The organism is Sphingomonas mali NBRC 15500, from assembly GCF_001598415.1.
GTDB classification, from domain to species: Bacteria; Pseudomonadota; Alphaproteobacteria; order Sphingomonadales; family Sphingomonadaceae; genus Sphingomonas; species Sphingomonas mali.
Window position 1 is genome coordinate 1 of record NZ_BCYX01000018.1, and the last position, 94,621, is coordinate 94,621.

Consider the following 94,621-nt stretch of genomic DNA (forward strand, 5'->3'; position numbering starts at 1 on the left):
AGTGGAGATACGCACCACCTGCGCCTATTGCGGGGTCGGGTGCGGCATCGTCGCGCGGCGGACCGGCGAGCGCAGCGTGGAGATTGCCGGCGATCCCGATCATCCCGCCAATGCCGGTCGGCTGTGCTCGAAGGGCACGCATCTTGGCGAGACGGTCGGGCTCGAGGGGCGGCTGCTCCATCCGATGATCGGGACCAAGCGCGTCGGCTGGGATCGCGCGCTCGACCTGGTCGCGCGGCGCTTTCGCGACACGATCGCGCGGCACGGGCCGAACAGCGTCGCCTTCTACGTCTCCGGCCAGTTGCTGACCGAGGATTATTACGTCGCCAACAAGCTGATGAAGGGGTTCATCGGCTCAGGGAACATCGACACCAATTCGCGGCTGTGCATGTCGAGCGCAGTCGCCGGCCATGTCCGCGCGTTCGGCGAGGATGTGGTGCCGGCAAGCTATGCCGATCTCGACGCCGCCGACCTGATCGTATTGGTCGGATCGAACACCGCCTGGTGCCATCCGATCGTCTATCAGCGGATCATGGCTGCGCGCGCCGCGCGCGGCGCAAAGCTGGTGGTGATCGATCCGCGCCGCACCGAAACCGCGGCCGAGGCCGATCTGCACCTGGCGATCCGGCCGGGCAGCGACGTCGCGCTGATGAACGGGTTACTCGCCTGGTGCCGCGATGCCGGGCTGATCGATCACGACTATCTCGCTGGGCACGTCAATGTTCCCGGCGATTTCTGGGACAAGCTTGGAGAGGGGAACGATCTGTGGTCGACGGCGCGGACGTGCGACGTCCAACCCGCCGACCTCAGACGTTTCTACGACCTGTTCGCCGCCAATCCGCGCACGGTGACGATGTTCAGCCAGGGCATCAACCAGTCGGTCAGCGGCACCGATCAGGTCAACGCGATCACCAATCTGCACCTCGCGACCGGCCGGATCGGCACGCCCGGCGCGGCGCCGTTCTCGATCACCGGCCAGCCCAATGCGATGGGCGGGCGCGAAGTCGGCGGGCTCGCCACGACCCTGGCGGCGCATATGGACTTCGCGCCCGAAAATGTGGCGCGGGTCGGGCGGTTCTGGGCCGCGCCCAACATGGCGACCAAGCCTGGATTGAAGGCCGTCGACCTGTTCCGCGGCGTCGGCGAGGGGCGGATCAAGGCGATCTGGATCATGGCGACCAACCCCGCCGTCTCGATGCCCGACGCCGGCCAGGTGCGCGAGGCGCTGGCCGCCTGTCCGTTCGTCGTGGTGTCCGACGTGATCGCCGATACCGACACCAGCCGCTTCGCGCACGTCCGCCTGCCGGCGACGGCCTGGGGCGAAAAGGACGGGACGGTGACCAATTCGGAACGCTGCGTCAGCCGTCAGCGGCCGATCTTCGCGCCCCCGGGCGAGGCGCGGCCCGATTGGTGGATCGTCAAGGAAGTCGGCCGTCGCATGGGCTGGAGGTCGGCCTTCGCTTTTGACCGTCCGGTGGACGTGTGGCGGGAGCATGTCCGGCTGAGCGCCTACCAGAATGACGGAGCGCGCCGCTTCCGTCTCGACCGTGCGACGCCGGGCAATAGCGATTATGAGACGATGGAGCCCTTCCGCTGGGGCGACAACGCCTTTGCCGATGGCGTCTATCCGACACCGGACGGGCGAGCGCGGCTGGTCACCGTCACCCAGCGTGCCGGCGAGCGGCCGCTCGAACGCTGGCCGATGACGCTCAATACCGGGCGGTATCGCGATCAATGGCACACGATGACGCGCACCGGGCTCGCCCCCAAGCTGGCGCGCCATCGCGAGGAGCCGTTGGTCGAGGTCCATCCCGACGATGCCGCGCGGTTGGAAATCGCCGACGGCGCGCTCGCCCGGGTGTCGACGCCGCGCGGCGAGAGCCTTTATCGCGTTGCCGTGACGGACGCGCAGCGGCCGGGCGAATTGTTCGTCCCGATCCATTGGACCGATCGCGGAGCGACCGGCGGACGCACAGGGCTGTTGCCGCGCCCGCTGGTCGATCCGCACTCGGGCCAGCCCGGCTTCAAGACGACGCCGGCGGCGATCGCGGCGGTGGCGACCGAGTGGCGCGGCTTCCTGTTGATGCGCGGCGAGCCGGGCGCGATGCCCGATTGTCTGTGGGCGACCCGCGTCGCGGTGCCGCAAGGGACGCTGTGGGAATTGGCCAGCGATGGCGACGCCGCGGCGATCGAACGCCTCCTGCCGCAGGGCGACCGCATCGAAGCTGTCGACCCCGCCAAGGGATCGCGCCGCGTCGCCATTATCCGCGACGAGCGGCTGGCGGCCTTGTTGTTCGTCACGTCGGAGGGCGTGCTGCCGTCGCGCGACTGGCTGATCGCGCAATTGGCGGCGCCCGAGGTCGCACCAACCCTGCTCGCCGGCCGCGCGCCGGGGCCGAGCGTCGATCGCGGCCCGATCGTCTGCGTCTGTTTCGATATCGGAGCGCGCGCGATCACCGACGCGATCCGCGCGGATGGCCTGGCGGACGTTGCCGCCGTCGGCGCGGCGCTGCGCGCAGGCACCAATTGCGGATCGTGCCGTCCGGCGATCGCCGGATTGATCGCCGATCACGCCAATCGGGAGAGTATCAATGTCGGTCGATGACTTTCCATCGGGCAGCGTCTGGCTGGTCGGCGCCGGTCCCGGAGACCCCGATTTGCTGACGCGCAAGGCCGAGGCACTGTTGCGCCGCGCCTCGGTGGTGTTCCACGACGCCCTGGTCGGACCCGGCGTGCTCGACCTCATTCCCGACCATGTCAGGCTGGTATCGGTCGGCAAAAGGTCCGGACGCCATTCGCGCGACCAGGGAGCGATCAACCGCCTGTTGATCGAAGCGGCCAGCGACGGCGAGCGCGTCGTCCGCCTCAAGGGAGGCGACCCGACGCTGTTCGCCCGATCAGCGGAGGAAATGGCTGCCCTCTCCGCCGAGGGCATCGCCGTCCGGATATGCCCCGGCATCACCGCGGCAAGCGCCGCCGCGGCATCGGCGGGGCTATCGCTGTCGTTGCGCGGTCATGCGCGCCGCGTCGAATTCGTTACCGCGCATGCCGCCCCTGGTCACCCGCTCGACCTCGATTGGCGCCGGCTGGCCGATCCGCAAGCGACGATCGCCTTCTACATGGGACGCGGTGCCGCGGCCGACATCAGTCGCAACCTGATCGCGGCCGGGCTTGCCGCGGCGACGCCCGTTATCGTCGCGTGCGATATCAGCCTGCCGGGCGAGACGAGGCTGCAGACCCGGCTCGACCTGCTGCCGTTCGCGGTCGCGACGATCGCCGACGATCGCCCGACGCTGATCATTGTCGGTGAGGCCGTCGCACCGCCCGGAACGGCGATGGCGCAGATCGCTGCGACGAAAGCGGCCGACGCGCAACGTTGAGTTGACCCAGAGCCTTGAGGAACGTCCCGCTCACCGCTTGGTCGTGCGATCCGGGATATAAGGCCGCCCGGCCTTGTCCGCCGCGGCCTTGGCCGGCGTGTCGGGGAACAGGTTGTTCATCTTGGTCGGCAAATTGGGCTGGACGTACCATTGCGGCGGGAAATCGGCCGCGCGGGTGCCGTTCACGTCGCGATTGACCAACCCGCTGCTGGTCTTCTCGGTATAGGGCACGACATGCTGTCCCCGGCTGTTCGCGAGTTGCTCGAACAGAGCATGGCGCAGCACCAGCTTGCGATCGAAATAGGCGGGATCGTCGATGAGGTTGTTCATCTCGTCGGGATCTTTGGAGAGGTCGTACAGTTCCTCTGTATCCCATACCCCCTGATACTGGATGTACTTCAGGCGATCGCGCTCGATGGCAAAGGTGGTCGGCGTTTGCGGGAAGGTCCATTCCCAATAATATTCGTAAACGAAATCGCCGGGCTTCCAGTCGGCCGCTTTCACTTTGCCTTCGGCCAGCGCGAGCCAGCTCTTGCCCTCCATCTGCTTCGGCTCGGCAACGTGGGCGACGTCGAGGAACGTCGGCGCCAGGTCGAGGTTGCGCACCAAAGCGGGGTTGACCGCGCCGCGCGGCAGCAGGCCCGGAGCATAAGCGATCATCGGGACGCGGACCGACGGTTCATAGGCGTTGCGTTTGTCGATCAGGCCATGGTCGCCGATCAGGAAGCCATTGTCCGAATAGAAGACGATCATCGTGTTCTGATCGAGCCGCGCCTTCTTGAGATAGGCCATGATCCGACCCAGGCTCTCATCGACCGGCGACAGCGTGCGGTAGATATCGCGCACCTGCTCGGCCAGTTTGCGATCGCTGTGATAGGGGAAGTCTGCGCCATGCCAGCTGTTGCGCTGGTTGCGCACCCATATCGGCTTGCCGCGATTGTTCTCGGGCGTGTTCGCCATGCTGGCCGGCAGCTTGATCTGGAGATTGCTATATTGCGTCTTGTAGCGATCCGGCGGCACTGGATCCGAATGGACGGCCTTGTGGCTCAAATAGAGGAAGAACGGCTTGCTGGGATCGCGGCCCTTTTCCAGCCAGTCCATGGCATAATCGGTCAGCTCGTCGGTGATATATCCCGTTCGCTTGACGACCTTTCCGTCGACATTCAGCGTCTGGCGCTCGCCCGCCGCGACCTGCGCGGGCGATAGCTGATCGGTCGGGAAATAGGTTCCCTGCCCCTTGAAGCTGACCCATTTGTCGAACCCCGGACGTGGCGCGTCGGTATCGTTGCCCATGTGCCACTTGCCAAAGAAGCCCGTCTGGTACCCGGCCTGCTGCAGATAGGCGGGAAAGAAGATCAGGCCCTTTTCCGACGAATTGTTGTTGTCGATCACGCCGTGATTGCGCGCCGTCTGCCCGGTGAGGATCGTCGCGCGGCTCGGCGAGCACAGGGACGAGGTGACGACGGCATTGGGGAAATAGACCCCGTTCTTGGCCAGATAATCGATATTGGGCGTCTGCAGGCCAGGGGTGAGGAAACCCATCGCATCGAAGCGAAGGTCGTCGACCAGCACGAAGATGATATTTTCGGGTTTCGCCGGCGCGGGCTGTACCGGCTTGGGTTTTCCCGACGGGGATGCCGTTGCGGGGCCTCGGGCGGACAGCGGGGAGAGAGCCAGGGCGCAGGCCCCCAGCGCGACGATGCGCAGGCGAAAGCGGCGGCGGAAGGTCATGGTCTGTCCTTTCTGCGAAGCACGCATCGAAAGCCGATATGGCTGGTGGAGGAGTCGATCGTCTGGGCGTGGCGTGCTGCCGGGCGATAGCGCTGGCAGTAATTGGCGGCACAAAGATGCGATCCGCCCTTCAGCACCTTGCGCCCGATCCGCACGTCCGGCGTGACCGGATCACGGCTGTCGCGCTCGCGGCCGCCACGCGGATTGGCCGGTACGCAACAGGCATTGCCGCGCTTCTTTTTCTCGATCGTCGGGAGCGACCACCAGTCCGCGGTCCACTCCCAGACATTGCCGATCATGTCGAACAGGCCATAGCCGTTGGGCGGGTAGGTGCCGATCGGCGAGGTGCGCTCCCATCCGTCGAGCAACTGGTTGGCAAAGGGAAAGGCGCCCTGCCAGTAATTGGCGAGCATCCTTCCCTCGGGTGCCAGTTCGTCACCCCAGGCGAATTCGGCGCCGTCCAGGCCGCCGCGCGCGGCATATTCCCATTCCGCCTCGCTCGGCAGGCTTTTGCCCGCCCAGGCGGCATAGGCTTGCGCATCGCCGTAAGCGATGTGGACCACGGGGTGATCGGCGAGGTCGTCGATCGCGCTGCCCGGCCCGAGCGGATGGCGCCAGTCCGCGCCGAAGGCGAACCGCCACCATAAGGAATAGTCCTGCAGGTCGACGGGTCCCGCGGTCGGCTCGAACACCAGCGATCCGGGCTGTGCCATCTCGATCGGCATGCCGGGATAATCCGCCGGGTCGGGGGCGATCTCCGCCAGTGTCCGATGACCTGTCGCGGCGACGAATTGCGCAAACTGGCGGTTGGTGACAGGCGCCTCGTCGATCCAGAAGGGATCGACGCGCACCGGGCGCACCGGCGCTTCTTCCGGGTAGAAACGCTCAGATCCCATCAGGAAGACGCCGCCGTCCAGATGGCGCATGCCGGCGGTCGACGCGGTGCCTTCACCTGTCGTGACGGATGCCGGTGTCACCATCGCAACTGCTCCTGACCGCAAAAGGCATCGACCGGGCTGCGTCCGGTGAAGCCCGCCTCGCCGACCAGCCGCCGCACCAGCTCGCGCTGGTTGTCGGCCAGCGAACAATAGGCGTTGATATAGGTCGAGAAATGGGGCGCGTCGTAGAGATAATAGGGCTGGCCGAACGACACCAGCAGCGTCGGAACCTCACGGTTGAACTGGGCCATCGCCTTACGCGACCCGCCATGCAATCTGGTCATGTCGAGGAAGATATGGCCAAGGCTGGGCGTCGCTTCCTGGCCGATCAGGTAGACGAGCAGATCGGTGTCGGCCGGCGTCGGAAAATGATCGCGGTCGTAAAGGCGCAATTCAAAGCCGCGCCGTTCCATCTCTTCGGTGAACGGCGCGAAGCTGCGCTCGGGCGCGCCCGAGACAAAGCTCCAGCCCTGCTCGGCGATCATCGTCACCCGCCGATGGCGCACCGGGTCGAGCGGCAGCAGCGCCTGAATATCCTTGACCAGCGTCAGCCCTTCGCCGGCCGCTCGCCGGGCGGTGGCGAGATCGGCCGGCTGCCGCAGCCGCGCGCGCACCGTATCGAGCGGCGGGAGCCGCTCCTCCGCGGTCGCGCGGTGCAGGCCGAGCTTCGCCTTCAAGGTCAGCATCCGCGTTACCGCTTCGTCGAGCCGGGCCTCGCTCAACCGACCTTCCCGTAATCCCTTGAGCATCAGCGCCATGTCGGATTGCGGGTCGCGGCTGAACAGGAACACGTCGCAGCCATTCTCGATGACCGCCGGAACCGCCTCTTCACGGTCCATCCAGCTGGTGAGCCCGCCCATCGGGGTCGCGTCCGACACGACGAGCCCGCGAAACCCCAGCCGATCGCGCAACAGCGTCTGGTTGAGCAGGCGCGAGACCGATGCCGGGCGGAAAGCCTCGCGCCCCGCGTCCGGGACCAGCGACCGCACGAAAGCCGGCAGCGCGATATGCGCCGACATCACCGTCATCACGCCATCGCCGATCAGCGAACGATAGATGCGCCCATAGCTTTCTTCCCATTCCGCGAGATCGAGCGGATTGACGGTGGTGGTCAGATGCTGATCGCGGTCGTCGATCCCGTCGCCCGGCCAGTGCTTGGCGGTCGCGGCGATGCCATGCGCCTGCAACACCCGGACATAGGCACGCGCCTGGGCGATGATCGTGTCCGTGTCCGCGCCGTAGGACCGCGTCCCCACCACGGCGTTGCGGAAAGCGCGATTGATGTCGACGACGGGCGTGAACGACCAATTATAGCCCAGCGCGCGGCTTTCGCTCGCGACGATCGCGGCGATCTCTTCGGACAGCGACAGATCGTCGCAGGCCGCGATCCCCATCTGGTTGGGGACGGGCGTGACGAAGGGATAGCTGGTCGTGCCGCCTTCGATATCGCCCGACAGGATCAACGGAACCTCTGCGCGGTCCAGCGCATCCCGTGTCGCGCGCCAGGTTGCCGCGAGATCGCCGGCGGGAAAGCGGTGGATGCCGCCCGGAGCGAACGCGGTGAGCGCCGCGGTCTCCTCGGCCGTGTCTTCGCGGCTCGACAAGATGAAAAGCTGCGCGATACGGGCTTCGGCGTTCAGACCGTCGCGGGTGCGTTCCACCCATTGCCGGTCCGCCGGAAGAAGCGCGAGCGGATCCGGCATTGCCGCGCTTTGGTCAGTCACGGATGGCTCGTCCAGGAACTCGGGGGTCATTTGGTGCCCTCGGCCGATTGCGTGGCCTTGAGCCCGTGCATGCCGAGCAGGAGAAAGGCCACTGCGAGCGGTGAGAAGACGGCGCAGGTGATGGCGATGGCTTCCGGCAGGCGCTGCGGATCGTGGAAACCGTAATCGGTGATGAGCGCCACCACCATCGGCCCGAGGACTCCGCCGACGAGGTTGACCAGCAGCATGTAGCCAGCGGAAACGAGCGCGCGCATGCGATTGGGCGTGAGGTCCTGGAGCGCGGCAAGGCCGCCGCCGAGGTTGAAACCCGCGAAGAAGTTCATCGCGCCGATCATCGCCAGGGCCAGTCCCGGTGCCGCGACCAGCGGAAACCCGATCGTGAGCGGCACCAGCGCGACGAATCCGGTCAACGCCACCAACAAATTACCCCGCGAGAAGCCGAGGCGATGCAGCCAGCTGGCGCAGAAGCCGCCGGCCAAGGCGCCGGTCGTCCCGCAGAAGAAGACGATCAATCCGTAGCGCGCCCCGATTTCCGCGATCGTCCAACCGAACTTTCGCCCGAAAAAGGCGGGGATCCACGCGCCCGTGCCGTTGCCGACCAGGATCATCATCGCAAAGCCCAGGCAGATTCCGAAATAGGCCGCCTTGCGCGACAGGACATGGCTGAACAGCGCCGAGAGCGGCACCGAGCCGGAATCCGACGCCAGCCCGTGGCGCGCGGGCTCCCGGATCGCCAGCACCAGCAGCGACAGGAGCAAGCCCGGCACGCCCAGCGCGAGGAAGACGACGTGCCACCCCTTTACCGCGCCGATCACCGGCAGCGTGAACGAGCTTTCCGGCGGGAGCACGCCGGCGACCAGGCCGCCGATGAGCAATGCCAGCGCACCGCCGAGATAAACACCCATCTGATAGACGCCCATCGCCGAGGCGAGCCGTTCGCGCGGAAAATAGTCGGACAGCAGCGAATAAGCGGACGGGCTGAATCCGGCCTCGCCCGCGCCGACGCCGATACGCGCCACGAACAAGGCGCCGAACGATCGCACCAGCCCGCACGCCGCGGTCGCCAGGCTCCACACGAAGATCGATGCCGCGATGATGTTGCGCCGATTGGAGCGATCCGCCAGCCGCGCGACCGGAATGCCGACGCCGACATAGAAGAGCGTGAAGCTCAATCCATAAAGCAGGCTCATCGCCGTATCGGAGGCCTGCAGATCCTGCTTGATCGGCTGCACGAGAAGCGCGAGCGCCTGGCGGTCGACGAACGCCAGCGTGTTCGCCAGCATCAGCACGATCGCGACGAACCAGGCGGTGCGCGCGGGTGGCCAGACGTCCGCGCTGGTCGACTCCTTGCTCATCAATCGGGTTTGACCAGGCCGGGCGGCGTGAAGTCGCGGAAAACCGCCGGAACGCCCTTCTTGAATCCGGCGAAGCGCGTGCGGGCGGCGGCGAAGCGCGCACGCATGTCGGCAAGCACCTCGGGATAGCGATCGGCGACGCTGTAGCTTTCGCTGGAATCGGCGGCGATATCGTAGAGCTGGGGATATTTTGCGTCGGTCGAGATGAGGTGGCCGCGATAATAATCGAACGCCACATATTTCCACCGCTGCGTCCGGATGCCGACGAGATCCTCGTTGTTGAACAACAGCAATGCGTCGTGCGGCGTCCGCGCCGCCGATCCGTCGAGAACCGGCGTGAGGTCGCGGCCGTCGAGCTCGACCTGCGGCAACGATGCGCCGGCGAGCCTGCATAACGTGGGCAGGAAATCGATTCCCATGGCGATGGCATCGGTACGGCGACCCGCGGGAATCAGTCCCGGCGCCCAGGCGATCAGCGGGACGCGATAGCCGCCATCATAGCCGCCGCCGCCCTTGCGCTGGCGCAGACCGCCTGCCGAGCCTTCGAACCAGGGACCGTTGTCCGACGTGAACAGGATCACCGTGTCGCGATCGAGCTTGCTCGCCTTGAGCTTGGCGAGCAGCCGGCCGACAATATCGTCTATCTCCGCGACGACATCGCCATAGGAGCCGACCGCGGCGCGTCCTCGAAAGGCCTTGTTGGGATATTCCGGCAAATGCGGCGCGCTCAACGCCAGTTCGACAAAGAAGGGGCGGGACGCGTTCCGCTCAATGAAGCGCTCGGCTTCGGCGTAGAAGCGTTGCTGCAATTGGGTCAGATCGGGCTTCTCTTCCCGCACCGGCCCGTCGCCGTCGATCGTGTAGAGCGGCAGCGGCGCCATGTCGTGGCTGTATGGAATGCCAAAGAAGTAATCGAAGCCGTGCGCGATCGGAGTCCAATGGTCGCCGGTATGGCCGAGATGCCATTTGCCGAACAGCCCGGAGACATAGCCGGCGGGCTTGAGCGCTTGCGCGATCGTCACCTCGGATTGAGGCAAAACGCGCGTGTCGTTCTGCATGATGACCTGATAGCCAAGGCCGGTGCGGACCGGATAGCGTCCGGTCAGCAACCCGGCACGTGACGGCGTGCACACATTGGCGGGCGAATAATAATCGGTGAAGGTGAGGCCTTGCGCGGCCAACCGGTTGAGGTTGGGGGTGGGGATACGGCGTCCGCCCGTCGGCTCGATATCGCCATAGCCGAGGTCATCGCACAGAATGACGATGAAGTTGGGCGGGCGTTTGGAACCGCGCGCGCCCAGCGGGCCGGATAAGGCCTGGCTGGCTAGCAATGCCGCGGCCGACCCGAGAAGCTGACGACGATCCATCTCTTGGTTCCCTCAAAAAATCCCGCGGATCATACCATCAGAAATGCACCGCGAAGGTCGCCCCCACATAGCGGTCGGCATCCTTGTTGAAGGTCGCGACGATGTCCTTCGAATTCGTCGTCGTGGCGAGCAGCGAGTTGTGCGAGATCGTCGAATAATAATTCTGATCGAACAGGTTCTTGGCGAACAAGGTCAGGCTGAAGCGGCGGTCGCTGGTATAAGCTCCGACGCTGAGGTCGACGATCGTATAGGCCTTCTGGATCAGCAGCGGATCCTGCTCGATGGCGAAGCCTTGCTTGCTCTGATAGCTTACCGCCACCTGGGCGAAGCCGCCAAAGCTGCTTCCGACATCGAAATCGTAGCGCGGCGCCACCGTGAAACGCCATTTGGGCGAGGCAGGCAAGGGCGCGTTGCGCAAATCCTGGCGCGGGCCCGAGACGGTCGTCACGCCGTTCACCGTGGTGCTGGCGCGATAACAGCTGTTGACGGGGAAGTTCCCCGTGAGGGTCGGCGCGGCGGCCTGGAACTGGAGCGGGCAGTTGAGGCCATCGATGCTGACCGTCGAGTCCGTATACGCCAGCGATGCCTGGATATCGAGTTTCGCCAGGGGATGCAGCGTGGCTTCCAGCTCGACGCCCTGGCTGCGCGATTTGCCGGCATTGGTCGAGATGAAGGAAACGACACCAGTGATGGGGTCGCCGCGGTTGGCCTGCACCTGCAGGTTCGTATAATCCGCGCGATAGACGGCGAGCGCGAAGCTGAGCAGCCCGTCTCCGGTCCGGCCCTTGAGGCCGACCTCATAGGCATTGACGTGTTCGGGCTTGAGGTCGGTCTGATGGGCGAAGTCGGTGCCGGCCTCCATATTGTAGCCGATGCCTTTGTACCCCCTGGTATAGGTCGCATAGGTCTGCAGGTTGCGGCTGAATTCATATTGCAGGCCGGCCTTGCCGGTCACCGCGGTGTCACTGTCCCGGAGGGTTCCCGTCGAGACGGCGGCCACGCCCGGCAGCAACGTGTCGCCGGCGTTGGTCACGCCAAGCTGCGTGCCGTAATTGGTGCCCGTTTCATATTGGACGCGCAGCCCGCCGATCAGCTTGAGGCCGCCGACGATCCGGTACTCGGCCTGGCCGAATGCCGCGATATTGTCGGTCTTGAGGTCTGCGAAGCTCGACGAGGATTGATAGGTCGGCGCCGCGCAAGGCTGGCCAATCGTGCCGCTCGAGCAGACCGCGCGGCGGCGCGCGTAAGGCCGTTTCACCTCGCCATGGCTGTAAAAGGCGCCGACCACATAGGTGAAGTCGCGATTGCCGTTGGACGCGATGCGAAGCTCCTGCGAGATCTGGTTCAGATCGACGATGCCCTGGTTGAAATTCCACGACGCGTAAGCGGATGGGCCGACATAGAGCACCGGGTTCGAGTCGATGCGGTCGACCGGCTGGTTCACCAGCAGATGATATTTCTGATAGGCGGTGATCGAGGTGATCGTGGCCGCGCCGAGATCCCAGTCACCCTGCAGCGAGATCGTCGTCTGGCGGCTGTTGGCCTTGTTGAGGGTATCTTCCGATACCAGGCGGTTGGTCGGGGACGCCACTACGGGGGCTTCGAGGCGGGCGATCACGGGGTTGACCACGCTGATCGACGAATAGGTGCAACAGCTCGAATAGGTCTCGCGATAATCGGCGCCGAGCAGGAAGGTCAGATTGGGCGCCGCCTCCCACTCGATCTTGCCGCGCAGGCCCCAACTTTCCTGGCCGTTGACGTGGCGCTTCAGCGTGACGTTGTACGCGGGGCCCTGCACATTGTTGTAAAAGCCGCCGACGCGCACGCGCAGCGTGTCCGAGATCGGGCCCGACAGCGTGCCCTTGACGCGGTATTCATTGTCTTCGGCGATCGTCACGTCGCCCTTCGCTTCGAAAGTGGACGTGGGGCGGGCGGTCACGATGCTGAGCACGCCGGCGCTCGCATTCTTCCCGAAGAGCGTGCCTTGCGGTCCGCGCAGCACTTCGATCCGGTCGACGTCGGCGATGTCCGACAGCGACTGGGCGGCGCGCACCATCGGAACGCCGTCGACGACCACGGCGACCGACGATTCGACCCCCTGGCCGAACAAGGCGGTGCCGACACCGCGGATACGAAAAGTGGTGTTCGCGGGATGGTTGCCCTGCTGGAAGGTGAGCGAAGGGACTGCCCGCGTCAGCGCGGTGGTGTCGTTGATCTGACGGCTGGCCAGCGTTTCCCCGCTGACGGCGGTCACGGCGAGCGGCACGTCCTGCAGTCGCTCGCTCCGCTTCTGGGCAGTGACGATGATGTCGTTCGACGTATCCTGCGCGGACGCCTGGTCGTCGCTCGGCGCCGCCGGACTCGTTGGCGCTGGCGTCGGCGCGGACTGCGCATGCGCGGGAAAGGCGCCGAGGGCCAGGGAAATGGCGAGCGCGCCCGCCGCGCTGGAGAGGCGATAGAAGTTACGAAGATCGGCCATGGTGCGCATCCTCCTTTTTTCCGAAGCCGCACATGCGTGACGGCCCAAATCGGGATGCTCGAACCTTGGTGCCGGCTATCCCCTCGGCTCTGATCTGCGTCAGATGTAGCGCTACATGATCTGGGGTTCGGGGCGAGTCAACAACTTTGTGTAGCGCAACAAGTTGGTTTCTGAGAGGATGCGGATGTGGGCGACAAGGACAAATCGCGGAAATCGAGCAACGCGGTGACGATGCACGCTGTTGCTGCGCGTGCCGGCGTATCGCCGATGTCCGTGTCCAACGTGATCAACGGGCGCACCGTTCGGCCGGCAACGCGCGAAGCGGTGTTACGGGCGATCGAGGAGCTTGATTACAAGCCGAATGTCGCCGCCCGCGCGCTGGCGAGCGCAACGATTACCCGCATCGGCTTATTGTATCACAGTGCCGAGAGCGCGTTCGTCAGTGCCTTGCTGGTGGGGGCGCTCGACGCCGCCACGCGCTTCGGGGCGCAATTGCTGATCCGTCGGTTCGAAGAGGCGCGCTCGCTCGCCGATATCCTGTTCGACATGGTCGCGGGTGGCGCGAACGCGCTCATCTTGCCGGCCCCGCATTGCGAGGCGATCAGCGGTACGGGCCTGGTCGAGCGACTGAAAGTGCCGGTCATCGCGCTCTGCTCCGGCGACGAACTGCCCGACATGGCCTCGGTCCGCGTCGACGACGTCGCCGCCGCGCGCGACATGACCCGCTACCTGATCGGCCTCGGCCATCGCCGCATCGGCTTCGTGCGCGGCGCGCAAAATCACGTCATCAGCCGGACGCGGTTCGAGGGCTATCGTCTCGCTTTGACCGAGCATGGCATTGGCTTCGATCCCGACCTGGTCGTCGATGGGGATCTCACCTTCGATTCGGGCCTGGCGGCAACGGAACAATTGCTGTCATTGCGCGATCCGCCCACCGCGATTTTCGCGAGCAACGACGACATGGCGGCCGCGGTCGTCTCCGTCGCCCATCGTCGCGATATCCGCGTACCCGACCAACTTTCCATCGTGGGCTTCGACGACAGTCCGATTTCGCGCAAGATCTGGCCGGCCCTGACGACCATCCGGCAGCCGATCGTCGACATGACGGCGATTGCCGTCGAATCGCTGATAGCGATGTTCGGCGATCCCCAGGCACGATCGTCTCCAGCCGTTTCCACGATTTATGCCGAACATTCCCTCGTGATCAGAGGGTCCAGCGGTGCCCCGGTGCAGGGGATCGGTTCAGTGCGATAGCAGCAAGGGACAGGGCGAATGCCTGAGCAGTTCGCGCGTCACCCCGCCGAACACCGCCTCGCGCAGCCTGGAATGGCCGTAGCCGCCGGCGACGATCAGTCCCGCGCCATGGCGGCCGGCCTCGGCGATCAAGGTATGCGCGATGCCCAAGGCCAATTGCGGGACGCGCTCGACGCGCGCATGAATGCCATGACGCGACAGATAACGCGCCGCGTCCTCCGCCCAGCCATCGGCTCTGTCGGTCGCGACCTCGACGAGGAATACCCGCTCCATGAGTTTGAGGAGCGGGATCGCGTTCCGGAGCGCGGCGGTCGCGGCGGCCGACCCATCCCACCCGACGACCGCACAACGATCGTCGAATTTCCGCACGTCCTGCGGTACCGCCAGGATCGGCTTGCCTGCTCCCGTGATCACGCCGCCAATGGCGCTGCGCATCGGCGTTATCGGATCCTCGAGCTGCCGGTCGACGATGACCAGGTCGGCGAACTGCGCGGCGCCGCACAAACTGCCCACCAGATCGCCGGTGCGTTCCTGCCAGTCCCACGAAACGTCTTCGTGAACGAGCCGCGCCTCGAGCTTGGTGCGATTGGCTGCTTCCTGCTCGATTTCGCTTTCGACGATCGTGGCGCTGATCGCGCTACCCACCGAGTCGTCGACATAGGGGGGCGGTAGAATCACTACGTCCAGAAGGGTCAGGTGTGCGTCGAGCCGTCGCGCGAGATCCACCGCGAGTTGGATCCGGGCTTCCTGTCCGGGATCGTCATGGGCAAGAACCAACAGGGTCTTCATGGCGTGCCTCCGCTTTGCATGGACCAGGGCTAGCCGGGGTCGCGGGCGGCACGCTATTGGTGGATTTACGGACCCACCGGACGATGCCCGGATACGCTCCGACGATCTTTTGGCCAGGGTGATGGCCGGCGCCATCGGGCTGGGTATTTAAGCGGCGGTGTTGTGCGGGCCGGTGGAGGATTGCTCACCACAAGCTTCGCATAGTGCGTTGAAGATCGACCGGACCATGTCGTCGGCGATACGATAATAGCGAGTCTGGGCGTCCGCCCGGACTGCGACAGCACCGCCTTCGCGCAACACGCCGAGGTGCTGCGATACGGCCGACTGGGCGAGGCCCGTCAAATCCACCAATTCGTTGACCGATGCCTCGCCCGCGGACAGGCGGCACAGCATGATCAGCCGCTCGCGATTGGCGAGCAGGCGCAGGACGGCCGCCATGCGGTCGGCATTCGCGCGCAATTCGTCGATCGGATCGGTGTGTTTCATGCCGCCAAGGTGAGCGGTCGGTCGTCCTCGCGCAAGACGATGTAGATTGCCGGGATGACAAGGACGGTCAGCAGGGTCGACGAGGCGAGCCCGAACAGCAAGGAGATCGCCAGGCCCTGGAAGATCGGATCGGTCAGGATCACCGCGGCGCCGATCATCGCCGCCGCTGCGGTCAACACGATCGGCTTGAAGCGGATCATGCCGGCTTCGAGCAAGGTGTCGCGCAGCGATTTGTCCGCGCGCCGCGCGTGGCGCACGAAATCGACCAGCAGGATCGAGTTGCGCACGATGATCCCGGCGAGGGCAATGAAGCCGATCATCGACGTGGCGGTGAAGGGCGCGCCGAACATCATGTGCCCTGCGACGATGCCGACCAGCGTCAGCGGGATCGGGGTCAGGATCACCAGCGGCAACTTGAAGCTGCGGAATTGCCCGACCACCAGTACGTAAATGCCGAGCAACGCCACCATGAACGCCGCCCCCATGTCGCGGAACGTCACCCAGGTGATTTCCCACTCGCCGTCCCAGAGCAAAGCCGGCCTGGTTTCGTCCTCCGGCTGTCCGTTCAGGCGTATCTCGGGCTTGGCCAGCCCGGCGCGCTTCCAGTCGAAATGCTCGATTGCGTCGTCGACCGCCAGCATGCCGTAGATCGGCGCTTCGTAGCGGCCGGCGAGCTCGGCGGTCACCATGTCGGCGGCCCGGCCGTCGCGCCGAAACAATTGTGTGTCGCCCGTGGTCATCGACGCGGTGACGACCTCGCCGAGCGGCACCGGCACCGGCCCATTCGGTCCTTGCGTGGCAGCGATCGGAGTCGCCGCCAGGGTCGACGACCAATTGCGCTGCGCCTGGTCGAGCGACACCTCAATCGGAAGCGGGTCGCGCTGGTTGCCGCGCGGCGCATAGCCGACGACCTGATCGCCGAGCAGCGCGGCGATGCTGTCGAAGACCTGGCGTTCCGACAGCCCGTAATAATCGAGCTTGGCGCGATCGGGGACCAGGCGGAGTTGCGGGCGGGGCGTGCCGAAGCTGTTGTCGACATCGACGATGTAAGGAATGCCCTTGAACAGCCGTTCGACCGTCGCCGCCGTGGCCCGGCGATTGGCTTCGTCGGGCCCGTATATTTCGGCGAGCAGCGTCGCGAGCACTGGCGGCCCCGGCGGTGTCTCGACCACCTTGATCGAACCGTCGGCGGGAAGGGCGATCGACTTCAGCCGATTGCGCAGATCGACCGCGATTGCATGGCTCGACCGAGACCGGTCGCCCTTGGGCTGGAGCGTCACCATCAGGTCACCCATTTCCGGACGGTTGCGCAGAAAATAGTGCCGCACGAGCCCGTTGAAATTGAACGGCGCCGATGTGCCGACATAGGCTTCCATCGAGGTGACTTCGGGCACGGCGCGGGCGACCGCCGCCGCCTGGTCGATCATGCGCGCGGTGTTCTCCAGGCTCGTGCCCTCGGGCATGTCGACGACGAGTTGGACCTCCGATTTGTTATCGAACGGCAGCAACTTCACGGTGACCGCCTTGAAATAGAACATCGAGCAGGCGACGAGCGTCGCCACGCCGACCGCGATCAGGAACGTGCTGGCCGACCGCCGTGTCGCGATCACGCGGGAGGCAACCCGCGCATAGAGCTTGCCGAGCTTGCCGCCATGGGCATCCTGGTGGCCCTGGCCGCCAAGCGACTTGCGCGCGAAGCGGATCATCAGCCACGGCGCGATGATCACCGCTACGAAGAACGAAAAGATCATCGCCGCGGACGCGTTGACCGGGATCGGTGCCATGTACGGCCCCATCAGCCCGGAGACGAACAGCATCGGCAGCAGCGCGGCGACGACGGTGGTGGTGGCGACGATGGTCGGGTTGCCGACCTCGGCGACCGCGCCGATCGCGGCGTCGACACGGTTGCGATCGTCGTCCATCGCCCAGTGACGGGCGATATTCTCGATCATCACGATCGCGTCGTCGACCAGGATGCCGATCGAGAAGATCAGGGCGAACAGGCTCACCCGGTTGATCGTGAAGCCCATGATCTTGGAGGCGAACATCGTCAGCAGGATCGTCGTCGGGATGACGATCGCGGTCACCCCGGCTTCGCGCCACCCGATCGCGAACCCGATCAACAGAACGATCGACACGGTCGCGAGGCCGAGATGGAACAGCAACTCGTTCGCTTTGTCGTTGGCCGTTTCCCCGTAATTTCGAGTCACGGAGACGGTCACGCTGTCGGGGATCAGGCTGCCGCTCAGCGAGCCGACGCGGCGCACGATGGCGTCCGACACAGTCACGGCATTGGCGCCCGGACGCTTGGCGATCGCCAGACTGACCGCGGGTGCCTTCGACCATGCGCCGCCCTGCCTCGCCCAGCGCCAGGACCGTGCCTGGTCCTGGCCCGGGCTTTCGGTCACCGTCGCGACGTCGCGCAGATAGATCGCCTCGCCGCTGACCGACCGCACGGTCAGCAGGCCGACATCCGCCGCGCTCGTCAGCATACGCCCCGCCACGACGTCGGCCGCTCCGCCACGCTCGCGGACCGATCCCGCGGGGAAGGCGCGGTTCGCCTGGGTCGCGGCCTCGATCACCGCACCCAGCGTGACTCGTCGCGCCGCGAGCCTGGCCGGATCGGGCACGACGCGAATCCGCTGCTGCTGGCCGCCGATAATGAAGGACAGGCCGACATCATCGACCTTGGCCACCTCGGTCTGCAGCCGGCCGGCCAGATCGCGAAGCGACTGGTCGGTCCATCGGCCCGGTGCATTCGCCTTCGGCGTCAGAGTCAGGACGACAATGGGCACGTCATTGATCCCGCGCACCGTGACCTTGGGCGCCGGTATCCCGACCGGAATACGGTCGATATTGGCGTTGAGCCGTTCGTTGATGCGGATTGCGGCATCTTCGGGATTGGAGCCGACCAGGAAGCGTGCGGTCACCAGCACGCCGTTATTCTCGGCCTGGGTGTAGACGTGCTCGACTCCATTGACGCTCTTGACGATCGTCTCGAGCGGCTTGGCCACCAGCTCGACGGCATCACCTGCCGACAGGCCTGGCGCCGCGACCTGGATATCGACCATCGGCACGCTGATCTGGGGTTCTTCCTCCCGAGCGATCGTCATCGTCGCGATCAGCCCGACCAGAATCGCTGTCAGCAGGAAGAGCGGCGTGAGCGGCGAGTTGATCGTCGCCCGCGTGATCCGCCCGGAAATGCCCAGCGCCACCGTCAGCGCCCCGGACCGACCAGCGTATCGCCGGCGCCTGCGCCCGACAGGATCTCGACCCTGCCGCCCTCCGCCGGCCTCGTCTGGACAGGCACGGTCGACTGTTGCCCGTCGGGCGCGACGATCATGACATAGTCGATTCCGAAGCGCGTGATGACGAAGGCCGCCGGGACGAGAATGGCTTGACGCTCTCCGATGCCGACATGCGCGGTGACGCGGCGCCCGATCAGCGAGCCGTCGAGCCCGGGCACCGCGACGTCGACGCGAATCTGACCGGCCTCGATCGCGGGATAAACCTTGCTGACCGTGCCGCTCAGGTCATGCCCTTCCGCCACTCCGGAGACCGTCACCAATGTCCCCGAGTAGACGTGGCCGCCGAGCGACTCCGGCAGGTCGAGCCGAACGACGAGCGGGCCGGATGTGACGGTGGCGATCGACGTGCCGGGAGTAACCGCCGACCCCGCGGGGACGTCGGCCACCAATACCCGGCCACTCGATGGCGCCAGGACAAGGCCCTGACCGGCGACGGCGCCCACGGCCGACTGTTGCGAGCGTGCGGCGCGAACCTGCGCAGAGGCCGTCCCGACCGCGGCCTGCGATTGGTCGAGCCGCGCCTTGGCATAGACGCCGCGCTGATACAGATATTCGACGCGTTGAAGATCGGCCTGAGCCTGCCGCAATTGCGCCTCGGCCGCAGCCGCTTGCGCACCATAAGCGGCGGCCTGGTAGCCGAGCTGGTTGTCGACAACCCGGCCGAGCGGCTGGCCTTTCGTCACCATGTCTCCCTTGCGGACGAGCAGCGTCTCCAGCACGCCGGCGATCCGCGCCCGGGCATCGGCGCGGTCGGTCGTCGTGATTTCCCCGCCGACATCCTTCCAGTCCGTGGTGGCCGTCGGCTGCAGCCGAAGCCGCGGACCGCTCGCCGCCGAGCGCGTTTCGACCGGCGTGGCGCGATCCCCCCCGCCGCAGGCGGCGAGCGATGCCAGCGCCGCAGCGGCGAAGGCCGTTCTAAAAGACAGGGTCGTCACGCGTCAGTCCTCTCAGGATCCGGTCACGAGCGGTAAGTTAGCCGCCTTCCAGGCGCCAATCCCTCCGGAAAGATGCGTATCGACCGCCACGCGTGCTGCGGCGCACTTTCCGAGGGCGGTGGCCGAGCGTCGGCCGCCCGCGCAATTGAGGACCAGGACCTTGCCATCGGCGGACGGTAGCGACGTGGGATCGAAGCCCGACAGCGGCAGGTTCATCGCGCCTGCTATGTGTCCGGCCGCGAATTCGTCGGGCTCGCGCACGTCGACCACCATGGCAGTGTCCGCGTCGAGCATCGCCTTCAGCGCCTGCGGATCGAGTTCGCGAACGCGCACGCGATTGCCGAAATCAACCATTGACCACCTCTTGAATTAGAATTTACTAATATCAGATAATGTGCATATTAGAAAAGTGCAATGTATATAAACGAGGAGGCTGAAGTGCCGGTACCTAAAATCGTTGTCCTGGGAGCGGGGCTGGGCGGCACGATCGCTGCTTACGAACTCCGCGCGAAGCTGAGGGACCGCGCCGAGATCGAGCTGGTCGGCAATTCCGAGGATTATTGGTTCGTGCCGTCGAACCCCTGGGTGGCGGTCGGCTGGCGTGAGCCGGAGGCGATCCGGGTGCATCTGCCGCCGGTGATGAAGCGTCACGGCATCGCTTTTACCGCCGCTGGCGCCACCCGCGTCGTGCCGGGCGAGAATCGGCTCGAGCTCGGCGACGGATCGACGATCGACTATGACTATCTGGTCATCGCCACCGGCCCCGATCTGGCATTCGACGAGATTCCGGGATTCGGGCCGCAAGGAAACACGCTGTCGATCTGCCAGACGCAGCATGCCGCCGAGACGCATCGCCGCTTCGAGGAATTGTGCGCGAACCCGCGGCCGATCGTGGTCGGGGCGGCGCAAGGCGCCTCATGCTACGGGCCCGCGTACGAATTCGCGATGATCCTCGACACCGAGCTCAAGCGCCGCGGCGTGCGCGACCGGGTGCCGATGACCTTCGTCACCCCCGAACCTTATATCGGCCATCTCGGGCTCGACGGTGTGGGGGACACCAAGGGTCTGCTCGAAAGTGAGATGCGCGATCGTCACATCAAGTGGATCACCAATGCCAAGGTGATCGGCGTCGATGCCGAGGTCATGCACGTCGAAGAAGTCGACGAGGATGGGAAGACGAAGCGCGCCCACGACATACCGTTTGGCTTCGCCATGCTGCTGCCCGCCTTTCGCGGCGTCGAGGCGGTGCGCGGCATCGAGGGACTGAGCAACCCGCGCGGGTTCATCCTCATCGACAAGCATCAGCGCAATCCCGCCTTCCCCAACATCTTCGCCTTGGGCGTGTGCATCGCGATTCCGCCGGTCGGGCCGACGCCTCTGCCGGTCGGCGTGCCCAAGACCGGTTTCATGATCGAAAGCATGGTGACCGCGACCGTCGAGAATCTCGGCGAGATTATCGACGGCAAGGAGCCGACCCACGAGGCGAGCTGGAATGCGATCTGCCTCGCCGATTTCGGCGACGGCGGCGTGGCGTTCATCGCCAAGCCGCAGATCCCACCACGCAACACCAATTGGGCGGCCGAGGGAAAGTGGGTGCATCTCGCCAAGGTCGGGTTCGAAAAATACTTCCTGCGCAAAATCCGCCGGGGAGAGAGTGAGCCCTTCTACGAAAAGCTCGCGCTGCATGTGCTCGGGGTCAAGAAACTGCGCTTCGACTGAGGAGGATTGCCATGAATATCGATCGTGCCGTGATGGCCTTTGCCGGGTGCATGGTGCTGCTGGGCGCCGTGCTCAGCCTCACCGTCAACGTCTGGTGGATCGCGCTGGCGATCTTCGCTGGCGCCAACATGGTGCAGGCGAGCTTCACCGGATTCTGCCCTGCGGCGATGATCTTCCGCGCGCTCGGCTTGCGTTCGGGGCAGGCGTTCCGCTGATTACGGCTACCGACCGAGCCGCCGCCGTGCCGAGTGGTGCTGCATACAATCCGCTACGCTGTGGCGACGGCGCGGTTCCAAATTTGAGCGCCTGAGGCGCCCTATATCTGGTCGATCCTGCCGGACGTTCTCGGCGGTGGCGCCACCTACGCATGGCTCCGCGTCGGCGTACGCGAGGTCCGGACAGCGACCGTCGACGAGCGCGACGGACCGGTCGCATCCGGGGCAATACGGATGGAGATCGATCGGCCCGCCCGGCACAGTCCGCCCGACACACTGGCTTCAGGCGGAACAGGCATCATGACGATCCGACATCTCGACGCGCTCAACCACCCGCAATCGATCGCCATCATCGGCGGATCGAGCAAGGCCGGATCGCTCGGCACGCGCGTGCTGGAGAATATCATCGACGGCGGCTTCGCGGGGACGGTGTTCGCGGTAAATCCCGACAAGGTCGAACTGGATGACGTCTGGTGGGTGGAGTCGATCGCCGACCTGCCGCGCAAGCCCGACCTGGCGGTTGTCGTCACGCCTGCCGCGACCATTCCCGCGATCATCGATCAGCTGGGAGCGATCGGTACGAAGGTCGTGGCCGTGATTTCGACGGTCCCGCATGACGCCGCCGCGCGTCAGGCGATGCTCGATGCCGCGCGGCCCCACGACGTCCGCCTGATCGGGCCCAATTGCCTGGGATTGCTGCTGCCGCATGCCGGGCTCAATGCCTCATTCGCGCCGCGCAATGCGGCCGCCGGACGGCTCGCTTTCCTGTCGCAAAGCGGCGCGCTCGTCACTGCGATGCTCGATTGGGCGGCCGACCGGCATGTCGGCTTTTCGGGCGTGGTGTCGTTGGGCGACATGGCCGATGTCGATCTCGGCGACCTGATCGACTTCTACGCCGGCGATCCGCATACCGAGGCGATCCTGCTCTATGTCGAGCAGGTGACCAACCCGGCCAAGTTCATGTCGGCGGCGCGCGCCGCGTCTCGCATCAAACCGGTGATCGCGATCAAGGCCGGGCGCACAGAAGGTGCCGGCAAGGCGGCGTTCTCGCATACCGGGGCGCTGACCGGATCGTACGACGTCTACGCCGCTGCCTTCCGCCGCGCAGGCATCATCCTGGTCGATATCTTGGGCGAATTGTTCGACGCGGCGCAGATCCTGTCGCGCTACCGCCCGCCTTATGGTGACCGGCTGGCGATCATATCGAACGGCGGCGGGGCAGGGGTACTCGCAGCCGATGCCTTGCCTGGTGCCGGCGCGCGCCTCGCGACCCTGTCGGCGGCAACGATCGACGCGCTCGATCCCGACCTGCCGGCAGGATGGTCGCGTGCCAATCCCGTGGATGTCGTCGGCGACGCGCGCGCCGAGCGTTTCTCGGTCGCGACGCGCGCCGTCCTCGCCGATTCGGCGGTCGATGCTGCGCTGGTCATCCATTGCCCGACCGCAGTCGCGACGGGCGAGGAGATCGCCAGGGGCGTGATCGCGGCACGCGCCGACGCAGGGGGGCGCAAGCCGCTGATCGCTTGCTGGATGGGGCCGCGTAACGCGGAAGCGGCGAGGACGCTGTTCGACGCCGCCGGCATTCCCGTCTTCGACAATCTGGACGATGCGGTCCGTGCGTTCGGTTACCTCGCCAAGGCGAGCGCCGCCCGTGAGGCGCTGATGCGCGCGCCTGCGCACCAGCTCGTCCCCGCCAGCGATAGCGCCCGCGCGCGCGCCATCATCGTCGGCGCCCGCAATGCGGGCCGACAGCAACTCTCGGCAACCGAGGCGAAAGCGGTGATCGGCGCCTATGGCATTCCGGTGGTACGAGGAATGCTTGCCCGCGATAGCGATGCCATAGCGCGGGTCTGTGCCGATCTGCCGCCGCCCTATGCGGTGAAGGTGGTCTCGCCGCAATTGCCGCATAAGTCCGATGTCGGTGGTGTCGCGCTCGACGTCGCGACCGTGGAAGACGCGCAGCGCGTTGCGGCAGAGATGGCGGCCAGGTTGGGACACGAGTATCCCAAAGCGTCGATCACCGGGTTCGAGATCGAGTCGATGGTCAATTCTCCCTCGGGCCGCGAATTGCTGATCGGCGTCGCGCGCGATCCGACCTTTGGTCCGGTGATCGCCTTCGGTGCCGGTGGCAAGACAGTCCAGGTGACACGCGACGTCGCCTTCGGACTGCCGCCGCTCGACAATGTGCTGGCGGGCGAAATGATCTCCGGAACGCGCGTGGCGACGCTGCTTGGCGCCTATCGCGACGTACCCGCAGGCGACATCGACGCCGTGGTGCGCGCGCTCAATGCGGTGTCGGCGCTGGTCATCGATATGCCCGAAATCGCCGAGCTCGACATCAATCCGTTGCTCGTCGACGAGCACGGCGCGATCGCGCTCGATGCCCGGATCGGACTGTCGCTTGACGAGGCGCGCTCTCGGCTCGTGATCCGGCCGGCGCCGATGGAATGGACGGCCGATTTGACGACGCGCGGCGGCGTGACGATGCACGTGCGGCCCGTCCTGCCCGACGACGAGGACGCGCTGGCGGATCTCTTCCACCATGTCACGAGCGACGATTTGCGGTTTCGCTTCCTGACCGGTCTGCGCGACGTCGGCCGCGACCGGCTCGTGGCGATGACCCAGATCGATTACTGGCGGACGATGCATTTCCTAGCGTTCGCACCCGACGGCACGGTGATCGCGTCGGCATTGCTGGCGTGCGATCCAGATCGCGAACGCGCCGAACTGGCGGTTTCGGTGCGCAGCGATTTCAAGGATAAGGGCGTTAGCTGGACCCTGGTCGAGCATGTCGTCCGCTACGCCGAGGCCGAGGGTATCGGCGCGATCGAGTCGGTCGAGAGTTGCGAGAACCGGGCCGCACTGGCGCTCGAACGTGAAGCGGGCTTCGTGCCGGTACCGGGCACCGACCTTGGATCGGAAGTAGTATTGCGCCGCACGCTGCGGCAGCCCGCAGCGACGGAGATGGAGCCGGCTGAGTGAGGCGGCGCATCCTGGTGATCGACGGCCATCCCGATCCCGATCGGGCGAGGCTGATCCATGCGCTTGCCGATCGCTATGCGGAGGGCGCACTCTCATGGGAACATGAGGTGCGCCGGATCGATCTCGCGACAACGGAGGTCCCCATCCTACGATCGCGGGAGGAATGGGCCAAGGGCCAGCCCGCGCCGGCGATCGCCGACGCTCAGGCATCGATAGCCTGGGCCGACCATATCGTCTTCTTCTATCCCCTCTGGCTCGGCGACGTGCCGGCGCTGCTCAAGGCCTTCCTCGAGCAGGTCATGCGACCGGGATTCGCGCTGAACGATCAAGCGTCGCTGGGCGGCGGTCTGCTGCGCGGCAAATCGGCCACGGTGGTCGTGACGATGGGGATGCCCGCGGCATTCTACGCCCTGTGGTTCCGCTCGCACAGCGTGAAGAGCCTCGAGCGCAACATCCTGAGGTTCGTCGGCATCAGGCCGGTGCATCACATCCTGTACGGCGCGGTCGAACAGAATGCGGCCAAGCGCGGGCGGTGGCTGGACGACATGTTCATCCTGGGAACGGGCGGGGGCTGACGCTGCCTCGGGCATCCGGCCGCGTCAGGCGCGGAACCAGATCACCGCCGCCGCGAAGATGATCAATACCGCACAACCGGCAAGTGGCAGGGCGGCCTTCGCACCCATCCTGTTGCGCGATGCTATCGCGGTGATGCCCGCCTTCAGCAGCATGTTTGCCGCCACCGGCACCGCCAGCGCGGGACCTGCGAGCATCATCTGATCCGCTGCAGGCAACGAGGAGAAGGCGAGAACAGCCGCGTCGACATCCGCCAGGCCGGTTGCGGTGAACACGACCAGCGGGCCGGAAGATCCCAAAGCGGAAGTGGCCAGCCGCGCACCCAGCGACGCCACCATGGCGATCGTCGCAAAGGCGATGGCGGCGCGCAGTTCGAGCGGGTTGCCGACGGGCTTCCACTCCTTCGTGGAGAGCGCCTTACCATCCCATGCCCACACCGTTATCGTGGCAAGGACGGCCAGGCCTGGCAGGATCGCGGCGGCGGCGTTGGCGAACGCGATCGGAGCGAGAAAGGCGATCAGCACAAGGACGCGCAGGCCCCCGACGATGGAGGCGACGAGCAAGGCGGACGTCAGCATGCCGCCTTCATCATCGTCGCTGTCGCGCATCCGCCGGGCAAGCGCGGCGGTGACGGCGGTTGACGAAACCAGGGCGCCGGCGGCCGCCGTGAGCATCGGACCCTTGCTGCTCGATATATGGTGGCCGGCAAGATAGGCCGCGAACGAGATGCCGCTCACCAAGACCACGACGAACAGCACGCGGTGGGGGTTGATCGCGTCGAACGGCCCCATCCCGCGATCGGGTGCGAGAGGAAACAGGACGAGCGCGACGATGGCGAACTCGGCTGCCGCGCGCATCTCGTCGGCGGACAGGTCGCTGACCAGCTTGTGAAGCCGCTGCCGCGACGACAGGAGGAACATGGCGACCGCCGCACCCGCCAGCGCGGTTACCGGCTCGCCCGAAGCCGCCAGCGCGCCCAGGACCAGGACGAGGAGTCCGGCGATCGCGCCGGTCGCGCTCTGTCCGTCGCTCGCCAAGGTCTGGCGCGAATAGCCGACGATGAGGACGATGCCGCTCAACAGGACGATCGCGACGCCGATCGGGCCGGTGATTAGCGCAGCGGCGCCGCCGACCAGCCCGAGGATGCCGAAGGTCCGAATACCCGCCACGCGGTGACCATCGTCCGCGCTGCGTTCGGTCCAGCCTCGCTCGAGGCCGATCAGCAGGCCGATCGCTCCGGCATAGCCGAGCGACAGCAGAGATTGGCTGGCGTCTGCCATCGCTCTATCGCGACAACAGGACCGGAATCCTCGTTTCGCCGATCAGCCCGGCGGTGACGCCGCCGAACACCAGCTCGCGCAAGCGGCTGTGCGCGAACGCCCCCGCCGCCAACAGGTCGGCGCCGATTTCGAGCGCATGGGTCTGAAGCTGCTCGGCAACGTCGTATCGCTGCTCGAGCCAGACCGATCCAACCTCGAAGCCCAGATGTTCGAGATAGGCGGCGACCGCTCCATGCCCCCGTGCGTCGTCGTCGTGCGTCGGCCGGTCGCCGCAGCTCAGGATATCGACGCGTGCGCCGGGCTCGAGCAGGCTGACCAGGTCGTGGAGCGCGCGGACGGCTTCGGTGGAAGCTTTCCACGCCAGGACGGCGTGTTTGACCGTGGTCAGTGATCGGCCCGGCGGCAGGATGGCGAGCGGCCCACCCGACGCCAGCGCCAGCATCTCGGTGACGCGCCGATACAGATAGGGGATCGCCCAGGTCTCGTGCGAGCCAACCATCGCGAGATCGGCGATCGGTCGCGCCCTCCGCATATCGCCGGCGAGCCAGGCGACGTCGTCGAACAGGCCACGAATGTCGATATCCACCGGCAAGCCGGTAAGAGCGGAGCGCAATTTCGCGACTTGTTCCTCGGAATCGGCCTGCAGCATCTGATCGGGCAGATAGAGCACGCCGAACGGTGCAAGCTCCGGCGCGGCAAGCGGGCCAGGAGTCAGCAGATAGACGAGCAGGCGCGCGCCTATGCGTTCCGCCCGCGCCGCGATCGTACGGATGGTGGCGGCGCCGCTTTCGACGTCGTCCAGTACCGCGAGCATCGTTCCGGTCATCGCATCATCCTCAAGCTGGAAGGGAAATCTCGTCGCGACGCGTCACCTTGAAGCAGAGCTCCTGGCCATCCTGCTCGTGGACCGTCACATATCCGCCGGGAGCGAGCGAGTGCGTTTCGAGATGGAAGAGCGGTTCGTCATCGACCTCGCCCGGCGCGTAGGAGAAGCGCCACGCGCCGGTGTCGTGGATCAGATAGCCATGCCGTTCCGCCTCGTCCGGCCAGGATCGCAGCACGGTCGCCCATTCGGGATGAGCGTGGACAGCCGCGGCGTCGATGGTCCCGTGCTCGTCGAGCGGCGCGCGGAGAAGATAGCAATGCGACGCCGAGCCCTCGGGAAAGTCGTGGCTGCGCGCGAGGTCGAGACGAATGGTGTACCAGGTCATGTCCACTATCCTGCCCGGCGAGGCGCACCGGCACGATGCGTAGATTCCCGGATCAAGCCGCCAGGTCAGCCGCCGGCTGCGCCGATTCGCCCGGATGGTGAAAGGTAGTGCCGAAGGCGGCCACGGGTGGAGCCCGGCGTTTCGTCCGTAACAATACGAATGCCCGGCCGGGCGACCGCCTGACACGATTGCGGACATGCCGAATTGTCCGTCCCTCACGCTTTCGCGTCGCTCGCTTATCGCCGCCGGTGCTGCCTTCGCCATCGGCGCGGCGATCCCGGTCGCCCGGGCTGCGCCAGGATCGGGCCGGTTCGTCGAGCTGCCGCCCATCCCGTCGGCGCACGTCGCCCCGCGCCGTGTCACGGTCTGGCTGCCGGCCGAATATGACCGGGTGAGCTGGGGATTCCCGGTCGTCTATCTTCATGACGGCCAACTCATGGCTGATCCCGACGGCGGCACGTTCCACCCCGGGATCGGCCGCACGCTTGCTGACCTTGTCAGCCGCCAGGCCGCGGAGCCGGCGATCATCGTGGGCATCTGGAGCAGCGGCGACCGCCTTCGCGAGTTCAGTCCCGCGGAATTCATCCCGGGTTTGCCGCAATCGCTCCAGTCGCGGGTGGAATCAGCCTGCGGCGGCCCGGCTTTGTCGGACGCCTATCTCCGCTACCTCGCCGAGGAGCTGAAACCGGCGATCGACCGGCTGCTGCGTACCCGCCCCGGACCGGCCGACACGTCGATCCTTGGCAGTGGGATGGGCGGAATGGCGGCACTTTATGCGGTCGGTCGCCGGCCCGATCTGTTCGGAAACGCTGCCTGGCTCGCCGGGGCGAGCCCGCTCGTCCCTTACGGGGAGATAATTCTGTCCAGTGAGGAAGTGACTGGAGTCGAACAGGCGTTCGAACACGCGTTCGATCGGATCATCCCCAAAGCGGGGCGGCACCGCTTCTATCTCGACTATGGCGATTGCGGCAGCGATCTGTTCGCCTTCCCCTTCCAGGGAGCGGCGGATCCGGTGCTATACCGTCGCGGCTACCGGCGCGGCAGGGACCTGGTGCGCGAAGGCGCGCCACATCCGGATTTTCGTCGCGTCTCCGACGACGAAAAGCTTCGCGCGGCGCTCTCGTTGCTGCTTGGCCCTAGCGGCTGCCCGCCGCGTCCAGGCGAAGACTAATAGAGGCCGCCGAACCGGCCTGCGATCAGGAGACGGCCCGGTCCCATCCGTGATAGCACGGCCGTGAGATCGCTTTCCGCGACGGCGAAACACCCCTCGCTACGCCCCAGTACGCCCGCTCCGCGCGCGATCTCGTCGCTGACGTAACGGGCCGAATGGACGACGATCGCGCGCGCCTCGGCATTATTGTTGGTCTCGTCCAACCCGGCTAGCCGTATCGACCGGCCATGCTTGCCGTTATAATAACCGAGCGTCCGATAGGCACCGTTGGACGTGCAATAGGATCCGGGATCGTTCGAGAAGCGCCGTAGCCAGCCGCTGTGCGAAGGGTCCGATCCCCGACCGTGCGCCACCAGGAAGCTCTCGACCGTGCCGGACGCGACGTTGACCAGATGAAAACGCTTCGCCGACGATGGCGCGGCGAAATCCGCGATCGCGACCAGATCGGTCTGAGCGATACTGCCCGCCCTACGGCGCAGTTCGGCGGTGGCGATGCCGAGCCACCCCTTGCCGGAATCAGCGGCGTGCGCCTGCGGCACGGCGAGGCCAACGGCCGCGCCGGCAGCCGATGCCAGAAATGTTCGACGATCCATACCCACCCATCCTACTCGAGTATGAGTAATTTAGGTCCGTTATGGCCGATTTCCAGTGTCGAGGGCTCTGCCTGTCCTACTTCGGCAACGCCTTGCCCGGTGCGCTTTCGAGCAACGCTCCGCGCGCCGGCGATGTGGCGGCGAGCGAATCCGGAAGGATGAGCACGGTAGCGCCAGGCTCCAGAGTGCCTGAGATCGTCTCTTTCATCCCGGCCGGCAAGGTCACGTCCTGGCTCGTCTCGGAGGTAAGCGGCTTCGCCGGATCCTGGCCCGGCAAGGGCAGCCGCATCCAATGGTCGCCCGAGGCATCGCGCGCTTGCAGCATATAGGCGGCGGGCCGCTCGACCGGCTGGGCAAGGGTGACGGGCGCGGATCCGATCTCCTTGCCGTTGCGCAGGACGATGACCTTGTGGTCAGTCGCGCTGATGACGACGGTGATCGGGCCATCAGGTGAAAGCTCGGGAAACCAGGTCACGCCATCGCCGGCAGGTGGTGGCTCGAGAACCTGCGCCCCCAACATAGGGGCGGGGACAAAGCGCGGCAGCTCGGGACTGTCGGTGATAACCACCACGGTCCCCAGCCGTGTCTCGCCGTAGAGCAATTTGGCAAAAGCATGGGGCAGTCGGATGCAACCGTGCGAGGCAGGATAACCGGGCAGGGTGCCGCCATGGAGGGCGACGCCGTCCCAGGTCAGGCGCTCCATGAAAGGCATCGGTGCACTGTCATAGAGGCTCGAAAAGTGGGTGACCTGCTTTTCGAGGATCGAGAACACGCCGGTTGGCGTGCGGCGCCCGGCACGGCCGGTCGATACGGTCGATATCGCGATCGGCACGCCGTTGCGATAGACGACGAGCCGCTGCGTCGCACGGTTGATGATGATCAGCATCGGTCCGGCGGGGGCGAGTTGCGGCGCCCACAGATACTCGCCCGCCTTCAGCGCGTGGACGGCATCCATGACGGCGCCGCGCTCAAGCGACTGGGCCTGCGCCTGGCTGGAAGACATCGGGGCCAGCGCCATCAGAAAAGCGAATGCGGCTGCAGCACTTATCCCTCCGCGCCTTCGGCGGCTCGGGCTTGATTGCTGCATCGCCCGCATCGGTTCAGGCCGCCAGCTCATCGAACGCCTCGAGGGCGTGCGCGGCGTACATGACCGAGGGCCCGGCGCCCATGTAGATGGCGGTCGCCATCGTCTCGAGGATCTCTTCGCGGTTTGCGCCTTTCTTGGCCGCGCCCTCGGCATGATAGGCAATGCAAGGCGAACAACGCGTCGCGACCGAGATCGCCAGGGCGATCAGTTCCTTGGTCTTGCCATCCAGAGCATCGCCGCCATGCGCCGCCCTGGCCATGTCGGAAAAGCTCTTCATGATGTCGGGCGCGCCATGGCGGAGCGTGCGCACGCCGCCGTTCATGCCTTCGATCAATTCTCGCCAATCCTCGATCACGTTCGTTCTCCGATGAAGGTCGTCAGGACGTCGCCGCCGGCTGACCGGGGAAAGTCGACACGATCGGCCCCGTCGCGTCGCGGCTGCTCTGGCGGTTGCACCATCTTGTCCTCCCGCGTTGAGCGGGATTGGGCTACGATGCGAGCCCCGATGGGCACCATTGGGAATGGTACGTAAGCGGCCCGATAGGCCGCGCCGGTTTCAGGGAATCAGAACGGCCGCGCCCTCCAGACGGCCTTCGCGAAGGGCTGCGAGCGCCTCGTTCGCCTCGTCCAGTTTGAAGCGCGTGACGGTGGTTCGAACGGGGACCTTGGGGGCGATGTCCAGAAAGGCACGCCCATCCTCCCGCGTCAGATTGGCGACGGACAGGATCGACCGCTCGCCCCACAGGTCCGCATAGGGAAAGCTTGGAATATCGCTCATGTGGATCCCCGCGCAGACGACGCGGCTACCTTTCTTGACTGCCTTGAGGGCGAGCGGGACAAGAGCACCGACCGCCGCGAAGATGATCGCCGCATCGAGCGGTTCCGGCGCGGGCTGGTCCGAACCGCCCGCCCAGCGGCACCCGAGCTTCAACGCGAAGTTCTGAGCCTGGCGGTCGCCTGGCCGAGTGAAGGCGTAGACTGAGCGTCCCTGCCAGACGGCGACCTGCGCGATGATATGCGCCGCGGCGCCGAAGCCGTACAGGCCGATCGCTTTGCCGTCGCCCGCCATGACCAAAGACCGATAACCGATCAAACCGGCGCAGAGCAGCGGTGCGGCCTCCGCATCGTCATAGCCTTCGGGTATCGGCAGGCAGAACCGGGCGTCGGCGATGACGTGGCTGGAATAGCCTCCATCCCGCGTGGCGCCCGTGAAGGTCGGATGGTCGCAAAGATTCTCACGGCCGGAGCGGCAATATGGACACGTGCCGCAGGTTCGTCCCAGCCAGGGCACGCCAACGCGGTCGCCGACGGCGATATCGGCAGCATCCGGGCCAAGGGCGATCACGCGGCCGACGATTTCGTGCCCAGGAACGACTGGATAACGCGCGGCGATTTCACCATCGGCCACGTGCAAGTCGGTGCGGCACACACCGCAGGCCGCGACCTCGATCAGAACGTCCGTGCCGGTCGGTTCGGGAATCGGACCTGTGGTCAGCCGGAGCGGTCGACTCGGTGCGTCGATCACCATGGACGTCATGCATGCCATCTCTGCGTCCCGACATTGGATCAGGGCATCCGATCGGCAGCGATGGATGCCTGAGGAGCTGAGACCGCGAAGTACCTTATTAACCGGAAGGACGGTGTTCGTATCTTCCCTTATGATCCAGGGTCAGGACTCATTGATCAGAGCCAGAAGATGACGGTGGTCGCGAGTGCGATCGCGGAGAAGAAGGCCGTCGGGCATCGGTCGTAGCGCGTGGCGACCCGGCGCCAGTCTTTGAGGCGGCCGAACATGATCTCGATGCGGTTTCGCCGTTTGTACCGGCGCTTGTCGTATTTGATCGGCTCGTTGCGCGATTTCGACCTGGAATGCAGGGTTCGATGCCCTTGGCTTGCAGGGCATCTCTGAACGAGTCGGCGTCATAGCCCCCGGTCGGCGAGCAGCCATTGCGCTTTGGACAATTCGTCCAACAATGCCGCTGTACCGATATAATCGCTGATCTGGCATGAAGAAGCTCAAGGGGCGGCCATTCGCATCGGTAACGGCATGGAGCTTTGTGTTCATGCCACCCTTGGTGCGCCCGATCAGCCGTCCGAGATTCCCCTTTTTACCCGCAGGCTCGACGCCGTGCGGTGCGCCTTCATATAGGTCGCATCGATCATCACGATCCTTCGCTCAGCACCCGCCGATCGTCCACCGCGGCTTGCCGCGGCTCTTGGAGCAATGCGCGTATCTCCATGAGGCCGCCGCCAGATTGAAATGAAGCAGTCAATCTGGGCCTAATTCAAGCATTTGGATCTATATTCCTGTCGACAACTCGCGGAGTTTCGGCGCATGAAGTGATGGTTAGGATTCGGATTTCAAAGAGGGATTTGGGGGCATATGCAAGCTGGTAAAAACGCGGCGCGTCCGCGTCTGCGGTCGTTCACGCTTGGAACAAGCGCCCTCGCTCTCGCTATGTCGGCTGCCACGTCCGCCGCGGCGCAGTGCGCGCCAAATCCGACGGTTCCGGGCGGCACCACGCAATGTACCGGCAGCGACACTGCTGGCGTCGTTGTGGCGACGCCCGGTTCGACTGTCGCTGTTGCCGCGGGCGCGACCGTTTCCGCCACGTCGGCGGCAGCCGTGACGATCGATGTCCCCGTCGTTAATTACGGGCCCAATTACGAGACGGTTTCCGTTGCTGGGCTCGTTCGGGGAATCGGGACGCCAGGCATCAGGCTGAACAACGGCACAACGAACGGTGGCTATTATTATGGCCCCACCGCCTCGTTGACCCTGAATGTCGCCGCGGGCGGAGAAGTCAGCGGTACCACCGCGCTCCTTCTTGGCCAGAGCAGCGGCAATACGACCGGGTCGGCGATCGCGACGATCGACAATGCCGGCACGCTGTCCGGCACCAGCGGCATCGCGCTCCAGGCGACCAATCCTGCCCTGGGCGGGTTCGCGTCGATCACTAACCGCAGCGGCGGGACAATCGGCGCGATTTCCGGTCCTGTGGGCGTGCTCAACAATGCAGGCGTCATCGATGGCGGCATCAACAGCGCGATCGATGCGGTGACATCGTATAACCCGTTCATAGGCTGGGGCGCCTGGACCAACACCGGAACGATCACATCTGCGGCGACCAGTGCGACGCTGAACAACGTCGCCGGCACGCTTACCAACAGCGGCACGATATCGAACACCGGCGGCGGCGTTGCCGTGAGAGGCGCCGGTCTCCAGATGTTGACCAACCAAGTCGGTGGCCTGATCGCGGCATCGGGCGGGACCGCCATCGCGGCGACCGGTACCCTGGCGCTCGTCAACGCCGGGACGATCAATGGCGATATCAATATGTCCTCGTCCGCGGGCGCAAGCGGCGCGACGATCGATTCGACCGCCGGGACGGTCAACGGCAACGTGACGCTTGGCGCGGGCAACGATGTTCTGGTCGCGCGTTATGCCGGCACGCCGGCGCTGGTGACCGGCATCACCGGCACGATCAATGGCGGCGGCGGTAACGACAGTGTGAAGATCGTGACCCAGCAGGACACGACGATCAACACCGCCGTGACGATGCCGAGCGGGTTCCAGCAAATCCAGCTCGCCCCGGCTACCGGAACGACGGTAACCCTGGCCGACGGTTTTGCAGCGCCCGGGACGATCGCGCTGGTGGGGTCAGCCCAGTTCGAAGGTGGTTCTGTGGTCAATACGGCCGCTCTGACCTTCTCCGGCCAGGCCTTCACATCGCAGATCTACAATTCGCCTGCTTCGTTCACCAATGCCGGCTCGATTACCACCACCGGCGGCACGATCGGAACGCCCGCCCTGGCGCTCGACGGCGTCACGACTTTCGTCAACACCGGCAGCATCGACGTCGTCGGCACGGGCGTCAGCACTTCCGCCAACGGCACCACGACGAACAGCGGAACGATTACGGCGACCGGTACCGCGCTTACCGCTTTCGACAATATCGTCACCAACAGCGGCACGATCCGGTCAACCGGGGGCATCGGGCTCGCCCTATCGGGCAATGTCGGCTATCCGGCCTCCAATAGCGGGCTGATCGAAGGGGCAACGGTCGGCGTCTATACCAGCATCGATCTGACCAATAGCGGGACGATCCTCGCCACCAATTCCGATGGCACGGCGGTGGTGGTCGATGCCTATGGTTCGCTGATCAACCTCGCCGGCGGGACCGTCGGCAACGGCGGCACCGCGGTGACCGCTTCGATCTTCAATTCCACTGTGGTCAATGCCGGCACGATCAACGGTGATGTGGTGCTGAGGAACGTCTACAGCGGGGCAGGTGAGCGCTACTTCTCGCTACCGGGCGGGGTACTCAACGGCAATCTGTCGCTCGGCGCGGGTGACCTGCTGGTCACCAATATCGTCAATACCGGACCGGGCACCTTCGATGGAATCACCGGCACGGTACGCGCGGACGCCGGCGCGATGCTGCGCTACCAGGTATCGAGCGATGCGTCGGCGACGGTCGGCCCGGTGGGCCCCTTCGGGATTGCCAGCTATCAGCTCAGCGGTAACGCAACGCTCGATCTGATCGCATCGGGCGAAATCACCCAGCAGCTTGCGCTGGCCGGCGCAGGGACGGTGCACCTAAATGCATCGATCAGCACGACATCCACCCCGGCGATCTTCTCGACGTCGTCGATCGTGGCGCGGGGCCAAACCGCCGAGGCGACCCAGCTCGATATCACCAGCACGGGAACGATCACGCTGACGCGCTCCGACAATAGCTACCCGATCGGCGCGGTCTATCTCGGCGGCAACGACAGTTTCACGAACAACGGCACGATCAATATCGTCGATGCGCAGCTTTATTCGCCGACGGCAGCCGTGTTCGGCGGTGCCGCCGTCACCAACAACGGTGCAATCCGGCTCGACGGCGGGATCGGCGTCAACGCGAGCGCCTCACTCATCAATACCGGCACGATCACCCAAGTCGTGGGTGGTACCGCCGCGCAGGGCGTGATCGATGTCGCGGCGCTGGACAATAGCGGCACGATCAGTGTCGATGGCAACGCCGTTGCCAGCTCGCCTTACTTCTATCGGCCGATGCGCATCGTCAACCGCGCAGGGGGCTTGATCGCGACAACCGGATCGCAGTCTGCCGGGATTTTGTCCAACGGCGCCCTGTCTCTCGATAATGCTGGTACGATCTCGGCGGCGCCCGGCTCCATCGCCATCCAGGCTGTAAGCTATGCGACCAACAGCATCCGCAACACCGGCACGATCCGGGGCGACATCCTGCTCGGCTCCGGTGGAAATGTCGTCGAGAATGGCGGCACGATCGATGGTCGATTGACCTTCGGCGCGGGCAACGATCAACTCACTCTGCTGCCCGGATCGACCATCACCGGCATCGTGGACGGAGGAGACGGCGATGATCAGGTGACGTTGGCCGGTGAGGGCAATGGCAGCTTTGCCGGCGCGGTGAATTTCGAGCATCTCGACGTCGCATCGGGCAGCTGGACTTTGACCGGCGCGTCCAGCTTCATCAACGGCACCACCATCGAACGAGGCGCTACTCTTTCCGGGTCTGCCAACTCGTTGACTGACGCTATCGAAGTCGATGGCGCTTTGGTAATCGACCAGCCGGACGATGCGGCGTTCGCCAATCTGCTTAGTGGCACGGGTAACGTCACCAAGCGAGGCGCGGGTTCGCTCAACCTGACCGGGGACAACGGCCGTTTCACTGGCGCTACAATCGTTGCATCCGGCCGGTTGGCGGTGAACGGATCGCTGGCGAACTCGATTGTCACGGTTGCGAGCGGCGCCACTTTGGGCGGCAACGGCGTGGTCGGCGGCGTGGTGGCGCAGAGCGGATCTATCGTGGCTCCGGGCAATTCGATCGGCGATCTGCATGTAGCTGGGAACTATGCCCAAGCGTCGGGCTCGACGTATCAGGTCCAGCTGAGCTCGACGGGCATGGCCGACCGGATCGACGTGACAGGAAGCGCGACCATCGCTTCGGGCGCGATCATGAACATCGAGAAGATCGATGCCGCACCTTATGTGCTGGGTACGCACTACACCGTGCTCGATGCGGCAGGCGGGGTGACCGGCACCTATACGCTGACCGGCGACACACAGCTTTCGCGCTTCCTGGGGCTGGCGCTCTCCTATGGTCCGCAGGGCGTGTATCTCGACGTAGCGAAAACCAAGACATTTGCATCGGCGGGGGTAACGCCGAACCAGGTGGCGATCGGCGGCAGCCTCGACAACCTACCCCTTTCAAACTCGGTCGTGGGCGCGATAGCGCTAATGCCCGATGATGCAACGGCCGATGCTGCGCTCAACCAGCTCTCCGGCGAGATCCATGCGTCCGCCAAAACCGCGATACTCGAAGACAGCCGGTTGGTGCGCGACCTGACGATCGGGCACATGGTGAGCGAACAGGATCGAGGTACGGGCACCGGCATCTGGGGCCAGGGCGTCGGCTCGTGGGCCTCGAACGACAGTAACGGCAATGCCGCGCGGATGACGCGCTCGAACGGCGGGCTGGTGATCGGCGTCGACATCGCGCCGGTCGATGGCCTCCGATTCGGATTGCTCGGGAGCTACACCCACGGCTCGTTGAGCATCCCGGCGCGTGCGTCATCGGCCAAGATCACCAGCTATAGCCTGGGTGCCTATGGCGGTGCGAGCATGGGTCACGTGCAACTGCGGTTCGGCGGCAATTATGCCTGGAATAGCCTGCGTACCACGCGCGGGGTCGCTTTCTCCGGGTTCAGCGATCGCCTGACCGCACGCTACAACGGGTCGACCGCGCAGGCGTTTGGCGACGTCGGGTACACGATCGGCACCACTCGTACGCATATCGAGCCGTTCGCGCAGGCTGCGTGGATCGACGTCGCGACCGATCCCTTTACCGAACAAGGCGGAACTGCCGCGGTCACGGCCAGGAAGCGCTCGCAAGCGATCACGCTCACCACGCTTGGCCTGCGTGGTGCCGTCGGGTTCTCGCTCGGCAGCATCGCCGCCAATGTGCATGCCACCGCCGGGTGGCGCCACGCCAGCGGCGATACTGCGCCAACCGCTTCATTAGCGTTCGCAGGCGGCAACTCATTCCTGATCGCTGGCCTGCCGATCGCCAAGGACAGTGCCACGCTCGACGCCGGGATCGACTTCGATCTCGCGCCCGCGATCCGGCTCAATGTCGCCTATACCGGCCAGATCGGCGCTCATGCCCAGGATAATGGCATCAAAGCCGGTGTTTCTTGGCAGTTCTGACAACGGCTATAGTCGCTCGCGCTTGCTAAAGGACGGTCGGGAATCTTGTACTGATCGGCGCCGTGTTTTCGATCGGCCCAAACTGGTTCGTTGGGCAAAAAAAGATCGTCATGTCCGCTTCTGTTTGGCCGGATAGAAAGGGCATCGCGGGCATGGACGTTCGGTTCGTTGGATGAGGCTGCCAAGACCGGCCGGTCGGGGGGCCGCCCAATTGCGGTCGATCGCCTCGGCCTAGCTACGGCCGGTTTCGGATCGACGACGACCGTGCTGAACGGCTGTTGTTGAGGCGCAAAGCCGACGCTCCGGTTCCGACCGAGAATCGTAACAGCTGAGCGCCAATCAGCGCCATTTCAAGTAAAGAAATAGCTGGTGACGCGGCGGCCCGAATCCGACCTCATCCGCCGCGGTCCGGGCCAATTTATCGGAATTTATTGGACAAAAGGTGCCGCTGTCGGCGGCCGAGCATTAAAAATTATGGCGCACCCGACAGGATTCGAACCTGTGGCCTCTGCCTTCGGAGGGCAGCGCTCTATCCAGCTGAGCTACGGGTGCGAGCCGGGTGCGCCTAGCAAAGCATCGCCGGCCGCGCCAGCGATTCTATTTCGCGCCGGTTTCGCGCCTATTTCGTAATCGTGACCGGCTGGAACTTGCCCAGGCCACAGCGCGGGCCCGGACCGGCGCCGCCCGATTGCAGCACGGTGATGGTGTCGACCGAGCACAATTGGTTGGTCGACACCGAATAAGCGAAGCGTTCCTCGAAGCCGAGGCCGGGGCAGGCATTGGGCAAGGTGTTGCGCAGGATCTTGCGGTTGTTCATCTCGAAATCGATCACGCTGTCGCTGCGCACATGCGTCTCGCGGACCTGGCTGAGGTTGACGCAATCGACCGCCGGACCCGACGGGGTCGCGGGCGGGACTTCCTTGTCCTTCGCGCTGACGGGAGCGGCGATCGCGGCGGCGGCGAGGGCGAACAAGAGCGGGCGCATGGCTTTTCTAACTCCGTATCAGGCGGCGCGCGTCTTGGGCGCCGGCGTCTTGGGCTTGAACGCACAAAGATCGGCAACGACGCATCGCCAGCATTCGGGCGTGCGCGCCTTGCAGACATATCGGCCGTGCAGGATTAACCAGTGATGAGCGTGCAGCCGGAACGGCTGCGGCACGGCTTTCTCCAGCTTGAGCTCGACCGCCAGCGGCGTCTTGCCGCGCGCCAGCCCGGTGCGGTTGCCGACGCGGAAAATGTGGGTGTCGACCGCGAAGGTCTCCGCGCCGAACGCCACGTTCATCACGACATTGGCGGTCTTGCGCCCGACCCCCGGTAGTTTCTCGAGCTCGTCGCGATCGTCGGGGACCTGGCCGTCATGCTCGGCGATCAACTGCTCGGACAAGGCGATGACGTTCTTCGCCTTGGTGTTGAACAGCCCGATCGTCTTGATGTGCTCCTTGAGCTTCTCCTCGCCGAGCGCGACCATCTGTGCGGGCGTGTGGACCTCCTGGAACAGCTTACGCGTCGCCTTGTTGACCCCGACATCGGTCGCCTGTGCCGACAGCACGACCGCGACGAGCAATTGATAGGGATTGCCCGATTCGAGTTCGGTCTCGGGATGCGGATTGTCGGCGGCGAGGCGGCTGAAGAACTCGACCACATCGGCCTTGTTCATGCTAGCCTCACAGCCCCAATACCTCGGTCATCGCGTAGCGGCCGGCAGGCTGGCCGGCGAGCCACAGGGCCGCGCGAACCGCGCCGCGCGCGAACATCTCGCGGCTTTCGGCGCGATGGATCAGTTCGAGCCGCTCGCCGGGTCCGGCGAAGATCACCTGATGGTCGCCCGCGATCGATCCGCCGCGGATCGAGGCAAAGCCGATCGTCCCCTCGCTGCGCGCGCCGGTCAGCCCGGCGCGATCGACGACCTTGAGGTCGGTCAGCGTGGCACCGCGTCCTTCGGCGGCGGCATCCCCGAGCAGCAGCGCGGTACCCGAGGGCGCGTCGATCTTGTGGCGGTGATGCGCCTCGACGATCTCGATATCCCAATCGGGGCCGAGCCGCGCGGCGGCGTCGGCAACCAACCGTGCAAGCAAAGTGATGCCGAGCGAGGTCGTGCTGGTCTGCAGCACCGCGATCCGCGCCGCGGCATTGTCGATCAGGTCGTGATGCGCCTGACCAAGACCAGTGGTCCCGACGACGATCGGCGTCCCCGCCTCGCACGCCGCGGCCAGGTTCGCTTCGAGCGCCGATGGTGCGGTGAAATCGACCAGCACATCGGCACCCTTGGCCAGCGTCAGCGGATCGCCGCCGGCGTCGACGCCCCCCGCCACGGTCGCGCCGAAATCGGCGGCGATCGCGGCAATCGCGCGGCCCATCCGGCCCTCGCTTCCCAGAATTCCTATCGCGGTCATGGCTGTCCCCTTGCACCAATCTCCGGCGGCGCGACAGGGGGTAAGGGCGGTTGAACGCCGGGCAGTGTGGGCGTGGCGCCCAATACCAGCGACCAGGGCTGGGGCAGATAATCGACCGACATATAGAAATAGAAGGCGCAGCTGCCGTCGGGGCGATAGGTCGCACCTTTCAGGATGCCGAGCGCTATAGTGCCGGAAAAGACCGGCGATCCGCTGTCGCCGCCCTTGCACGTCGGCCCCGACACGGTGACCCAGGTCGGCAGGCACGCGCCGCCGCACAGATCGCCTGCCGGCGCGAAATCGGTCAGCTCAACGACCGCGCAGCTATAGCCGGTGCGCTCACCGCGATGGCAGACGAAATCGCCCGCCCGCGTCTGGTCGCGGGTTCGCGATCCGGTCACCGGGCGCTCGATCGTCCTGGCGGTATCGGCGTAGAACAGCCCGGCCAGGGGTCCCGGCACAGTGCCGATCTGGACGTCGTGATAGCCCCAGCCCCATTGACCGACGAAATCGAGTGGCACTTCGCTATGATCGGGCGCGATGAAACTCATCTGATCGAGGCAATGCGCCGCTGTGGCAATGCCGTAGCGTGTGCCGTCCGTGACCGCGAAGCCGCTGGTGCAGAGATAGCGTTTGCCATCGTCGGGGCTGGTCCCTTCCAACCGCGCGCCGCCGAGCGGGGGAGCGGACAGATTGACGTCGACATGGTCGACCACGCGGATGCTCACCGGGACACCGGCGACCGCCTCGACCTTTGCGCGCCATTGTTCGACGCCGCTCTTTGCCTCGCCGCTGGTGATCAGCACGACCAGTTCGCCGGTGCGCGGGTCGAGGCCCATCGCCGGTGGGCGGGTGAACATCGCGCGGATCTGCGCCTGGTGCCAGGTCACTGCCCAGATCACCCGATCGCGCGATGCCCGCGCACCGGTGCGAAAGGCGACGGGGACGGTCATCCCGCCGAGTTGCAGCGTCTCGTCGGGGACGGGGTCGCCGCCGGTCAGATAGACATTGATGCGGAAATCGGGGCGATGCTGGATCGAGATGCCGGCGATGCGGTCGCGATATCTGGCCTCGATTTCGTCGGTGACGGGGACGCTCGCCTCGAGCGCGGTGAGGCGGCGTTCGGCTTCCTCCTGCGGCACGGCGAACAGCTTGGCATATTCGGCGGCGTCGCGGGTCAGGGCTTCCGCAGGGGTCTCGACGGTCTGTGCCGCCGCCACGCGCGGCACGAATGCGAGGGTGAGCAATAGGCAGGTTAGCAGGAAACGCATATAGCCGCCGCTACCACCTCGATTTCGTCATCCCGGGCTTGTCCCGGGATCCACTGTGCCTCAATCCCGAAGCAGGAGCCTCTTGTCCAGCGCTTGCTGCCCGATGGACCCCGGGACAAGCCCGGGGTGACCGTTGAAGTGCGAGGATCACTCGGCCGCCGTCGCCCCCATCGTCACATAATCGAGTTTGCCCGTCCCGAGCACGGGCAGCGCATCGACCACCCGAATGTCGCGTGGAATGGCGAGTTCAGCAATCCCATTGGCCTTGCCCCATGCCTGCAACTCCGCCGCCTTCGCTCCCTTGGCCGTCGTGAACAGGACTAGTTGCTCCCCCTTGCGCGCATCGGTCCGCGTCACGACCGCATGGTCGGCGTCGGGCCAGGTCGCGGCGGCGTAGCCCTCGACTGCAGGCAGGGAGACCATCTCGCCGCCGATCTTGGCGAAACGCTTGGCGCGGCCGCGGATGGTGACGAAACCCATCTCGTCGATCGTCACGATGTCGCCGGTGTCGTGCCAGCCTTCTTCCGGGGGTTGCAGCGCGCCGGGCCGGTCGGCCTTCATGTAGCCGGCCATGATGTTGGGCCCGCGGATCGACAATTTGCCGCCTTCCCAGATGCCCTCGACCGGCTCGACTTTGGCCTCGATCCCCGGCAGCAGGCGGCCGACACTGCCTGCCTTGAAGTGCATTGGCGTGTTGACCGCGATTACCGGCGCCGCCTCGGTCGCGCCATAGCCTTCGAAGATGCGCACGCCGAATTTCTCGGCCCAGGTCTTGCGGGTCTCGTCGCGGACGCGCTCGGCGCCGGCGAAGACGTAGCGGACCGAATAGAAATCGTAATTATGCCCCATCCGCGCATAGCCGGCCAGAAAGGTGTCGGTGCCGAACAGGATCGTCGCATTGGCGTCGTATGCGAGCGCGGGCACGATCCGGTAATGGAGCGGGTTGGGGTAGAGCAGGGTGCGAATCCCGCTCAGGATCGGCAGCAAAGTGCCGCCGGTCAGCCCGAAGCTGTGGAACACCGGCAACGCGTTGAGCACCAGGTCGGACGAGTTGAAGTCGATCCGCGCCGACAGTTGCTGGCAATTGGACAGCAAGTTGCGATGGGTGAGGACGACGCCCTTGGGCAGCCCTTCCGACCCGCTGGTGAACAGGATCACTGCGGCGTCGTCGGGTGAGACCCCGCGGCGGCGATGGAGCCGTCCCGCCCAGCGCGCCGCGACCAAGGCGCGCAGCTTGGCGATCGCGCCGATGCCGGCGCCGATATCCTCGAGATAGACGATCTTGCGCCCGTCGGCTTCGAGGCCCTCGACGATCGGCTCCAGCTTGCCCTGCGCGATAAAGGCGCGCGCGGTGATGACCGTCTTGACCTCCGCCGCAATGCAGGCGGCCTTCAGATTGGTCAGCCCGGCCGTGTAGTTGAGCATCGCCGGTACGCGGCCGATCCGTTGCAGCGCGAAGAAAGTCGCGACCACGCCGGCGACGTTGGGCAGCAACACGCCGACCGCTTCGCCCTGTTTGGTCATCGGGTCGAACGCGCGGCCGAGCGCCATGCTGCCGACGACCAGTTTCTTGTAGGTCATCGGCTCGCGCTTGATGTCCTCGACGATCGGCGACTTGCCGCCATTGACGTCCTTCGCGTCGAGCAATGCCTGGAACAGCGTCGTCTCGGTTTCCGACGTCGCGAAGATCATGCTGCTCATTTCGTCATAGAGACGGCGCCCGGCGATCGCGCGGCGGGCGCGCGCGGTCATCTCGCCTTTGATCTCGAACCGCCGCGGCGGCAGCACGGTCAGCGTGATCTTGGGGAACAGCTTCAACCGAACCTTGCCGCGCAGCTTGGAGAAGGTCGAATATTGCGCGCCGTCGATCCGCACCGGGATGATCGGCGCATCGGCCTTGTCGGCGACCATGCCGGGGCCGTCGAACACTTTCATCAGCGCGCCGGTGACGGTGATCCGTCCCTCTGGGAAGATCACTAGCGTATTGCCGTCCTTGACCGCCTTGACCATCGCCTTGGTCGACATCGGATTGGTCGGATCGACCGGGAAGGCGCGGAACAGCTTGAGCGCGGGCTTGATCCACCAGCTCGCGACTACCGCGCTGTGCACCGCGAACACCGGCTTGCCGGGCAGGAACACCGCAAGCAGCAGACCGTCGAGCCACGACACATGGTTGACCACGACGACCGCGCGCTCGCCGGGCTTGGGCATATTCTCCTTGCCATGGACCTCGACGCGATAGGCGATTTCGAGCAGCGTCCGCATCAGTCGCTTGATCACCGTCTCGGGCAGCAGCCAGCAGCTGATCAGCGCGACGACCAGGGTCGAGAAGCCCATCGTCGCGATCACCGCGGGGATCGACGCGCCATAGGCCGCCATCGCAATCACCACCGCCATCACCAGCACGATGACGAGCGAATTGACGATATTGTTGGCGGCGATGATCCGCGAGCGCTCGGCGACCGGGCTGTTGGTCTGGAGCAAGGCATAAAGCGGCACGATGAACATGCCGCCGGCAAAGGCGAGGCCGGCGAGATCGATCAGGATGCGCCAGCTGCCCGGCGCGGCCACGAAGCGGGCAATATCGGCACCGGGGGCGGTGACGACGAAATGGTGCGTCGCCTGCCACAGGTCGATCATGAACCCGGCCATCAGCAAGGCGGCGAGCGGCACGTAGCGCGCCGACACCCTGCCCTTGAGCAGGCGGTTGACTGCCAGCGAGCCGATCGCGATCGAGATCGAGAAGACCAGCAGGAACAGGGTCACGACCGGCTTGCCCGCGCCGAGCCGGTTGCTGACGAGTGGCGCGAAATCGTTGAGCAACACCGCGCCGATCGCGAAGAACCAGCTGATCCCCAGGATGCACAGCCAGGCATCGCGCGCGTCATGCGCCGACCGCAACACTTGCCAGGTGCTGCGGAACACGTTGCGGTCGACCGGCACTACGCCCGGGGCCGCGGGCGCAGGCGGGATCGCCAGGCTGGCGAGGAACCCGAGCACGGCCATCCCGGTCGCGACCAGGCCCGCTTCCCAGGGCGGGATGAAATTGGGCATCAACTGGCCGGCCAGGATCGCCAGGAACGTGCCGGCCTCGATCATGCCGGTACCGCCCATGATCTCATTGGGGCCGAGATGCTGAGGCAGGATCGAATATTTGACCGGGCCGAAGATAGTCGAATGGCACCCCATCAGGAACAGGACGGTCAGCAGCAGCGGCACCGATTGCAGCGCCAGCCCGGCCAGGCCCATCGCCATGAACAGGATCTCCGCGCCCTTCACGATGCGCATCAATTTCGCCTTGTCCCACCCGTCGGCGATCTGCCCGGCCAGCGCCGAGAACAGGAAATAGGGCAGGATGAAGAGGCCGGTGGCGAGCGCCGCGAGCGACGCCGCGCCATTCTCGTCGCCCTTGTAGAGGGTGAAAGTGACGAGGAAGAGCATCGCATATTTGAGCGCGTTGTCGTTGAACGCGCCGATGAACTGAACGACGAACATCGGACCGAAGCGGCGCTTCGCGAGCAGCGAGAAATCAGGTGCGGACATGTTACCCCCGGGTGTCGGCAGGAACGGTATCGGTCGAGTATGACTCTTCGGTCAACGCGGCGTCGGCCAATGCAGCATCAGGAAGATAGCGGCTGTAGAGCCACCCCACCCCGATCAGGCTGAAGCCGAGCGCAGCGAACGACGCGATGCGCAGCAGCCCGTCAAGGCCCGCGGCGTCGAGCAGGAACACCTTGCCCACCGCCGCCAGCATCAGCACCAGTGAGACGATCCGCCAGTCGCGCGACGCACGACGGATGCCCCATTGCAGGAAGCCGATCGCGATCACGATCGCGGTGAGCGACCGGCCGATGTCTTCGGTCTGGCTCACCCCCGCTTCCGACAGCAAGGAGCCATGGAATGCCTGGCGCAGCAGCGACGCGGCGAGCATCAGGATCAGCGCCATCCGCATCCCGTCGCGCGCGCGGTCCGCCCCCGGCCCGGGAAAGGCATGGCTCGACAGCCACAGCAAGGCGAAGGCGATGCCGTAGGCCGGCACCAGCCACGGTCCGACCAATTGGTCGGTCCATAACGGATTGTGCATCGCGCCCGTGAACCAGGCGAAATGAAGCAAAGCCGTCGTCGCGATTCCTATCGCGATCCGCCGGGCGCCGAGCCGCCACGCGCCGATAGCGGTGGCGGCGAGCAAGGCTTCCCACATGCTTCGCTCGGCCATGCCGGCAGCGACGAAATGCGCCCCGTCGACGATCGCGAAGACATGCTTCCACAACGAGTGGGCGGCGATCAGGCTGAACACGATCGCGACGATCGATCCGATCTCTCGCAGCCGCTCGGGCACGATATCGCGGAGCAACAAAGCGACGAGCACGCAGGCCGGCGCGGCAACGCGGATCAGCGTCATGTCGATTGGTGGGGTCGCCGTGACCAGGAAGGGTATGCCGACGATGGCGCCGCCCGCGCCCGCTGCCCAGATCAGCAGCGGCTGCACGGCCCAACCGATCGACAACAAGGCAGCCGTTGGCGCCACGGTTAACGGTGTGCGCCGGCCCGCGAGTGCCGCGCCGGCAAGAATTACCGCCGGCACCAGCGCTAGCCAGGTTGCGGGCACGACCTGCGCCGCGGCGACATAAATGAGCAGGACGGCTATTGCAGCACTGCCCTGGCGCACGCCCCAGTCGATCGACCAGCGGGCGAAGCTTGCCGCCGCCGCAGCCCCGACTGTCCAGCGCAGCAAGGCGATGCCAATATCGTGATCCTGCACCAGGCCGACCGCACGTCCGATCTCGTCGGCGTCATAGCCAACGAGCAATGCCAATGCAGTCATTCCTGCCACCAATGAGGAGTGGCCGATCCGATCGTCGTCGGCGACGCGACCCAGCAACAATATCGTGACCGCGGCCAGCGCGACGATCGGTCCGATCGCCCACACCGGCGCCAGCAGGCTGGCGCCAAGCGCCGCCAGCACGACCGCACTGATACCCAGGATCGCAAACCGCGCATCGTCGCGCCGGACGGCCGTCCGCCAGCCCCAGCCGGCCGCGGCACCCGTCACGAACGCAGCAACGAGTGCCAGTGGCGCGAAATCGGCGCGCGATTGCTGGAACCAGAAATGGCTCGCGGGGATCAGCACACCGGCAAAGCCGAGCGCCGCCACCTGCGCTGCATCGCTCAACCGGCCATCGGGGCGCCACAGCCGCCACAAGGCAGGCAGGCCATAGATCGCCGACCCACCGGCTAGTACCAGCGCCAGCATCATGCCGTCAGGGCTTGGCCAGACAGCGGTGAGCAGCAGCCCGACCACCAATCCGGCCAGCGGCAATTCGGCCAAGCTGGGCTCGCGTCGCGCCAGCCAGATCATCGCCGCCGACAGCAAGGCGAACAGGCCCCAGTCGAGCGGGGCGAAACCGCCGATCGCAACGATCGCCGCCATTTGCGCGCAGCCGAACAACGCGGCGATCACGCGGACCACGCGCCCGGGGTCACCGACCATCGCAAGCGGAAAGACGATCGCGAGCATCAGGGTCAGCATGCCGGTCGACAGCAATGATGCGATGTCGTGCAATCCGGTCGCGATCAATACCAGGCCCCAGCCGAACCCGCCCGCCACCGCAAGCGCGCCGAGCCACCACCAACCCTGGCGTCGCCCGAGCATCGACAATCCGCCCGCGGTCAACGCGAGCCAACTCGCAAGCAATGGTATGTCGGGGGAGGCCGATCCGACCAACGCCGGCGCGGCGAGACCGCCGACCAGCCCCAATATAGCACTCGGGGCGCCGAAACGGACCGACAGCAATCCAGCGAGCAAGGTGATCGCGGCCAGCCCGGCGAAGGCGGTCATCGGTCCGATCAGCTGATAGAGGTTCGCCGCGACCAGCACGGAGGCATAGAGCGTCGCGATGCCCGCGCCCGAAAGCGCCTGACGGATGCGCGGATCTCTCGCCACGTCGTCGCGGCGCAGCGCGAGCTCGGCGCCAGCGATCAGCCCGCTGCCGAACACCAGGCCCAGGATTACGCGCACCGGCGGCGACAACAGGCCGGCATCGATCGAGTATTTGACGATCAGGAACCCGGCCACCGCGAGCGTGATGCCGCCGGCCCAGATCGGCAGGTAGCGCCCAAAAATATCCTCGAACCCGAACCGCCTCGCGTACCGTTCGGCCGGCGCCGCAGCATGTGCCAGCGGTTCGATGGCCGGTGCAGGGGGAAGGGTTTCCGGTTCGGGCGCGACATAGAGCGTCGCCGGCGCAGCCTCGGCGATCGTTTGGGGAATTGGCTGCACCTCGGCAGGCGGCTGCCGCCCCGGCTCCGGCGCAATCCAGTCGGTCCGCTCGAATCCTGCCTGATCGGGCATGTCGTCTCGCGCGATTCGTTCACGTCGATCGAGCGCCAGCTCGAGTAGGGCGATCCGCTGCGTGAGCGCGTCGTCGCGCTGCCACAAAACCACCGCCACGACGATCAGACCGATCAGCACCAACGCGGTCATTGCCTGAGCCTCCTCCAGGATGGGGCGCTGGATAGCATAAACTGAGCGGTGTTCAATAAAAATATTAGACACTGTTCAATTAAACGCTTAGGCGGGGCCATGGGACGGCGGTCAGATCATACGCGCGACGAACTCGAGCAGCTGATCATCGGTGCGGGGCACACCTTGCTGGCCGAGGTCGGCTATCACCGCTTCTCGGCGCGGGAGGTGGCGAAGCGGATCGGCTATTCGGTTGGCACGATCTACAACGTGTTCGACAGCCTCGACGACCTGATGCTGGCGATCAACGGCCGTACGTTTCTGATCTGGGCGGAAACGATCGCCCGGTCTCTGCAAAATGCGGGTCTTGATCGTATCGCATTGCTGGTCGCGTCCTATTTCGATTTCGCCACCAGCAACCGCAATCTGTGGATGGCGATTTACGATCACCGGTTACCGGCCGGCGTGCCCCTTCCCGATCGTTATGCGCGCCAGCGCGGCGTGCTGACCGATATCCTGAGAGGCGAAATCGCGGCCGTACTGCCCGAAGATCGTCGCGACCTCGCCCCAGCGCTCGCCCGTTCCTTGCTGGCGACGGTCCACGGCCATTGCGTGTTCGCGCTCAACGGCACCTTCGCCCTGCTCGACGAACGCGATCCGCATGGCGCCGCGTTGGCCCGGGTGCGCGAAGCGCTGGCGGCGGCCGGGGCACACATCGCCGTCTGAGGCCGTCCGGTTCGTCCGCCGACCGCCCTGCTAACGACTCGCAACAAAGCGATAGCTGGAACGAACCCGACCTCGATGCGGTTGAAGGAGGAAATCCAGGAGAGACAATATGGCCGACAAACAGGATGCGATCGCGCTGCTCAAAGCCGATCACCGCAAGGTCGAGGAACTGTTCGAACGGTTCGAGAATGCGCGCGGCGAGGGCAGCAAGCAGAAGATCGCGCTCGACATCTGCCTCGAACTGACCGTCCACGCCCAAATCGAGGAAGAGATTTTTTACCCCGCCTGCGAAGGCAAGATCGAGGAAGATCTGCTCAAGGAAGCCTATGTCGAACATGACGGCGCCAAGGTGCTGATCGCCGAGATCGAGGCGGGCGCGCCGAGCGACGAATTCTACGACGCCAAGGTCAAGGTGCTGTCGGAACAGATCGAGCACCATGTCGAAGAGGAAGAAAAGCGGATGGAAGGCATGTTTAGCCAGGCGCGTCACGCAGGGTTGGATATGGATGCGCTCGGCGATCAGCTGCGTGCGCGCAAGGAAGAGCTGACCGCCCATTACAAAGCGAATGGGCTCACCAAGCCGGAAACCACGACCTTGACCGAGGCCACCGTCTGACGGCCGCGCTCATCCGCCCGCCACGCTCCCGCTCGGTGCGCGCCCATGCTTGATTGCGTGGTGGTGGGCGGCGGCCCGGCGGGGCTGACGGCGGCGATCTATCTGGCACGCTTCCATCTCGACGTGCGCGTGATCGACGCCGGCAATAGTCGCGCGGCGACGATCCCGATGACGCGCAACCATGCCGGGTTTCCCGATGGCATTGCCGGTGCCGACCTGCTCGACCGCATGCGGACGCAAGCCCGACGCTATGGCGCTGCCCTGGTGCAGGCAGAAGTTGCCGGCCTGAGCGAGGCCCCCGACGGCCTGCTAGTTTCGGTTGGCGATGAGGTCATCGCCACGCGAAGTGTCCTGCTCGCTACCGGAGTCGTCAATCGCCGTCCGCCGATGCCTGACGATCTGCATGCAACCGCATTGGCGCGCGGATTGCTGCGCTATTGCCCGATTTGCGACGGATATGAAGTGACCGATCGCCGCGTCGCGGTGCTCGGCACCGGTGCCCACGGGACGCGCGAAGCGGTGTTCCTGCGCGGCTACACCGCGGACGTGACGCTGATCGCACTAGAGGGGCAGCACGTTCTCGCCCCTGCCGAGCGCGCGCTGCTGGCGCAATGCGGGGTGGCAACGGTCGATGGTCCGGCCGCCGCCTTCGCGATCGACGGCGACAAGATCGGCCTGCGCACGCCCGAGCGCGATTGGCGCTTCGACAGCCTCTATCCGGCGCTCGGCTCGGACATCAATTCGGGGGTGGCCATTGGCCTCGGCGCGGCGCGGTCGGACGAAGGGTGCCTGATCGTCGATGCGCATCAACGGACCAATATCGCGCGCCTGTATGCGGCGGGAGACGTGGTCAAGGGCCTCGACCAGATCAGTCACGCGATGGGCGAAGGCGGCGTGGCGGCCACCACGATCCGCAACGACCTGGCGAGCGAGCACGCGTTGCTGCGCCCTGCACTGGTTGAATGAGCGCTTCGGCTCCTGCCCCGTAAGCTCAGCGATGGCTTCTGTTGCCGGCCGCCATCGCCGGTTGCTCCGCGACTCGCCTGAGATCGGATACATGCACGTCCATGCGGCCCGGGCTGTCTGCACAATGCGCCGCGTAATAAAGCCGCCACGGCCTCCGCTGATCGATCGCCGCGCCGAGCACGAAGGGCGAGCAGCCGATGCCAAGCGGGCGCCTCGGCGTCCAACCCGATCGCGCACGATAAGATACGAACAATCGCACATCGGCGGCGTCCGCATCCATGTCGCCGACGCTGAAAACAAGCGCGCGGCCATCCGGCGTGATCGCGGCATCGAGTTCGTCGAGCGGGCCGTTGATCGCACTGCCCAGATTGGCCGGCTTGGCATCAGGCGTGTGAAGATCGACCTCGTACAGATCCTGCTTGCCGCGGCCGCCCCAGCCGTTCGACGAAAAAATCAGGCCGCCCGACCGTGTCGGGGTCGCGGCCCATTCCTCTCCGGGCGTGTTGACCTGCGGACCCAGGTTGCGCGGCGTGCCGAAGCGGCCGTTGACGGCATCGATCGAGACGACATAGAGGTCGCTGCCGCCTAGTCCGCCGGCGCGGTCGGATTGGAAGTAGACCCAACGGCCGTCCGGCGAGAAAGCGGGATCGAATTCGGCTGCATCGGTATCGAAGGACACTCGCGCCGGCGTCGACCATCCTCCGTGAATGCGATGAATTTCCCAGATATCCTGCTGGTCTGCCGCGGCATCGCGCCCGATCGTGCCCCACAGAATACGTCTGCCATCCGGGCTATGGGCAATGCGCACTTCCGCCGCGGCGGTCGATATCACGCCGGGACGAACGAGCGCGTCGCTCGCCGGCGCCAGTGCGAGCGAGAGGGCCAGGATGGAGATCATACGGGCAGTCGTCTCGCTGCCCGGCGCGGCCGATGATGAACATGTGCCATCGTCAATCTATGTAATTGGCGTCGACTATCGGCAAGAGCGGGTCGATCTGACCAATCTTACCGGATTTCCTCAGGCAGGCCGTCGGGCCCTGGCAAAGCAGTATACCGTTGCTCAAACACCCTGCCCGGCGAAGCCGAACTGCGCGACATCTGTCGGGTGTCGGCCCATCGGAAAGGGCAGGGACGCCGATCGCGATAATTTCTTGATGTCCGAGAAATACTAAACGGTCCAAAATGGTTCGGCATTGGGCTAGCGTAGCACCATGGATGATTCGCGCTTCTCTTCGTTGACCCCCCGGGAGATCGAATGTTTGAAGGGTGTCGCGCAACACAAGCGCACCAAGGACATCGCGAGCGACCTAGACCTCTCCCCCAAGACGGTCGATGCGTACATTGCCAATGCGGTGCGAAAGCTCGGCTTCTCCGATCGCGACAGCGCGGTTCGCGCGCTGATGAGCAGCAGCGCGATGATAGGGGGTTTTTCCTCATCGGCAATTTCCGGCGTTGAGAATGAGGGTTCGACGGCGTCTTCCTCGTGGCTCGGACGGCTACCCTTGCCGTTCCCGACACGAGAAAGGCCGACCAATGACCTGAATTATCCCGGGACCATCGTCGCGATCGTGGTCGCGGCGTCGCTGATGGTGGCAGCCATGTCGCTCTACATTCTCGCCATCAGCATTTTTACCGAGCACCCATAAGCGCTCAATCCAGCAGTAGATCTTGATCTGGCCGGGCCGTCAGGCGCCGGCGAGGGGGGAAGCCATGTCCGTCGCATCAATTCGCACCACCAATCTTGAGTCCGTTCCGACAAACAATCTGGCGGTTGCACGCAAGATTTTGCGCGCCTTGCTGCCGGCCGAAACCGGCATCGATAACGCGATCGTCGCACAAACCGACCTGATCAGTTCGATCGTTCGTGGCCGCATGGAAATGGGGGCATCGATCCATCTCGGCCACGATGCCGCGATGCTGGCGGCGGATTCGCTCAATCGTCTGTTCGAGGTGCGCGAGCAGACGATCAAATGCCACCAACGTCTTGCCATCACGCGCGACGCGCTCGGGCTGGATGGGTCCGACATCGGTTGCACCAAGGGGAGCTCTTGACAGCTCGCCGCAAGGTAAGGGCTGGGTAATCTCGTCGGCTGATGTAGAGGAGGCATCCCTATGAAGTCGTTCCTCTTAGTCGGCCTTTTACTCCAGGTCTTCGCGTTACCGACGCTATGTGCGTTTGCATGGTTCCGGGGCGGCGTGACGGAGCGGCGCGTTGCGACTGCTCTGTTCATCGCCGTAGTCGCAACCACGACGACGGATGCTTTCGGGACGCGTTGGCAGGGTCCTAACTGGGCTGTGATTACCGTGGACGTCATCTTGATGGCTGTCCTCGTCGTGATCGCGCGCCAAAGCACAAGGTTCTGGCCGATATGGACAGCAGCATCACAATTGGGGGGATGCCTCGCGCATCTTCCCGCCATACTGAATCCGGAAATTCCCAAGCATCTGTACGGCGCCACCCAGCCTTTTTGGGTATGGCCGCTGATGATGAGTCTTTTGATCGGGGTCCTCTCCGTGCATCGGCTGCGCCGGATGCAGGAGAAATCGGGCGGTCCGCCAGCGTCGATTCCGGTCTAATCGCTTACGCCAAGTTCCTGCTCAAGACGGCGGGGCGACGGACGAAGGTGGCGTCGGAACTCCGCCTGGTCAGCGCTCAATGGAGCATCCTGCTCGACTTGTTCATCTCTGCGTTCGAGCGGCGAACGGTGCCGACCGGCGATGCCTGTCTTGCCAGTTCGGCACCGCATTCGACTGCGTTGCGTCACCTCATCTTCCTGATGGAAGCGGGCTATGTCAGCCGGCTGCCGGACGCGGACGATGCGCGCCGCACGCTGGTCGGACTCACGCCCAAAGGGGTGGAACTCGTCGGCGGTTGCCTGCAGGCTGAATTCGATGCGCTGAAGGCGGCCCTGGGCGTGCGGATCGACTGAACCGCCTCGGAAGGGGCGGACCGGTCACTTAAGACCAGCCGCCCGCCAGCGCGCGGAACACGTCGATCTGGGCATCGGCGATCCGCGCGTCCTGTTCGGCAAGGGTCGCCTCGGTCTCGGCATAGGTGCGCTCGGCATCGAGCCAAGCGAGCGAGTCGACCGCCCCTTCACGCTGTTGTGCGCGGGTGATCGCCGCGGCGCGTGCCGCTTCATCGCGCGCCGCCTTGAGCGCGGTTCGGCGATCCAGCGCGCGCGCATAGGCGTTGAGTGCGGTCTCGGTCTCTTCCAACGCGCGGAGTACGGTGCCGTCGAAGGTCGCGAGCGACGCCTGGGTGTCGGCCTTGGCCGCGGCGATCTTGGCGCGCGCGCCTTCCTGGTTGGGGAAGGCCCAGTTGATCAGCGGCCCGAGCAGCCAGCGCAGCGGCCCGCCGCCGAACACGTCGCCGATATTGGGTCCGGTCGAGCCGATCGACCCGCCCAGGCTGATATGCGGATAGAGATCGGCGGTAGCGACGCCGATCCGTGCGGTGTCGGCGGCAAGCCGGCGATCGGCAGCGAGGACGTCGGGACGGCGCTTGAGCAGCGCAGTGCCGTCGCCGACCGGGATCGGCTGGGTGATTTCGAGCCCGATGACGCGCTCGCCGGCCGCGGCCGGAAGGTCGGCCGGCGGCCGGCCAGTCAAGGTCGCGAGGCGGAACAAGGCGGCCTGGCGGTCGGCCTCCAGCGCGGGAATGTCGGCCGCGCGCTGCTGGCGGAGCGTGGCGATGCGCGAGACGTCGAGCTGCGTCGCAAGCCCGGCGTCGTGCCTCCGCTGGGTGAGCAGCAACGATTTGTCGAGCAGGTCGACGATCTGGTTGGCGACCTTGAGCCGCGCGGCGCCCGACGCGGCGTCGGCGTAAGCGCGGGTGGTGTCGGCGACCACCGCGAGACGGACTGCGTCGGCATCGGCTGCGGCGGCGGCTTCGTCACCGCGTGCCGCCTCGATCCCGCGCTTGACGCGACCGAACAGATCGACCTCGTATGACACCGACAGGCCGGTATCGATCGACCAATCCTCACGCGGTGAGCCTGGCGCGCGCTGACTTTCGGGGAGGCGGCCATAAGTGGCGCCGGCATTGAGCCCGGTCGACGGCAGCCGGTCGCTGCGCGCACCGCGCAGCGACGCGCGGGCGCGTTCGAGATTCGCCACCGCGACGCGGATGTCGGTGTTCGACTTGAGCGCGTCGGCGATCAGTCCATCCAGCACCGGGTCCTGGTAGAGCCGCCACCAATTGGACGCCGCCGGATCATCGCTGAGCGCGGGCGAATTGGCCGAGACGAACTGGCCGGCCGCGGTCGGCGGGGTGATGGGTGCGACATAGTTGGGCCCCACCGCGCAGGCGGCGAGCGCCAGCGCGGAAACCATCGGGGCAATCAGGCGAAGCGAATGCATGGCTTGGTTCCTCATTCGGCCGGTTGCAGCGATCCGGACAGGTCCGGGCCGGCGGCGGGCCGCTTGCCGCGCGCGCGGGCGATGCGGTCGCCCAGCGCGCGGCACACGACGTAGAAAGTGGGGGTGAACAGCAGGCCGAAGGCCGTGACGCCGATCATCCCGAAGAACACCGCGGTGCCCAGAGCCTGACGGAGCTCCGAGCCCGCGCCGCTCGCCACCAGCAGCGGCACGGTGCCCAGGATGAAGGCGAAGCTGGTCATCAGGATCGGCCGCAAGCGGGTCTGCGCCGCCTGGATCGCGGCACGCGCCGGGCTCAGCCCTTCCTGCTCCTCGCCCTGCTTGGCGAACTCGACGATCAGGATCGCGTTCTTCGCCGCCAGGGCGATCAGGACGACGAGGCCGATCTGGGTCAGGACGTTATTGTCCATCCCCCTCAGGTTCACCCCGACCATCGCGGCGAGCAGACACATCGGCACGATCAGGATGATCGACAGCGGCAGCACCAGGCTTTCATATTGCGCTGCCAGCACCAGGAAGACGAACACCACCGCCAGCGCGAAGACCACGCCCGCCGTGCTGCCCGCCGCCTTTTGCTGATAGGCGATACCGGTCCACTCCGTACCGTAATCGGCCGGCAGGTTATCGGCGGCGAGCTTTTCGAAGGTCTTCAGCGACTGGCCCGACGAATAGCCCGGCGCGGTGTCGCCATCGACCTCGACCGCGGGGAACAGGTTGTAGCGCACGACGCGATACGGCCCGGTGCGATCGCTGAAATTGGCGACCGATCCGATCGGCACCATCTCACCCGAATTCGACCGCGTCTTGAGGTTGGCGATATCGGCGACGGTCGCGCGGAACGGGGCATCGGCCTGGGCAGTGACGCGATAAGTGCGCCCGAGCAGGTTGAAGTCGTTCACATAGGCCGAGCCGAGATAGACGTTGAGCGCTTCGAACACCCGCTCGGGCGGTACGCCGATCAGATCGGCCTTGGCCCGGTCGATATCGGCGAAGACGCGCGGCGTGTTGGTGTCGAAGAAGGTATAGACCTGGTTCAAGCCCGGAGTCTGATTGGCCTTCCCGATCAGCCCATAGGACTTGGCGGCAAGGTCGGCATAACCATGCCCGCCACGATCCTCGACCATCAGGCGATAGCCGCCGGCCGAGCCGATTCCCTGGATCAGCGGTGGGGGCACGATCATCAACCGCGCCTCGTTGATGTCGGCGGTCGCCTTGCGCGCCTCACCCATAATGCTGGCAAGCGTGACGCCGAGCTTCTCGCGATCCTCGAACGACTTGAGCGGGATGTAGGCGGCGGCCGAATTCGGCGCGAGCGTCTGCGACGGCCCGTCGAACCCGGCGAGCATCACCGCGCCCTTGACGCCCTTCAGCGGCAGGATGCGGTTGGCGACCTTGCGCATCACCGCGTCGGTACGCTCGACCGAGGCGCCGGGCGGCAGCGAGATAACGGTCAGGAAGTAGCCCTGATCCTGCGCTGGGATGAAGCCGGTCGGTGTCGCCCAGAACAAGGCGGCGGTCGCGGCGATCAGGCCGGCATAGATCGTCATCATCCGCTTCGGGCGTGCGACCAGGCGCGCGGTGAGGCGCGCATAGCCATTGCTCATCCGCTCGAAACCGCGGTTGAAGCGGTCGCCTGCCGCCAGCACCAACTGGTGCACGCGGCCCCCCGTCGCTTCTTCGGCACGCGGGCGCAGCAGCAAAGCGGCGAGCGCGGGCGACAGGGTCAGCGACAGCAGCAGCGAGATGATCGTCGCGGTGGTGATGGTCACCGCGAACTGCTGATAGAAGGCGCCCGACAGGCCGGTCAGGAACAGGGTCGGCACGAACACCGCGCAGAGCACCAGCACGATCGCGACCAGTGCTGCGGACACTTCGTCCATCGACGTGCGTGCCGCCTCCAACGGGCTCAGCCCGTGTTCGAGATTGCGCTCGACATTCTCGACCACGACGATGGCGTCGTCGACGACGATGCCGATCGCCAGGACCAGGCCGAACAGCGACAGATTGTTGAGCGAATAGCCGAGCCCGGCCAACACGGCGAAGGTGCCGATCAGCGAGACCGGGATCGCCACCACCGGGATGATCGCGGCGCGCCATTTCTGCAGGAACACGACGATCACCAGCACGACGAGCACGATCGCTTCGAGCAAGGTGTGCATCACCGCGGTGACCGATTGCTGGATGAAGTCGGTCGGGTTCCAGATGACGCTATAGGCGAGCCCCTTGGGGAATTTCGCCGACATCGCGTCCATTTCCGCCTTCACCTTCTCGGCGGCGGCCAGCGCGTTGGATCCGGGCCGCTGGAAGATGCCGAGAACGACAGTCGGCTTGCCCGACAGATAGGTGTTGGAATTATAGTCGGCGGCGCCGAGCTCGACGCGGGCGACGTCGGAAACGCGGACCTGGCGGCCATCGGGATCCGAGCGGACCACGACATTGGCGAACTGCGCCGGGTCGGTCAGCCGGCCCTGCGTCTCGACGTTGAACTGGAAGGCATTGCCCTGGGCATAAGGCGGCTGGCCGAGCGAGCCGGCGGCAACCTGGACGTTCTGCGCGCGCAAGGCCTGGACGATTTCGCCCGCGGTCAGGTTGAGTGCCGCGGCGCGATTGGGGTCGATCCAGACGCGCATCGCATAGTCGCGGCTGCCGAACAGCCGCACGTCGCCGACGCCGTCGATCCGGCTCAGCCGGTCGCGCACCTGGGTCAGCGCGTAATTGGAGAGATAGCCGCGATCGAGCGAATTGTCGGGCGAGACCAGGTTCACCACCATCAGGAAGTCGGGCGAGGTCTTGCGCGTGACGACGCCTAGACGCTGCACTTCCTCGGGCAGGCGCGGCACCGCGATCGCGACGCGGTTCTGCACCAGCACCTGCGCGGCATCGAGATTGGTGCCGATCTTGAACGTGACGGTGATCGTGACGTTGCCGTCGCCGGTCGATTGCGACGACTGGTACAGCATGTTGTCGACGCCGTTGATCTCCTGCTCGATCGGCGCGGCGACCGTCTCCGCCACCGTCTCGGCTGAGGCGCCGGGATAGGAGGCGCTGACCGTGACGGTCGGCGGTACGATGTCGGGATATTGCGACACCGGCAGGCTGACCCAGGCGATCGCGCCGACAATGGTGATGATCACCGCGATGACCGCGGCGAAGATCGGGCGCGTGATAAAGAAGCGCGACAGGCGCATGATTCCTGTTCCTCGGAAAAAGAGGCGAAAGTTTAGGAGGCCTTGTCCCTCCACCCGTTCGCCCTGAGCTTGTCGAAGGGCGTGTTCCGGGCATGGGCTTCGACAAGCTCAGCCCGAACGGGGGGAGGGCGTTGGCGTTTACTGGGCGAGCGTGGCCTGTCCGGCCGGCGGTGCCGCGAGCGAGGGGGCGGAGGCCGCCGGCGCTACCGGCGCGATCTTGCCGGCGAGCGTCTGCACCTTGGTCCCCGGCTGCGCCATCTGCGTGCCGACGATGACGACGCGGTCGGCATTGGTCAGCCCGCCGCGGATCATGCGGAGACCATCGACCACCGGGCCGAGTTGTACCGGCTTGGCGGCGACGCTGCCGTCCTTGGCGACGACCAGCACCGTCTTGCGCGCCTGATCCGTGACAATCGCGGTGTCGGGCACCATCAGCGCGCGGCTGCGGCCACCGGTTGCCAGGCGCATGTTGCCGAACATGCCGGGGGTCAGGAACAGGTTCGGGTTGTCGAGCACGGCGCGGCCGCGGATCGTCCCCGATTTCATGTCGAGCCCGTTGTCGGTGAAGTCGAGTCTGCCCTTCCAGCGATAGTCGCTCTCGTCCTGCAGCTTGACCTCGATCGGCGAGGCGGTGCCGGCACCGGCGCGCTTGGCCTTGAGGAACAGCGCCTCCGATCCGTCGAAGCTGAAGTAGATCGGGTCGAGCGCGTTGATCGTGGTCAGCAGCGTCGCATTGCCGCCTTCGCCCGCTGCGACGAGGTTGCCGGCGTCGATCTTGCGGTCGGAGATCCGGCCCGAGATCGGTGCGCGAACGACGGTGAACTCCATGTCGAGAGCACGGGCGCGGACCCGCGCCTGAGCAGCGGCGAGCGCGGCAGTGGTCGCCTGGACGCGGGCGCGCAGGCGATCGAGCTCGCTCTTCGACACGCCGTCGACATCGACCAGCCGCGACGCGCGGTCATAGTCGGCGCGGGCAAGCGCGAGGTCGCTATTGGCAGTCGCGACGCCGGCGCGTGCCTCGGCCAAGGCGGCGGCATAAGGACGCGGGTCGATCGTGAAGAGCGGCTGGCCCGCGCGGACGATCTGGCCGTCGGTGAAGTGGATCGCGGTCACCGCGCCCGAGACGCGCGGACGCACCTCGACCGAGCGGCTCGGCTCGAAGCGGCCGACATAATCGTCCCATTCGGTCACGTCGCGTTCGAGCGGGGTGGCGACGGTGACGGTCGGCGGCGGCGGCGCGGCCATTGCGGGGGCCGAGCGATGGACCAGGCCGTAGCCGGCGGCGAGCAAAGCGACGGGGGCGGCGACCCAGGCGGCACGCTGCCACAAGAGACGGCGCCCCGGCGCGGCGCCCTCAAGCGGCTGCGCGGCGGCATCGTCGTTGATCGGGGTGATCATGTTCATCGGCGGAAGCTCCGGGGAAGATTGGTGCGGATCGCGTTGATCCGGAAGAGCAGGGTTTCGTACTGGTCGAGCGTGAAGCCGGCGGCGAGAAAGGCGCGGACTTCGGCCGGCGCGACCGAGAAGCCGCGATACCAGCTCAGCACCGCGATGCGGCGCAACGCCTCGAGCCGTGGATCGGACAATGCCGTCTTGACCGCGCCGCCGAATGCCCAGCGGAACGCGCGGGCAACCGGACCGGGTCGATTGATCGACGACAACCGGTCGCGCTGGGCAAGATCGACGACTTGCCATTCGAGCGCGGAGAAATCGGCCCGTTTCGGGGTGAAGCTGCGGGGCGCCACCGGAGACCGATCGAGCAGCGCGCCGCCGCCGGCGGGGGCGAAATCGAGATAGGCCATGGCGTGTCCTCCTTATTGTTGGGGCCGCCGCAGGGGGCGCGCGGCGGCCCATGCCCGGCGATGGGGGGTAGTCGCCGGGGTGATCCGATGAAGATGTGACAAGTCATGCGCTCCGGCACCGCATCGGGCGCCGGGGGGCGAGGGCTCATCCCTGTAATACGCAAACGCTAGAAGCGGGTGCCCGTTCGGCCGTTCATCCGGTCTCTTCCCTTTGACCCAAAGGACGACCCCTGGGCCATCCATCTTCTATACCGAGCAGTATAGAAACTCGGGCGGAACGGTTCAAGGGCTAATTCTATACCGAACGATATTTTTTGCCGCAATAGCGTAAAGCAGAGCTTTACTCAGCGGCTTGGCCACACCGCAAGCGTGGTATCGACCAGCCGCTGCAAGTCCTCGCGTGAGGCGCCCGCGCCGGCCTGGACTGCCATGCCCTGAAGGATCGCGGTCAGGTATTTGGTGATACCCTCGGCATCCACCGGGGTGTGGAAATCGCCCTCGGCCACCGCGCGTTCCATCCGCTCGATCAGCGCCTGGTGCGCGATCCTGCCGCGCTCGAGCACTTCCTGCCGGATGCAATCCGCTTCGGCGCCGCAAGCGACCGAACTGATCACGCCGAGACATCCCCGCGGGTCGTCACGACTGGTCTGGTTTTCCAGGCTGCCCTGGAGCAAGCGCTGGGCGACGCCGCGCGCGGTCGGTGCTTCGAGTGCCTGGCCCATATAGCACAGCTTCTCACGCTCGTAGAGGTCGAGCGCCTTGCGGAACAAGGCTTCCTTGTTGCCGAACGCGGCATAGAGGCTGGGGCGGGTGATGCCCATCGCATCGGTGAGGTCGGTCATCGACGCGCCCTCATATCCCTTGCTCCAGAACACACGCAGAGCCGCCGTCAACGCTTGGTCGACGTCGAATTCGCGCGGGCGGCCACGGAGGACGGCAGTTTCCATATCGGTCGGTAGATAATTACCCGGTGCGGCTTTGTCCAGACACGCTCCCTACCCAGCTTGGGCGCCCAGCTCGGATGGTTGTCAGCATGTGGCGGTTCCCGGCATAGTCGCGCGATGACGAACAGGGTCGAGGAACTGGCGCCGGACGCCGCCATCGTGCTGGCCGATCGCACGGCGCCGGCGGTCTTCCGCGGGATCGCCGCCGACTGGCCGGCGGTGAAGGCGGCCGACCCCGGCGCCTATCTGGCGCGGTTCGACACAGGCAAACCGATCAATGTGGCGATCGCGCCGCCTGAGGCCGATGGGCGACTGGGGTACAATGCCGACATGTCGGCGCTGACCTTTGTCCGCGACTCGGGAACGCTTGCCTGGCTGTTTGCCCGGCTCGACACTGCCGCGCGCGCCTCGCCGCCGCCGGCGATCGCGGCGCAGGCGGTGATGGTGCCCGAGGCGCTGCCGGGCTTCGAAGCCGAGAACCGAATGCCGCTGGCGCCGGAAGGTGTGGCGCCGCGCATCTGGATCGGCAATTGCGTGCGGGTCGCGACGCATCATGACATGAACAGCAATATCGCCGTGGTGATGGCGGGGCGGCGGCGCTTCACCCTGTTTCCGCCCGATCAGGTTGCCAATCTCTACATCGGTCCGATCGAGTTTACCCCAGCGGGCACGCCGATCGGTCTGTTCGATCCCGACGAACCCGATTTCGACCGCTTCCCACTGGCGCGCGAGGCCATGGCGCATGCCCAGGTCGTCGAACTCGAGCCAGGCGATGCCCTCTTCATTCCGCATATGTGGTGGCACCATGTCCGCTCGCTCGATCCGGTCAGCATCCTGGTCAATTATTGGTGGGACGAGGCGCCCGCGCCGCAGCCGGGGCTCGCGCCGCTCGACACGATGGTCCACGCGATCCTGGCTTTCTCCGGCCTGCCCGAAAACCAGCGCGCGGCGTGGCGGGCGATGTTCGACGAATTCGTGTTCGGCCCGCCGCCCGACCATGTGCCCGAGGAGCGGCGCGGCATTCGCGGGAAGTTGAGCGAGGACAGCAAGGCACGGGTTCGGCGGCAATTGGGGCAGATGATGTCGCGATAGAGCCTTAAACTGGCCAACTAGATTCAACGCCTCCCCGGCGAAGGTCGGGGTCTAGTTTCGCGTACTTGGAGAGGACATCCCGCCCTCGGCGGTGCATCGCGGCTGGGCCCCGGCCTTCGCCGGGGAGGCGTAAACCCAAACAGCCCTCGGATTATTTCGCGACTGTTGCCACCGGCTGCGCCGCGCCACTCGCCTCGCCGCCGATCCACGTTTCGCGCACGGCAAAATCATCGTCGAGCAGGACGAGATCGGCGCGCATGCCGGCGGCGATCGTACCGGTCTGGCCGCTCAGCCCCAGGAACGCCGCGGGTGTCGCCGAGGCCATCGTCACCGCCGCCGCGAGCGAGACGCGGCCGCGCTCGACCATGCCTTTGACGGCGCCCGCCATGGTCAGCGTCGAGCCGGCGAGCACGCCATCCGCGCCATGCAAGGTATCGCCGTCGCGCCAGATCTCGCGGCCCTGGAGCACGAAGCGCGTCTCGTCGCTGCCGACGCTGGGCATGGCGTCGGTCACCAGCATCAGCCGATGCTGCCCCTTGGCGCGGACCGCGACGCGCAATGTGGCGTCGTGGAGATGATGGCCGTCGGCAATGATGCCGGCGTAAGTGGAGTCATCCTCCAACGCGGCGCCGACCATGCCTGGCGCGCGGTTGGCGAGCTGCGACATGGCGTTGAACAAATGCGTGAAGCCGGTCAGCCCCGCATCGATCGCGGCGCGGACGGTCTCGTAGCGCGCGTCCGAATGGCCTGCGCTGACGACGACGCCCTTGGCAGCGAGATGCGCGATCTGCGCGGGCGTCGCGCATTCGGGCGCGAGCGTGACCATCGTCTTGCCGCGCTTGGCCGAGGTCAGCAGGTCGAGATAATCGTCCTCGAGCGGCTTGAGCTTGTCGACCGAATGGATGCCGTGCCGTGCGCTGGACAGGAACGGTCCCTCGATATGGATGCCGAGCACGCCGGGCAGTCCGGCGTCGATCGCGGCATCGACCGCGCGGATGCCGGCGTCGACCACCGAGAGATCGTCGCTGATCAAGGTCGGCAGCAGACCGGTCGTGCCATAATGGCGATGCGTCTCTGCGATGACACGGATCGTCTCGACGCTGGGATCGTCGTTGAACAGCCGCCCGCCGCCGCCATTGACCTGGGTGTCGATGAAGCCGGGGAGCAGCAAGCGGCCGCCGAGATCGACGATCCGCGCATCCTGCGGCGGGGCCGACGAGATCGCGCAAATCTCGCCATCGCCGATCACGACACAGACATCGTCGCGCAGGCCGGAGAGCAGCAGCACGCGGGCATTGGTGAGCGCGGTGCGAGTCATACCGTTTCGGTCACCTTGGCGAGATGCGGGGGGCGGTCGGGATCGCGGCCACGCGCAACGGCGAGCGCGTTGGCGAGGCGGTAGAAGCTCTGGACGAGCAACAACGGCTGGAGCACCGGGTGCGCCTCCAGGCTGGGCAGGCGCAGCCCGGGCGCATCCTTCAACCCGGCGCTCAGTACCAGCGCGCCGCGCTCGGCGAATTCGGGCGCGAGGTCGGCGACGCTGTCGCGCGATTCGTCGTCCTGGCCGAGCAGCAGGACGGGAAAGCCCTTTTCGACAATCGCCATCGGGCCGTGGCGGACCTCGGCGGCGCTGAACGCCTCGGCATGGAAGCCGCACGTCTCCTTGATCTTGAGCGCCATTTCCTGCGCGATGCCGAACGCCGGGCCGCGCGCGACGACATAAAGGTTGGTGGCGTTGCGCAGCGGCTCGAGCGCGGGCGACCAATCGAGCGCCCAGGCTTGCTCCAGCAATCCCGGCAGCCCGTCGAGCGCGGCGAGCAACTCGCCATCCTCCGCCCAATCGGCGATCAGATGGACCAGCGCGGCGACGCTGGTGATGAACGACTTGGTCGCGGCGACGCTCTTTTCGGGGCCCGCGGCAAGCGGCAGGAAAGTGTCCGCAAGTGCCGCGAGCGGCGAGCTTTCGTCGTTGACCAAGGCAACCAGCCGCGCGCCACCCGCTTTGGCCATCTCGGCGGCGGCAATCAGGTCCGGGCTGCGGCCCGATTGCGAGATCGCCAGCATCAGGGTGCCGGCATAATCGGGTGCCGAATCGTAGACCGAGGAAACGGAGGGTGCCGCCGAGCTGGTCAGCAGGCGCAGGTGCGTTTCGACCAGATAGCGCGCGACGGTCGCGGCATTGTCCGAGCTGCCTCGCGCCAGGGTCACAACCGCGCGCGGCGGGTCCTGACGCAGCGCTGCGGCCAAGGCCATGCGCGCGTCGCGCTGGCGCCGCGTCTGGCGCGCGACGGCATCCGCCGCTTCGGCGGCTTCGGCGAACATCAGCGTATTCTGGGGAAGGAGCGGCACGGAAATCTCAGGCTGGTGGGACATTGAGTTCGGCGACGAAGTCATAAGCATCGCCTCGATACCATGATTTGGTGAATTCGACCGTACGGCCATCGTGCGTATAGCCGCGGCGTTCGATTTCGAGACCAGGCGAGTTACGCGGAATCGCCAATAACTCGGCCTGCTCGTCGGTGAACAAGACTGCACGGAAACGCTGCAGCACGCGCACCGGACGGTCATCGCCCAATGCGTCGTAGAGCGATTCGCCCACCGCTTCGAGCCCCGGCAGCGAGCTCGCCGGGACAGTCGCATATTCGAGCGCCATCGACACGCCGTCGGCATAGCGGATGCGGGTGAAGCGATAAACCTGGCTGCCCGGGCTCAGCCCCAGCGCCATCGCCTCCTCGGGCGCGACCGTACCTTCCGTGCGCGCCAGCCATTCGCTGTGCGGCACGCGGCCACGCGACTGCATGTCCTCGGTGAAGGACGAGATCGTCGCGAAATTCTTTTCGACGCGCGCGGCGACGAAGGTGCCCGCGCCCTGGCGCCGGGTCAGCATCCGCGCGTCTACCAGCCCGTCCAGCGCTTTGCGCACGGTGACGCGCGAGACGTTATAGGCCTGGGCAAGATCGCGTTCGGGGGGCAGCGCTTCGTCAGGCGCCAGCACCTGCCGCTCGATCGCGGTGCGGAGCACGCGCTGCAGCTGCTGGTACAGCGGCGCGGTATCTCCTTCCGGCAGTCTTCCTACGCGATCGACGAACATGGCGGACAACCCCCTGACGCGACATTCCTTAAGCCAACATATAATGCCATTTCAATACCAAAGTTGGAAATATTCACACTGGTATTGTTTTTGGTATTGCAATTTAATGACCATTGCGCCTTTATGACCCGCGCAGCAGACCTGATCGGGGCCGAAAATGAGCCCGGACAGGGCAGGCAACGACAGTTGGTCGTACTTTGGTACAGTCCAATCCAGGGGTTTGAAGGGGAAGATCATGGTTACGTTCCAAGCCAAAACGCATCGGGCAATGTTCGCCTGTACCGCAAGCGTATTCGCGCTGACTATGGCGTCGCCTGCTTTTGCGCAGGCCGCTCCAGCAGCGGCGGCGCCTGCCGATGTCGGGGGCGGCGGTCAAGCTACCACCGCCGATCCGCAGGACCAGAGCAACGACATCGTCGTCAGCGGCATCCGCGCCTCGATTCAGGCGTCGCTCGACTCGAAGCGCGCCAATGACGTCGTCTCCGAAGTCGTCACCGCGCAGGATATCGGCAAATTTCCCGACAAGAACGTCGCCGACTCGCTCGGCCGTCTGACCGGCGTCAACGTCGTCACCGGATCGGCGAATGCTGGCGGCTTCGGCGAGAACCAGTCGGTGTCGATCCGCGGTACCGATCCGACGCTCAACCTGACGTTGCTCGATGGCCATTCGGTCGCGACCGGCGATTGGTTCGTGCTCGACCAGACCAGCGGCGGGCGCAGCTTCGACTTCAGCCTGTTGCCGTCGGAAATCGTCGGCAAGCTGGAAGTCTATAAATCGTCCGAAGCCGATCTGCCCGAAGGCGGCATCGGCGGCACGATCAACCTCCACAGCCGGCGCCCGCTCGATCTGCCGGCCAATTCGTTCAGCCTTACCGCCCAGGCCAATTACAACGACCTGGCCGACAAGGTGAAGCCGCAGGTCTCGGGACTCTATAGCTGGAAGAACCAGGCCGGGACGGTCGGCGTCCTGATCGCGGGCTATTATCAGGAGCGCGAGTTCCGCCGCGATGGCCAGGAATTCCTCGGCTACACCACCTACAACAATTTCGCCGGCACCGGTCAGACCGTCACCGCGCCCAATCTGATCGGCGCGGCCTATTTCAGCCAGAAGCGCGTCCGCAAGGGCGGCACCGTCGCGCTGCAATACAAGCCGAACGATCAGTTCGAGGTGACGCTGAACGGCATCTACACGCGGATGGACGCCAACAACGTCAACCGCAACTCGATGGCGTGGATCAGCCGGGTGATCGGCAGCAATTCGACCCCGGGGTCGCCGACCAACGCATTGGGTCCGTACACCGTCACCAACGGGTATCTGACGGCGGCATCGTGGAACCAGCTCGATGCCAGCGGCAACCCGATCCAGGGTCGCGTCCAGGACGACATCTTCCGCGACGCCTATTCGTCGACCTGGGTGATCAACCTAGAGACCGAGTGGAAGCCGACCGATCGCCTGACCTTGTCCGGGGAAGTGGGCTACACCAAGGGTGAGGGTGCCACCAAGGACACCTATGCCTGGGAAACCTATTGGGACACCGGCGTCAATTATGCGCTCGCCGGCAAGGGTGCGACGGTCAATTATCCCGGGCTGCCGACCGATCCCAAGTCGGCCGCGTACCTCAACAATTATTACAGCTGGTCGTGGGGCGGCCGCATCCTGTCGCCCGACAAGGAAACCTATGTCCGCGGCGACGCCGAATATAAGTTCGACGGCGATTTCCTGAAGTCGATCAAGATCGGCGGTCGCTACACCGACCATACGCGTGAAGTGAACTACACCGCTTATTCCTGGGCGGGGAACGGCCTCTATTCGGGTACCAAAGGCGTTGGGCTCGGCACCGTATTCAACGGCGGCACGACGCCGGACGATTTCCTCGACGGCCTGATCGCCTTCCCGCCTTATTCGATCGCCGACAAGGACAAGGTGCTGGCCGAGCTTTCCACCAATGGTGGGCGGCAATTCGCTTTCTATCCTCAGGCGAGCTTCTCGGTGAAGGAGAAGACCGAGGCCGTCTATGCGATGGCCAAGCTGGGCGGCGAGAGCCAGGGCTGGCGTGGAAATATCGGCGTGCGCGCCGTCCATACCGATCTCAACACGCTGCAATATTCGCCCAACGCGCTCGTCGCGAACGCTGTCAGCCCGTTCTGCGGTACCTGTGGGACGGTGACCGTCGACCGCAGCTATTGGGATATCCTGCCCAGCGCCAACCTGACCGTCAACGCGATGCCCAATCTGCTGATCCGCGCGAGCGCGGCGAAGACGATGACACGGCCGGGTTATGCCCAGCTCGCCGGCGCCTTCACCGTCAGCGACCTCGCGCTGACCGGTACTTCTGGGGGCAATCCTTATTTGGATCCGACCCGTGCCTGGCAGTTTAACCTTGCTGCCGAGTGGTATTACGGCAAGCAGTCGCTGTTCTCGGTCAATTTGTTCTACCTCGACATCGACTCGTACATCACGACCACCACCACGACGCAGTTCCTGATCACGCAGCAGCACCCGGCGGGTGCGAACTTCCAGATCACCGGCCCGATCAATGGAAAGGGCGGCACCAACAAGGGTGTCGAGGTCAACTGGCAACAGCCGATCTATGGCGGATTCGGCCTGCTGGCGAACTACACTTATGCCGATGCCAAGGCGGCCGGCGGCGGCGTCATCGACGGCAATTCGAAGCACACGTTCAACGTGACGGCCTATTACGAGAATTCGCTGATCTCGACCCGCTTCGCCTACACCTTCCGCTCGAAATTCCGCTCGGGCATCGATCGCTCGACACCGATGTGGCAGGCCGATTTCGGGACGCTCGACGGCTCGCTGACGCTCAACGTGACCAAATATTTCGCGCTGACCGCCGACGCGCAGAATCTGCTCAACCACAAGCTCTATTACTTCGTCGGCGACCCCTCGATCCCGCGCGCTTATTACAACAATGGCCGCACCTTCTGGGTCGGTGGCAAAGTCCACTTCTAACCTGTCGCGTATCGGCAAGACCGAATAGGATTACCCGATGCGCACCACCCTGTTCGCCGCCGTCATGATCTCGAGCATGCCGGCGGCGGCATGGGCGTCACCCAACCTCCCCCTGCTGCCGATGCCTGCGACGGTGACGTCACAGGCCGGCAGCTTTTCTTTTGTCCGCGCGACGATCGCCGCCGACGATGCCGGCGGTGCGGCCGCCGCGCGACGGCTGGCCGAACTCGTTGCGCGCACCGGCGGGCCGAAGCTTGTATTGGCGAAGGGTGGCGCGATCCGGTTCCGGCGCGATCCGGCGATCAAGGGTGAAGAGGCCTATCGCCTGCGCGTGACGCCGGCTGGCGTCACGGTATCGGCGTCGAGCGACACCGGGTTGTATTATGGCGCGACCACCTTGTGGCAGCTGATCGCCGCGTCGGCCGACGGCCGGATCGGCGCGGTGACGATCGACGACGCGCCCGCTTTCACCTGGCGCGGCGTGATGCTCGATTCCGCGAGGCACTTCCAGCCGCCGGCCTATGTCAAACAGCTGATCGATCGCCTGGCGATGGAGAAGCTCAACGTCTTGCAATGGCATCTGACCGACGATCAGGGATGGCGGATCCAGATCGACAAATATCCGCGCCTGACCGCGGTGGGCGCGTGGCGCCAGCCGGCGGGCGCGGCTGGCGTCGACCCGAAGACGGGGCAAAAAGTGCGCTATGGCGGCTTCTACACCAAGGCGGAGATCCGCGAGATCGTCGCTTACGCCGAGGCGCGCCACGTCACGATCGTGCCCGAGATCGACATGCCGGGGCATGCCACCGCGGCGATCGCCGCCTATCCCGAGCTCGGCTCGACCGCGACCCCGCCCAAGGCGCCGAGTTCCGACTGGGGGGTGATGTACAATCTGTACAACACCGACGACGCGACCTTCACTTTCCTGACCAACGTGCTCGACGAAGTGCTCGAGCTGTTTCCGTCGCGCTACGTCCATGTCGGCGGCGACGAGGCGGTCAAGGACCAGTGGAAAGCCGATCCGCGCATGCAGGCGCGGATCAAGGCGCTGGGGCTGAAGGACGAGGAGCAGCTCCAGGGCTGGTTCATGGCGCGGATCGGCGCCCATCTCCAGAAACACGGCCGGCGGCTGGTCGGCTGGGATGAGATATTGGAAGGGAAGGTGCCGCCCTCGGCGACGGTGATGTCGTGGCATGGCGTCGACGGTGCGATCACCGCGGCCAAGGCCGGGCATGACGCGATCCTGTCGCCGTCGCCCGATTTCTACCTCGATCATATCCAGAGCGATTCCGGCGATGAGCCGCCGGGGCGTGGTGGGGTGATGGACTGGAAGCATATCTATACGTTCGATCCGCTGCCCGCCGTGTTGAGCGCGGACGAACGCCGGCATCTGCTCGGGGTGCAGGTCAATCTGTGGACCGAGCATGTCCGCACGACCGCTTATGCCGACCGCATGCTGTGGCCGCGCGCGGCGGCGCTTGCCGAACTCGGCTGGACGCCCGCGGCGAAGCGCGACTGGAAGGGGTTCGCGGCGCGGTTGCCGGCGGAGTTCGCACGCTATCGGCGGCTGGGGCTGGGGTACAATATGACTCCGCTCGAACCGCTGGCGAGTGTCGATGGCGGCGGCGGCAAAGTGACCGTGAAGCTGCGCCAGCAGGCCGATGTCGGCGTGCTCCGCTATACTACCGACGGCAGCGCGCCGACGGCGGCGTCGCCGGTCTATGACGACGCGCTGACCTTGCCGGAAGGGACCCGGCTGCGCGCGCGTGCCTTTGCCGGCGACGATCCACTCGGCATCGGGCGCGACTGGACGCTGACCGGCGCCCTGTTGCGGACGCGCACCGCGACCGAGATGGACTTGTGCACTGCTGCCGTGTCGCTGCGGCTCGAGGATGACGGCGCGACCGACGGCGTGCGCCGGGTGCATTGGGGCGACATCTTCCATCCTTGCTGGATCTGGAAGCGCGCCCCGCTCGACGGCATCGCGTCGCTCTCGGCCGAAGTCGGCCAAGTGCCGTTCAACTTCTCGATCGGCGCTGATCTCGCCAAAGTAGTGTTCGACAAGCCGCGCACCCCGACTGGCGAGCTCGAGGTCAGGCTCGACGGCTGCGACGGTCCGGTGATCGCGAGCATCCCGCTCGGCGCCGCGACACGCAATTCCGGCGTCAGCACGATCTCGGGGTCGCTGCCGCCGCAACAAGGACGCCACGATCTGTGCATGACTTTTACCCAGACCGCACCCGATCCCCTGTGGATGCTCGACCGGCTGACGCTGGACCCGGCGAAATGAGCCTGACCATCGCGAGCCCGCTGGCGGGCTGGGCGACGCGGTTAGCCGACGTGCCCGATCCGGTGTTCGCCGAGAAGATGCTGGGCGACGGCATCGCGATCGATCCGGTCGAGGGACGGCTGGTCGCCCCGGGCGCGGGCGTGGTGCTGTCGGTGCACCCGGCGGGGCATGCGGTAACGCTGCAACTCGATGCCGGTCCGGTATTGCTGATGCATATCGGGCTGGAGACGGTCGGACTGGGCGGCGAGGGGTTCGCATCCAAAGTGGTCGACGGCCAGCGCGTGGCGGCGGGCGACCTGCTGGTCGAATTCGACCTCGATCGGCTGGCCCGGACGGCGAAGAGCCTGATCACGCCGATCATCGTCACCAACGGAGAGGCGTTCGCGGTCGAGGACCCGGTGAGCGACCGCGCGGTCGCTGCCGGTGAGCGGGTGATGTGCTTCCGGGCGCTGGGCGGTGCGGTTACCACGACCGAGCAGGCCGCGCCGACAGCCAGCCGCACGCTCAACCTGCCGCTCGAGCACGGGTTGCACGCGCGACCGGCGGCGCGGATCGCGCAGCTGGCGGCGAGCCATGCCGGAACAATTGAAATCTTGGCACCGTCGGGGCGTGTGGCCTCCGCACGCAGCGCGGTGGCGATGCTGGCGCTCGCGCTACCGCATGGCGCCGCGATCACGGTGCGTGGCAGCGATAGCAACGGCGTTGCGGCGGTCGCCGATTTACTCGCGACTGGGATGGGCGAGCTAAAGCCGGTCGGCGGTCCTGCCGAACCGGCGCCGAGCGTTCCCGTTGCCGGACTGCCCTCGGTTCTTAAGGGCGTTACCGCGGTGTCGGGAACGGCGATCGGGCCGGCCTTTCGTCCGATCGACCCGGTAGCCGATATTCCCGAGATCGGCTCGGGTATCGAGGCCGAGCGCGCGGCGCTGATGGTAGCGAAGGATAGCGTGCGCACCGAGCTGTCGGCGGACGCCGCGGGCGAGGGCGATCGCGCGGGCATCGCGGCGGCGCATCTCGCCTTGCTCGACGATCCCGAACTGGCGATCGCGGCGGATGCGACGATTGCGGCGGGCAAGAGTGCGGGGTTCGCGTGGCGGCAAGCGGTCGGCTTCTATGTCGACCAGTTGCGCGGCGCGGGCGACGCGCGCTTTGCCGAGCGGATAGACGATTTCAACGATCTCGGGCGCCGCGTCGTACTCGCGATCCATGGCGCGCCCGATCAGGCGCCACCACCGCCCGGCGCAATCCTGATCGCCGACGAGCTCTATCCGTCGCAATTGATGGCGTTGGGCGAGGCCGGGCTTGCCGGGATCGCGACCGCCCGCGGGGGGACGACCTCGCATGTCGCGATCATCGCGGCGGGGATGGGGCTGCCCATGCTGGTGTCGCTCGGCGATGCGCTGGCACAAGTCGAACCCGGTACCGAATTGGTGATCGAGGACGGTGCGCTTCGTATCGCGCCCGATGCGGCGGACGTGGCGGCGGTGCGCGCGCGGATCGAGACGCGGCAGGCGCGGCGACAAGCGGCGCTGGCGCATGCCGACCAGCCTGCGGTCACGACCGACGGCGCGCGGATCGAGATATTCGTCAATCTCGGCTCGGCCGCCGATGCGCGCGCCGCCGTGGCGGAAGGCGCCGAGGGCTGCGGCCTGCTGCGCACCGAATTCCTGTTCCTCGACCGCGGCACGCCTCCCGACGAGGAGGAGCAACGCGCCGCCTATCAGGCAATCGCCGACGCGCTGGGCGACCGGCCGCTGATCGTGCGTACGCTCGATATCGGGGCGGACAAGCCGGCGCCCTATCTGACGATCGCAGCCGAGGAGAATCCGGCGCTGGGTTTGCGTGGCATCCGCCTCCAGCTCGCGTGGCGCGATCTGCTCGATGCGCAGTTGCGTGCGCTGTTGAGGGTCGAGACGCAGGCGCCTCTCAGACTGATGCTGCCGATGGTCGCCGATCGCGCCGAACTGGTCGCGGCGCGAGAGGCGCTGTCGAAGCATGCGGGCGATCTTGGCGTGGCGACTCCCGAACTCGGCATCATGGTCGAGACCCCTGCGGCGGCATTGACCGCCGCGGCACTGGCGGCCGAGGCCAACTTCTTCTCGATCGGCAGCAATGACCTCTCGCAATATGCGCTCGCCCGCGACCGCACCAATCCGGCGGTCGCCGCAGGGCTCGACGGGCTGCACCCTGCTGTGCTGCGGCTGATCGACGAGACCGTGCGCGGTGGCGCGGCGCATGGACGCTGGACCGGAGTGTGCGGCGGGCTCGCCGCCGATCCCGAAGCCGTGCCGTTGCTGATCGGCATGGGCGTGACCGAATTGTCGGTGCCGGGCGCGACGGTTGCCGAGACCAAGGCGTTGGTCCGCACGCTCGATTTGTCGAAATGCCGCGCGGTCGCTGCGCGGGCGCTTACCGCGCCGGATGCCGCTGCGGTGCGCGCGCTCGTCTCTTCTCTGTCGGAGCAAGGCCAATGAAGCTCTCGCTGCAATCGCTCCAGCCGCTCGGCCGCGCGCTGATGCTGCCGATCGCGGTGCTGCCGATCGCGGGGTTGCTGCTCCGTTTGGGTCAGCCCGATCTGCTCGACATCCCGTTCGTCGCGGCGGCGGGCGGGGCGATCTTCGACAATCTCGGCCTGCTGTTCGCACTCGGCATCGGGGTCGGCATCGCCAAGGACAATAATGGCGCGGCGGGGTTGGCCGGTCTGGTCTGTTTCCTGGTCGCGACGCGCGGGGCGATGACCTTGCTTCACGTGCCACCAGAGGCGACTGCTAATCTCGGCGCCAATATGGGCAAGGATATCGCCGCACTTGCCGACGCCGCGTGGCGCGACAAGGCGATCTCCAAGCTGGCGGTGCCAATCGGGATCGCCTCGGGGCTGATCGCGGGAGCGTTCTACAATCGCTATTCGACCATCAGACTGCCCGATTACCTGTCCTTCTTCGGCGGCCGACGCTTCGTCCCAATCCTGGCGGGGTTCGCCGGGCTGGCGCTCGCGGCGTTGGTCGGGTTCGGCTTCGCGCCGATCGACGCTGGGGTGGATGGGCTCAGCTATGGCGTCGTCCAGTCGGGGACGATTGGCCTGTTCGTCTATGGTGTGCTCAACCGACTACTGATCGTCACTGGTCTGCACCATGTGCTCAACAACGTCGCCTGGTTCATCATCGGCGATTTCCACGGCAAGACCGGCGACCTCAATCGCTTCTTCGCCGGCGACCCGAGCGCGGGCGGATTCATGTCGGGATTCTTCCCGGTGATGATGTTCGGCCTGCCGGCGGCGTGCCTGGCGATGTACCGTTCCGCCTTGCCCGAGCGGCGTCAGGCGGTGGGCGGCATGCTGACCTCGATGGCGCTGACCGCCTTCCTGACCGGGGTGACTGAGCCGATCGAGTTCACCTTCATGTTCCTCGCGCCCTTGCTCTACTTCATGCACACGATTCTGACCGGCGTGGCGATGGCGCTGATGCACATTCTGGGCGTGCATCTCGGCTTCGGCTTTTCGGCCGGGTTCTTCGATTATGTGCTCAATTTCTCCAAATCGACGCGACCGTTGCTGCTGCTCCCGGTCGGGCTGGCCTATTTCGCGATCTATTACGGCACCTTCCGCTGGGCGATCGTGAAGTTCGACTTGAAGACGCCGGGTCGCGAGCCCGAGGAGGCGGAGGAGGAAGGGGCGGCCCCGCTACCGGCCGAACGTGGGCTGGCGTTCGTCGAGGCATTGGGCGGGGCGGGCAATCTCGCCAGCATCGATGCGTGCACTACACGGCTCCGGCTGGTGGTCAACGATCAGGGCAAGGTCAGCGAGGCGCGGCTCAAGAAGCTTGGGGCCAGGGGCTTCATCCGGCCGAGCGCGCAGGGACTGCAAGTGGTGCTGGGTCCGATCGCCGATTCGGTGGCGATGGAAATGCGTGCGGCGGCCGGGCCGCTGTCGCCTGCTATGCCTGTGGCCGAGAACCGTCCGACCGTGGCGGCGGCCGATCCGGCGCCGTGGCTCGCCGCCTTGGGCGGACGCGATAACGTTGCCGCGTCCGGCGCCGCATCGAGTCGCTTGTGGGTCGACCTCGCCGATCCGGCGCGCGTCGATGAGGCGGCGCTGCGGCAGCTCGGCGTGCGGATGATCGCGCGGCCGTCGGCCAATGCGCTGCAACTGATTTTGGGCGCCGATGCCGCGTCGGTCGCGGCCGGACTTCAGGCGGCGTAGCCGTTCCGGGCGGTCGTCTCGGCCAGGATGGCGCGGGCGGGCTCGAGTTCGCGCGCATAATGCCGCCAGCGCCCGATCGAACGATCGTTGAGGGGATCCTGGACCTGGGCATAGCTCGGGGTCGGGGCGAAGCGCCGGCTTTCGTGGAAAGCGAGTTGGGCAGGCTCCATCGGCAGACCGATATGCGCCATCAACGCTTCAGTTTCACCCAGCTGCGCGGCGACGAAATTTTCGTAGCGGAGTTGGTGCGGTGCAATCCCCGGCAGTCTGCGCCACTCGGCCATCAGCGTGTCGATCAGCGCATAATGGCGCGCGGCATCCTCGAGCCGATAGCCGCAATTGAAGCCATGGGTGAAATCGTGGCTCATGGCCGAGACCATCACGTCGAGCGGATGGCGCTCGACGGCGATCAATGGCGCGGCGGGGAAAGCGAGCCGTAGCAGTGGCAGATACAGTTCGTTGAGCGGCATCTTGTCGGTAAAGAACGACGTTCCGGTCGCGAGCAGCCCGAACGCTTCGGCCCGAGCGAGATAATGGTCGCGCAGGTCGGTCGCGAGGGTCGATCGGGCGTCGGCCGCCAGCCGGTCGGGATGCGCGGGGAAGGCGCCACCGGTACGCAGGGCAGCAATCTCGGCAATCTCGACGACGAACGGCAATTCGCCGCCGGCGCGGATTTGCGAATGGCTTGTCAGCACTTGTTCGGTCAGCGTCGTGCCTGAACGCGGGAAGCCGATGATGAAGATCGGTTGCGGCACATCATGGCGGATCGGCGCGGGCGGCAGCGTGGCGAAGCGGTCGGGCGCGAAGAATGCGGTCAGGTCGCCGGCCAGGCGCTCGACTTCGGCGCGCGCATAGCGGCGGCCTGACGCCGCGGAAAGCGCGGCCTTGCCGTCGGCGAAGTCGCGCCAAGCCTCAGCGTGGCGGCCCGCGCGGTCGCGCAGACGCCCCCGCTGGAGCAGGGCGGCTCCGGATAGGCTGGGCTCGGCGTCGAGTAACGCCAGCCCGTCGCCCCAATCCTCGGTGCGCGCCAGCAACGCCGCGCGCTGCAAGGTGACGTCGCTGCCCTGCGCCCGCGCCAGCCGCTCGGCGCGGTCGAGCATCGCCGACGCCTCGTCGAACCGCCGGGCCTGTTCGAGCAACTCGGCCAGCCAGGCGAGCGGCGGCAGCGCGTCGGGCATCCCCGCAATTGCGCGGCGCAGCAGCGGTTCGGCATCCGAAAGCGCGCCTTGCCGCTGCAGATTCCGCCCGAGATTGGCGAGCAATTGCGGATGTTCGCCGGCCAGCGCGATCGCGCGGCGCAGATGGGCGGCGCCGGCAACCAGTTCCTCGCGTTCGGACAGGATATTGCCGAGCATCATTTCGGGTTGCGGGTTGCCGGGGTCCGCGGCGATCGCGGCGTGGCAGGCCGCCTCCGCCTCGACGACCCGTCCGCTGTCGAACAGCATCATGGCAAGGTCGTCATGTGGCCAGCGCGGGCGGGAATCGATCGCGATCGCTTCGCGCAACAGGCGTTCGGCACCGCCCGCGTCGCCGCGCGCGCGATGAACCAAAGCGAGGATCTCGATCGCATCGAGCGATGCCCGATCCTGCGACCGCGCTTCGGTCGCCAGCATTTCCGCCTCTACATGGCGCCCGGACTGAAACGCGGCGCGGGCGCGGGCGATCAGATCGCTGGCGGAAGAAAAAGGGGGCATGGCGTCGGATAACGCCATGCCCCGCTCTAAGGAAGCCGATGTAAAAGGGAGGATCGGCTCTGGACTCTAGGATATTCGGGTCGACCGCCGGCAAACGATCTGGAGGCCGGAACCGCCCGCCCTTGCGATGCAAAGGGAAGCTAGGGGCGGGCGGTTCCGGTACGACCGGCATAGCGGCGGGAGGTCGGCGCCGCATATCCCGATCGTAACATAAGGTTGCTGACCAACCTTATGCCGCCAGGCGAGCGAGCCGCCCGTCGGCGCCGAGCAGGGTGACACGGGCCCCGCTCGCGCGCCGCCGCGCCAGCCACTCGCGGAACAGTTCCGCGCAACTGTGGTCGACCGCCGCCAGGCCGCGGACGTCGATCGTCACCGGCTTGTCGCTGGGCGCCCTGTCCAGCGCATCGCTCAATCGCGGCAACTGGACGAAGGTCGCGGTGCCCGACAGGCTGATCGCGGCATGCTCGTCCACTTCGTGATGATCGACCCCGAGCTTCAGGCGCTTCACGTGCGGGATCACCTCGATCAGCGACAAAGCGATGCCGACCAGCACGCCGGTCAACAGATCCTCGGCGACGACGATCACCAGGGTCGCCGCCCAGATCACCGCGGGCAAGACGCCGTGATGGCGGAACAGCTCGCGGACATGACTGACATTGACCAGCTTCCAGCCGGTGACGACCAGCACCGCGCCGAGCGTCGCCATCGGGATTTCGCGCAGCAGCCAGGGCAGCAACGCGACGAAGCCCAGGATCCAGACGCCGTGCAGGATCGCGGACAGCCGCGTGGCCGCACCCGCCTGGACGTTGGCCGAGCTGCGCACGATCACGCCGGTCATCGGCAAGGCGCCGGCGGCGCCACATAACAGGTTGCCGATGCCCTGCGCGCGCAATTCCTTGTTATAGTCGGTGCGCACGCCGTCATGCATCTTGTCGACCGCGGCGGCCGACAACAACGTCTCGGCGCTGGCGATGAAGGCGATGGCGAGCGCCGCGACCAGGACCGACGGGTCGAGCCACTTCGCGAAGATCGACGCATCGGGCATGGCCACGGCGGCGGCGATCGATTCCGGGACGTTGACGCGGGTGACATCGAGGCCGAACAGGAAGGCGACCAACGTACCGGCGACCACGCCGAGCAAAGCGCCCGGCACCAGTCGCAGCGGCGCCGGGCGGAATTTCTCCCAGGCGATCATCACGCCGATCGTCAGCAGCGCGATGACGAGCGCGAGTTCGGTCGCGGTCGCGTTGCTCGGGTCGAGGCCGAGCAGGCGGCCCGGCATCGCGGCGAGATTGTCGAGTCCGCTCGACATCGGCTTGGCGTCGAACAGCACGTGGAACTGGCCGACCACGATCAGCACGCCGATGCCGGCGAGCATGCCGTGGACCACGGCGGGCGAGATCGCACGGAACCAGCCGCCGAGCTTGAAGATGCCGGCGACGACCTGGATCAGGCCGGCCAGGATCAGGATCGGGCCCAGCGCGGTCAGGCCCTGATCACGGATCAATTCGAACACGATGACCGCCAGGCCGGCGGCGGGGCCGCTGACCTGGAGGGGGGAGCCCGCCAGCGCACCGACGACGATGCCGCCGATGATGCCGGTGATCAGGCCCTTTTCGGGGGGCACGCCGGACGCGATCGCGATGCCCATGCAAAGGGGCATCGCGACCAGGAAAACGACGATCGAGGCGGTGAAGTCGCGGGCGAGAAAACCGCCCGCCGGCTTGGCCGTGCTCATTCGGCGGCCTCCGCATATTCCTCGCCCATCGCCAGGCGTTGAGCGGCGGCGAGCGCCACCGGCAACGGGCGATCGTCGCGGATCGGCACGAAGCGGCCGGTCTCGCCGTCAAGGCCGAGCATCACGCCCTGATGGATGTCGACGAACCAGCCGTGCAGCGAGATCTCGCCGCGTGCGATGCCGGCCGCGACCGACGGATGGGTACGCAGATGGGCGAGCTGGACGACGACGTTCTCGAGGCTGGCGGCACGAACCTTCTCGCCCTTCTCGAGCGGGCCGTAGCCGGCGCGCACGACGCATTCGGCGGCATGGCTGTGGCGCAGCCAAGCGGCGACATTGGGCATGCCCTCGAGCATTTCCGGGTTCATCAGCGCTTTCATCGCGCCGCAGTCGGAATGGCCGCAGACGATGATGTCGCGGACGCCGAGCGCGAGCACGGCATATTCGACGGTCGACGACACGCCGCCATTTTGCGTCGCGAACGGCGGCACGATGTTGCCCGCATTGCGGCAGACGAACAGGTCGCCGGGCTCGGCCTGCATGATCAGTTCGGGCACGACGCGGCTGTCGGCGCAGGAGATGATCAACGCCTTGGGGCTCTGCCCGTCCACCGCGAGCTTGGCATAGAGGTCGTTGCTGGGAAAAACGCGTTTTTCGAAATCGAAGACGCGTCCGATCAGATCGTTCACGGCAGATGCTCCTCTTGGCTGGTTGCCGGGAAGAGCTAGGGCCTCGAATTTGCCGCAGTGCAGCGCGGACGTAAGGAAATGTTGCCGGGGAGGCGGTTTCCGTGTTGGTCCGTCGCCGCGATCACTTCATCTTGGAGCTGTCGCTAACCCGTTGAAAAACGATCGACCGGCCATAGCGTTCGAACAGCAGCTTGCCGCCGTCGATGCGCAACGGCGTTTTCGCGAAGGCGACCTTGCCGAGGTCGTTCGGCTCGAACCGGACGTGGACAGTCGATGCCGTTGTGCCGTCGAGACGGAAGGCGTCGCTGCGCAGTTCGTATACGCCCAATGCCAGGCGCAACGACACCGGGCGGTCGCCGGATGCCAGCGAAATCACGTCGCTGTCGTCGGACAATTGGCCCCCGACGAAGCGGCCGTCGGCGAGGCCGATTTCGGCATCGAAATACTGCCTCGTCCAGCCCTTGGGCAAATCGAGCACGAGATGCATCTTCGCGTCGGATGCCGGTCGCTGATCGAGCAGCGTGAATCTCGGCGCCGTGACCGGATCGCTCGTCAGGAGCACGCGGTCGCCATCCACGCTCCACGTGCCGCTCGCGCTCTCATCCAGCGCGCCATAAGACAATCCATAGTCGAACCGCCCGTCAGCCTTGAGCTCCAGGCCGACCGCCATTTCCATCTGGTGGCCGTCATAGATGCCGACCAATTGCGAGGCGCCCGGCTGCGCGGTTTGCCCGGCTACGCCGGAAGAGGGGATCGCGACGGCGAACAGTGACAGACCGGCCAGCGCGGCGATCGCGACGCGAGATGATCGGTGGCGGGTGATGAACCCCATCAGGGGATGGTAGGCGCCTTTGCGGCGATGGTACAGATTCAGGTGGCGTCCGGCCGGTTGTCGCGCCGTAGCCGACGAAGGAGCAGGACTAGCCCCGCCAGGATGAAACAAAGCCACGGCACCGCCAGCCAGTCGATCCAGTCCGGGCCGGTCGGCGCACTGACCTGGCTGTCGGTATAAGCGGCCAGCAGCACCAGCGCGACGGCGTGGGCCAGGACCAGCCACAGGCTATGGGACGTGATTGTCCATGAACGCTTGTCCGCCGGCTTTTTCAGCAATGCCCGCAGCGTCGAGAGGAGCGCGGCAACGATGAATATCCCGCCGCCCGCGACAATGACGAGCCCGAGCAACAGGCCGTCTAACCGGATCGAAATGTCGCTCAATCGCCCTCCCTGGCGCCGGCTCCGCTCAATGATCTGATCGCACGAATATCATCGGTCGGATTCAACCGTCACGTTTTTTGCCGCGCAACGCCTTGAACACCTCCGCCGGCCCGGCCGCGAGGCTGGCGGCGATGATGAACCCCAAGGTAAACGGCGCCAGGATGATCCCGATATACGTGCTCATCAGCACGGATTTCTTGATCGGCGCGGGGTCCATGGCCGATCATATCATTTTCGTCGGCGGCTTGGCAGTCCGCCGGGCGCGCTATGCGGCGATCGCCGCCTCGCGCGGCAGCGTGATCCGCGCGCTGAGCCCACCCGATGGCGCATCGCCGAGCGCAAACTCGCCGCCATGCGCCGCTACCGCTCGCTGGACGATCGCGAGGCCGAGGCCGAACCCCTGCGTATCGCGGCCGCGCGCGGCGTCGAGGCGGACGAACGGTTCGAGCGCGCGGGCGCGGTCCTCGGGGGCGATGCCGGGTCCGTCGTCCTCGACCGCGATCGTCACGCGATCGGGGGTCGCATCGAGCCGAATGTCGACGCGCGCTCCATAGTGAAGCGCATTGTCGACCAGGTTGGTGACCGCACGCTTCAGCGCGACGCGGCGGACGATCAGTTCGCAATGATCGGGGCCGTGATATTTCGCCTTGCCGCCGCGATCGACGACATCGTCGGCAAGGGTCGCGCACATCACCGCAAGATCGGTCGCGCTCGGCGCCTCCCCGTCGGCTTCGTCCTCTCCGGACAAATAGGCGAGCAGCGACGCGACCATCTGGTCCATCTCGACCACGTCATGCTGGATCGCGTTGCGCAGCTCGTCTTCGTCGATCGCGTCGGCGCGCAAATGGAGGCGAGCGAGCGGCGTGCGGAAGTCGTGGCCGACCGCGGCGAGCGCCTGGGTGCGATCGGCGATCAATGTGTGGATGCGCGCCTGCATTGCGTTGAACGCGACGATCACGTCGCGCACTTCGCTCGGGCCGCGCTCGGGCACCGCTTCGACTTCGCCATGGCCGACGCGGTCGGCGGCGCGGGCGAGATCGCGCATCGGGCGCAGCATCTGGCGCACCAGCAATCCGCCGATCAGGATCAGCGCGACCGCCGGAGTCAGCGCGAGCAGGATGCGGCTGACTGCCATGTCGAGCGCGCGCACCGGCTGGCGCGTGCGAAAGGTGACCCAGCTGGCATCGTCGAGCCGGAACGCGCCGGTGATGAAGCCGTCACGGCCCGGGGAAGTCAGGCTGAGGCGGAGATCACGCCCATCGAGATCGGGCTCCCAGTCGAGCACTTGCTCGGTCAATTTGTCGAGCGATGGTGCGACCGCGGGCGATTTGGGCAGGACCGCACGCCACGCGACCGCATAGCGCGAGGTGGTGAGCTCGGACGCCATCGTATTGCGCTCGCCGAGCGGCGCTTCCTCGATCAGCTTGCTGGCGATGACGAGATGTTCGGCGAGCCGGTGCGCTTCGTCCTGACGCACCGAGAATTGGCTGGCGCGCTCGTACAGGAACGTGCTCGCGCCATATTCGACCAGCACCGCGAGCAGCAGGATCGCGAAGACACGGCCGATCAGCCCCAAGGTAAGGTGGGGCAGGCGCGTCAACGCCGCTCGACTGCGACGTTGAGCATATAGCCGACGCCGCGCACGGTGATGATCGGGGCGGGCTTGCCCGCGCTCGACAATTTGCGACGCAACCGGCTGATCAGCACGTCGACGCTGCGGTCCGAACTGTCGCCGAGCCGGGTGCGCGACAGCTCGATCAGCCGTTCGCGCGCGATCACGCGCTGGGCATTGTCGCACAAGGCGACGAGCAGATCGAACTCGGCGCCGGTCAGCTCGACTGCGGCACCGGTCGGCGACAGCAATTCGCGGCGCGGCAGGTTGACCGTCCAACCCTCGAAACTGAGCTCGCCCTTCTCGCGATCGGCGGGGCCGCGCTCGACCGCATGGCGGCGCAGCACCGCGCGGATGCGGGCGACCAGTTCGCGCGTGCCGAACGGCTTGGCGAGATAATCGTCGGCGCCGAGTTCGAGCCCCACGACGCGATCGGTCTCGCTGCCTTTGGCCGAGATGAAGATGATCGGCACGTCGCTGGTGCGGCGAAGCTCGCGGCATAAATCGATCCCGCTGGTCCCGGGCAACATGATGTCGAGCAGGACGAGATCGACCGGCCCCTGTTCGAACGCGCGCCACATTTCGGGCGCGGTCGCAGCGGGCCGGACATTGTAGCCATTCTCCTGCAGTGCCCGGGTCGTGAGCGTGCGGAGCGGCGGGTCGTCCTCGACCAGGACGATATTGGGGGCGGTCATCGGACGGCCTCGATCGGTGTCATGCGGTGGACCTAGTCGCGCAGCGCTCCGCCCTCAAGGTTGCCGCCCCGGGGCGGCAATGTTTTGTTACGGAGCGGCAAGGCGGCGCGACGGGCCGAATGGCAGGAAGCGGGCTCTTCAAAAGGAGTCCAATTGTGAAATCCGTCCTGATCGCCGTGGCCGCCGCGCTCGCCCTGCCGCTGCCCGCCGCCGCGCAATCGCTCCATGAGACGCACGATGTCGTCTGGCATCCCTCCGGCAAGACGCCCGCGGCCACCTACCGCATGCGCGATCGTGCGGCGTGCACCACCAGCGCTGGGCATCACCAGTCGGGCAAGACCGCGATGCCGGCGAAGAAGGCCTGCGTCGTGGACGTGGCGAAGGCGCCGGCTCCCACGACGGCGGACGCCGCGATCGCGCGCTGACCCGCATACTCGCCGTCATCTCCGCATAAGCGGGGCGACGGTTGAGGCGGAGGCTGTCGTTCCCTCAGGGTTGCGCCAATTGCGCCTTGGCGACTTGTTGCAGCTGCACGGCGACCCGAGGGTCGATGCCGAGGTCGTCGGCCGCGCGCTCATTGGCGCCCAGCCGGGTCGGGTCTAGTCCGGTGACGCGACCGAACACGACCAAAGCCTCCAGATAATAGCCGAAGATGCTGGCATGGTAATGGTCGTAGGTCCACAGATCGACCTGGCCGAACGCGACGCCGTTATAGGGGTCCGGGTCGGCGATTCCGCTCGCGATCGCGCGGTTCCAGGCTTCGCCCACCGGCAGGACGCCGCGGAACGCAGGCGACAGCGCCCGCACCCCGTCGGCCGCACGGCGCAGATCCTGCGCCATCGCCGTGATCGGCTTGCCCGACCAGGGGCTGCCCGGCTGATAGACCAGATCCGCGCGGCTCCAGGTCGCCATCAAGTAAATGTCGACGCGCGGATTGTTGCGCGCGAACATCGCGGCGAATTGAGGCGCATAGGTGCGGTAATCGGTCGCATCGCCGGGACGTTCGCGGTCGAGCGTGCTCAGCTCCTGGAGGACGACCACGTCCCATTGCCGATCGACCAGCTGACGGCGCTGGTTCCAGTGGAAGCCGAGCGTCTTGCCGCCGTCGGTCTCCAGCGCCACCGCGTAATTGAGACCCGATTCGGCGGCGAACAATTTGAACAATGCCGGCACGCCGCCATAGCCGTCGCCGTTCAGGTCGGTGATCGTGTTGTTGCGATAGCGCTTGACCGCCGAATGCGCGCCCTGGGTGAAGCTATTGCCGATGAACAGGATCGAGCGCGGTCGGGTGACCGTCGCCGTCGGGCGCGCGACGGTCGGCGCCGGTGGCGGGGGTGCCACCTGCGCCGCCGCCGGAACCGCGGCGGCGGTGGAAAGAGCGAGACCTAGCGCAGAGCAAGTTAGGGCAATCAGTCGCTTCATCGTCAGAACTTCTTCCCGATCTGCATGTACCAATAGCGGCCATAGGGCACGTAGAGCGAGCCGAGATAGCCCGACTCCGTGACCGGCGGCTGCTTGTCGAAGATGTTGCGCGCGCCGATCCGGAAGCTGGTCCCGTCCATCGGGCCTTTCCGGAAGCGGTATTGTGCGTAGAGGTTGAACTGGGTCTGGCCGTCGACGACGAACGGATTGCCTGCACCGTCGAGGAAGTTGGTGTCGTACACCGTGCCGATATAATTGGCATAACCGCCCAGCTGGAACCCGCCCAATGTCCAGGTCAGCGACCCCGACCAGCGCCATTTGGGCTTGCCGTTGACCTGAAGCAGGCTCCTCGCGTCGGTCAGCGGCGTCGCGGGATTGATCGTGCCGGCGGCGCGCGCGTCGAACAGCGCCTGCACCGCGGGTGGCGTCTGGCGGCTATATTTGGTCAGCCGCGCGACGTTGACGTTGAGGTTGAAGCGCCCGAAGCCGGTCCTGACCGTATAGAGCATGGTCAGGTCGTAGCCGCGCACCGTCTGCGGCAGCAGGTTGACGAACTGATCCTTGATCAAGGTGACCGCGCCTGCCGGGGCAAGCCCGGTCCCGGTAAAGACCGGCGTATCGTCGCTGGTCGGCGTGGCGCGGATCACATTGGGATTGCTCGATCCCTGCAGGCGCAACAGGTAATCGAGCACCAGCGCGTTCTGCGCCCCGAACTGGCCGACGATTCCGGTCTGCTTGATCGACCAATAGTCCGCGGTGAAGGTCAGCTTGCCGTATTCGCTCGGGATGAACTTGGGTTCGAGCACGACGCCCGCGGTCCAGTTGGTGCTGTTCTCGGGCTTGAGGTCGGGATTGCCACTGACCGAGATCGAATAGCCGATCGTCCGCGTGCAGCCGGGGAAGTTGTTGGCGGCAAGGCGACCGGCGCGAACATCCGCTTCGCAGCGATAATAATCGGTCGAGGCGGCGCCGTTGGTATTGAGCCGCGAGAAAGCGAGCGCGTTGGTCTGTTCCAGGTTCGGCGCACGGAAGCCCTTCGAATAGGATCCCCGCAGGCGGATGCCGTCGATCAGGTCCCAGGCGGCGGCGATCTTGGGCTTCGCCACCGATCCGAAGTCGCTATAATGTTCGTAGCGGGCGGCGAGCTGGACATCGAGGCGGCGGATCAGCGGCACCTTCATGTCGGGCGAGATGACGGGCACGGCGAGTTCGCCGAACGCCGAGAACACGGTGCGGTCGCCATGGGTGCTGAACGTCGGACTGACCGCGGCGATGTTCGACAGGTTGGTCGCGCCGGTCACCGAATCGGTGAAGGTCACGGTACCGTTGAGGTTGGGGTCGCGATCGTCGCGCTGCGTCTCGCGTCGGCCTTCGATCCCGAGCGCGATGCCGAGCCCACCCGCAGGCAGGTTGATCAGGTTCGGTTTGGACAGTTTGAAGTCGGCCAGGCCCAGCGTGGTCTTGGACCGACGGCGCAGATTGACCTTGAACTGGTCGATCGTCGACTGGCTGGCCGGCGAGCAGTCGCCCAGGCTCGGCGAGGCCGCGCAGCCTCCACTGAACGGATTATAGGCATCGGGCGTCGACAGGGCCAAATTCTTCTGCAGCTTGGTCATGTCGATCGCGTTCGAATTGTCGGTCGCCTGCGCTTCCGAATAGAGCAGGCCGGTATCGAAATCGAAGCTGCCGATCTTGCCCTTGGCGCCGATCAGGAAACGATCCTGCCAGTTGACCGTGTTGACCACCTGATACCCGGCATCGAGGAAGCGATAGGTGCTCAAGGTCACCGGTAGGCCGGCGGCTGGGACGTTGGTCAGACCGGGAATGCGGTTGGGGTTGGTCTGGCCGTTGGCGAATTTCACCGGGCCGAACGGGTTCCAGTAATTGGACGCCGGAACGGTGATCGAATTGAGGTTGATCGTCGGCGGCTGGATGCGCTGCGTATCGGCGCGGTAATAACCGAGCTCGGTATAGAGGGTAACGCGGTCCGACACGTCGTAATGCGCGGTCAGGAAGCTGTTGTAGCGGTTGAGCGACGGGGTGACGGTGGTCCCCGGCCGCGTGTCGAACCGCTCCGAGCGCAAGGTCGTCGCGGTCGCGCGGCTGCCAGTGCCGAGGCAGGTGTCGGCGCTGAGCACGAACACACAGCCTGGGTTGAGCACCGACTGGGTGTGGAAGGCGCCGGCCGAGGATGTCACCGCCTTGTTGCCCGGGCTCATGCGGATCGTGCCGGGGCCGCCGACCACGGCGAGGTTCGCCCATGGCGACTGGGTGGCGCGGCCGTCCGCGGTCAGATTGCCGGCGAACGCGGGATTATCCGCGAACAGCGAGAGCAGGTTGTCGGTTGCCGTATAGGGTTGATCCGAGGCGAGCTGCGCGGTGTGCCGCGTGTAGTCGAGATAGAGCGATACGTTGCCGCGGCCACCGCCGAAATTCTTGCCGTAGGTGCCCGTCACTTCATAGTCGCGGCGGCTCGTGCCTTCGGGGCCGCCGTAACGGAAATCGAAGCTGCCGCCGTTGAGGTCGGTCTTGGTCACCGTGTTGACCACGCCGGCGACCGCGTCCGAGCCATAGATGGCGGCAGCGCCATCGCGCAGGATCTCGACACGCTCGAGCCCCGCTACGGGCAGCGAATTGGCGTTATAGCCGAGCACCGGCACATTGCCTTCGCCCGCCTGGCTGGTCGGGTGCGAGACAAGGCGGCGGCCGTTGAGCAGGACGAGCGTATAGCCGATACCGAGGTTGCGCAGGTTGATCGAATTGACGTCGCCGCGCGCTGCGTTGCTGGTCTGCGGATTGTTGCCTTCGTTGAACGTGACGTCGCCGGCTTGCGGGATCGAGCGGAACAGATCGTCGCCCGACGCCGCGCCCATCGCGTCGATCTGATCGCTGCCGATCACCGTGACCGGCAAGGCGGCGGTGGTCTTCGCGCCCCGGATCTGCGTGCCGACGACGATGATGTCCTTCTCGGATCCGGACTGGCCGCTCGCCTGGCTGTCATTGCTTTGCGAGTCGGTGAGGCCGGGGACATTGTCCTGCGGCGTGCCCGGAGTCTGGGATTGGTCTTGCGGTGCCGTGGCGGGCGCATCTTGCGCGAACACCGGGCTCGCCGCGGTCAGCGCCGCCAGTGCGGTGCCGGCTGCCAAGGCGCGCAGCCTGATCGATCGGTTCATGTCACTCTCCCCGTTTTTTGTTATGCGATGATCTGCGGCTCGACGGCCGCTTCGAGATTCTCTTCGATGAGTGGGCGTTGGTTGAGCGCGCGGTCGAGCGCGGCGCGGTCGAGCTTGCCCTCCCAGCGCGCGACGACGATCGCGGCGACCGCGTTGCCGATGAAATTGGTGAGGCTGCGGCACTCGCTCATGAAGCGATCGACGCCCAGGATCAGCGCCATGCCGGCGACCGGCACCGACGGCACGATCGACAAGGTGGCGGCGAGCGTGACGAAGCCGGCGCCGGTGACGCCGGCGGCGCCCTTCGAACTCAGCATCGCGACCGCCATCAGCAGCAATTGATCGCCGAGCGACAGATGCACGCCTGTCGCCTGCGCGATGAACAACGCTGCCAAGGTCATGTAGATGTTGGTGCCGTCGAGGTTGAACGAATAGCCGGTCGGCACGACCAGCCCGACCACGCCGCGATCGCAGCCGGCGGCCTCCAGCTTGGCGATCAGGTTGGGAAGCGCTGCCTCGGATGACGAGGTACCGAGCACCAGCAGCAATTCGGCCTTGAGATAGCCGAGCAGCTTGAAGATCGAAAAACCGTGCGCGCGGGCGACCGCGCCGAGCACGACCAGGACGAACAGCAACGACGTCAGATAGAAGGTCGCGACCAAAGCGCCGAGATTGACCAGGCTGCCGACGCCATATTTGCCGATCGTGAAGGCGATCGCGCCGAACGCGCCGATCGGGGCGGCCTTCATCAGGATTCCGGTCAGCTTGAACACGACGAGACCGAGCCGTTCGACCAGCTCGAGCACGGGTTCGGCAGGGCGGCCGACCAGCGACAGTGAAATGCCGAACAGGATCGCGACGAACAGGGTCTGGAGGATCGACCCGTCGGTCAGCGCCGAGACCATGGTGGTCGGGATGATCGCCATCAGGAAGCCGGTGACGCTGGTCTCGTGCGCGTCGTGCGCGTACCCCGCGACCGCCTTGGCATCGAGTGTCGCCGGGTCGACGTTCATCCCCGCGCCCGGCTGAACGACATTGGCGACGATCAGCCCGACGATCAACGCGAGCGTCGAGAAGACCAGGAAATAGCCGAATGCCTTCACGGCGACGCGGCCGACCGAGCCGAGCTCGCGCATCCCGGCGATGCCGCCGACCACGGTCAGGAAGATGACCGGCGCGATGATCATCTTGACCAATTTGATGAACCCGTCGCCGAGCGGCTTGAGCGCTTCGCCACCGGCCGGCCAGAAATGGCCGAGCACCGCGCCCAGCACGATCGCGGCGAGCACCTGCGCATAGAGGTGGCGATAGAAAGGCTTGCGTGCCGGCGCGGCCGGGGCCTCGATGGAGTGAGCGATCATTCTTCCTCTCTGCGCGCGGCGGCAGCCGCCTGGCCCTTGTCACCAGGCCTTGGTCGTGCATTCTTGCAGCTAGGAGTAGGGCAGGCCAGCGGCTTGGCGCGACCGGCTAACAGGCTGAAAAACATGGTAGTTCTGATTTCCGATAGGCGTCTTGCGGCAATGAACTGTGTGGGTTTCCGCACATTCTTGACGCGATAGTGCGGGTTTCCGCCCTTTCGGTCCGTGCGGCCTTGCGCAGGATCTGGCTGATCGGGTTGGTCCTGCTGGCGACCACCGCCCTGCTGGTCTGGGCGGGTGCGCGCTGGTCGCTGGCGCAAGGCGAGGCGGCGGCCGACGCCACAGCGCGCCAGACCGCGCGCACGCACGTCGCTTTGCTGTCGAGCGAGCTCCAGAAATTCCGTCTATTGCCGCTGGTACTGGTCGAATATCCGGATGTGGCGGCGACCCTGGCGGACCGCAGCGACGCAGCGCAGCCGCGGCTCGACCGCACGCTCGAGCAACTTGTCCAGCGCACCGACGCAGCGGCGATCTATGTCGTCGATGCGAGCGGAATGACGCGCGCGGCGAGCAATTGGAACAGCCCGGCCAGCTTTGTCGGCCAGAATTACGGCTTCCGCCCCTATTTCCGTGATGCGATGGCGAAGGGCGCGTCCGAATTCTTCGCGCTGGGAACGGTCAGCGGCCGGCCCGGACTGTATCTGGCCCGGCGGGTCGATCGCGATGGCCGAGCGCTCGGCGTGGTGGTGGTGAAGGTCGAATTCGACGGCGTCGAGACGGCATGGACGCGCAATACCGGCATGAGCTTCGTCGTCGACGCGCACGGCGTCATCCTGGTGACGGACGTGCCCGACTGGCGCTTCCATGCGATCCGGCCGATCGACACGGCGACGATCGCCGACCTGCGACGAACGCTGCAATTCGGCAACGCGCCGCCGGCGCCCGCGCCGATCGCGTTCGATGGCGCCGGCGCGCTGGTCGGCGGCAAGACGCGCTATCGCGTCGCGACCGAACCGGCGCCGCTCGGCGGCGGACGGTTATACCATTTGTCGCCGCTCGACCCGCCGCTGGCGGCGGCGCGCAGCCAGGCGCTGCTGCTCGGGCTGGGGCTGCTGCTGATCTTTGCGGTCGCCGCTGGATTGTTGATCCGCTCGGCAGAGACGCGGCGGATGCAGGCACGTGCGCGCGCTGCTCTGGAAGATGAGGTCAAGCGCCGCACCGCCGAACTGAGCGACGCCAATGCGCGGCTGGTGATCGAGTCCGAAGAGCGGATCGAAGCCGACCGCCGCTATCGCGAATCGCGCGAGGAACTGGCGCAGGCCAACCGGCTCGCTTCCCTGGGTCAGATCACCGCGGGAGTCGCCCACGAAATCAACCAGCCGGTCGCAGCGATCCGTACCTTTGCCGAAAATGGGACGACGCTGATCGATCGCGATGCGCCCGAAAAAGCGCGCGAGAATCTGGCGCGGATCGTCGATCTGACCGCGCGGATCGGCACGATCACCGGCGAATTGCGGGCCTTTGCGCGGCGCCGTGCGGGCGCGGGCGGCACCGCACCTCTCGGCTCGGTGCTCGACGGCACGCTGCTGCTGCTCGGCGAACGCGCACGGGGCGTGGTGCGAGTCGAGATCGATGCGAGGCTCCTCGTTACGCCATTGGTCGGTGATCGCACTCGCCTCGAACAGGTCGTCATCAACCTGGTGCAGAACGCGATCGAGGCAGTCGATGGGCGTCCCGATGGCCGCGTGACGCTGACCGCCGGGCTGGCCGACGGCTCGATCGAACTGACTGTTGCCGACAACGGCCCGGGTCTCGATCCGGCGATCGCGGCGAGTCTGTTCACGCCGTTCGCGTCGGCCAAGCCCGAAGGCCTGGGGCTGGGGCTGGCGATCGCGCGCGACATCGCGCGCGAATTCGGTGGCGACATCACGCACCGTCCTGGTCCCACGGGCGCCACCTTCATCGCGCGATTGAAGACCGCATGACCGGTCCGGTGATCTTCGTCGAGGATGACGACGCATTGCGGCTGGCGACGGGACAAGCGCTCGAGCTCGCCGGGATCGAGGTGCTGCCGTTCGCGCGCGGCGATCACGCCGTTGCCACGATCACGCGTGATTTCCAGGGGGCGATCGTCAGCGATATCCGCATGCCGCACATGGACGGCCTGGCGTTGCTGGCGGCAGTCGGCGCGATAGATCGCGAGATTCCGGTCATCCTGATCACGGGGCATGGCGACATCGCGATGGCGGTCGGGGCGATGCGCGATGGCGCCGCCGATTTCCTGACCAAGCCGTTCGCGACAGATCATCTGGTCGCCGCGGTCCGCCGCTCGCTCGACCATCGCGCGCTGGTGATGGACAATCGCCGGCTGCGCTCGCTCGCCGAGCAGCCCGCCGACGATCCGCTGATCGGCGACAGCCCGGCGATGCAGCGGTTGCGCCATATTGTGCGCCAACTCGCCGAAGCCGATATCGACGTGCTGGTCGAAGGCGAGACCGGGACCGGCAAGGAACTGGTTGCCACGTTGCTGCATCGCTGGGGACGGCGGCGCGCGCGGCCGCTGATGGCGGTCAATTGCGGCGCGCTACCCGAAGGGCTCGCCGAGATCGAGCTGTTCGGCCACGCCTCGGACAGCGTGGCGCATACCCGGCTGTCGCGCGTCGGCCAGATCGCAGCGTCGAGCGGCGGCACGTTGCTGCTCGACGAGATCGACAGCATGCCGATGGCGATGCAGGCACGGCTGCTGCGCGTGCTCGAGGAACGCGAAGTCCATCCGATCGGTGCCGAGCGGCCCGAGTCGGTCGACCTGCGCGTCGTTGCGACCAGCAAGATCGATCTGGCGGAAGCGGTGAAGGCCGGGCAGTTCCGTGCCGACCTGCTCTATCGGTTGAGCACCGCGCGCATTCGCGTGCCTCCCTTGCGCGAACGTGGCGATGACGTGCTGGCGCTGTTCGCCTTGTTCGCCAGCGATGCCGCCGAACAATTCGGCCAGCCCGACTGGCGGATGGATGCGGCGACGCGCGGCCGGCTGCGCCACCATGACTGGCCCGGCAATGTGCGCGAGCTGCGTAATTTCGCGGTCGAGGCGGTGATGGGGGTAGCCGGCGAGAGCCTGGCCGGGCGGGCCGCCATTCGGTCCCTGCCCGAACGCGTCGCCGATTATGAAGCGGGTGAGATACGTGCCGCGCTGGAAGCGAGCCGCGGGCGGATCCCCCCGGTGCTCGCCGCGCTCGGGCTGCCGCGAAAGACGCTGTACGACAAGATGGCGAAATACGGGATCGTGCCTGGCGCCTATCGCCGGGGCGACTGACGCCGGTTCGGTCTGGGTGCGGTGGCGCCGACACATCCCCCCGGAATGCCTGGAGCGCGGCCCTATCCTTTCGGATCGGCCAGCGGTCCCCTGGTTGCAGCGCCACCGAGCGGATGCTTAGCGCAGAATCGCACCTCCGCCGTTGAACGCGGGGACCATCGACTTGAACCAGTGTTTCAGAAACTGCCGTTTACTATCTTCCGCGATCCGATCTCGCAGGACCGGTCAGGCAAATCGCTAAGATCTTTTGCTCTTCAGCGCGACGAATCGCCACGGTGGTGCAAACCAGCGTCGCCGAAGGTCGATCCGATTGAACGGGTGTTCCGCAAGCGAAACGGGATCACATCGGCGCAAGGCCCATCAACTGCCGCCGGTAGACGCTGGGTGAGATCCCGTAGCGGGCGCGGAACGCGCGCGAGAGGTGAGCGGCGTCGCTGAAGCCAAAACGATCGGCCAAGTCCTGGATCGCGTCGTCGCTGCCCGGCCGGGTCAATGCATGATGGACCGCTTCCAGGCGGCGGTTGCGGATATAGGCCCGAACCCCGCCGTCGTCGTCGAACAGGCGATGCAGGCTGGTGCGCGAGAGGTCGAGGTCGCGGCACAAGTGCGTGACGGTCAGATTCCCCGAGCCGAGATGGGCGTCGATCAGCGTGCGCGCAGCCTGGGCCGCAGCGGCGCGGCGTACCGCCTGCGCGCTTTCGGGTTCCGCGGTGCGTTCGGTCAGGACGAGCAGATCGAGGATGGCGCGCGACAATAGCGGCGCGTCCTCCTCGCAATAGGAATCGACCGTCTGCAGCAGGCGCTCGAGATAGGCGATCAATGCGGCACCGGCGGCGGAGCGCACGACGACGCCATGCAAGGCGGCGACGTCGAGCCCGCTGTCGATCGCGAGCCGCCGGGAAACAGCCAGCAATATCGTCCGGCTCGCGCTCGAATCGTGCCGCGAGGTCTGCGACAGGTCGACGAAATGCACACTGCCCGGACCGGTGCGGAACGGACGATCGCCCATTACCCCCGCCGCACGCCCTGCCAGCGTGATCGCGACGTTCAACGTCCCGGGATCGTTTGCCGCGATCAGATCGGCGTCGCGAACCCAGTGTTGCGCGGTGAAATCGGCGCGGTGGACGATGACGTCACCAAGCAGGAGCGACACCGCGCTCGCGGCGAACGGCTCGCGCGGCGTCGTGCGATAGAGCGCGCCGATACTGGGCCAGGGTCTTTCGACCCAGGCGGCATGGCTGGTGGCGCCCGGAGTCGTCGTAAAGTGCCGGAGCCTGAGGCGCGGGGTCGATCGCATCGGGTCAGAACGGCGAAATCAGGAACATCGGGATCAGCTTGGCGGTGATGGTACGCAACTCGTCGTCGCCCTGACCGAGCATATCGCGCAACTGCGGGCCGATCACCGCGTCGCCGAATGCGCAGACCGCGATCAGCAATACCGCGGCGCGGACACGGGCATCGGCATCCTCGTCGACGAACTTGTCGCGGAAGGCGACGACCAGCGACCGGACCGCCTCGCGGATCGGTTCGAGATGGCCGAAATCGCGCGACATCGCGATCCATGCGGCGAGTTGTCCGGCGCCCCCCTGGTCGAAGGCGTCGAACACCCGATTGACCAGCGCGCGCGGCGCCGCGCTGTCGCTGCTCAGTGCCGCGACCGCGTCGTCGAGCGCGGCGGTGAGGTCGCGGATCATCGATCCCATCAGCGCCGATTGCAGCCCCGCCGCCGAGCCGAAATGATGCAGCACATTGGCATGCGACATGCCGATCTCGCGACCGACATTGGCGAGCGTCACCGCGGCTGGCCCGCCGTCGAGCAGCAGCCTGCGCGCCGCTATCAGCCCTTCTTCACGCGCCTCGTCGCCCAGCCGCTTGCGGCGGCGGACTCGCTCCGGTGGGTCTCCGGCCGGTTCGCTCTTGGCCATCTCTCTTCGTCGCTCCGCTGCCGGCCGTTCCAGCCTATATCGACATGCTTGTAGATATATTCGTGGTTTCGTCATCCCCTGCGACACAAAAAGTCCCGAATCCTTATCCGGCGAGCCCCTATTTGCGTAGGCCGAAACCCATGATATTTACATCAATGTAAATTTGATTCGCAATGGAGATCCAGATGGCTCGCCGGACCCAAACGCCGTCCGAACTGGCGATCAACAAGAGGGACTGGAAATTCGGCCGCGGCGAAAGCACGCGGCGCTGGTGGCATGGCGGCGACCCCGGCCGCACCGCGTTCTACAACGCGCTGTCCTCGACCTTTCCGGTCGGCGAGAAGTTCTTCATGACCGCGATCCGCCCCTATCGCGATGATACGGCGGAGCCGCTGCGCAGCCAGATCGACGATTTCATGTACCAGGAATCGACGCATTCGCGCGAACACGTCTTCTTCAACCGCCAGGCGCGCGACGCTGGATACGACATCCAGCCGGGCGAGGATCGTGCCGCCCGGACCATCGCCTGGGCGCGCCGCCGGCCGCCGATCGTGCAGCTTGCCGCGACGTGCGCGCTCGAACATTTCACGGCGGCGATGGCGCATGCCGCGCTGGCGAATCCCGAGCATCTCGGGCCCGCCGACCCGGAGGCGCGCAACATGTGGCGCTGGCATGCCATCGAGGAGATCGAGCACAAGGCGGTAGCCTATGACACGTGGAACCATGCGACGCGCGATATGCCACGCGTCCGGCGCTGGCTGTTGCGCTCGGTCGTGATGGCGACGGCGAGTGCACGGCTGCATTATGTGCTGTTCCGCAACACCGCGGAACTGTTGGCGCAGGACGGCAAAAACGACTGGCGGACCTGGCTTCGCCTGCTCGGCTATCTCTATCGGCGCCCCGGCATGATGCGCGTCGTGCTGGTCAGCATGATCGGCTATTTTCGTCCCGGCTTCCATCCCTGGGAAGTCGATGACCGGGCACTCGTCTCGAGCGCGCTAGCCACGCTGGCGCCCCCGGGCGGGGCCGTGGCGGCGTGATGCGGCGAATGATCCTGCGGGGATTGGGGCTGGGCATCATGCTGGGCGGGCTCACGGTGCCAGCACAAGCGGCCGATATCGCCGGTTTATGGTCGACGGGTAGCCAGGACGGTCGCGTCCAGATCTATCGCTGCGGCGCGGCCTATTGCGGCCGCATCGTCGATGCCGCGCCGCTCCGCGTCAATCCCGACCAGCGCGACGTGCACAATGCCGACGCTGCGCTGCGGACGCGCCGGCTCAAGGGGTTGGTGGTGATCGCCGGATTCACCGGTGGGCCGACCGAATGGAAAGGCGGCCCGGTGTATGACCCGGAAACGGGCGATGGGGCTGCCACCGGCTATCTGAAGCTGCGCGCCGACGGCAAGCTCGAGCTCAAGGGTTGCGTCGCGATCTTCTGCCGCACCAAGGTCTGGACGCGAGCGAGATAGGGGCTGGGCGGCGTTTTTGCTTATTCCCTCTCCCGCGTGCGGGAGAGGGAGGGGCCCACCGCGAAGCGGTGGGAAGGTGAGGGTCTTCTTTCCTCTTTTTTTGGCTTCAACCGCTCGGAA

At 66.0% G+C, this 94,621-nt stretch carries 73 protein-coding genes, 1 tRNA gene and 1 pseudogene; 26 read left to right on the top strand and 49 right to left on the bottom strand.

Going from position 1 to position 94,621, the window contains the following annotated elements:
* The first annotated feature begins 1 nt into the window (after position 1).
* Complete coding sequence (locus SMA01S_RS13925; RefSeq protein ID WP_084250304.1) at positions 2-2,605, top strand: nitrate reductase; 2,604 nt, start codon at positions 2-4, stop codon at positions 2,603-2,605.
* Positions 2,592-3,380: a uroporphyrinogen-III C-methyltransferase gene (gene cobA, locus SMA01S_RS13930; RefSeq protein ID WP_066823362.1), complete on the top strand. Its 789-nt coding sequence runs from the start codon at positions 2,592-2,594 to the stop codon at positions 3,378-3,380. Before SMA01S_RS13925 ends, cobA begins: the two co-directional genes overlap by 14 nt.
* A gap of 30 nt (positions 3,381-3,410) precedes the next feature.
* Here cobA and SMA01S_RS13935 read toward each other — a convergent pair whose 3' ends face one another.
* The 6 genes from SMA01S_RS13935 to SMA01S_RS13960 are packed head-to-tail and all read right to left on the bottom strand — an operon-like array spanning position 3,411 to position 12,974.
* Positions 3,411-5,138, bottom strand: coding sequence for a sulfatase family protein (locus tag SMA01S_RS13935; protein WP_245649280.1), 1,728 nt, complete (start codon positions 5,136-5,138; stop codon positions 3,411-3,413).
* Positions 5,108-6,037, bottom strand: coding sequence for a formylglycine-generating enzyme family protein (locus tag SMA01S_RS13940; protein ID WP_066823540.1), 930 nt, complete (start codon positions 6,035-6,037; stop codon positions 5,108-5,110). The genes SMA01S_RS13935 and SMA01S_RS13940 overlap by 31 nt, the downstream gene beginning before the upstream one ends.
* A gap of 47 nt (positions 6,038-6,084) precedes the next feature.
* Complete coding sequence (locus SMA01S_RS13945; RefSeq protein ID WP_245649281.1) at positions 6,085-7,773, bottom strand: glycoside hydrolase family 3 protein; 1,689 nt, start codon at positions 7,771-7,773, stop codon at positions 6,085-6,087.
* A 26-nt stretch (positions 7,774-7,799) separates the two neighbouring features.
* Positions 7,800-9,128 carry a spinster family MFS transporter gene (locus SMA01S_RS13950; protein WP_066823368.1) on the bottom strand — a complete coding sequence of 443 codons (1,329 nt, stop codon included), beginning with the start codon at positions 9,126-9,128 and terminating at the stop codon, positions 7,800-7,802.
* A complete protein-coding gene (locus SMA01S_RS13955) occupies positions 9,128-10,495 on the bottom strand; it encodes a sulfatase family protein (RefSeq protein WP_066823370.1) in 1,368 nt (455 codons plus the stop codon). Before SMA01S_RS13955 ends, SMA01S_RS13950 begins: the two co-directional genes overlap by 1 nt.
* A 37-nt stretch (positions 10,496-10,532) precedes the next feature.
* Complete coding sequence (locus tag SMA01S_RS13960; RefSeq protein WP_066823544.1) at positions 10,533-12,974, bottom strand: TonB-dependent receptor; 2,442 nt, start codon at positions 12,972-12,974, stop codon at positions 10,533-10,535.
* Positions 12,975-13,160: 186 nt separating this feature from the next.
* On the opposite strand from SMA01S_RS13960, the gene SMA01S_RS13965 reads away from it, so the two are divergent.
* Complete coding sequence (locus tag SMA01S_RS13965) at positions 13,161-14,228, top strand: LacI family DNA-binding transcriptional regulator (protein WP_218016896.1); 1,068 nt, start codon at positions 13,161-13,163, stop codon at positions 14,226-14,228.
* Here the strand turns inward: SMA01S_RS13965 and SMA01S_RS13970 are convergent.
* The 5 genes from SMA01S_RS13970 to SMA01S_RS13990 all read right to left on the bottom strand — a co-directional run bounded on the left by SMA01S_RS13970 (position 14,217) and on the right by SMA01S_RS13990 (position 20,100).
* Complete coding sequence (locus SMA01S_RS13970; protein WP_066823372.1) at positions 14,217-15,017, bottom strand: universal stress protein; 801 nt, start codon at positions 15,015-15,017, stop codon at positions 14,217-14,219. The two genes, SMA01S_RS13965 and SMA01S_RS13970, sit on opposite strands and share 12 nt — an antisense overlap.
* Before the next feature lie 147 nt (positions 15,018-15,164).
* Positions 15,165-15,503 carry an ArsR/SmtB family transcription factor gene (locus SMA01S_RS13975; RefSeq protein ID WP_066823375.1) on the bottom strand — a complete coding sequence of 113 codons (339 nt, stop codon included), beginning with the start codon at positions 15,501-15,503 and terminating at the stop codon, positions 15,165-15,167.
* Positions 15,500-18,718, bottom strand: coding sequence for an efflux RND transporter permease subunit (locus SMA01S_RS13980; RefSeq protein WP_066823378.1), 3,219 nt, complete (start codon positions 18,716-18,718; stop codon positions 15,500-15,502). The genes SMA01S_RS13975 and SMA01S_RS13980 overlap by 4 nt, the downstream gene beginning before the upstream one ends.
* A gap of 2 nt (positions 18,719-18,720) precedes the next feature.
* Positions 18,721-19,746 carry an efflux RND transporter periplasmic adaptor subunit gene (locus SMA01S_RS13985; protein ID WP_066823381.1) on the bottom strand — a complete coding sequence of 342 codons (1,026 nt, stop codon included), beginning with the start codon at positions 19,744-19,746 and terminating at the stop codon, positions 18,721-18,723.
* A 12-nt stretch (positions 19,747-19,758) separates the two neighbouring features.
* Positions 19,759-20,100 (bottom strand): rhodanese-like domain-containing protein, encoded by a 342-nt coding sequence (locus tag SMA01S_RS13990; RefSeq protein WP_066823384.1) that lies wholly within the window; start codon positions 20,098-20,100, stop codon positions 19,759-19,761.
* A gap of 84 nt (positions 20,101-20,184) precedes the next feature.
* Between SMA01S_RS13990 and SMA01S_RS13995 the strand changes: the two genes are divergently transcribed.
* The 4 genes from SMA01S_RS13995 to SMA01S_RS14010 all read left to right on the top strand — a co-directional run bounded on the left by SMA01S_RS13995 (position 20,185) and on the right by SMA01S_RS14010 (position 25,237).
* Positions 20,185-21,465: an NAD(P)/FAD-dependent oxidoreductase gene (locus tag SMA01S_RS13995; protein WP_174543150.1), complete on the top strand. Its 1,281-nt coding sequence runs from the start codon at positions 20,185-20,187 to the stop codon at positions 21,463-21,465.
* A gap of 11 nt (positions 21,466-21,476) precedes the next feature.
* Entirely contained in the window at positions 21,477-21,680 is a 204-nt protein-coding gene (locus SMA01S_RS14000) for a YgaP family membrane protein (protein ID WP_066823390.1), read from the top strand.
* A 300-nt stretch (positions 21,681-21,980) separates the two neighbouring features.
* Entirely contained in the window at positions 21,981-24,662 is a 2,682-nt protein-coding gene (locus SMA01S_RS14005) for a bifunctional acetate--CoA ligase family protein/GNAT family N-acetyltransferase (RefSeq protein ID WP_169804238.1), read from the top strand.
* The gene (locus tag SMA01S_RS14010; protein ID WP_066823393.1) at positions 24,659-25,237 is read left to right on the top strand and encodes an NAD(P)H-dependent oxidoreductase; all 579 of its coding nucleotides are present in this window, start codon (positions 24,659-24,661) and stop codon (positions 25,235-25,237) included. The genes SMA01S_RS14005 and SMA01S_RS14010 overlap by 4 nt, the downstream gene beginning before the upstream one ends.
* Positions 25,238-25,261: 24 nt before the next feature.
* Here the strand turns inward: SMA01S_RS14010 and SMA01S_RS14015 are convergent, their stop codons facing one another.
* From SMA01S_RS14015 to SMA01S_RS14025, 3 genes are read right to left on the bottom strand one after another with little or no spacing between them, the layout of a single operon-like run.
* Complete coding sequence (locus tag SMA01S_RS14015; protein WP_066823395.1) at positions 25,262-26,515, bottom strand: MgtC/SapB family protein; 1,254 nt, start codon at positions 26,513-26,515, stop codon at positions 25,262-25,264.
* A 4-nt stretch (positions 26,516-26,519) separates the two neighbouring features.
* Entirely contained in the window at positions 26,520-27,341 is an 822-nt protein-coding gene (locus tag SMA01S_RS14020) for a universal stress protein (RefSeq protein ID WP_066823398.1), read from the bottom strand.
* A 10-nt stretch (positions 27,342-27,351) separates the two neighbouring features.
* Complete coding sequence (locus SMA01S_RS14025; RefSeq protein WP_245649282.1) at positions 27,352-27,726, bottom strand: sortase family protein; 375 nt, start codon at positions 27,724-27,726, stop codon at positions 27,352-27,354.
* 196 nt (positions 27,727-27,922) lie between these two features.
* Here SMA01S_RS14025 and SMA01S_RS14030 point away from each other — a divergent pair, with 196 nt between their 5' ends.
* Entirely contained in the window at positions 27,923-28,897 is a 975-nt protein-coding gene (locus tag SMA01S_RS14030) for an alpha/beta hydrolase (RefSeq protein WP_066823399.1), read from the top strand.
* Here the strand turns inward: SMA01S_RS14030 and SMA01S_RS14035 are convergent.
* From SMA01S_RS14035 to SMA01S_RS25445, 5 genes and pseudogenes are all read right to left on the bottom strand, one after another.
* Positions 28,894-29,490: a murein L,D-transpeptidase catalytic domain-containing protein gene (locus SMA01S_RS14035; RefSeq protein ID WP_066823401.1), complete on the bottom strand. Its 597-nt coding sequence runs from the start codon at positions 29,488-29,490 to the stop codon at positions 28,894-28,896. The genes SMA01S_RS14030 and SMA01S_RS14035 overlap by 4 nt on opposite strands.
* A 76-nt stretch (positions 29,491-29,566) precedes the next feature.
* Entirely contained in the window at positions 29,567-30,607 is a 1,041-nt protein-coding gene (locus tag SMA01S_RS14040) for a L,D-transpeptidase family protein (RefSeq protein ID WP_369405670.1), read from the bottom strand.
* On the bottom strand, positions 30,591-30,932 hold the full coding sequence (locus SMA01S_RS14045; RefSeq protein WP_066823405.1) for a carboxymuconolactone decarboxylase family protein: 342 nt from the start codon (positions 30,930-30,932) through the stop codon (positions 30,591-30,593). Before SMA01S_RS14045 ends, SMA01S_RS14040 begins: the two co-directional genes overlap by 17 nt.
* A 201-nt stretch (positions 30,933-31,133) precedes the next feature.
* Positions 31,134-32,114: a zinc-dependent alcohol dehydrogenase family protein gene (locus tag SMA01S_RS14050; RefSeq protein WP_369405671.1), complete on the bottom strand. Its 981-nt coding sequence runs from the start codon at positions 32,112-32,114 to the stop codon at positions 31,134-31,136.
* Between the two features lie 146 nt (positions 32,115-32,260).
* A pseudogene (locus tag SMA01S_RS25445) lies at positions 32,261-32,758 on the bottom strand (IS5 family transposase); the annotation flags it as partial.
* A 277-nt stretch (positions 32,759-33,035) separates the two neighbouring features.
* Here SMA01S_RS25445 and SMA01S_RS14060 point away from each other — a divergent pair.
* Positions 33,036-37,814 carry an autotransporter domain-containing protein gene (locus SMA01S_RS14060; RefSeq protein WP_066823410.1) on the top strand — a complete coding sequence of 1,593 codons (4,779 nt, stop codon included), beginning with the start codon at positions 33,036-33,038 and terminating at the stop codon, positions 37,812-37,814.
* 475 nt (positions 37,815-38,289) lie between these two features.
* Here SMA01S_RS14060 and SMA01S_RS14065 read toward each other — a convergent pair.
* From SMA01S_RS14065 to SMA01S_RS14095, 7 genes are all read right to left on the bottom strand, one after another.
* Positions 38,290-38,366 (bottom strand) — tRNA-Arg (locus SMA01S_RS14065).
* A gap of 67 nt (positions 38,367-38,433) precedes the next feature.
* A complete protein-coding gene (locus tag SMA01S_RS14070; RefSeq protein ID WP_066823412.1) occupies positions 38,434-38,799 on the bottom strand; it encodes a hypothetical protein in 366 nt (121 codons plus the stop codon).
* Positions 38,800-38,817: 18 nt separating this feature from the next.
* Positions 38,818-39,471 carry an endonuclease III gene (nth, locus tag SMA01S_RS14075; RefSeq protein WP_066823415.1) on the bottom strand — a complete coding sequence of 218 codons (654 nt, stop codon included), beginning with the start codon at positions 39,469-39,471 and terminating at the stop codon, positions 38,818-38,820.
* A 7-nt stretch (positions 39,472-39,478) separates the two neighbouring features.
* Positions 39,479-40,207 (bottom strand): 4-hydroxy-tetrahydrodipicolinate reductase, encoded by a 729-nt coding sequence (gene dapB / locus SMA01S_RS14080; RefSeq protein ID WP_066823418.1) that lies wholly within the window; start codon positions 40,205-40,207, stop codon positions 39,479-39,481.
* On the bottom strand, positions 40,204-41,478 hold the full coding sequence (locus SMA01S_RS14085) for a chymotrypsin family serine protease (RefSeq protein WP_157093946.1): 1,275 nt from the start codon (positions 41,476-41,478) through the stop codon (positions 40,204-40,206). Before SMA01S_RS14085 ends, dapB begins: the two co-directional genes overlap by 4 nt.
* Positions 41,479-41,625: 147 nt before the next feature.
* A complete protein-coding gene (locus tag SMA01S_RS14090; RefSeq protein ID WP_174543151.1) occupies positions 41,626-45,021 on the bottom strand; it encodes an acyl-[ACP]--phospholipid O-acyltransferase in 3,396 nt (1,131 codons plus the stop codon).
* 1 nt (position 45,022) lies between these two features.
* On the bottom strand, positions 45,023-47,962 hold the full coding sequence (locus SMA01S_RS14095; protein ID WP_066823421.1) for a DUF2339 domain-containing protein: 2,940 nt from the start codon (positions 47,960-47,962) through the stop codon (positions 45,023-45,025).
* Between the two features lie 99 nt (positions 47,963-48,061).
* Here SMA01S_RS14095 and SMA01S_RS14100 point away from each other — a divergent pair, with 99 nt between their 5' ends.
* The 3 genes from SMA01S_RS14100 (at position 48,062) to SMA01S_RS14110 (ending at position 50,249) form a co-directional block, all read left to right on the top strand.
* The gene (locus tag SMA01S_RS14100; protein ID WP_066823424.1) at positions 48,062-48,667 is read left to right on the top strand and encodes a TetR/AcrR family transcriptional regulator; all 606 of its coding nucleotides are present in this window, start codon (positions 48,062-48,064) and stop codon (positions 48,665-48,667) included.
* 109 nt (positions 48,668-48,776) lie between these two features.
* Positions 48,777-49,283, top strand: a complete 507-nt coding sequence (locus tag SMA01S_RS14105; RefSeq protein WP_066823427.1) for a hemerythrin domain-containing protein — start codon at positions 48,777-48,779, stop codon at positions 49,281-49,283.
* A 45-nt stretch (positions 49,284-49,328) separates the two neighbouring features.
* Complete coding sequence (locus SMA01S_RS14110) at positions 49,329-50,249, top strand: NAD(P)/FAD-dependent oxidoreductase (protein WP_066823429.1); 921 nt, start codon at positions 49,329-49,331, stop codon at positions 50,247-50,249.
* 25 nt (positions 50,250-50,274) lie between these two features.
* Here SMA01S_RS14110 and SMA01S_RS14115 read toward each other — a convergent pair whose 3' ends face one another.
* Complete coding sequence (locus tag SMA01S_RS14115) at positions 50,275-51,147, bottom strand: TolB family protein (protein WP_066823431.1); 873 nt, start codon at positions 51,145-51,147, stop codon at positions 50,275-50,277.
* Between the two features lie 313 nt (positions 51,148-51,460).
* On the opposite strand from SMA01S_RS14115, the gene SMA01S_RS14120 reads away from it, so the two are divergent.
* Genes SMA01S_RS14120 through SMA01S_RS14135 form a run of 4 tightly spaced genes read left to right on the top strand, consistent with a single transcriptional unit; the run spans position 51,461 to position 53,179 of the window.
* A complete protein-coding gene (locus SMA01S_RS14120; protein ID WP_066823433.1) occupies positions 51,461-51,895 on the top strand; it encodes a helix-turn-helix domain-containing protein in 435 nt (144 codons plus the stop codon).
* A 22-nt stretch (positions 51,896-51,917) separates the two neighbouring features.
* Complete coding sequence (locus SMA01S_RS14125; protein WP_157093947.1) at positions 51,918-52,301, top strand: hypothetical protein; 384 nt, start codon at positions 51,918-51,920, stop codon at positions 52,299-52,301.
* 60 nt (positions 52,302-52,361) lie between these two features.
* Complete coding sequence (locus tag SMA01S_RS14130; RefSeq protein ID WP_066823437.1) at positions 52,362-52,826, top strand: hypothetical protein; 465 nt, start codon at positions 52,362-52,364, stop codon at positions 52,824-52,826.
* A 47-nt stretch (positions 52,827-52,873) separates the two neighbouring features.
* Entirely contained in the window at positions 52,874-53,179 is a 306-nt protein-coding gene (locus SMA01S_RS14135; RefSeq protein ID WP_066823439.1) for a MarR family winged helix-turn-helix transcriptional regulator, read from the top strand.
* Between the two features lie 28 nt (positions 53,180-53,207).
* Here the strand turns inward: SMA01S_RS14135 and SMA01S_RS14140 are convergent, their stop codons facing one another.
* The 5 genes from SMA01S_RS14140 to SMA01S_RS14160 all read right to left on the bottom strand — a co-directional run bounded on the left by SMA01S_RS14140 (position 53,208) and on the right by SMA01S_RS14160 (position 60,566).
* Positions 53,208-54,611 carry an efflux transporter outer membrane subunit gene (locus SMA01S_RS14140; protein ID WP_066823441.1) on the bottom strand — a complete coding sequence of 468 codons (1,404 nt, stop codon included), beginning with the start codon at positions 54,609-54,611 and terminating at the stop codon, positions 53,208-53,210.
* An 11-nt stretch (positions 54,612-54,622) separates the two neighbouring features.
* Complete coding sequence (locus tag SMA01S_RS14145; RefSeq protein WP_066823444.1) at positions 54,623-57,817, bottom strand: efflux RND transporter permease subunit; 3,195 nt, start codon at positions 57,815-57,817, stop codon at positions 54,623-54,625.
* 138 nt (positions 57,818-57,955) lie between these two features.
* Complete coding sequence (locus SMA01S_RS14150; RefSeq protein ID WP_066823447.1) at positions 57,956-59,221, bottom strand: efflux RND transporter periplasmic adaptor subunit; 1,266 nt, start codon at positions 59,219-59,221, stop codon at positions 57,956-57,958.
* The gene (locus tag SMA01S_RS14155; RefSeq protein WP_066823450.1) at positions 59,218-59,619 is read right to left on the bottom strand and encodes a hypothetical protein; all 402 of its coding nucleotides are present in this window, start codon (positions 59,617-59,619) and stop codon (positions 59,218-59,220) included. The genes SMA01S_RS14150 and SMA01S_RS14155 overlap by 4 nt, the downstream gene beginning before the upstream one ends.
* A 344-nt stretch (positions 59,620-59,963) precedes the next feature.
* The gene (locus tag SMA01S_RS14160; protein WP_066823453.1) at positions 59,964-60,566 is read right to left on the bottom strand and encodes a TetR/AcrR family transcriptional regulator; all 603 of its coding nucleotides are present in this window, start codon (positions 60,564-60,566) and stop codon (positions 59,964-59,966) included.
* Positions 60,567-60,680: 114 nt separating this feature from the next.
* Between SMA01S_RS14160 and SMA01S_RS14165 the strand changes: the two genes are divergently transcribed.
* Complete coding sequence (locus tag SMA01S_RS14165; protein WP_066823456.1) at positions 60,681-61,655, top strand: cupin-like domain-containing protein; 975 nt, start codon at positions 60,681-60,683, stop codon at positions 61,653-61,655.
* A gap of 151 nt (positions 61,656-61,806) precedes the next feature.
* Here the strand turns inward: SMA01S_RS14165 and nagA are convergent, their stop codons facing one another.
* Genes nagA through SMA01S_RS14185 form a run of 4 tightly spaced genes read right to left on the bottom strand, consistent with a single transcriptional unit; the run spans position 61,807 to position 64,983 of the window.
* Positions 61,807-62,973: an N-acetylglucosamine-6-phosphate deacetylase gene (gene nagA / locus SMA01S_RS14170; RefSeq protein WP_066823467.1), complete on the bottom strand. Its 1,167-nt coding sequence runs from the start codon at positions 62,971-62,973 to the stop codon at positions 61,807-61,809.
* A complete protein-coding gene (locus SMA01S_RS14175; protein WP_066823470.1) occupies positions 62,970-64,028 on the bottom strand; it encodes an SIS domain-containing protein in 1,059 nt (352 codons plus the stop codon). Before SMA01S_RS14175 ends, nagA begins: the two co-directional genes overlap by 4 nt.
* Positions 64,012-64,746: a GntR family transcriptional regulator gene (locus tag SMA01S_RS14180; protein WP_066823473.1), complete on the bottom strand. Its 735-nt coding sequence runs from the start codon at positions 64,744-64,746 to the stop codon at positions 64,012-64,014. The genes SMA01S_RS14175 and SMA01S_RS14180 overlap by 17 nt, the downstream gene beginning before the upstream one ends.
* Before the next feature lie 51 nt (positions 64,747-64,797).
* On the bottom strand, positions 64,798-64,983 hold the full coding sequence (locus SMA01S_RS14185; RefSeq protein ID WP_066823476.1) for a hypothetical protein: 186 nt from the start codon (positions 64,981-64,983) through the stop codon (positions 64,798-64,800).
* On the opposite strand from SMA01S_RS14185, the gene SMA01S_RS14190 reads away from it, so the two are divergent.
* Genes SMA01S_RS14190 through nagE form a run of 4 tightly spaced genes read left to right on the top strand, consistent with a single transcriptional unit; the run spans position 64,982 to position 74,202 of the window.
* Positions 64,982-67,717 (top strand): TonB-dependent receptor, encoded by a 2,736-nt coding sequence (locus SMA01S_RS14190; RefSeq protein WP_245649283.1) that lies wholly within the window; start codon positions 64,982-64,984, stop codon positions 67,715-67,717. The genes SMA01S_RS14185 and SMA01S_RS14190 overlap by 2 nt on opposite strands.
* Positions 67,718-67,754: 37 nt before the next feature.
* Positions 67,755-70,007 carry a family 20 glycosylhydrolase gene (locus tag SMA01S_RS14195; RefSeq protein ID WP_066823479.1) on the top strand — a complete coding sequence of 751 codons (2,253 nt, stop codon included), beginning with the start codon at positions 67,755-67,757 and terminating at the stop codon, positions 70,005-70,007.
* On the top strand, positions 70,004-72,478 hold the full coding sequence (ptsP, locus tag SMA01S_RS14200; RefSeq protein WP_066823482.1) for a phosphoenolpyruvate--protein phosphotransferase: 2,475 nt from the start codon (positions 70,004-70,006) through the stop codon (positions 72,476-72,478). Before SMA01S_RS14195 ends, ptsP begins: the two co-directional genes overlap by 4 nt.
* Positions 72,475-74,202, top strand: a complete 1,728-nt coding sequence (gene nagE, locus SMA01S_RS14205; RefSeq protein WP_066823486.1) for an N-acetylglucosamine-specific PTS transporter subunit IIBC — start codon at positions 72,475-72,477, stop codon at positions 74,200-74,202. The genes ptsP and nagE overlap by 4 nt, the downstream gene beginning before the upstream one ends.
* Here nagE and SMA01S_RS14210 read toward each other — a convergent pair.
* The 8 genes from SMA01S_RS14210 to SMA01S_RS14240 form a co-directional block, all read right to left on the bottom strand.
* Positions 74,190-75,914: a tetratricopeptide repeat-containing sulfotransferase family protein gene (locus SMA01S_RS14210; protein WP_066823489.1), complete on the bottom strand. Its 1,725-nt coding sequence runs from the start codon at positions 75,912-75,914 to the stop codon at positions 74,190-74,192. The two genes, nagE and SMA01S_RS14210, sit on opposite strands and share 13 nt — an antisense overlap.
* A 211-nt stretch (positions 75,915-76,125) precedes the next feature.
* Positions 76,126-77,634 carry a SulP family inorganic anion transporter gene (locus tag SMA01S_RS14215; protein WP_066823492.1) on the bottom strand — a complete coding sequence of 503 codons (1,509 nt, stop codon included), beginning with the start codon at positions 77,632-77,634 and terminating at the stop codon, positions 76,126-76,128.
* Entirely contained in the window at positions 77,631-78,323 is a 693-nt protein-coding gene (locus SMA01S_RS14220) for a carbonic anhydrase (protein WP_066823496.1), read from the bottom strand. The genes SMA01S_RS14215 and SMA01S_RS14220 overlap by 4 nt, the downstream gene beginning before the upstream one ends.
* 121 nt (positions 78,324-78,444) lie before the next feature.
* On the bottom strand, positions 78,445-79,155 hold the full coding sequence (locus SMA01S_RS14225) for a hypothetical protein (RefSeq protein WP_066823499.1): 711 nt from the start codon (positions 79,153-79,155) through the stop codon (positions 78,445-78,447).
* 38 nt (positions 79,156-79,193) lie between these two features.
* On the bottom strand, positions 79,194-79,538 hold the full coding sequence (locus SMA01S_RS14230) for a hypothetical protein (RefSeq protein WP_066823502.1): 345 nt from the start codon (positions 79,536-79,538) through the stop codon (positions 79,194-79,196).
* 61 nt (positions 79,539-79,599) lie between these two features.
* The gene (locus tag SMA01S_RS24590) at positions 79,600-79,755 is read right to left on the bottom strand and encodes a hypothetical protein (RefSeq protein WP_157093948.1); all 156 of its coding nucleotides are present in this window, start codon (positions 79,753-79,755) and stop codon (positions 79,600-79,602) included.
* A 48-nt stretch (positions 79,756-79,803) separates the two neighbouring features.
* Complete coding sequence (locus SMA01S_RS14235) at positions 79,804-81,138, bottom strand: ATP-binding protein (RefSeq protein WP_066823506.1); 1,335 nt, start codon at positions 81,136-81,138, stop codon at positions 79,804-79,806.
* Positions 81,135-81,845 carry a response regulator gene (locus tag SMA01S_RS14240; protein ID WP_066823509.1) on the bottom strand — a complete coding sequence of 237 codons (711 nt, stop codon included), beginning with the start codon at positions 81,843-81,845 and terminating at the stop codon, positions 81,135-81,137. Before SMA01S_RS14240 ends, SMA01S_RS14235 begins: the two co-directional genes overlap by 4 nt.
* Positions 81,846-82,000: 155 nt before the next feature.
* Here SMA01S_RS14240 and SMA01S_RS14245 point away from each other — a divergent pair, with 155 nt between their 5' ends.
* Complete coding sequence (locus tag SMA01S_RS14245) at positions 82,001-82,270, top strand: hypothetical protein (protein ID WP_066823512.1); 270 nt, start codon at positions 82,001-82,003, stop codon at positions 82,268-82,270.
* 64 nt (positions 82,271-82,334) lie between these two features.
* Here the strand turns inward: SMA01S_RS14245 and SMA01S_RS14250 are convergent, their stop codons facing one another.
* Genes SMA01S_RS14250 through SMA01S_RS14260 form a run of 3 tightly spaced genes read right to left on the bottom strand, consistent with a single transcriptional unit; the run spans position 82,335 to position 87,801 of the window.
* Positions 82,335-83,267, bottom strand: a complete 933-nt coding sequence (locus SMA01S_RS14250) for an SGNH/GDSL hydrolase family protein (RefSeq protein ID WP_066823515.1) — start codon at positions 83,265-83,267, stop codon at positions 82,335-82,337.
* 2 nt (positions 83,268-83,269) lie between these two features.
* Positions 83,270-86,440, bottom strand: a complete 3,171-nt coding sequence (locus SMA01S_RS14255; protein WP_066823518.1) for a TonB-dependent receptor domain-containing protein — start codon at positions 86,438-86,440, stop codon at positions 83,270-83,272.
* 20 nt (positions 86,441-86,460) lie between these two features.
* The gene (locus SMA01S_RS14260; protein WP_066823525.1) at positions 86,461-87,801 is read right to left on the bottom strand and encodes a dicarboxylate/amino acid:cation symporter; all 1,341 of its coding nucleotides are present in this window, start codon (positions 87,799-87,801) and stop codon (positions 86,461-86,463) included.
* A 230-nt stretch (positions 87,802-88,031) separates the two neighbouring features.
* On the opposite strand from SMA01S_RS14260, the gene SMA01S_RS14265 reads away from it, so the two are divergent.
* Together SMA01S_RS14265 and SMA01S_RS14270 are read left to right on the top strand one after the other, a co-directional pair.
* Positions 88,032-89,783, top strand: a complete 1,752-nt coding sequence (locus SMA01S_RS14265; protein ID WP_066823527.1) for a sensor histidine kinase — start codon at positions 88,032-88,034, stop codon at positions 89,781-89,783.
* Positions 89,780-91,108, top strand: coding sequence for a sigma-54-dependent transcriptional regulator (locus tag SMA01S_RS14270; protein ID WP_066823529.1), 1,329 nt, complete (start codon positions 89,780-89,782; stop codon positions 91,106-91,108). Before SMA01S_RS14265 ends, SMA01S_RS14270 begins: the two co-directional genes overlap by 4 nt.
* 340 nt (positions 91,109-91,448) lie before the next feature.
* On the opposite strand, the gene SMA01S_RS14275 is transcribed toward SMA01S_RS14270, so the two are convergent.
* On the bottom strand, positions 91,449-92,405 hold the full coding sequence (locus SMA01S_RS14275; protein WP_066823532.1) for a helix-turn-helix domain-containing protein: 957 nt from the start codon (positions 92,403-92,405) through the stop codon (positions 91,449-91,451).
* Between the two features lie 4 nt (positions 92,406-92,409).
* On the bottom strand, positions 92,410-93,033 hold the full coding sequence (locus SMA01S_RS14280) for a TetR/AcrR family transcriptional regulator (protein ID WP_066823534.1): 624 nt from the start codon (positions 93,031-93,033) through the stop codon (positions 92,410-92,412).
* Between the two features lie 185 nt (positions 93,034-93,218).
* Between SMA01S_RS14280 and SMA01S_RS14285 the strand changes: the two genes are divergently transcribed.
* Both SMA01S_RS14285 and SMA01S_RS14290 read left to right on the top strand, forming a co-directional pair.
* Positions 93,219-94,073 carry a metal-dependent hydrolase gene (locus SMA01S_RS14285; RefSeq protein ID WP_174543152.1) on the top strand — a complete coding sequence of 285 codons (855 nt, stop codon included), beginning with the start codon at positions 93,219-93,221 and terminating at the stop codon, positions 94,071-94,073.
* The gene (locus SMA01S_RS14290) at positions 94,073-94,501 is read left to right on the top strand and encodes a DUF2147 domain-containing protein (protein WP_084250308.1); all 429 of its coding nucleotides are present in this window, start codon (positions 94,073-94,075) and stop codon (positions 94,499-94,501) included. Before SMA01S_RS14285 ends, SMA01S_RS14290 begins: the two co-directional genes overlap by 1 nt.
* Positions 94,502-94,621 lie beyond the last annotated feature (120 nt).

Coding starts and splice junctions, on each gene's coding strand:
- cobA (WP_066823362.1), top strand. CDS start 2,592: ATGTCGGTCGATGACTTTCCATCGGGCAGCGTCTGGCTGGTCGGCGCC.
- SMA01S_RS13935 (WP_245649280.1), bottom strand. CDS start 5,138: ATGCGTGCTTCGCAGAAAGGACAGACCATGACCTTCCGCCGCCGCTTT.
- SMA01S_RS13940 (WP_066823540.1), bottom strand. CDS start 6,037: ATGCGCCATCTGGACGGCGGCGTCTTCCTGATGGGATCTGAGCGTTTC.
- SMA01S_RS13950 (WP_066823368.1), bottom strand. CDS start 9,128: ATGAGCAAGGAGTCGACCAGCGCGGACGTCTGGCCACCCGCGCGCACC.
- SMA01S_RS13955 (WP_066823370.1), bottom strand. CDS start 10,495: ATGGATCGTCGTCAGCTTCTCGGGTCGGCCGCGGCATTGCTAGCCAGC.
- SMA01S_RS13960 (WP_066823544.1), bottom strand. CDS start 12,974: ATGGCCGATCTTCGTAACTTCTATCGCCTCTCCAGCGCGGCGGGCGCG.
- SMA01S_RS13970 (WP_066823372.1), bottom strand. CDS start 15,017: ATGAAGACCCTGTTGGTTCTTGCCCATGACGATCCCGGACAGGAAGCC.
- SMA01S_RS13975 (WP_066823375.1), bottom strand. CDS start 15,503: ATGAAACACACCGATCCGATCGACGAATTGCGCGCGAATGCCGACCGC.
- SMA01S_RS13990 (WP_066823384.1), bottom strand. CDS start 20,100: ATGGTTGATTTCGGCAATCGCGTGCGCGTTCGCGAACTCGATCCGCAG.
- SMA01S_RS14000 (WP_066823390.1), top strand. CDS start 21,477: ATGAATATCGATCGTGCCGTGATGGCCTTTGCCGGGTGCATGGTGCTG.
- SMA01S_RS14005 (WP_169804238.1), top strand. CDS start 21,981: ATGACGATCCGACATCTCGACGCGCTCAACCACCCGCAATCGATCGCC.
- SMA01S_RS14015 (WP_066823395.1), bottom strand. CDS start 26,515: ATGGCAGACGCCAGCCAATCTCTGCTGTCGCTCGGCTATGCCGGAGCG.
- SMA01S_RS14020 (WP_066823398.1), bottom strand. CDS start 27,341: ATGACCGGAACGATGCTCGCGGTACTGGACGACGTCGAAAGCGGCGCC.
- SMA01S_RS14025 (WP_245649282.1), bottom strand. CDS start 27,726: ATGACCTGGTACACCATTCGTCTCGACCTCGCGCGCAGCCACGACTTT.
- SMA01S_RS14030 (WP_066823399.1), top strand. CDS start 27,923: ATGCCGAATTGTCCGTCCCTCACGCTTTCGCGTCGCTCGCTTATCGCC.
- SMA01S_RS14035 (WP_066823401.1), bottom strand. CDS start 29,490: ATGGATCGTCGAACATTTCTGGCATCGGCTGCCGGCGCGGCCGTTGGC.
- SMA01S_RS14040 (WP_369405670.1), bottom strand. CDS start 30,607: ATGAGCTGGCGGCCTGAACCGATGCGGGCGATGCAGCAATCAAGCCCG.
- SMA01S_RS14050 (WP_369405671.1), bottom strand. CDS start 32,114: ATGACGTCCATGGTGATCGACGCACCGAGTCGACCGCTCCGGCTGACC.
- SMA01S_RS14060 (WP_066823410.1), top strand. CDS start 33,036: ATGTCGGCTGCCACGTCCGCCGCGGCGCAGTGCGCGCCAAATCCGACG.
- SMA01S_RS14070 (WP_066823412.1), bottom strand. CDS start 38,799: ATGCGCCCGCTCTTGTTCGCCCTCGCCGCCGCCGCGATCGCCGCTCCC.
- nth (WP_066823415.1), bottom strand. CDS start 39,471: ATGAACAAGGCCGATGTGGTCGAGTTCTTCAGCCGCCTCGCCGCCGAC.
- dapB (WP_066823418.1), bottom strand. CDS start 40,207: ATGACCGCGATAGGAATTCTGGGAAGCGAGGGCCGGATGGGCCGCGCG.
- SMA01S_RS14085 (WP_157093946.1), bottom strand. CDS start 41,478: ATGCGTTTCCTGCTAACCTGCCTATTGCTCACCCTCGCATTCGTGCCG.
- SMA01S_RS14090 (WP_174543151.1), bottom strand. CDS start 45,021: ATGTCCGCACCTGATTTCTCGCTGCTCGCGAAGCGCCGCTTCGGTCCG.
- SMA01S_RS14095 (WP_066823421.1), bottom strand. CDS start 47,962: ATGACCGCGTTGGTGCTGATCGGTCTGATCGTCGTGGCGGTGGTTTTG.
- SMA01S_RS14100 (WP_066823424.1), top strand. CDS start 48,062: ATGGGACGGCGGTCAGATCATACGCGCGACGAACTCGAGCAGCTGATC.
- SMA01S_RS14105 (WP_066823427.1), top strand. CDS start 48,777: ATGGCCGACAAACAGGATGCGATCGCGCTGCTCAAAGCCGATCACCGC.
- SMA01S_RS14110 (WP_066823429.1), top strand. CDS start 49,329: ATGCTTGATTGCGTGGTGGTGGGCGGCGGCCCGGCGGGGCTGACGGCG.
- SMA01S_RS14115 (WP_066823431.1), bottom strand. CDS start 51,147: ATGATCTCCATCCTGGCCCTCTCGCTCGCACTGGCGCCGGCGAGCGAC.
- SMA01S_RS14120 (WP_066823433.1), top strand. CDS start 51,461: ATGGATGATTCGCGCTTCTCTTCGTTGACCCCCCGGGAGATCGAATGT.
- SMA01S_RS14130 (WP_066823437.1), top strand. CDS start 52,362: ATGAAGTCGTTCCTCTTAGTCGGCCTTTTACTCCAGGTCTTCGCGTTA.
- SMA01S_RS14140 (WP_066823441.1), bottom strand. CDS start 54,611: ATGCATTCGCTTCGCCTGATTGCCCCGATGGTTTCCGCGCTGGCGCTC.
- SMA01S_RS14145 (WP_066823444.1), bottom strand. CDS start 57,817: ATGCGCCTGTCGCGCTTCTTTATCACGCGCCCGATCTTCGCCGCGGTC.
- SMA01S_RS14150 (WP_066823447.1), bottom strand. CDS start 59,221: ATGAACATGATCACCCCGATCAACGACGATGCCGCCGCGCAGCCGCTT.
- SMA01S_RS14155 (WP_066823450.1), bottom strand. CDS start 59,619: ATGGCCTATCTCGATTTCGCCCCCGCCGGCGGCGGCGCGCTGCTCGAT.
- SMA01S_RS14160 (WP_066823453.1), bottom strand. CDS start 60,566: ATGGAAACTGCCGTCCTCCGTGGCCGCCCGCGCGAATTCGACGTCGAC.
- SMA01S_RS14165 (WP_066823456.1), top strand. CDS start 60,681: ATGACGAACAGGGTCGAGGAACTGGCGCCGGACGCCGCCATCGTGCTG.
- nagA (WP_066823467.1), bottom strand. CDS start 62,973: ATGACTCGCACCGCGCTCACCAATGCCCGCGTGCTGCTGCTCTCCGGC.
- SMA01S_RS14175 (WP_066823470.1), bottom strand. CDS start 64,028: ATGTCCCACCAGCCTGAGATTTCCGTGCCGCTCCTTCCCCAGAATACG.
- SMA01S_RS14180 (WP_066823473.1), bottom strand. CDS start 64,746: ATGTTCGTCGATCGCGTAGGAAGACTGCCGGAAGGAGATACCGCGCCG.
- SMA01S_RS14190 (WP_245649283.1), top strand. CDS start 64,982: ATGGTTACGTTCCAAGCCAAAACGCATCGGGCAATGTTCGCCTGTACC.
- SMA01S_RS14185 (WP_066823476.1), bottom strand. CDS start 64,983: ATGATCTTCCCCTTCAAACCCCTGGATTGGACTGTACCAAAGTACGAC.
- SMA01S_RS14195 (WP_066823479.1), top strand. CDS start 67,755: ATGCGCACCACCCTGTTCGCCGCCGTCATGATCTCGAGCATGCCGGCG.
- ptsP (WP_066823482.1), top strand. CDS start 70,004: ATGAGCCTGACCATCGCGAGCCCGCTGGCGGGCTGGGCGACGCGGTTA.
- nagE (WP_066823486.1), top strand. CDS start 72,475: ATGAAGCTCTCGCTGCAATCGCTCCAGCCGCTCGGCCGCGCGCTGATG.
- SMA01S_RS14210 (WP_066823489.1), bottom strand. CDS start 75,914: ATGGCGTTATCCGACGCCATGCCCCCTTTTTCTTCCGCCAGCGATCTG.
- SMA01S_RS14215 (WP_066823492.1), bottom strand. CDS start 77,634: ATGAGCACGGCCAAGCCGGCGGGCGGTTTTCTCGCCCGCGACTTCACC.
- SMA01S_RS14225 (WP_066823499.1), bottom strand. CDS start 79,155: ATGGGGTTCATCACCCGCCACCGATCATCTCGCGTCGCGATCGCCGCG.
- SMA01S_RS24590 (WP_157093948.1), bottom strand. CDS start 79,755: ATGGACCCCGCGCCGATCAAGAAATCCGTGCTGATGAGCACGTATATC.
- SMA01S_RS14240 (WP_066823509.1), bottom strand. CDS start 81,845: ATGACCGCCCCCAATATCGTCCTGGTCGAGGACGACCCGCCGCTCCGC.
- SMA01S_RS14250 (WP_066823515.1), bottom strand. CDS start 83,267: ATGAAGCGACTGATTGCCCTAACTTGCTCTGCGCTAGGTCTCGCTCTT.
- SMA01S_RS14255 (WP_066823518.1), bottom strand. CDS start 86,440: ATGAACCGATCGATCAGGCTGCGCGCCTTGGCAGCCGGCACCGCACTG.
- SMA01S_RS14260 (WP_066823525.1), bottom strand. CDS start 87,801: ATGATCGCTCACTCCATCGAGGCCCCGGCCGCGCCGGCACGCAAGCCT.
- SMA01S_RS14270 (WP_066823529.1), top strand. CDS start 89,780: ATGACCGGTCCGGTGATCTTCGTCGAGGATGACGACGCATTGCGGCTG.
- SMA01S_RS14275 (WP_066823532.1), bottom strand. CDS start 92,405: ATGCGATCGACCCCGCGCCTCAGGCTCCGGCACTTTACGACGACTCCG.
- SMA01S_RS14280 (WP_066823534.1), bottom strand. CDS start 93,033: ATGGCCAAGAGCGAACCGGCCGGAGACCCACCGGAGCGAGTCCGCCGC.
- SMA01S_RS14285 (WP_174543152.1), top strand. CDS start 93,219: ATGGCTCGCCGGACCCAAACGCCGTCCGAACTGGCGATCAACAAGAGG.
- SMA01S_RS14290 (WP_084250308.1), top strand. CDS start 94,073: ATGCGGCGAATGATCCTGCGGGGATTGGGGCTGGGCATCATGCTGGGC.